We start from the raw sequence: 111,254 nt of genomic DNA on the forward strand, positions 1-111,254 counted from the left end.
CGCCGTGGCGCAGGGCGGCGATGTCGCGCCAGGTTCGGGCGGCGATCCAGGCGAGGCCGAGCAGCGTCACCGGCACGGCGACGAGCCAAAGCGCCTGGATGAGCATCGGCCAGGTGTGAAACTTCGAGAGCCAATCGGCCACGACGCTGTAGGGCTGGTCCATCGTCAAACTCCCCTTGAGACAAACGACCACCAGGAGCCCTGGTGGTCGGGGAGTTGAGAAGCCGTCAGGGACGACCGCGCTGCCCTTTAGGCTTTTCGCCCTGGACATGCGACAGCGCCTCCCCGGCCATAGGCTGGGAAGGCATCGTTGCGGCGGATGCTTGCGCCGCCCTGATGGGGTTCTCACGCCCCGGAGCCGGGTGTGCCCGGCTCTACGGTCAGGCTTAGCATGAGGCGTGGGGACGGGCAAAGCGGGCCGGCGGATGCCCCTCCCGCACCGCCGGGGCCGACATCCTTGCCGGGGAGGCCCGACGGCGTGGCGGGACGGAGCCCTTCACCTCTCCCGTGGGGAGAGGCCGGACCGCAGGTCCGGGTGAGAGGGGCAAGGCTGCCGGATGAGGCGGTGTCTGGCGCGACCTCATTCCCTCCCCCTTGTGGGGAGGGCCAGGGTGGGGGTGTGAGCGATAGCCTATGAAGGTGTGGCGCCCACACCCCCACCTCCACCTCCTCCCCACAAGGGGGAGGAGAGCAGGTCGGCGCTTCCGGTGAGGCTCAAGATCCGTGGGGATCGGCGCCACCCGCGTGAGCCTTCGAACCGGCCGAAACTTGTGGGGAGGAGAGCCGGTCGGCTCCACCCCCGTCATGGCTGGGACAAACCCGGCCATTCACGCCTTCATGCAGCGTTGGGGCCTCCACGCCGTCATTCCGGGGCCGCGCAGCGGAGCCCGGAACCCATAAACACCGATGCATCCGAAGGGATGATCGGCGTCCCACCTCGTTCTGCACCGTCAGCGGCTATGGGTTTCCGGCTTCGCGCGGCCCTTCGGGTCGGGCCCGGCCTGCGGCCGTCCCGGAATGATAGGTGAATGGCGGCACGCGCCTTCATGCGCCAGGGAGACACCGCAGCATTGGCAGAAACGTTCCCACTTTGTTCTTGACACTCGCGCCAAGCTAAGCTATATCGTTCGTGTCCGGTCCACCGAGGGGCGCGCTCGCGAGGCGTCGTGATTGTGGGACCGGACACGGTCCTGCGCCGGAGGGGAACGCACCCTCCTGCGGCAGGAGGCCCAGGCACCCGCCCTGGGGCCGGAGCGGGTCGCAGGCCCGGCCGCACCAGGCGTGCGGCGTTCGCCTGCGGCCGTTCACGGACCAGCGCCGCCTGAACGCCTGAAAAGAACCGTACGCGAGGGGCCATCCGGCTCTTCCCTCTCCACCACCACCCTTCGAGCCGGTTCGCTCCTCGCGCCCCCTCGACCCAGCACGGTTCCGCGCAAAACGCCCGGAGCCCGATTACGCGTGCCCGTTCAAATCCGGCGACCGTCTCCCTCCTGCACTGGAGAGTCTCGTCGGGAACGCTATGGTTCAAGCAACCTCAAACCCGATTCGACCATGCCCGCACAAAAAGCTTCTCCCGAAACCGCCGTCGACCAGCTCACCCCCGAGGAGGCGCGTGCCGAGCATGATGCGCTGGGACGGGAAATCGCCGAGCACGATCAGCGCTACTACGAGGAGGACGCGCCGACGGTTTCGGATGCGGAATACGACGCCCTGCGCCGGCGCTATGAGGCCATCGAGGAGCGCTTTCCCGAGTTCAGATCGGCCGAGAGCCTGACGCAGAAGGTCGGCGCCAAGGCTTCGGAAAAGTTCTCCAAGGTCCGGCATCGGGTGCCGATGCTGTCGCTCGCCAACGGCTTCGCCGACGAGGATGTGGAGGAGTTCGTCGAACGCATCCGCCGCTTCCTGCAGATCAAGCCGGACACGCCGCTCTTCTTCACGGCGGAGCCCAAGATCGACGGGCTGTCCCTGAGCCTGCGCTACGAGAACGGCAGGCTCGTCACGGCGGCCACCCGCGGCGACGGCGCCGTGGGCGAGGACGTGACGGCCAATGCCCGCACGGTCGGCGACATTCCGCAGGTGCTCAAAGGCAAGGACGTTCCGGACGTCCTGGAGGTGAGGGGGGAGGTCTATCTTTCGCACGCCGATTTCGCCGCCATCAACGAGCGGCAGGCGGCGGCGGGCAAGCAGCTCTTCGCCAATCCGCGCAACGCGGCAGCGGGCAGCCTGCGCCAGCTCGACCCGGCCATCACCGCCTCGCGTCCGTTGAGGTTCTTCGCCTATGCCTGGGGCGAGGTCAGCGCCATGCCGGCGACGACCCAGTTCGGCATGATCGAGTGCTTCAAGGTCTTCGGCTTCCAGACCAATCCGCTGACGCGCCGTCTCGGCAGCGTCACCGAGATGCTGGAGCATTACCACGCCATCGAGACCGACCGGGCCAATCTCGGCTACGACATCGACGGCGTCGTCTACAAGGTGGACGATCTCTCCCTGCAGCAGCGCCTGGGCTTCGTGTCCCGCTCGCCGCGCTGGGCGCTGGCGCACAAGTTCCCGGCCCAGCAGGCCGTGACGGTGCTGGAGGACATCGAGATCAATGTGGGCCGCACGGGCTCGCTCAACCCCATCGCCAAGCTCAAGCCCGTGACGGTGGGCGGCGTCGTGGTCTCGAACGCGACCCTGCACAACGAGGACTACATCCGCGGCATCGGCGGCAACGGCGAGAAGATCCGCAACGGAATCGACATCCGCATCGGCGACACGGTGGTGGTCCTGCGGGCCGGCGACGTGATCCCCAAGGTGCTCGACGTGGTGCTCGACAAGCGACCGGCCGACGCCAAACCCTACGAGTTCCCGACCCAGTGCCCCGCCTGCGGCAGCCATGCGGTGCGCGAGGTCAATCCCCGCACCGGCAAGGAGGATGCGGTGCGCCGCTGCACCGGCGGTCTCATCTGCCCGGCGCAGGCCCGCGAGCGGCTCAAGCATTTCGTGTCGCGCAACGCCTTCGACATCGAGGGCATGGGCGAGCAGCGCATCGAGGAGTTCTATGCCGAGGGGCTGGTTCAGCGCCCGCAGGACATCTTCACCCTCCAGGCCCGCAACGAGCGCAGCCTCAAGCGGCTGGAGAACCGGGAGGGCTGGGGCGCGACCAGTGCCCGGAACCTGTTCGACGCCATCGAGGCGCGCCGCAACATCGCGCTCAACCGCTTCATCTTCGCGCTCGGCATCCCGCATGTGGGCGAAACCTCGGCCCGTCTGCTGGCGCGCCATTTCGGCACCTTCGAGGCCCTGCGCGAAACCGCGAAGGCCGCGGCCGATCCGGGCTCCGAGGCCCATGCGGACCTCACCTCCATCGGCGGCATCGGGCCGGTGGTGGCCGAGGCCATCATCGAGTTCTTCAAGGAGAAGCACAACGAGGAGATGCTCGACGCGCTTCTCGCGCAGGTCACGACGGAGCCCGTCGAGACGGTCGCCGCCGCCAATTCTCCCGTGGCGGGCAAGACCGTGGTCTTCACCGGCTCCCTCGAACAGATGACCCGGGAGGAGGCCAAGGCCATGGCCGAGCGCCTGGGCGCCAAGGTGGCGGGCTCGGTGTCGAAGAAGACCGATATCGTCGTCGCGGGGCCGGGGGCGGGCTCGAAGCTCAACAAGGCGAAGGAGTTCGACGTCCAGGTCATGGACGAGGACGGCTGGTTCGCCCTCGTCGGCCGGGGGTGAGACTCCTGTGCAAGACGGACCGCGCCTGATGTGCCATGATGCCGGCCATGACGGTGATGAAGCCTGAGGTTTCGCTCGATCCCGACCAGAGGGACGCGGGCGACGTGACGCATTTCTGGCGGGTGCCCCGGCACCACGGCCTCGATTGCCTGCGCGCGACCTTCCGCCGTCACGCCTATGCCCGCCACACCCACGACACCTATGCGGTCGCGGCCATCGTGGCGGGATGCGAGACCTTCTTCCACCGGGGCGAGCAGCATTATGCGGGTCCCGGCACCATCGCGGTCGTCTGTCCGGACGAGATCCATGACGGGGAGCCCTATGGCGGGGGCTTCGAATACCGCACCTTCTATCCCTCGCCCGAGCTGATGCACGAGATCGCCGAGGAGGTCGCGGGGCGCCCGCTCTCGCGCCCGCCCTGGTTCCGGCGCTCGGTGATGGACGATCCCGAACTCGCCTGGGCCCATGCCCAGCTCCATGCCTGCCTGTGCGTCGACGACGGCTGGACCTCCGAAATGGAGCAGGATACGCGCCTGATCGACTACCTGGCCCGCCTGATCGCCCGCTGGGCCGATCTCGACGGCCTGCCGCCCGCCCGCGGCTGCTCCAAGGGAATTGCCCGGGTGCGCGACTATCTCGACGCCCATCTCGGCGAGGAGGCGGAACTCGCGCAGCTGGCCCGGATCGCCGGATTGTCGCGCAGCCACTTCATCCGGGCTTTCCGCAACGAGACGGGTCTCACGCCCCATGCCTATCTGCTCGACCGCCGCTTCCGCGCCGCGACCCGGCTGCTCGGGCAGGGCGAGGCTCCGGGCGACGTGGCCGCCGCCTGCGGCTTCTTCGACCAGAGCCACCTCAACCGGGTCTTCAAGGCCCGCATGGGCGTGACGCCGGGGATCTACCGCGCCGTCTGAAACAGCACTTTCATCCAAGACGGCATCTCGCCGGTCCTGCATAACGCCGGAAAGCGAGCATGACCATGGACCAGGCAAATCCCTACCGGACCGATTTCGGGCGCGAGTTCCGCGCCGGCCTGCGCGACATCGCGCCGGCCGCCATCGCGGCCATTCCCATCGGCCTTCTCTTCGGCGCGGTCGCGGTCGCCAAGGGGCTGTCTCCGGCGGAGATCGCGCTGATGTCCGCCCTCGTCTTCGCGGGCGGGGCGCAGTTCGCGGCCATCGAGACCTGGGTGCATCCGGCGCCCATCGCGGCGCTGGCCTTCGCGACCTTCCTCATCAACGTGCGGCATGTGCTCATGGGCGCTTCGCTCTCGCCCAAGATACGGCTCTCGCGGGCCCAGGAGTTCTTCGCCTTCTACTTCATGACCGACGAGTCCTGGGCGCTGTCCGAACGGCGCGCCCTCGACCGTCCTGTGACCGGAGCCTATTGGGTGGCCATGGCGGCGGCTCTCTACGTGAACTGGGTCGCGTCCACGGCCGTCGGGGCCGTTCTCGGCTCCTTCCTGGGCGATCCGGCGCGGCTCGGAGCGGATTTCGCCTTCACGGCGCTCTTCATCGGCCTCATCGCGGGCTTCGGCCGCAGCCGCGTAACCCTGGTCACCGTCGCCGTCAGCGCGATCGTGGCGGCCCTGGTCCACCACTTCGTCGGCGCGCCCTGGCATGTGGCCTGCGGGGCGATGGCCGGCATCGCGGCCGCCTATCTGGCGGCTCCCGAAGGAGCACGGGCATGAGCGTGGGCACGACCACCCTTCTCGCCATCCTGGCCATGGCCGCGGTGACCTATGTCACCCGCATCGCCGGTCTCTTCGTGGCCGACCGGCTGGTGCTGACCGGCCGCGCCAAGGCGGCTTTCGACGCCATTCCTCCCGCCGTACTGGTGGCCGTCATCGCCCCGACGGCGCTCACGACCGGATGGGCCGAGGCGGCAGCGGCGGCCATCACGGCCTTCGCGGCATTCCGCCTGCCGCTGCTCGCAACCGTCGCGGTCGGCGTGGCATCGGTGGTGGTGCTGCGGACCGTGATCTGACAGGCTCAGCCGTCATTCCGGGGCGGCTCCCCCTCGTCATTCCGGGGCCGCCAAAGGCGGAGCCCGGAACCCATAAACACCATAGTCTCAGAAGAAAGCGATCAGCGTACCGCTCTATCCTGAACCGTCAGCGTTTATGGGTTCCGGGCTCTCGCTAACGCTCGCTCCGGAATGACGAAGGTTTACGCCACGGGCCGCGTCGCCTGTTCCAGCCATGCCAGCGTCTCGGCATCGAGCTCGGTTGCGAACTTCTCCCGGACCTGGGCGTGATAGTCGTTCAGCCATGCGATCTCGCCCTCGGTCATGATCGACGGCTCCACGAGGCGCAGGTCGATGGGCGAGAAGGTGAGGGTCTCGAAGCCGAACATCTCGCGGTCGCCGCCGGGGATGGTCCGCGGCTCGACCAGGATCAGGTTCTCGATGCGGATGCCGTAGGCGCCCGGCTTGTAGTAGCCCGGCTCGTTCGACAGCATCATGCCGATTTCGAGCGGGGTATGGCCGGTCTTGGCGATCCGCTGCGGGCCCTCGTGGACCGAGAGATAGCTGCCGATGCCGTGGCCGGTGCCGTGGTCGAAGTCGAGCCCGGCCTGCCACAGGGGCTGGCGGGCGAAGCTGTCGAGCTGTGCGCCCGTCGTGCCCTTGGGAAAGACCGCCTGGGCGATGGCGATATGGCCCTTCAGGACCCGGGTGAAGCGGTCCTTCATCTCGGGCGTCGGCTCGCCGACCACTATGGTGCGGGTGATGTCCGTCGTGCCATCCTCGTACTGCGCTCCGGAATCGATGAGGAAGATCTGGTTGCGCTCGATGGGGCGGTTGCTGGAGCCGGTCACCCGGTAATGGGGCAGGGCGGCATTGGGGCCGGCGCCCGAGATGCTCGGGAAGGAGACGTTCTTGAGGGCCCCCGTCTCGATGCGGAAAGCCTCCAGGGCTTCCACGGCGTCGATCTCGGTCAGCTTGCCCGTGGGGGCCTCCCGGTCGAGCCAGGCGAGGAAGCGAGCAACGGCGATCCCGTCCCGCAGATGGGCGGAGCGCGAGCCGGCGATCTCGGCCTGGTTCTTGACCGCCTTCATCAGCGAAACCGGGTCCGCGCCCACATCGACCTTGCCGCCCGCGGACTCGATGCGTCGGATCAGGGCGACCGCTCCGGTGGCGGAGTCGATGCGGACCTTCCGGCCCTCGTGCCCGAGTTCCTCCAGGGCGCCCTGGAAACCGCTGATCGGCACGAACTCGGCGAGGTCCCCGACGGCCGCGCCGGCCTCGTTGGTCATCTTGGCCGGGTCGAAGAAGAGGCTCGCGGGGCCCTCGAGAGGAATGATCGCATAGCCCAGGGGCAGGGGCGTGTGGCCCACATCCCCGCCGCGCAGGTTGAACGACCAGGCGAGATTGTGCGGGTCGGAAATCACCAGGGCGTCGACTTTCGCCTCCGCCATCTTCCGGCGGATGCGCTCGAGCTTCGAGGAGGCGTCCTCGCCCGCATAATCGCCCGGGTGGGGCCGCACCGGGGCCTGCGGCGGGGCCGGCCGGTCGACCCAGATCACGTCGACCAGATTGATGTCCACCGGGGCCAGGCTTCCGCCCGCACGGGCGACCGCCTTCTCCAGACGCTTGAGGCCGTCACTGGTGTGAAGCCAGGGATCGTAGGCCAGGACTCCCCCGGGAGGCAGGTGGGCGGCGATCCAGTCCTCCGCCGAGGTCTCCGCCATCTGGACCGGGGTGATCACCGAGGTGTCCACCTGCTCCGCGGCCTGGACCGTATAGCGCCCATCCACCACGAGGGCCGCCTCGCTCTGGAGAATCACCGCGGTGCCGGCGGAACCGGTGAAGCCCGTCAGCCAGGCGAGGCGCTCCGCGCTCTTCGGGACGTACTCGCCCTGGTGCTCGTCCGCGCGGGGCACGACGAAGCCCTCGAAGCCGCGGCGCGCCAACTCCGCGCGCAGCTTCGCGATGCGTTCGGGGCCTTGGGCGGGGGAGGTGGAATCGTCGAAGTTCTGGAAGCGGGCCATTCGGATGCAAACCAAGGTCAGAGAGGTGAGGCGCGCCACGCTAGGCCCGGGGGCGCAAGCCTGCAACTGTCCTGCTTCACATCGGCTGCTCCGCTATGCACGTCGTGCCTCAGCACTATGCAGTCGCTGCCTGAAAGATGGCGGGATGGCCCCATGCGCTGCACGGGATGCATGGCTTTTATGCTTAAATGCCTCTCCTAAAAAAGGTCAGAAGCACTTACCTTATTGGTAACGATAAAACGAGGAACGCTGAAGGTCATCAAGCCAGATTTTTTGGAGATGAACCCATGGCCACAGCCGCTTTTGCCCCCACTGTTCCGGTTGGCACCGGCAACGTGTCGTCGAACTTTTCCGGCCTCGCCAAGCGCATCGTGAATGCCCTCGTCGCAAGCCGGGTCAGGGCCGCCGAGTTGGAACTGCGCCGTCACGAGGCCTTCATTCGCGACCTCGGCCGCAGACAGGACCATTCGCCCTTGTTCCTGGCCCAGGACGACGACCTTCTGCCTTTCAAGATCTAACGTATCTAACCTGAGGAATTTGCTATGATCATCGTCACCCTGATGAAGGCCATCCGCGACGTGTACGTGGAAGCCGTCGAACTCCGCCGGATGCTCGCCAAGCGCTATCCGCGCGTCCTGATGGACTGATCAGGACATGGATTCCCGGCGGGGCCGCGGATGTGCGCCGCCCCGCTTCAGCACCAGCGCCACCCACCCTTCCAGGTCGTAGCGGCGCTGCAGGCGCCATCCCTGGGCGGCATAGGCCGAGAGCACGCCTGGGACGTCCTTGATCAGAAGGCCCGACAGGATCAGGGCCCCGTCGTCCGTCGCGACACGCGTTATGGACGGCGCCAGGATGCGCAGGGGCTTCGCCAGAATGTTGGCGAAGACCAGATCGAAATGCCCGGGCCTGTCGGCCATCGCGTTGCGGACGCCAGGGCCCACATAGAGCTTCATCCAGGCGTCGATCCCGTTCAGCCGCGCGTTCTCGCGGGCCACGCGCACCGCCTCCGGGTCGATATCGCCGGCCACGACCGGGCGCTTCAGCGTCTTGGCGGCTGCGAAGGCCAGGATTCCCGTTCCCGTCCCCACATCCAGAACATGGCGCGGCTGGCGCAGCTTGAGCTCGTCCACGAAGGCGAGGAGACAGCCTTTCGTCGTGCCGTGATGGCCGGTGCCGAAGGCGAGCGCCGCCTCGATCTCGATGGCGACGTCGTTCGGCCGCCGCTGCTCGCGGTCATGGGAGCCATGGACGAGGATCCGGCCCGCCCGGACCGGATTCAGCCCTTCCAGGGACGCCTTCACCCAATCCTGCTGTTCCAGGGGAACGAAGACACCTTTGTCGGCCTCGGACCCGACGACGGGGCGTAGAAGGTCGCGGATCGCGCCCTCGTCCGGCTCCATGGCGAAATAGGCCTCCAGCAGCCAGGGGCCGTCCTCCTCCGTCTCGAAGGCCGCCACCGCGGTCTCGGCCGGATCGAAGATCTCGCCGATCAGCTCGGTCATGGCGCGGGCGGAGCGTTCGTCGGTGGTGATCCGAAAAACGTGGGTCGGGCGATTGGGGTGCAGTCCTTCAAGCATGGATTTCGCTTAGCACCGGTCGCGCCGGAGGTCACGCCCGCTTTGGGTCAGGCGGCGGAAGTCGCGAGCTGCAGCTGCAGGCCGGCGATGACCGCACGGTTCCGGCCGGCGGCTTTTGCCGAATAGAGGGCGGTATCGGCGCGCTCGATCACGTCCTGCACGTCCCGGTCGCCGTCCTGGGAGATCGCGCCGCCCACGCTCACCGTGACGGAGATCGCGTGCTCGTGGTGGCGGATCGATGCGGCCTCCACGGCCCGGCGGATTTTCTGTGCGACCGTCATGATGCCGCCGCGCCCGATATCCCGGACCAGGATGACGAATTCCTCGCCTCCGAACCGGGCCACCTTGTCGGTGGGGCGCAGGGCGGCGGTGAGCGTCGCTCCGATGACCTTGATGACCTCGTCGCCGGCCACATGCCCGTAGGTGTCGTTGACCAGCTTGAAGAGGTCGATGTCCACCAGCAGAACGGCAAAGCCCCGGCCCGAGCGCGTGAACTGATCGAACGCGTCTTCGGCCAGGAGGTCGAAGCCGCGGCGGTTGAGCAGGCCCGACAAGGCGTCCGTCTCCGCAAGGTGGCGAAGGTCGGTGAGGTCCTTCTCGTGGCGGGAGGAGACCTCCGAGATCCGCTTCTCCGCGCTTCCGACGCGGCGAAGGAGGGAACGCAGCGCGGCCGAGAGGCGGATGACCTCTGCCGAGCCGCCGATGCGAGGCAGCACCAGGGTATCGGGGTCTCGGCCGATCCTGTCCGCGGCGGACGTGATGATCTGCAGCGGGCGCGCCACGCCGCGGGCAATGAAGTGAGCGAAGACCAGCCCCGCGAGCGCCAGCGCGAGCCCGAGCCCGAGAATCGTCCATGCGATGCTTCTCGCGGCGGCGAAAGCCACGTCGTCCGGCTGGCGCGAGACCACGATCCAGCCAAGTCCCGGATAGCTCCGATGCCCGGATGCGACCGCGAAGCCCGTCAGGATCGGTTCCGGGCCCGTTTCGTCCTCGAAGGCCCCCGTGCGCTCCCGGCGCATGGCCTGGATCCGCTCCGCAGAAAAGGGCTTGTCGCCGATCTCGGGCCCGAGCAGAACCGTTCCGTCCTCGGCCAGCACCCAAAGAGCGTCGTTGCCGGTCCGGCCCGGCTGCGCCAGGAGGGCGCGGCGCCTCGCGTCGGCCCAGCTCCAGCTCAGATGAGCGCCCAGCACCCCGATCACGGTCCCGTCACGGTCCCGGACCGGAGCCGCGACGTCGACGAACCGGAAGGGCTCGTTGTTGGGACCCGGACCGAGCAGGCCGGCCAGGAGCTTGGCCTCGTGCACGTCCCCGACCGCGGGGGCCTTCAGGCCGTCCTGGAACCAGGGTCTCGCCTGAACGGACTGCCCTTCCAGCATGCCCCGCGTGGCGGCCCTGACGGTGCCGTCGGGCGTGGCGTAGCCGATCCATGCGTAGTCGGGAAACGAGGATTGGAGCTGGTTGAGGACCTGGCGGATCCTGGCCGGGTCTCCGGTCCAGATGTCCTGCAGGGGCTGCATCTGCGCGACGTTCTGCGCCTCCCGGAAGCGTTCGAACATGTCACGATCCAACATGGCCGCCATGGTGGCGGCGGTGTCGGCGGCATCGGCCATCACAAGCTGCTTGGTTCGCATGTGGGCGATGAAGGCGGCCCCGGCGGCGGCGGAGCAGACGAGCACGAGGCAGAGGACGCCGACCAGAATCGTGATCTGCCGGCGCAGCGACAGATGCTCCATTCTCTTCATGACGATGCGCCCCTGTGCGAAGCCGTCCCGGCGGCCTCTTTATTCCTGTCGTTCGGATTCCGACTTTGCCTTGGAAACGTCAACAGATGCCCCACCATCCGGTGCGGGAATCTCCCCGAGTGCTTAATGCCGGACGTTGTAGCCATCGCGATCCGGAACCGTCCGGAGGAGGCCCCGTTGTGAATTCATCCGACCTGAACCGCCTGCTTTTTGCTGCAGGCGGTCATCTCATGGGGAATCCACATGTCTGGCCGTCTCTTCGACAAAGTCGCCATCGTTACCGGAGCCGGGACCGGCATCGGTGAAGCCATCGCGCTGAAATTCGCCAAGGAGGGCGCGCGCCTCCTTCTGGTGGGCCTGCCCGACGATCCGGTGGAGGACGTGGCGCGCCTCATCAACGGCGCCGGCGGCTATGCGGAAGTGTATCTGGGCGACATCGCCGAGGAGCGTCATGCCGAAGCGGCCGTCGAGGCCTGCCTCAGCGCCTATGGGCGGATCGACATCCTCGTCAACAATGCCGGCGTGTTCCTGGCGGTGGCCGAGACCCAGGACTACCCTATCGACAAGTTCGACGAGACCCTGCGCTCCAACGTGCGCTCGGTCTTCCTCATGACCAAGTTCGCCCTGCCTCATCTCCAGAAGACCTACGGCAACATCGTCGCCACCGGCTCCGAGGCCGGGATGATCGGTCATCCGAAGAACGCGCCCTATGGCGGCACCAAGGCCTTCATCCACTCCTTCATCCAGGGCATCGCCGGCGAACAGGCGGCCCACGGCGTGCGCGCCAACTGCGTGTGCCCGGGACCCATCGATACGGCCTGGACCCACAAGTCCACGGGCCCGATGGATACGGAGCTCGCAACCATGATCACGCAGGCGACGCCCATGGGCCGGCGCGGCACGCCGGAAGAGGTCGCCAATGTCTTCTGCTTCCTGGCATCGGACGAGGCGAGCTTCATCACCGGCGCGCTGTACGAGGTGGATGGCGGCATCACCATCTCCAAGGGGCCGATGGGCGCGAAGGCCTCCTCGCACTTCAAGAAGCAGCCGCAGGGCACGCTCCCGACGCGTCACTCGCATGACGGCTTGAAGAACAAGGACTACGAGACGATTACCTGAGCCCTGCCGCCCGACACGGAGCTCGACGCCGGTACGATCAGGCCGGCGTCACCTCGGCGGCCCCCTTCAGCACCTTCAGGCGCTCGGGCTCCTTCGCCTTGTACTCGCGCTGCAGGTCCGTGATGTAGTCGCGCACGATGGGCGCGGCATCGCGTCTGCGCGCGAGCTGCATGTGGAACACGAGCTGACTGCCGGTGAGGAACATGGATTCCGCGCTGATCAGGTAGAACTCGAACATGCGGCAGAAGCGCTCGTCGTACATCTGCGCGATCTTCTCGCGGTTCGCCTCGAAGCGCCGATGCCAGTGGTTCAGCGTCTTGGCATAGTGCAGACGAAGGAATTCGAGATCGGTCACCCAGAGCTGCGCCTGTTCGACGACGGGAAACACCTCCGACAGGGCAGGGGAATAGGCGCCCGGGAAGATGTACTTGCGCAGCCACGGACTCGCGGTTCCGGGCGGGCTCATCTTGCCGATGGAGTGCAGGACCATGAGGCCGTCGTCGTCGAGGAGCGCGTTGATCTTGGCGAAGAACTCGCCGTAATGGTGCACGCCCACATGCTCGAACATGCCGACCGAGACGATGCGGTCGAAGCGGCTCTCCACATGGCGATAATCCTGCAGCTCGAACCGTACCCGGTGCGAGAGACCGGCGCGCCGCGCCTTTTCGTTGGCGAGCGCATGCTGTTCCTTCGAAAGGGTCACGCCGGTGACGTCGACATCCTCCATCGCCGCGAGATAGAGCGCGAGATCGCCCCAGCCGCTGCCGATGTCGAGGATCTTCAGGCCCGGCTTGAGCTGCAGCTTGGAGGCAATGAGCCGGAGCTTGTTCTGCTGCGCCTCTTCGAGCGTGTCGTCGTCGCTCTGGAAGTAGGCGCAGGAATACTGCATCCCCTTGTCGAGGAAGAGCTTGTAGAAGTCGTTCCCGAGATCGTAGTGGTGCGCCACGTTCTTCTGCGCCTTGCCGACCGGGTTCGCCTGCTGAAAGCGCTTCACCCCGCGCGAGATCCGCTTGAGCACGTTCTGGAGCGGATAGTTTGCCAGCGACGAACGGTTGACCGAGAACAGCATCAGGAAGTCCCGAAGCGTCGAGCCGTCCTCGAAGGTCATGCGGCCGTCCATGTAGGCCTCGCCCGCATGGAGCTCAGGATTGAGGAAGAGCTTGCGATAGAGCGAACGGTCCGTCAGGCGCATGGTGACCTTCGGGCCCGGAGCGCCTTCGAAGAGATGCACCCCGCCATCGGCATCGATGACTTTCAGCGTACCGGTCCGCACGAAGGATCTCAGCATGTGGGACAGGGGGAACATGAGTACCTCTTCCGATCTCGTCGACGAAGCAGGATCGTTCCACAGTTGCGGGCGGGTGGCTAGAGCCGTTTGCGTCCCTGCAAGAGTGATTTTGCCTGCTTGTGCGGCTGCCCCTCCGGAGAGGGTGGGTCGAAGCTGACGAACGGCGGCAATGCGGCAGAACCTGCAGCTCAGAACAAATCTAAACTACAGGAAACTCAGCCCATTTTGGGAACAACGGCGAGTCGCTCTTGTTGAAATCGGGACTCTTGCAGGGCTGGGAGTCTCACCCTCCGACACATCACAGGAGAAGACAATGTTCTTCCGTCAGCGACAATTGCAGTATCACGCCAAGCCTGAAAGGCCCGATCCGATCTTTGCCAAGCAGCTTCAGGAAGTGCTCGGCGGCCAGTGGGGCGAGATGAGCGTCATGATGACCTATCTCTTCCAGGGTTGGAACTGCCGCGGTCCCGAGAAGTACAAAGACATGATCATGGATATCGGGACGGAGGAGATCGGGCATGTGGAGATGCTTGCGACGATGATCGCGCGTCTGCTCGAGACCTCCCCGGTCGAGCAGCAGGAAGACATGGCGAAGAACTCCGTGATCGGCGCCGTCATGGGTGGCGCCCGGGTCGAGGATGCGATCGTCGCGGGCATGAACCCGCAGCATGTGATCGTTGCCGGATCCGGCTCCCGGCCGACCGACAGCGTCGGCAACTTCTGGACGGCCGGCTTCACGGTCGCGAGCGGCAACCTGCTCGCCGACTTCCGGTTCAACGTCACGGCGGAAAGCCAGGGCCGGCTCCAGGTCTGCCGCCTCTACAACATGACTCAGGACCCCGGCGTGCGCGACATGCTGGCCTTCCTGATCGCTCGCGACACCATGCACCAGAACCAGTGGCTCGCGGCGATCCGTGAACTGGAGGAGGACGGTCTCGAAATGACCCCGGTGCCCTCGAACTTCCCGCAGCATCTCGAGAAGTCCGAAGTCGCCTATCAATTCCTCAACCATTCCGAGGGCACCGAGAGCCAGCAGGGCCGCTGGGCCAAGGGACCGTCTCCGGACGGCAAGGGCACGTTCACCTATGTGGAGCGTCCGCCGGCCTATACCGAGGACGAGGGCATGCTGAATCCGGTCGATCCGCGGACCTACGGCACGCCTCCGGCGCCCGTTCCGCCGACCGCGGCGGAGTGATCCCCGAGCAGGGCGCATTCGCCCTGATGTCGTCATGCCCGGCCGAGTGCCGGGCATTTTCCATTCTGGATGATGTCTCAGACGGCCTGTTTCGAAAGCTCAGTCCATCGCCTCGACGAAGCTGTCGAGCACCATCTTCCGTCCGGCCTTGTCGAACTCGACGGTGAGCTTGTTGCCGTCCACGGCCTCGATGGTGCCGGGGCCGAACTTGGAATGCAGGACGCGCCCGCCGACCTTGAAGCCGGAAGCGGCGCCCGTCGATTTCGCCACCAGTTCGCCTTCGATCATCATCGGCCCGCGTCGGTCGCCGCTGCGGCGAGCGGAATAACCGCCGTCGCCGGTGCCGGAGCGATGCGCCTGGGCGCGCTGCCAGCCGGGGGTCTGATAGGAGGATCCGCTGAAGGGCGCCATGCGGTCGAAGCGGGAGCCCCCGCCGTAGCCGCCGCCATAGGAGAAGTTCGCAGGAGCCTCGACGACCTCCACATTCGCTTCGGGCAGATCGTCGATGAAGCGGCTCGGGACGGTGGAGTTCCACAGGCCGTGGATGCGCCGGTTCGACGCGAAGTAGATCTTCGCCCGCTTTCTGGCGCGGGTGAGGCCCACATGGGCGAGGCGACGCTCTTCCTCGAGGCCGGCGCGGCCGCTCTCGTCGAGGGCGCGCTGGTTGGGAAACAGGCCTTCCTCCCAGCCGGGCAGGAACACGATGTCGAATTCCAGGCCCTTGGCGGCATGGAGCGTCATCAGGCTCACGCGCTCGGTGGTGTCGCTCTCGTTGGCTTCCATCACGAGGGAGACGTGCTCCAGGAAGCTCTGGAGGTCCGGGAAATCCTCCATGGAGCGCACCAGCTCCTTCAGGTTTTCCAGACGCCCGGCCGCATCGGCGGATTTGTCCTTCTGCCACATGTCCGTGTAGCCGGATTCCTCCAGCACGGTCTGCGCCACCTCCGACTGGGTCATGGTCTCGGAGAGCTTCGACCAGCGCCCGAAGGAGATGAGGAGGTCCCGCAGCGTGGCGCGGGGCTTCGGCTTCAGCTCGTCGGTCTCGACGATGAAGCGCGCGGCTTCCACCAAAGGCACGCGGGCTGCACGGGCGTGGTTGTGCAGAACCTGGATCGTGGCGTCGCCCAGGCCCCGCTTCGGCACGTTGACGATGCGCTCGAAGGCGAGATCGTCGGCGGGCTGGTTGACCACGCGGAGATAGGCCAGGGCATCGCGGATTTCCGCCCGCTCGTAGAAGCGCGGGCCGCCGATGACCCGGTAGGGAACGCCGAGCTGGACGAGCCGGTCTTCGATTTCGCGCATCTGGGCCGAGATGCGAACCAGGATCGCGATTTCGGACAGGGAATGCTTCTTGGCGTGGAGGGCCTCGATCTCCTCGCCGATCAGCCGGGCCTCGTCCTCGGAGTCCCAGGCGCCGGTAATCGTCACCTTTTCGCCGGGCTCGTCCTCTGTGCGCAGGGTCTTGCCGAGGCGGCCCTGGTTCTTGGAAATGAGGACCGAGGCGGCCGACAGGATGTGGGCGGTCGAGCGGTAGTTGCGTTCCAGGCGGATCACGGTCGCACCGGGGAAATCGTGCTCGAAGCGCAGGATGTTGTCGACCTCCGCACCGCGCCAGCCATAGATGGACTGGTCGTCGTCGCCGACGCAGCACAGGTTCTTGCGCGCCTGGGCGAGGAGCCGCAGCCAGAGATACTGGGCGACGTTGGTGTCCTGGTACTCGTCCACCAGCATGTAGCGGAAGCGGTTCTGGTACTGCTCCAGCACGTCCGGATGCTCGCGCCACAGGCGCAGGCATTCGAGCAGGAGGTCGCCGAAATCGACGGCGTTCAGAACCTTCAGCCGGTCCTGATAGGCGGTATAGAGCCGGCCGCCCCGGCCATTAGCGAAGGCGCCGGCCTCTCCGTCCGGGATCTGCTGGGGGCCGAGGCCCCGGTTCTTCCAGCCGTCGATCACGGAGGCGAGCTGCCGGGCGGGCCAGCGCTTCTCGTCGATGCCCTCGGCCTCGATCACCTGCTTCATCAGGCGAAGCTGATCGTCCGTTCCCAGGATCGTGAAGTCGGAGCGAAGGCCCACCAGCTCCGCATGGCGGCGCAGGATCTTGGTGCCGATGGAGTGGAAGGTACCGAGCCACTGCATCCCTTCGGCCATGTCGCCGATCACGGCCGCCACGCGCTCGCGCATCTCCCGCGCGGCCTTGTTGGTGAAGGTCACGGCGAGGATCTGGGAGGGATAGGCCTTTTGGGTCGCAATCAGGTGGGCGATGCGGGTGGTGAGCACGCGGGTCTTGCCCGTGCCGGCGCCGGCCAGCACGAGGACAGGCCCTTCCGTGGCCTCCACGGCGGCACGTTGCTCCGGGTTGAGGCCGGACAGGTAAGGGGATTGCGGCGCGACCGCCGCGCGGGCGCGGGCGCTCAGGGAGCCGGATCTGGGCTCGTGCGCGAGGTCGTCCTGGGGCTCGGGTCGTGTGTCAGGCTGATTCATCGGCGCGACCATGGATCAAAAGGCGAACGGCGTCGAGGCCGTAAATGGCGGCGAGCTTGCCGCAGGGCGGAACTTCGTTGAACGGATCGGCGTCGCAAACCATATGATGGCAAGAGAATTCGAAAGGAAACTTGGATGCGCGCTATCCTGACGGCCGCCCTTCTGCTGAGCTTCGCCGTGCCGGCAGCGGCCCAGTCGCGCCTGCCCCGCACCAGTCCGGCGGAGCGGCAGGCGGAGGAGATCAACCGGTCCATCCTGCAGGAGGGGCGCCAGCTCAGGAGGCAGGAGCAGATCCAGATCGACACCAACCAGCTGCGGCAGAGCCTGGACCGCCGCTACAACCTGTCCAACCCGTCGCCTCCGGCGCGGATCGGGACATGCCCTGCGGGTTCGATCGGCTGCTAGTGGCGCGTGCCCGAGACCAGCATCGGTTGCTGGTTGGCCGATCGGGCCGGGATCCCGATCACCCGGCCGAGGGCGGCCGGCCTCGCCAGACGCGCATGGGCCGCCTTCATGACGGCTAGGTTCGCCGCGATGTCGTCCGGGAAGGGGGAAACCTTGCGGGTCTCCATGTCCATGTGCAGGGAGAGCCCTTCCATGGTCGCCGCGACCCACCCTTCGGCCGCGTGGCGGATCTCCAGATAGTAGTGGATGCGCTTCTCGTCGAAATCCACGAGCTGGAGCGTGACGCGGACGTCGTCATGGACCTTGAGCTCGCGCTTGTAGGTCGTGTGGATTTCGGCCGCGAAGAAGGAAGCCTTGCGTTCCTCGAGGTATTCGTGGCCCAGGCCGACCAGGCCGAAGCCTTCCTCCACCGCCCGGTCGAAGAGCACATGGTAATAGGCCATGTTCATGTGCCCGTTATAATCGATCCAAGCCGGGATCACCCGCATCGTCGAGGAGACGAACGGGGCAAAGAAGAAGACTGGGACACGCATCTCCATGGTCAGCGCTCAAGCCTGTTGACGATCACAAGATTACCCGCTCCTTGCCCAAAGGAAACGTTAGCACGCTTCAAAAGATCATGCATGGGCGGTGATCCAAGTTTTTCATGCGGAGTGTCGCCTTTGCAATCCTTTTGCTACGTATGGCATCAGGAACATCATTTTGACCTGAAAGCTTCATGAACGCTCCCCGCACATCCCTCCGTTCGACCCCCTCGGAGGCGGTCATCGCCTCCCTCTCGGAAGAGCTCTTCAGCCGCTTCGGCGACCGTTTCGTCGTCTCCGCCGCGGTGCGCGAGCAGCACGGGCACTCGCTCACCTGGGTGAAGAACCAGCCGCCGGACATCGTGGTGTATCCGCGAACGACGGAGGAGGTGTCGGAAATCGTGAAACTGTGCGCCGCGCGCGAGGTTCCGGTCATCCCGTTCGGCACGGGCACGTCCCTCGAAGGCCATATCAACGCCCCCTACGGCGGCGTCTCCATCGACATGAGCCTGATGAAGAACATCATCGCCGTCCATGAGGAGGACCTGGACTGCGTGGTCGAGGCGGGCGTGACCCGCAAGGAGCTCAACGAGCACCTGCGCGACAAGGGCCTGTTCTTCCCCATCGATCCCGGCGCGGACGCCTCCATCGGCGGCATGGTCGCCACACGGGCTTCCGGCACCAACGCGGTTCGCTACGGGACGATGAAGGACGTGGTCCTCGCCCTTACGGTCGTGCTGCCGGACGGCGAGATCGTGAAGACGTCGAGCCGGGCCAGGAAGAGCTCGGCAGGCTATGACCTGACCCGCCTCCTCATCGGATCGGAGGGGACGCTCGGGGTCGTCACCGAGATCACCCTGAAGCTTCACGGCATTCCGGAGGCGATATCGGCGGGCATCTGCCCGTTCCCGTCGGTCAAGGCGGCCTGCGACGCGGTGATCATGACGATCCAGTCGGGCATTCCGATGGCCCGGATCGAGCTTCTGGACGAGGTCCAGGTGCGGGCGGTCAACCTTCATGCCAAGCTGGCCCTGCCGGACAGCCCCCTTCTTCTCCTGGAGTTCCACGGCACCGATGCCGGCGTTCAGGAGCAGGCCGAGCGCTTCGGCGAGATTGCCGCCGAGTTCGGCGGCGGACCGTTCGAGTGGGCCACCAAGCCCGAGGAGCGGTCGAAGCTCTGGCAGGCCCGTCACGATGCCTACTGGGCGGCCAAGGGTCTCCGGCCAGGAGCCCAGTCGATCGCGACCGATGTGTGCGTGCCGATCTCCCGGCTCGCGGAGTGCGTGGACGAAACGAAGCGCGACATTGTGGAAAATGGCCTGATCGCGCCGATTGTCGGACATGTAGGCGACGGCAATTTCCATGTTCAGCCGCTCGTAAACATCGACGACCCGGCGGAGGTCGCTGCCTGCGAGGCCTTCGTCGACCGGCTGGTGAAGCGCGCCCTGGCCATGGAGGGCACCTGCACGGGCGAGCATGGCGTGGGTCAGAAGAAGATGAAATATCTCGAAATCGAGCACGGACCGGCCGCTCTCGGGCTCATGCGCGTCTTGAAACGGGCCATCGACCCGCACAACATCATGAATCCGGGTAAAATTGTTGCGCTTTGACAGTGGAAGGAAATGTCGTTGCGCTCCCGCTCTCGTTGGTCTTGAGCTAAACACCGTGCCACGAAACGAACAGAAGGCGGCCACTTGCGCGATATCCTGACGATCATCGCCTCTATTGTGATCCTCATCTTGGCGGTCGCCGTCGCGGCGCCGCCTTTTATCGATTGGGAAGCCCACCGGGACACCATCGATGCGATGATCTCGCGCGCATCGGGGACGCAGGCCCGGACGGAAGGGGAGATCAGCATCCGCTTCCTTCCGTCGCCGAAGGTCCGGATCGAGCGCCTGCGCCTCGGCGGCGCGGCAACGGATTCGCCGAGTCTCACGGCCGACCGGATCTGGGCCGAGGTCGCCCTGATGCCGCTCCTGCAAGGCGATGTCCGGGTCACCGAAACCCGGATCGGCCGGGCGGACATCCGCGTCCCGGTTTCGGGGAGCGGGAGCTGGCGCCTGCCGCCCGACCTCGTGTCCGGGAGCGGCAGGGGCCGCGAATGGGCCATCGACAACCTGTTCATCGGCCAGTTCCTCGTCACGACCCAGATGCCGAGCACGGGCCGCACGGATCAGGTCTTTGCGGAGAACGTCCGTATCGAAGGGCAGAAGCTCATCGGCCCCTGGCGTGTGGAGGGCGTGACGGCGGGCGTTCCCTTCCGGCTCGTCACCGGGGAGCTTGCCCCGGACAAGAGCATACAGGTCAAGCTTTCGGGCGGCGGCGACATCTATCCCCGGTTCGATCTGGACGCGAAGGTCGGCCTGGAGGGGCTGAGCGACGGAACGATGGTCCCGGACGTTGCGGGCAAGGCCCGGGTTCTGTTCGGCCCGCCGGCGCAGGTGGCGGCTGCCGGCATCCCGATCCCGATCACCGTCGAAACCGAATTCAAGACCACGCCGGGCGCCGTCGAGCTCAGCCCGGTCAACATCGAGGCGGGCGAGGGCGGCGCGAGCCTGCGCATGACGGGGGAGGGCCGCATCCGGCTCGACGATCCCCGGATCTCCCTCAAGCTCGAAGGGCGCCGGCTCGATGCGGACAGCTTCATCCTGTCCTCGAACGGCCAGGATTTCAAAAGCCGCCTGGCGCAATGGTCGATCCCGTCGGTCGCGGTTCCCATCGATCTGGATCTGAGCATCGACAGCATCGGGCTCGGCCAGGACGATCTGACGAATGCCAATCTGCGCCTATCCCTGGAAAAGGGCCGCGCACGGCTCGATCGCATCGAGTTCACGGCTCCGGGCGAGACCCGCGTCGCCATGGAGGGCGAACTGGGGCTCACCACCCAGGGCGGCATCAACGGCAAGGTCGCCCTGGCCTCGAACCAGTCCGACCGCTTCGCCCGCTATCTCGAGCGGCTGAACATCCGCTCGCCCTTCCTGAAGGTTCTCGACGGGCGCCCCTTCGAGGCGTCCTCCGACATTGCCTTCGCCAATCCGGTGCTCTCTTTCAACCGGCTGCGGGTGAAGACCGGCGATGCCGTGATGACGGGCAATCTGCGCTACACCGCGCCCGAGGCGAATGCCCGCGGCAAGCTGGAGGCCCAGGTCGCCATCCAAAACCTGAACCTGGATCAGCTGCCCCAGGTCTCCAGCATCTTCGATGCGACCGAGAACCTCGATGTCGGCTTCATCCTGGATGCGCGCAATGTCAGCGCGGGCAACCGCCCGGGATCCGGCCGGATCTCCGCCCGCATCCTCTCCGACGGACCGGCCCTCCTGGTCGAATCCCTCGAAATCGTGGACCTTGCCGGGGCCAATGCCCGGGTCAGCGGCCGCATCGCGCCGGACGGCACCGGCCGCATCGCCGGCAAAGTCACCGCCCAGCGGGCCGCCCCGCTGGTCGACCTCCTGGGCAGCGTCTGGGTCGGCGGCATCTCCAAGCTCGTACCGCATTTCCTGCGCGAGGGAGCGCTCGATCTCGACGTGGTGACGGAGCGGGTCGCGCCGGCGGCCGGCGGACCGGAGCTGCGCCTGCAGACGACCGCGCGGGGCACCGCTGCCGGCGGCACCTTCGAAGGTCAGGTCACGTCCGTGGACGGGCGGACCGAAAGCCTCAACGTCACCCTCGCGACGCCGAATACCGGACGGTGGGTCGAAAGGGCCAATCTCAACTCCCTGAACCGTCCCTCGAAGGTGGAGCTGCGCGGGACCCGGGTGGGCTCCGGGGTCTTCAACATCACCGTCGCAGGCGAGATCGGCGGGGTTCTCATCAACACCACCCGTCCCTTCGCCCTGAGCGCAGGCGACGACGTGGTGGACAGCGGCGAGATGGAAATCGCGACCCTGGACATCACGCCCTTCCTGCTTCTCCTCGGCGACGGCGCGGGCGTGAACCCTCCGGTGCCGGTCAAGGCGCGCATCACGCTCGGACGGGCGCGGGACGCGACGCTGCTCGACATTTCCGGGGAAGTCTCGAACAACCCGGTCCAGGCAAAGCTCACCGTGCGGTCCCGCTCCGAGATCGGCGGCGAAGTCTCCGTGGAGCGACTGTCCCTGCCGTGGCTCGTGACGACATTGGCTCTCAACGTCCCTCCCGGCGATCCGAACGCCACCGCTCTCTGGTCCACGGCGCGCTTCGGCCAGAGCGGACGCCTCGTGACCGGCGGTCAGGTGCTCTTCCGGGCCCGGACGCTCGACCTCGGCCGCGGCCTTCAGGGAACGCGGGCGAGCTTCACGCTGGAGGCGATGCCCGACGGCATCTCGATCCGCAACCTCGACGCCATGATCGGCACCGGAACGCTGACCGGCTCGACCACGATCACCCGCCAAGGCGCGCTCGCCACCATCGTCGGCGAAGGCGCCATCCTCGACGTTCCCCTGTCGGCGCTGGTCGGAGCGACGCCGTTCAACGCGGTCCTGTCGGGCTCCCTCAAGTTCGGCACGGCGGCCGAGAGCCTGTCCGGCCTGGTCTCCAGCCTCGGCGGCGCCGGCGATTGGCGCCTGACCAATCTCAAGGTGCCGAATGCGGATCCTTCGGCCTTTGCGCGGGTGCTGCAGCAGGCCCTCGCGGACGAAGATCCGTTGGTGAAGGGCAAGGTGGAGGCCCTCATGGCCGCCGAGCTGGCACGAGGGCCGCTCACGGCCGCCTCGGTAACGACTTCGGCCGCGCTGGTCGGCGGCTCCTTGCGCCTGTCGCCCTTCGTCGTGGACGGCGGTCCCGCCGTCTGGACGGGCGCCGTCGGCTATGACCTGAAGACCCTGGCGCTGGATGCGCGCGGAGCCTTGACGGCCAAGGCCGCGCCGCCCGAATGGACGGGCGCGCCGCCCTCGATAGGTCTGGGCTGGCGCGGCTCTTTGGCCGCGCCGGTCAGGGAGATCGACGCCGATCCGTTCCGCAACGGACTGGCCGCCATCGTGCTTCGGCGCGAACTCGAGAAGATCGAGGCGTTCGAGCGTGCGGCCGCGGAGCGCCAGCGCCAGATCGAGGCCCAGCGGGAGGCGGAGCGCCAGCGGGCGCGGGCGGCGGCCGAGGAGGCCGCCCGACAGGCCCGGCAGCGCGAGGAGGCGGAGCGCGCCCGCATCGAGGCGGAGCGGATCCAATCGCAGCAGCAGAACCAGAATAACGAGGATCAGCCGGCGCCGTTCGCCATGCCGCCGCTCTCTCCGCCCGTCGAACTCGGAGCCCCGCCGGCCGTCCAGGGGGCGCCCGGCGGCTAGCCTCGAGCGGGATCGTCCTTGTCGGAAACAGGTCCGGGCATGTCCCGCAATCTCGCCAGAACGTAGACCCGGATGGCGGATGAGAGGTTCTGTTCGCCGCGCTCGGCGTCGATGCGGCCGATCAGGGCCTGAACGGAGGTGGAGTCGCGCTCCGCGATCTCCCGCAGAGCCTCCCAGAACGGCTCTTCAAGCGAAACGCTCGTGCGGTGGCCCGCAATGGCGACGGAGCGCTTTGCGATGCCCTGGCCCATTCACGACGTCTCGTCGTCGCGCTTGTGTGAGTCGAGCTGGCGTTTCGCCAGCTCCTGCTCGGCCTTGGTCAGCTCCCGTTCGACCTTGGTGCGGCCGAAAGCGATGCGGTTTTCGGCGGCGCGGGCCTCCTTGTCGGCCCGCGCCTTCCGTTTGCGCGCCTGGCGCAGGTTGATGATCTCGGCCATGGCGCCTCGTCTAAGGCTTTACTCGCCCGGAGAAAGCATGGTCTCGGGCCGCACGACGGCGTGGAAGTGATCCTCCGCGACACCGGCCTTGAGGGCCTCTTCCTTCAGGGTCGTGCCGTTCTTGTGCGCCGATTTCGCGATGGCGGCCGCCTTGTCGTAGCCGATGGACGGGGCGAGAGCCGTCACGAGCATGAGGGAACGCTGCATCAGGTCGCCGATGCGCTCGTGGTTGGGTTCGATGCCGACCACGCAGTGATCGGTGAAGCTGATGGCGCCGTCCGCCAGCAGGCGGATCGACTGCAGCACCGCATTGGCGATCACAGGCTTGAACACGTTGAGCTCGAAATGGCCCTGGCTGCCCGCGAAGGTGACCGTGGTCTGATTGCCGGCCACCTGCGCGCACAGCATCGTCATGGCCTCGGCCTGGGTCGGGTTGACCTTGCCGGGCATGATGGAGGAGCCGGGCTCGTTCTCAGGCAAGGAGATCTCGCCGAGACCCGAGCGCGGGCCGGAGCCCATCAGGCGGATGTCGTTGGCGATCTTGAACAGGCCGGCCGAGAGGCTGGCCAGGGCGCCGTGGGTGAAGACGAGCGCGTCGTGCGAGGCGAGCGCCTCGAATTTGTTCGCCGCCGAGGTGAAGGGCAGGGCGGTGAGTTCCACGACCTTCTGGGCGAAGCGGTCCGCGAATTCCGGATGGGCATTGAGGCCGGTGCCGACCGCGGTGCCGCCCTGGGCGAGGGCATAGATGCCGGGGAGCGTCGCCTCGATCCGGGCGATGCCGAGCTGGATCTGCATGGCATAGCCGGAGAATTCCTGGCCGAGCGTGACGGGCGTCGCATCCTGCAGGTGCGTGCGCCCGATCTTGACGATGTCCTTGAAGGCATCGGCCTTCGCTTCCAACGCCTTGTGCAGGTGCCGGAGGGCGGGCAGCAGCCGGTCGTTGACCTCCCGCGCGACCGCAATGTGCATGGCGGTCGGGAAGCTGTCGTTCGAGGACTGGCCCATATTCACGTGGTCGTTGGGGTGAACGGGCTTCTTGCTGCCGCGCTCGCCGCCAAGGCGCTCGATGGCGAGGTTCGACAGAACCTCGTTCATGTTCATGTTGGACTGGGTGCCCGAGCCCGTCTGGTAGATCACCAGGGGAAACTCGTCGTCGTGCTTGCCCTGAACCACATCGGCCGCAGCATCCGCGATGGCATCGGCCAGGCGGGGATCGAGCTTGCCGAGATCCTTGTTCACCAGGGCCGCGGCCTGCTTCACGATGGCCAGAGCATGGACCAGGGGAAGGGGCATGCGGTCGGCGCCGATGCGGAAATTCTGGATCGAACGCTGCGTCTGGGCACCCCAGAGCTTGTCGGCGGGAACTTCGATGGGGCCGAAGGTATCTGTTTCGATACGGGTAGCGGGCGACATCCTGACCTCTTTCGATGGAGTTTCGTGTTCTTATCTCAAAGTTGTGCGCCCGCAACAGCGAACCAGCATGGAGGCCTTGCAAAATCCGATGACCGGAACCCTCGAAGTGCCTCTTTTCCGCCCGCCGGCGCCGACGCCGCTCTCCGAGCCGCCCGGCCTCCTGTCCTTCCTGCTGGCCCTGCGCCGCAATCCGCTCACCACCTGGACCGAACGGCATTTCGAAGAGCCGGTCCTGTCCGGAGAGGGTGTCCTGGGCCGCATCACGGTGGTGAACGACCCCGCCGTCATTCGCCACATCCTCCTGGATAACGCAGCCAACTACCGAAAAGACGATCTCCAGTTGCGGGTTTTGGCTCCGGGCCTCGGCCGCGGGCTCCTCACGGCGGAAGGGGAGGAGTGGAAGCTCCAGCGCCGCACCATCTCGCCCCTGTTCACGCCGCGCACCGTGGGCAGCTTCTTCCCCGCCATGGTCGGATCGGCCGAGCGGCTCATCCGGCGCTGGCTGCGGCGGCCCGACGGCAGAATCGTCGACGCCTCCGTCGAGATGACCCGCGTGACCCTGGACGTGCTGGAGCGGACGATCTTCACCCAGGGCGTCGCCCGCGATCCCGATGCCCTCGGACGCGCCATCACGCGCTACTTCGAAGGACTGGGGCGGGTCGATCCCGTGGACATCTTCGGGCTTCCCGCCTGGATTCCCCGTGTCGGGCGCTGGCGGGCAAAGCCTGCCATCCGCTTCTTCGAGGAACTGGTCGGGGAGCTGATCGAAGGAAGACGGGCGCTGCTCGCCCGGGGCGATCCGGCACCGCGGGACCTGCTGACGCTTCTCCTGGAGGCGGCGGATCCGGAGACCGGCAAGGGGTTGAGCGATATCGAGCTGCGCGCCAACATCGTCACCTTCATCGGCGCCGGGCACGAGACCACCGCCAATGCCCTGTCATGGTCGCTCTATCTGCTGTCCCAGGACGAGCGGGCCCGCAGCCGGATCGAGCAGGAGGTGGACGAGGTCCTGGGGGAGGGGCCCTTCGAACCGCACCATCTGGAAGGGCTGGTCTATACCCGCGCGGTTCTCGACGAGGCGATGCGCCTCTACCCTCCCGCGCCGTTCCTGAGCCGCGCGGCCGTCGAGGACGACCAGATCGGGGATCTGCATATTCCTGCCGGATCCATCGTGACGGTCGCGCCCTACGTCCTCCACCGGCACCGAACCTTGTGGGACCACCCCGACGCCTTCCGCCCCGAGCGCTTCCTGCCGGAGGAGCGCGGACGCATCGACCGTTTCGCCTATCTTCCCTTCGGGGCGGGTCCCCGGGTCTGCATCGGCGCGAGCTTTTCGTTGCAGGAGGCGGTGATCGTGCTGGCGAGCATCGTCCGAGCCGTCAGGCTCGATCTCGTGGAGGGCCACGAGGTGGTGCCGCTGCACCGAATCACCCTCAGGCCGCGCGACGGCCTGCCGATGCGCCTGACGAGGCGCAAAGGCTGACATGCCGGAACGGCGGGAGCGGTCGGTCGGAAGGGATCAGCTCTTCTTCCGGAAGGCGTCGAGGCTGACCACTTCGGCGCTGCCGGTCTGGCCGGGCTCGGTCGCTTCCTTCTGAGCCTCGCCAGTCTGCCCCTGTGCCGCAGGCTGCTCCTGCGGGGCGCCCGGTTCAGGCTTGTCGGCGGCGGGCTTCTTCTCGGCCGCAGGCTTGCGAGGCTGCTTGAGTTCGACGGGAGGCGAGTCGCTGCTGCGGGCCGGCACCGGAGCGGGCGGGGCCTCCACGATTTCCTCCTCCTCGTCGTCCGGGCTGTCGAATTTCAATCCGAACTGGACCGAGGGATCGAAGAAGCCCGTGAGAGAATCGAACGGGACGAGCAGGCGCTCGGGAACGCCGGAAAACGACAACCCGATCTCGAAGGCATGTTCGGTCACCCCGAGATCCCAGAACTGGTGCTGGAGGACGATCGTCATCTCCTGCGGATACTTTTCGCGCAGGCGGTTCGACAGGCGCACGCCGGGGAAGTCGGTGCGGAAAGAGATGTAGAAGTGATGCTCGCCCGGAAGGCCGTCCTTCGCGGTATCGACCAAAACCTTGCGCACGACGCCCCGGAGGGCGTCCTGAACCAGGAGATCGTAACGGATCAGGTCTTTGACGGCCATATGAAAGCCCTTGAAAAAAGAAAAATGGAGACTTCTGTCGCCAGAGGCCTCCGAACCCGCCCGGCAGTCAACTGCCAGGGTCTTGATCCGGTTTCAAGCCCTGCCGAGGCAGGTCCCGACGCCGGAGCAGCATGGACATTTCCAGCCTTGCGGCCGGCCGCGACAGTATAGGAAAGGCCGACGGAATTTGAAAGACCGGGGACAAGTTCGCGAAACAGCGATATTGCCTCTCGGAACGGGAGTGCCCACCACATTATGATGGGGCGAGGAGCCTGTCATGCAAGCCTATCACGATCTGTTACGCCGCATCTTGGACGAAGGCGTCCGCAAGGACGACCGGACGGGAACCGGGACGATCTCCGTCTTCGGCCATCAGATGCGTTTCGATCTGAGCGAGGGCTTTCCTCTCGTCACCACCAAGAAGCTGCATCTGAGATCGATCGTTCACGAGCTTCTCTGGTTCCTGAAGGGCGATACGAATATCGGATACCTGAAGGAGAACGGCGTCTCGATCTGGGACGAATGGGCCGACGAGAACGGCGACCTCGGGCCGGTCTACGGCAAGCAGTGGCGCTCCTGGGCGAAGCCCGACGGCGGCACGGTCGACCAGATCCAGTGGGTGCTCGACGAGATCCGCCGCAATCCGGATTCCCGGCGCCTGATCGTCTCCGCCTGGAACCCGGCCGATCTCGACAAGATGGCCCTCGCACCCTGCCACTGCCTGTTCCAATTCTACGTGGCCGAGGGACGCCTGTCCTGCCAGCTCTATCAACGCTCGGCGGATGTGTTCCTCGGCGTGCCGTTCAACATCGCGTCCTATGCGCTGCTCACGCACATGATGGCCCAGGCCTCCGGGCTGCAGCCCGGCGACTTCGTCCATTCCTTCGGCGACGCCCATCTCTACCTGAACCACCTGGAGCAGGCCCGCCTGCAACTGTCCCGAGATCCGCGGCCGCTGCCGAAGCTGCGGCTCAACCCGACCGTGCGCTCCCTCTTCGACTTCACCTTCGAGGACATCGCAATCGAGGATTACGACCCGCATCCGGCCATCAAGGCTCCCGTCGCGGTCTAGGCTTCCATGAACAGGCGCGAGGCCATCGAGAGTGCCGTCCGAATCCTCGCGCCGCGCATCCCGCGGCACGAATTCGAGGCGGTGACGGATCATGCCCTCGGCAGCAGGGGGCTCCACACGGCGTCGCCGGAGGCGGCGGCCTGGCTCTCCCTCGTCGCCTATATCCGTCACCGCTTCACGGATTACGACAGTCTGCTGGACGAAGGCTACGATGTGGAGAGCGCCCGTTACTTCGTGCTCGACGACATGAACGGGATTCTCGAAGGATGGGGATCGCCCCGCCGCGTGCAGGCGGAGGACGAGGCCGATTAGGGCTCGACAGAACGCCCAAGCTTGGGCACAAACTCTTCATGTCTCTCATCATCCGCAAGGCCGAATCCCGGGACGCCTCCCAAGTGTTCGCATTCATCCGCGAGCTTGCCGAGTACGAACGGCTGGCCCACGAGGTCGATGCAACGGAGGAGGGCATCGCGAAAGCTCTTTTCGCGCCCGAACCGCGCGTGTTCGCGGACATTGCGGAATGGGACGGCAAGCCGGCGGGCTTCGCCCTGTGGTTCTACAATTTCTCCACCTTCCGCGGCCGTCACGGCATCTACCTCGAGGATCTCTTCGTCCGGCCCGACTTCCGGTCGAAGGGGATCGGCAAGGCCCTCCTGCGCCACCTGGCGCAGCGGTGCCTCGCGGAGGGACTGGCGCGGCTCGAATGGTGGGTGCTCGACTGGAACGAGCCGGCCCTGCGCTTCTACCGGTCCATCGGAGCCGTGCCCATGGACGAGTGGACGGTGCAGCGCGTGACCGGCGACCAGCTCCTCAATCTCGCGGAGGCGTCGTGACCGCACCCCTCATCATCGTCGTTGCCGTCGCCGAGAACGGAGTCATCGGGCGGGACAACCAGCTCCTCTGGCGGCTCAGGACGGACCTGCGGCGTTTTCGCGAGCTCACCTGGGGCAAGCCGATGATTATGGGACGCAAGACGTTCCAATCGCTGGGCAAGCCGCTGCCGGGACGGGAGTCCATCGTTCTGACCCGGGATCCGGCCTTCTCCGCGGAGGGCGTCCATGTGGCCCGGTCCTGGGATGAGGCCGTCGCGTTGGGCTCCTCCGTCGCGCAGGCCATGGGCGCGGAGGAGGTGGCCGTGGCGGGCGGAGCGGAAATCTACGCTCTCGCGCTGCCGCATGTGCAGAAAATCTACCTCACCGAAGTTCACGCCTCTCCGGAGGGCGATACGATCTTCCCGGATTTCGACAGGTCACGCTTCCGTGAAGTGCGACGTAGTGAACATCGAAAAGGGGCCGACGACGAGCATTCGTTTACCTTCATCGACCTGGAACGTCGCACTTAAGGCCTTGAAGAGTTGACGAAAGCCCCGACAATCACCAAGTCGCAGCCTTGACAGGCGGGAGAAACAACACCCACAACCGCCTTATACCTTTTCGGCTCGACCGGCCGGACTTTTCAGAGTGAGGAATGGCAACCTATGCCTTGGAGTAACCAAAGCGGCGGCGGCGGCCCATGGGGCCAGCGCGGCGGATCGGGAGGCGGCGGCAAGAGCCCTTGGGGGTCAGGCGGCCCGCAGGGGAATGGCGCGCCTCCGGACTTGGAGGACATCCTGCGCCGCAGCCAGGATCGTCTGAAGGACTTCCTGCCCGGCGGCGGGGGCTCCATGGGCAGCAAGGGGCTGGCCATCCTCGTCCTCGGCGTGATCGCCGTCTGGCTGTTGACCGGGTTCTATACGGTCCGGCCGAACGAGGTCGGCATCAACATGATCTTCGGGCGCTATACCGGCACCACCGGCGAGGGCCTGCGCTACAATCTTCCCTATCCGATCGGCCGCGTCATCAAGCCGAACGTCACCGAGCAGCAGCGGATCGAGGTGGGTTACCGCTCGACCAGCGGACAGGCCCGCCCGCGGGACGTGATCGAAGAGAGCCTGATGCTCACGGGCGACGAGAACATCATCGACATCGATTTCGACGTGGTCTGGCAGGTCAACGCGGCCCGGGCCCAGGATTTCGTCTTCAATCTCCAGAACCCGCAGGGCACCATCAAGTCCGTGGCCGAAAGCGCCATGCGCGAGGTGGTCGGCCGCCGCAACATCCAGGCGATCCTCACCACCGAGCAGGCGAGCGTGGCCCAGGAGGTGCGTCAGATCATGCAGGAGGCTCTGGATGCCTACGGCGCCGGCGTGCTGGTCAACGTGGTGCAGCTCCAGGCGGCTCAGCCTCCGTCCGAGGTGCGTCAGGCCTTCTTCGACGTCAACGCAGCCCAGCAGGATGCGGTGCGCGTCCAGAACGAGGCCCAGACTTTCGCCAGCCGCGTGGTTCCCGAGGCCCGAGGCGAGGCTGCCCGTACGGTGCAGCAGGCCGAGGCCTACCGCGAACAGTCCGTGGCCGACGCGTCAGGTCAGGCGGCCCGCTTCCGCCAGGTCTACGAAGAGTACCGCAAGGCACCCGACGTGATCCGCGAGCGCATGTTCCTCGAGACGATGGAGCGGGTTCTCGGCGGCGTCGACAAGATCATCATCGACCCGAACAGCGGACAGGGGGTCGTTCCCTATCTTCCGCTCAACGAACTACAGAGCCGGCCGCAACAGCCTCAGCCGCAGGCCAATGCGCCGGTCCAGCAAGGAGCGATGCGATGAACAACTCGACCTTTCGCACCGGTCTCCTGATCCTCCTGGGCCTGGCCCTGATCGTGCTCTACAGCTCGGTCTTCATCGTGCAGCAGACCCAGTATGCCCTGGTGCTGCGCTTCGGCGCCGTCCAGTCGGAGATCCGCGATCCGGGCCTCCACTTCAAAGTGCCGCTGATCGACAACGTGACCTATTTCGACAAGCGCGTGCTGGATCTCGACCTGCCGGTTCAGACTCTGCTCTCCGCGGACCGCCAGAACCTGGAGGTCGATGCCTTCACGCGCTATCGGATCATCGATCCGCTCAAGTTCTATCAGGCCGTCGGCAACATCGCCCTGGCCAACCAGCGGCTCGCGAGCTTCACCAACTCGACCATGCGTAACATCCTGGCGAGCGCCTCCCGCGACGCCATCGTCCGCACCGACCGCGCGGACCTGATGAACCGCATTCAGGACGAGGTGAACCGGCAGGCCGCAAGTCTCGGCATCGAAATGATCGACGTGCGTCTCACCCGCGTCGATCTGCCCGCGGCGAACAGCCAGGCCGTCTACCAGCGCATGCGCACGGAGCGCGAGCGCGAGGCTGCCGACCTGCGCGCCAACGGTCAGCAGCAGGCGCAGATGATCCGCGCCCGTGCCGAGCGCGAGGCGACGATCATCCGGGCGGAAGCGAACCGTCAGGCCGAGGAGCTGCGCGGTCAGGGCGACGCGGACAAGAACCGCATCCTGGCGGAGGCTTTCGGCCTGGATCCGGACTTCTTCGCCTTCTACCGCTCCATGCAGGCCTACGAGGGGGGGCTGAGGTCGGGCGATACACGCCTCGTGCTGAGCCCGAACTCGGAGTTCTTCCGCTACTTCAACACCACCGCCGGAAGGCGGAACGGTGAGGGTGGAACGACAGGCTCGACGCAGCCGGTCCCTGCTGCTCCGGCTCAGGCACCGGCTTCGCCCGCGCCCATCACGCCTGCTCCGGCCGCAACCGCTCCGGTTGCGCCGGCGCCTCTCCAGCCCGCTCCAGCCCAGTAAGAGTAACGATGCTGGACCTGATTGCAGCCCTCGGCCTCGCTCTTGCGGTCGAGGGCATTCTATTTGCAGCTTTTCCAGACGGCATGCGGCGGGCCATGTTCGAGGCGGCGCACAGCCCCAGCGACCGGATGCGCCTTGTCGGGATCATCTCCGCCATCTTCGGCATCGGGATCATCTGGATCGTGCGCCAGTTCGGGTGAGGCCTCAGCCCCGCTTCCGCCGCAATCGACGCTTGAATGACGGACCAGACTGACAATCTATGTTCATATTCTCCGAGAGAGGATCATCAATGACCCAAGTCATGAGCGCGCCGGTGCTTTCCGAGCCCGCGGTCCAGCAGCACCTGCTGCGCAGACTGGCCGCGTCCTGCTTCGCGGTTCTGACCTTCGTTGCAGCGGCCATGCCGCTGCCGGCCCAGGCCCGTTCCGCGCCGGAATCCTTCGCCGATCTGGCTGAGGAGGTCACCGGCGCCGTCGTCAACATCTCCGCCTCGACCACGGTCGAAGCCCGTAACCGGACCCTGCCGCAACTGCCGCCGGGCACCCCCTTCGAGGACCTCTTCGAGGAGTTCTTCAACAGGCGCGGTCAGCAGGGCGGTCCCAACGGGGACAGCACCCCCTCGCGCCCGCGCCGTTCCAACTCGCTGGGTTCCGGCTTCGTCATCGATCCCTCGGGAATCGTGGTCACAAACAACCATGTGATCGGCGACGCCAATGACATCAGCGTGATCTTCTCCGACGGGACGCGTCTCAAGGCCGAGATCGTCGGCAAGGATTCCAAGATCGACCTCGCGGTGCTGAAGGTGAAGTCGGACAAGCCCCTGAAGGCGGTGCGCTTCGGTGACTCCGAGACCATCCGGCCCGGCGATTGGGTCATGGCCATCGGCAATCCCTTCGGCCTCGGCGGCTCCGTCACGGCGGGCATCGTTTCGGCCCGCGGGCGCAATATCGAGTCCGGCCCCTACGACAACTACATCCAGACCGACGCCTCCATCAATAAGGGCAATTCGGGCGGGCCGCTCTTCAACATGAACGGCGAGGTGATCGGCATCAACACGGCCATCCTCTCGCCGACCGGCGGCTCCGTCGGCATCGGCTTCGCGGTTCCGTCCTCGTCGGCCGTGCCGATCATCGAGCAGCTGCGCGAGTTCGGCGAAACCCGCCGCGGCTGGCTCGGCGTCCGCATCCAGAACGTGGACGATGCCACGGCCGAAGCCCTGAACCTCGGAACGGCGCGCGGCGCGCTGATCGCGGGCGTCGACGAGAAGGGGCCTGCGAAGCCTGCGGGTCTGGAAGTGGGTGATGTGATCGTCCGCTTCGACGGCAAGGAGGTCAAGGATTCCCGCGACCTGCCCCGCATCGTCTCCTCGACCCCTGTGGGCAAGGAAGTCGATGTGGTGATCGTCCGCAAGGGCACCGAGGAGACCAAGAAGGTCACTCTCGGGCGCCTGGAGGACAGCGAGCAGCAGGCCAGCCTGCAGCAGCCCTCGACGGAAACCCCCACGGTGACCCGTCAGGCTCTCGGCCTGAACCTGTCCGGCATCACGGAAGAGATGCGCCGCCGCTACAGCCTGAAGGACGACACGAAGGGTGTGGTGATCACCCGCGTCGACCCGAACTCGGCCGCTTCCGACAAGCGGATCCAGGCCGGCGAGGTGATCGTCGAGGTCAATCAGGAGCCGGTCTCGTCTCCGGCGGACGTGACCAAGAAGATCGACGACCTCAAGGGGCAGGGCCGCAAGTCCGCGCTCCTGCTCATCGCCAACGCCCAGGGCGAAGTCCGCTTCGTCGCGCTCTCGATCGAGTAGCGAGCTCGGCCATGACAGGCATGAAAAAGGCGGCCTCGGCCGCCTTTTTTGTTGCGAAGCGTCGGATTTGCGCCCTCAGGCTTCGACGATCTCGCCTTCTGCATATCCCTGCACATAGAGCAGCGCACTGAGGTCTGCGTGGTCGATGCGGGCATGAGCTGCTGCCGCAACGGCGGGTTTGGCCCGGAACGCTACCCCGAGGCCGGCTTCTCCCAGCATGGCGAGATCGTTGGCGCCGTCGCCGACCGCCATGGTCTCCTGCGGCGCCAAACCGAAGCGGTCGCGCAGCTCGACCAGCGTCGCAAGCTTTGCCTCGCGGCCGAGGATCGGCTCCTCGACCTGGCCGGCCAGTTTCTCACCCGCGACGATCAGGTGGTTGGAGCGGTGCTCGTGAAAACCGATCTTCGCGGCGACCGGCCCCGTGAACAGGGTGAAGCCGCCGGAGACGAGGCAGGTATAGGCTCCGTTCGCCCGCATGGTCCGCACCAGGGCGCGTCCGCCCGGGGTGAGGGTGAGGCGGCTGGCGATGATCTCGTCCACCACGCGCACGGGAAGATCCTTCAGCAGGGCCACACGCTCGCGCAGGGCCGGCTCGAAGGCGATCTCGCCGCGCATGGCGCGCTCGGTGATCTCCGAAACCTCCGCCTTCAGCCCGACGTAATCGGCCAGCTCGTCGATGCACTCCTGCTCGATCATCGTGGAATCCATGTCCGCCAGGAACAGGCGCTTGCGCCTGTGGTTCAGGGGCTGGACCACGATGTCGATGGGTTGGTCCTGCAGCGCCTCGCGCAGGGCAGCGTCCACGGCCCTGGCCTCGGCCTGTGCCGTGAGGACCAGATCCGCCGCAACCCCCCTTGCCAGAACGGAGCGTTCCGTCTCTTGTCCGAGCGCCCGTGCGGCCAGGGCGACGATGTCGTCCGTCACGGCGGGCTGGAGCGGGTTGGCGACGAGGGTCGCGACGAGGAGGTCGGAGGAGGATGCCATCGTGGGGACCGGAAGGTGAGTGAGGTTCGGATCGGCGCGGTTCTCATTGCAGGGCCGACCGCTTCAGGCAAGTCCGCTCTGGGCATCAAACTGGCGCAGGCCCTGAACGGCGTGGTAATCAACGCCGATTCCATGCAGGTCTACCGAGATCTGCGCGCCCTCACCGCCCGGCCCACGCCCGAGGAGGAGGCGCAGGCGCCCCACCGCCTCTATGGCCATGTGGATGCCGCGGTGAACTTCTCCGTCGGGCGGTACGTGGCGGATGCCGTCGCCACCCTGCGGGAGGTGGAGGGACGGGTGCCGATCTTCGTCGGCGGAACCGGTCTGTACTTCAAGGCCCTGACGGAGGGGCTGTCCGATATTCCCGCCGTCCCGGACGAGGTTCGGGAGCAGGTGCGGCGGGAGAGCGAAGGCTTGGAGACGCCGGATCTTCACCGTCTCCTGATGGAGCGGGACCCGGAGACGGGGCGCACCCTTCGCCCGTCGGACCGGCTGAGGGTGCAGCGTGCGCTCGAAATCTTCGCCGCCACCGGCCAGCCCCTCGTGTCGTTCCACGGCGCGCGCCAGCCCGGGCCGCTGAGCCGGGTGCCGGTGATCAAGGTTTTCCTGGCGCCGGAGCGCGAGGACCTGCGCCGGCGCATCGACAGCCGCTTTCTTGCCATGATGGAGCAGGGGGCTCTCGACGAGGTCAAGCGCCTCGGCGAGCGCGGCCTCGACCCCATGCTGCCCGCCATGCGCGCCCACGGTGTTCCCGGGCTTCTGGCCCACCTGAGGGGGGAGATCGGTCTCGACGAGGCGATCCGGCGGGGGCAGGGGGATACACGGCGCTATGCGAAGCGCCAGTTCACCTGGTTCCGGCACCAGCTGCCGGACTGGACCTGGGTGGAGCCGGAGCGGGGATATGAGACCGTCCTGTCCCGCCTCAATGCCCTCCGAGCCAGCCCGTGAACATCTGGTAGAAGGTGATGAAGATCTCGAACACGATCAGGAGAACGATGATCAGTTCGAGCCGGAGCGAGCGCTCCGTATCGATGAGGTCGGTAAGGGCCTGGGCCGTATCGCCGATCACCTCGAGCTTCCGGTGGAGCGAAGTGGCGCGTTCCTTCAACTCGTATTCGTCTTCCAGGCGGGCATAGAGGCGCTCGAGGTCGGGGCGGTCCCAAAGCACGTCGGGCTTCTCCTCCACGGCGACGCGGCCGGATACCCGCTGCCGGACGAGAAGGGCATGGCCCACATGCTTCACGATCTCGCGCCGTCCGCCGGGGCGGCGGCCCTTTTCGGCCAGATGGCGCGCGAAGGGCTCCATGACGTCGAAGACGGCGGCGGCCTCCTTTTCGTCGCGGGCCAGGGAGACGCTCTTGGAGAGCGCATCGGCGATCACGATGAGGCGCTCGGTGGAAAGCGTCCTGAGGTAGATCGGCCCGCCCGGAGGGATCTGGTCGTCCTTGTCGGGCGAGAGCTCGATGATGGCCGTCTCCTCCTCGCGCCTGGCGAATTCGCCGGTGATGCGCTGGCGCAGGCTGCGGATCACGTCGTCCTCCTCCAGGGGGGTGAGGCCGACGAGGACGATGGCGCCGAAGCGGAACAGGGCCACGAACCCTTCCTGCCCGGCCCGGAAGGCGATGGGGGTGGAGGAGAGGAGGTCGCTGCGCTCCAGTCCCGCCACGTCGAGCCGGTCGCCGAGCAGCAGCGCCCGGGCCGTCAGGCGCGAGCCGGTCATGGAAATGCCGGCCGATGATACAGTCGCGTTCATGACAATCTTGATCGAAATTCACCTAGACTAGAGTAGAAGCTGGGCCATTCATCGCAAAAATCGACCCCGCTTGACCGAATGAGTCACATCGTTTAGCGTCAACGCAACTTTTGAAACGAGTGTCGCAACAAATGCGCAAGCTTATTCTCGTAGTACGAGCGCCATCGACGGAGCGGGATTGACCCGCAGGTCCGGCGATGGCGCACAGGCCCCCTCAGGGGCCTTTTTTATTGCCTAGAATTCCTCCAGCACCTTGAGACAGACCCGACGGAGCGAGTGACATGAGCGAGATGATGAACGGAGCCGAAATGGTGATCCGCGCCCTGCAGGATCAGGGGGTCGAGCATATCTTCGGCTATCCCGGCGGAGCGGTTCTGCCCATCTACGACGCGCTCTTCCATCAGGATAAGGTGCAGCACATCCTCGTTCGCCATGAGCAGGGCGCCGTTCACGCTGCGGAGGGCTATGCCCGCTCCTCCGGCAAGGTGGGCGTGGTGCTGGTGACGTCGGGTCCCGGGGCGACCAATGCGGTGACCGGCCTGGCCGATGCGATGATGGATTCGATCCCCATCGTCTGCATCACCGGGCAGGTGCCGACGCACCTCATCGGCTCGGACGCGTTCCAGGAATGCGACACGGTCGGCATCACGCGCCACTGCACCAAGCACAATTATCTGGTCAAGTCGATCGAGGACCTGCCGCGCATCCTGCACGAGGCGTTCTATGTGGCCTCGAACGGCCGCCCGGGCCCCGTGGTGGTCGATCTGCCGAAGGACATCCAGTTCAAGACCGGCATCTACGCGCGCCCCGTCAACAATCAGCACAAGACCTACCGGCCGACGGTGAAGGGCGACATGGACAAGATTCGCGCCGCGATCGATCTCATGGCGAGCGCCAAGCGGCCGGTCTTCTATACGGGTGGCGGCGTCATCAATTCCGGTCCGCACGCGGCGGCCCTGCTGCGGGAGCTCGTGCGCCTGACCGGATTCCCGATCACCTCGACCCTGATGGGGCTTGGCGCCTATCCGGCCTCCGATCCGCAATTCCTCGGAATGCTCGGGATGCACGGCACCTACGAGGCCAACCTCGCGATGCACGAATGCGACGTGATGATCAATATCGGCGCCCGCTTCGATGACCGCATCACGGGACGTCTCGATGCGTTCTCGCCCTACTCGAAGCGCATCCACGTCGACATCGATCCGTCCTCCATCAACAAGACCGTGAAGGTCGACATCCCCATCGTCGGCGACTGCGCTCACGTTCTGGAGGATATGGTGCGCCTGTGGCGCCAGAGCGCGCCGCAGGTGGACAAGGTCGCCCTGAAGGAGTGGCATGAGAAGATCGACGGCTGGCGTGCGCGCAAGTGCCTCGCCTACCGGCCCTCGACCGAGACCATCAAGCCGCAATACGCGGTCCAGCGTCTCTACGAGCTCACCAAGGGGCGGGAGACTTACGTCACCACCGAGGTCGGGCAGCATCAGATGTGGGCGGCCCAGTACTTCAAGTTCGAGGACCCGAACCGCTGGATGACCTCGGGCGGTCTCGGCACCATGGGCTACGGCCTGCCCGCCGCCATCGGCGCGCAGCTCGCCAATCCGAAGGCGCTGGTGGTGGACATCGCCGGCGAGGCGTCGATCCTCATGAACATGCAGGAGATGTCGACGGCCGTGCAGTACCGCCTGCCGGTGAAGATCTTCATCCTCAACAACGAGTACATGGGCATGGTGCGCCAGTGGCAGGAGCTTCTGCACGGCGGCCGCTATTCCCAGAGCTATTCGGAATCGCTGCCCGACTTCGTCAAGCTCGCCGAAGCCTATGGGGGCGTGGGGATGCGCTGCGACAATCCCGGCGATCTCGATGCGGCCATCACGGAGATGATCAACGTGGATCGTCCGGTGATCTTCGACTGTATCGTCGACAAGACCGAGAACTGCTTCCCCATGATCCCGTCGGGCAAGGCTCACAACGAGATGCTGCTCAACGACTATCTCGGCGAGACGGGCACCGACATCGGCTCCGTGATCGACGAGAAGGGCAAGATGCTGGTCTGATCGGAAATGAGCCCCTCTCCCACCCGGGAGAGGGGAGGAGTGCCTAGACATGCCCACCCTCGTCATCGCGAACAAGCTCTACTCGTCCTGGTCGCTTCGGCCGTGGCTGCTCATGAAGCAGTTCGGCATCGCGTTCGACGAGATCCTCATTCCCTTGGACCAGCCGGACACGAAGGCGCGGGTCCTGGAGCATTCGCCTGCCGGCAAGGTGCCGATCCTCATCGACGGGGACATCACCGTGTGGGAGAGCATCGCCATCATGGAGCATGTGGGCGACGCCTATGGTGTCCAGGTCTGGCCCGCCGATATCGAGGCGCGGGCCATGGCGCGCTCCATCGCGGCCGAAATGCACGCCGGGTTTCAGGCCCTGCGTTCCGCCTGCCCGATGAATCTCGGAAAGAGATTTGCAGCGAAAGACAGGGGCGAGGCGGTCTCCCGAGACGTCGCCCGCTTCAGCGAAATCGTGAGCCAGGCGCGGGAGCGCTTCGGTGCGGGAGGCCCGTTCCTCTTCGGCGCGTTCTCGGCGGCGGATGCCATGTACGCGCCCCTCGTCACGCGCCTCGACACCTACTCGATTGCCGTCGATGAGGCGACGCAGGCTTATCTGGATGCCGTCCTTTCCCTGCCGGCATTCCGCGAGTGGCGCTCCGCCGCTCTGAAAGAATCGTGGATCGTCGACGCCGATGAGGTCGATGAGGACCCGATCGAGGTTTATCGCCAAGCCGCTTGAGACTAGAAGAAGCCCCGGAACGCACGAGCCATGACCCAGATGAGCACTCACTATCCTGATGCCACCCGCATCGAACCCGTCAACCGGCACACTCTCGCCATCGTCGTCGACAACGAGCCGGGTGTGCTGGCGCGTATTGCGGGGCTCTTCTCGGGCCGCGGCTACAATATCGAGAGCCTGACCGTCACCGAGACGGAGCACGAGGCGCATATTTCCCGCATCACCATCGTCACGACGGGCACCGACAGCATCATCGAGCAGATCAAGAGCCAGCTCGAGCGCCTCGTGCCCGTGCACCGGGTCGTGGATCTCACGCTGAGCGGGGATGCGGTGGAGCGTGAGCTCTGCCTCGTGAAGGTGGTCGGCAAGGGCGATCACCGGGTGGAGGCCATGAGGCTCGCCTCCGCCTTCGGCGCCCGCACCATGGATGCGACGCTCACCTCCTTCGTCTACGAGCTCACGGGCACGACCGAGGAGGTGGAGCGCTTCATCAAGCTGATGACGGCCGTCGGCCTCGTGGAGGTCTCCCGCACCGGTGTCGCCGCCATGGCGCGCGGCGCGGAAGGCATGTGAGCTTTCAGCCCCTGAATTCGCTTTCCTTCAGGAACGCTTCCTCCTCGGGTGTGCTCTCGCGGCCGAGGATGTGGTTCCGGTGAGGGAAGCGGCCGAAGCGGGCGACGATGTCATGATGGTGCCGGGCCCACTTGATCGAATCCTCCTCGCCCAGGGCCTCGTTCAAAGCGACCGAGCGCTCCTGGTGCCGCAGGGATTCGGAGTGCATGAAGGGGAGATAGAAGAAGCGGCGGAGCGAAGGATCGACCTTCATGTCGAACCCCCTCTCGATGGCGCGGTCCGCGGCCATGAGCGCGACGGGATCGGTCTTGTAGGTGTCGCGCGTTCCGCGAAACATGTTTCGCGGGAACTGGTCCAGGAGGATGACGACGGCGAGTGCGCCGTCCGGCGTAAGCTCCCACTCGTTGAGGTCGCCTCTCGCGGCGGCTCTGTAGGTGGGAAGAAAGCGGTCGCGGATGGCCTGGTCGAAGGCCTCGTCCTTGGCAAACCACTTTTCGGGTCCGGCATCGCGCCAGAACCGGATGACTGTGTCGGGAGAAACGAGCTGGTCCATGCCGCTCATTTCTCCACAACACCGCAGACAATTCAATCAGGCGAGTGCTTCTTCCGCCGTGGGAGTGGCCTTCTCCGCGAAGAAGAAGACGCGCACCAGGTTGGCGAAGAACACGAGGATGCCCGCCAGGGCGACGAAGGAGGCGGCAATCGCGAGGGCGGGGTTCTGATGGGCGATCGACACATAGATCCCGACCGGAAAGATGACCGCCGTCGAGCCCGAGAGGATCAGGTGCGTGTTGGCGAGCCACGAATTCTTCAGGGCCGGATAGCTTTTGTAGACCAAGCCGAACAGGGCGAGGCTCGTCCAGCCGAGAAGGTTGAGGTGTGCGTGCACGGGCGTGAAGGTGAAATCGTGGGCGGCGCCCATGACGATTCCCATCGCGATGCCGACGATCAGGCACAGGACGGAGAGTAGAATGAAAGAGACGTCGATTTTAGGCATAACTTCCCCCTTAAGGTGATAACATTTTCGGCCAATTAACCCAGGAGACGCCACAACGCAAACGCAAACACAATAACATGAATACGAACAAAAATAACAGTTTCATAGCTTCCCTTTGAAACAAGAGGTCGCTAAGAAGCCGCATCCCGCAAGCCTCGGCTCATCTGAGGCAAATCGACACAAACGAACGTTAGAGGAAAAGGCAGCCATGCGCGTTTATTACGATCGCGATGCCGACATCAACCTGATCAAGAGCAAGAAGGTCGCCATCGTCGGTTATGGCAGCCAGGGGCATGCTCACACGCTCAATCTGCGCGATTCGGGCGTCAAGGACATCGTCGTTGCGCTTCGCAAGGGCTCTCCCTCCGCCGCAAAGGCCGAGAAGGAAGGCATCAAGGTCATGGAAGTGGCCGAGGCCGCCAAATGGGCGGACGTGGTCATGATGCTGACCCCGGACGAGCTGCAGTCCGACATCTACCGCGACGAGCTGCACCCGAACATGAAGCAGGGGGCAGCGCTTCTCTTCGCCCACGGCCTCAACGTTCACTTCAACCTGATCGAGCCCCGCAAGGACCTGGACGTGCTCATGGTGGCTCCCAAGGGGCCCGGCCACACGGTCCGTTCGGAGTACCTGCGCGGCGGCGGCGTGCCGACCCTGATCGCGATCCATCAGGACGCCACGGGTAACGCCCACGACCTCGGCCTCTCCTATGCCTCGGCCAATGGCGGCGGGCGCGCCGGCATCATCGAAACCACGTTCAAGGAAGAGTGCGAGACCGACCTCTTCGGCGAGCAGGTGGTGCTCTGCGGCGGCCTCGTGGAGCTCATCAAGGCGGGTTTCGAGACCCTCGTCGAGGCGGGCTACGCCCCCGAGATGGCCTATTTCGAGTGCCTGCACGAAGTGAAGCTGATCGTCGACCTCATCTACGAGGGCGGCATCGCCAACATGAACTACTCGATCTCGAATACGGCCGAGTACGGCGAATACGTCACCGGTCCACGCATCATCACCCCCGAGACCAAGGCCGAGATGAAGCGCGTCCTGACCGACATCCAGTCCGGCAAGTTCACGCGCGACTGGATGCTCGAGAACAAGGTGAACCAGACCTCCTTCAAGGCCACCCGCGCCCGCAACGCCGCCCACCCGATCGAGGATGTCGGCAGCCGGCTGCGCGGCATGATGCCGTGGATCAAGGAAAAGGCTCTGGTGGACAAGAGCCGGAACTGATCGGCGCAACAGCAGACGACGGAAAAGGGCGGATCACCCGCCCTTTTTCCATTTCATGCAGGGGACGGTCAGATGCTGGCCGAGAAGCTGTGCGCCAGGAGCAGGGCAATGGCGGCTGCGACGCAGACCACCTGTCCGAGACGCTCCGACAGGGGCTTGCAGATCTTGAAGAGAGCATAGCAACAGACCAGGACGAGCGAGAGGGTCAGCGCGCCATAGGCCATGTTGACGAGGCTCCTGGCGCCTGCCGCCGCTCCGCCCGACGTCCAGCTCTCCAGCAGCCACAGGGCGGAATAAGCGATCCCGGCCATCCACCAGTCGTAGTCCCACCAGGATTCCGGCAGGCCGGCAACGGCGGCATCGATTTCCGGCGGCGCTTCGAGGGCGTCGTCGTACCAATCATACGAATCCGGGCGCGGGGAGCGCATGGCGGCGTTTCCATAACGTTACAACATTAAAGCTGTAGCATTACGGAAAGTCATTGCCACCTGTTCAAAAAGAGAGGGCTCCGGTGGGAGCCCTCGCTGCCTTACTGACGGTTGCTCTTCGTGTTCTGGGCCTTGTTGTTGTCCTGCTTGCCCGGATCGTTGCGGTTCTTCATCGTGCCGCCGGAGCCGCGCGTGAAGCGGCTGGGATCCTTGCTGTCGGCCGAGTTGTCGCCGTTCATCTTACCTTTACCCATCGGATTCCTCCTTCGATGTGGGAGGTTAATGAAGGCTGGAGCGCTCGGTTCCTGCGGTTTCCTACCACAGGAGGTAGTGCGCGAGTCCTGCGCCGGGGGCGAGCACCAGAAAGGCCCAGACCGAGGCCGACGCCATGTTGGCGGCCTGAAACAAGGGGGCGGGCATGACGAAGATCCCGGCAATCAGCGCGATGACGGCGCGGATGGGGCCGAAGAAGCGCCCGAGGAAGACCGCCCAGGGACCGAAACGCTGAAAGAAGTCCTCTCCGCGCTGCGTCAGTCGCGGATTGCGCGAAAGGGGCCAGACCTCATAGGCGGCCTTCTTGTAGTGCCGCCCGATCTCGTAGGAGAGCCAGTTGCCGAGGAAAGCGCCGGCCACGGCGCCCATCCAGGCCTGCCAAAAGGGAATGTCGGCAGCCGCGATGATGAAGCCCACCGCAATGAGAAGGGTCATCGTCGGCAGGAAGAGAGACACGAAGGCGAGCGATTCGCCGAATGTCATGAGGGCGAGGACGAAGGGCGCCAAGCCCTGGTGAGCTTGAACAAAGCCGATGACGGCGCTCCTGATGGCGTCGAGATCCATTAACCGCTCCGGTTCGCGTGGCCCCTGATGCGGGCTGCATATCAGAATATGGGGCGGGCCTGCCTATAGCCCTGTGATGGATCCGATCACATTACGCAATTTGTAGCTGGGCCGCGGATGCGCTAACCGGATGGGACAGGGGGCTGAAACCATGAATGTTCTCTCGATCCAGTCGCACGTCGCCTACGGTCATGTGGGCAATGCTTCCGCAGTCTTTCCAATGCAGCGCCTCGGCGTCGAGGTATGGCCGATCCATACGGTCCAGTTCTCGAACCATACCGGCTACGGCTCCTGGAAGGGGCGCGTGTTCGACGGACCGGCCATCGAGGAGCTGGTGGAGGGAATCGCCGAGCGCGGCGTCCTCGGCCGCTGCGACGGCGTGCTCTCCGGCTATATGGGGTCTGCCGATATCGGCAACGCCATTCTCTCGGCGGTCGCGAGGGTCCGCTCGCTCAACCCGGATGCGCTCTATTGCTGCGACCCGGTGATCGGCGATGTGGGGCGGGGCGTCTTCGTGCGCCCCGGAATCCCGGAATTCATGCGCGAGCAGGCCGTGCCTGCCGCCGACATCGTCACTCCGAACCAGTTCGAGCTCGACTACCTTTCGGGGCTGACGAGCGAGTCTCTGGCGGATGTCAAGCAGGGCATCGGCGCCGTGCATGCCTTGGGTCCCAAGGTCGTGCTGGTCACCTCGGTCGAGACGAAGGAGACCCCATCCGACTCGGTGGACCTGCTCGCGGGGGAGGGAGGCCGATTCTGGCGCATCCGCACTCCCAAGCTGTCCCTGAGCGTGAACGGCGCGGGGGATGCCGTCGCGGCCCTCTTCTTCGTCCATTATGCCCGCACCCGGTCCGCCTCGGCGGCTCTTGCGGAGGCGTCCGCCTCCATCTACGGGCTGCTGAAGCGCACGGAAGAGGCCGGCTCCCGCGAAATCCTGACCATTGCGGCGCAGGACGAATTCGTTTCCCCCACCTATCGCTTCACCGCCGAAGAGGTTTGATGCCCATGTCCCGTCGCTTCGTCACACTCGACGTCTTCACCGGCGATGTCTTCGCCGGAAACCCGCTTGCGGTCGTGCTGGATGCGGAGGGCCTCGACGACGATGGTATGCAGGCGATCGCCCGTGAGTTCAATCTCTCCGAGACCGTCTTCGTCCTGCCTCCGACGGAGCCGCGCCAGCGCGCCGACATCCGAATCTTCACGCCGGTACGGGAACTGCCCTTCGCCGGCCATCCCACCGTCGGCACTGCCGTGCTCCTGGCTCTGATGGACGGGACGGACGGCGCCGGCGCCGTTGCGTTCGGTCTCAAGGAGAAGGTCGGCATCGTTCCCTGCGTGGTCGAGGTGGAGAGCGGAACGAAGGGAGCGGCGCGCTTCCGCCTGCCCCGCCTGCCCTTCACCTGGGGCGAGGGCAAGGAGGCGAGCGATTGCGCGTGGGGCCTGGGGCTCGATCCGACGGAGATCGGTTTCGACCGGCATGTTCCGAGCCGCCACTCCGCCGGCGTCGCATACGACCTCGTGCCTGTCGCCTCTCTCGATGCCCTGGCGCGGGCGAGGCCGCAGGGCGAGCCTTTCGAGAAGGCCTTCGGCGACAGCGACCACCCGGCGGCCTATGTCTATGCCCGCGTTCCGGACGCGGCGGATCTGCGCTTTCGCGCCCGCATGTTCGGGCCCGGCATGGGCATCGTGGAGGATCCGGCGACCGGGTCGGCCGCGGCGTCGTTCGCAGGGGCGCTGATGCAGTGCGAACCCCTCGGCGACGGCGAGCACAACATCGTCATCGAGCAGGGGTTCGAGATGGGGCGCCCGAGCATCATCTCCCTTCAGATGGTGATCAAGGACGGCGCCCTCGTCTCCGCCGAGATCGGCGGCCAGGCCGTCATGGTCAGCCGCGGCGAACTCCTGTGATGGAGCGGGATCTGCGCATCACGCGGGTCGCGCATGTCGAGGCGCGCCTGGAGCCCATGGAGTGGCCCTGGGCGAGCGAGAACAGGGAGCACATCGAGGCCAACTGGCAGCGCCGCAAGGCTCAGACGCCGAAGATGTTCAACGGGCGTGTCCTGATGCTGCGCGATGTGGACCTCACGCCGGAGCGGTGCATCAACACGTATTTCGAGGTCGATTATGCCAGCCTCGTCGCCTGGATCGATTTCGGCAATCCGGACAGGAGCGTGGCCAACGGCTTTGCCATGGGGGCGCTGCGCGGCTCCGACGGCGCCTTCCTCTGCGGCGTCATGCACGAGCATACGGCGAATGCCGGCCGCATCTATTTCCCGGCCGGGACGCCGGACCTGTCCGATCTCCGGTCCGACGGCACGGTCGACCTGGCGACGAGCCTGACCCGGGAACTCCACGAGGAAACGGGCCTGAGCGAAGGCGATTATCGCGTGGCGGACGATTGGATCGTCGTGGAGCGCTGGCCCGCGGTCGCCATGATGCGCATGGTGACGCTTCCCTGCCCGGCGGAGGAGGGGGCGGACAGGATCCGCAGGGCCATCGCCCTGCAGGATCCTCCTGAATTGTCGGATGTGCGGATCATCCGCGGACCCGACGACGTCGAGCCGCAGAAAATGCCGCTCTTCCTGCAGTCCTTCTTCCGCTGGAGCTTCGGTCAGCTATAGCCGTAGCGGGACTTCGCGGCCCTGATCATCCGGATCGCCTCCGCATCGCGCCCGGCCGCGCAGGCGGAGGAGGCCTTGTCGATCTCCTGCGACACACGGCCATAGACGGAGTGATTGACGTGGCCCATGGCCAGGTCGTTGTCCATGACGGCTCTGTAGCGGGCGACCTCGCCCGCGCAGCCCGTTCCCTCGGGCATGCGGAAGCTGGAGGGGGTGACGCTTGCGCTGCCCGGGGCAGGGGGCGCCGTCTGGTTGCAGGCCGCCAGAGACAGTGCCGCTGCACCTGCAATCCACAAGGGACGAATCAGGGTTTTCATTCGAACGGTCTCCTGTTGAACTCGGCGGGGAGATAAGGCCAAGCTTGCGGCGATCAAGACCATCTTCCACACGGAGCGCCGCTCCGGACTTTTCGTTTATTTCATTCTCTTGCCATCGTTTCGAAGCGTCGTTACAACCAATGACACCGTTCGCGGCGTAACCGCGACCTTGAGGAGGAATGGGAAGCGATGACAATCGGCTCCCCCGGCGCATGGATGATCGGCCCCGCTTCAGCGGCCGCCCGCGCGCGTCTCCTTGGCCTCCTTCTCCTTAGTCGCCCCTGAGGGTCGGCTGGGCTTTGATGCCTGGGCTCTCAGGGGTTCTGGACAACAGGAACAACCTTGAGCGCGTGGATCGCTCGCCCCGAGAAGGACTAGACTGATGACCATCTCCTCCGCCGCCGGCTCCTCGAAGGACCGCGTTCTGATTTTCGACACCACCCTGCGCGACGGCGAGCAATGCCCCGGCGCCACCATGACCCTCGAAGAGAAGCTCGAAGTGGCCGACCTGCTCGACACCATGGGGGTCGACATTATCGAGGCCGGCTTCCCGATTGCCTCGAACGGTGACTTCGAGGCGGTGTCGCTCATCGCCAAGCGGGTGAGGAATGCCACTGTGGCCGGCCTTGCCCGCGCCATTTCCGCCGACATTAATCGCGCCGGCGAGGCCGTGCGCCACGCGGTGCGCCCGCGCATCCACACCTTCGTCTCCACCTCTCCCATCCATCTGGCGCATCAGATGCGCAAGACCGAGGAGGAGGTGCTGGAGATCATCACGGCGACGGTGACCCAGGCCCGCAACCTCGTCGAGGACATTGAGTGGTCGGCCATGGATGCGACCCGCACCTCCATCGAGTATCTGTGCCGCTGCGTCGAGGCGGCCATCAAGGCCGGAGCGACCACGATCAACCTGCCGGACACGGTGGGCTACGCCACCCCGGACGAGTACCGGGAGATGTTCCGGGCCATCCGCGGACGCGTGCCGAATGCCGACAAGGCGGTTTTCTCCGCCCATTGCCACAACGACCTGGGCCTAGCCGTCGCCAACTCCCTGGCGGCGCTCGAGGGCGGGGCACGCCAGATCGAGTGCACCATCAACGGCATCGGCGAACGGGCCGGCAATGCCGCGCTGGAAGAGGTCGTGATGGCGATCCGCACCCGCGGCGACGTGCTGCCCTACGAGACCGGCATCGAGACGGCCATGCTGACCCGCGCCTCGAAGCTGGCGGCGGCCGCGACCTCGTTCCCGGTCCAGTACAACAAGGCCATCGTCGGACGGAACGCCTTCGCGCATGAGAGCGGCATCCATCAGGACGGGATGCTCAAGCACGCCCAGACCTATGAGATCATGACGCCGGAGAGCGTCGGCGTCTCCAAGACCAATCTGGTCATGGGCAAGCATTCCGGCCGGGCGGCCTTCCGCAACAAGCTCGACGAGCTGGGCTACAAGCTCTCCGACAACCAGTTCCAGGATGCCTTCGAGCGCTTCAAGGATCTCGCCGACCGCAAGAAGCACGTCTACGACGAGGACATCGAGGCCCTGGTCGATCAGAACATCGCCATGGCCCACGACCGGATCAAGCTGGTCTCCCTCTCGGTCGTTGCCGGCACCCGCGGCCCGCAGCGCGCCACCATGAAGCTCCAGATCGACGACAAGATCGTTACGGAGGAGCAGGAGGGCAACGGGCCGGTGGATGCCACCTTCAACGCCATCAAGGCGCTGGTGCCTCACGAGGCGGTGCTGGAGCTCTATCAGGTGCATGCGGTCACGGAAGGAACGGATGCCCAGGCCGAGGTCTCCGTACGGCTCTCCGCCGACAATCGCAGCGTGACCTCCCGTGCCGCCGATCCGGACACCCTGGTGGCCTCGGCTCAGGCCTATCTCGGCGCTCTCAACAAGCTCATCAGCCGTGGTGCGCGCCTCCACGCGCAGTATGCGGCGGAGTAGCTCTTGCCCAACCAGGCGCCGGTCCGGAGACGGGCGCCTGGAGAAACTTCGCGTCTCTTTGGTCGGACGAGGCCGGCTCGAAGCACGCGGTGCGACAGTTTTCCTGCGGCAGATTTAGATTTTGCCGCCTGGGACAAAAAAACCTCTCTGAACGGGGTAGACAGAGGCCGAACGGTTTGTTACACGCACGGCCTCTTCAGCGGGGATCGCACCCCACTGAAATCGCTTCGGCGACGGGTGATTAGCTCAGTTGGTAGAGCAGCTGACTCTTAATCAGCGGGTCGTAGGTTCGAGCCCTACATCACCCACCAAATTTACCAACAGAATCAGTTACTTGCAAAAGGGTAGCGCTAAGGCGCTGGCCGCTTTATGCGCTGGGGCGGAATTGGGGCGGGGGTAGTCGCTCACCTCAATGCGTTCAGATCAGAGTAGCAGGATTTGAACCTGCGACCCCCACGTCCCAAACGGGGCTGCCTACCAAACGCCCTCCCTCTGCGATCACCGGAAGCCCATGCACTATAACGGATTCCGGTGATCGCTCGTCACCGCTCGTCATGCCTGATCAGCGTTCGTCGCGGCCAATGTTTGGTCGACGTTTGGTCGGTGCCCCTTCCGTTCTCCCTGAAAACGGGGCTTTCTTCGTTGACGGAGAATTCTGGCAGCTGCAGGCTCCCGGCATGAGCATCGAGATCCCGCATGCCGTCCGCACCGCCGCCGCCCGCCTGGCCGAGGCAACGGGCGCCGAGGCCGTCGTCCTGTTCGGCAGCCGCGCCCGCGGGGACCACGACGGCGCCAGCGACTGGGATCTCTGCGTCATCCTGCCCGACGACGTGGAGCCCGGCCGGTTCACGCCGCTCACCCTGTGGCCGTTGGTGTCCGATCTCGGGATCCCGATCCAGGTCGTCCCGATCAGGAAATCGGTGTTCGAGGCACAGCGCGGGAACGTCAACAGCGTGAGCCACGACATCGCGCGGGACTGCATCGTGATCTGGAGCAGGCCTGGCGATCCCATCTCACGCATCCAGGCGCTGGCCGACGCATACCCGGACGCCGAGGCCGAGCTCGCCGGAGGCCTCCGCCACGCCCTGCGGGTCGAGGACCTATCCGAGGACGACTTGGCCCGGATCCGGGCTGCCCGGGTCGAGACGGGGGAGCCGTACAATCTCGACGACATCCCTGGCGACGGCGGAACGAATCGCTAGCATTGATTTCGGCGGCCGGCGTGATGAGCCAGGCCGCCCTTGTTACCCTCACCTGAAGCCCTGGAGCGATCCGGGGCTCTCTTTTTGTCCGCAAATCGGCGGACATGGCATTGACCTTCGCGATCTTGTCCGTATATCGACGGACATGGGACGGCAGTGACCGCCCACAACCCGAAGGGAAACCTCGATATGTCCAGGATTAACGCGCACTTCTTCATCGACGCCGCCAACCGCGAGGTCGAGGTCACGGCCACCGGCATGACCACGACGATGAACGGCCGCAGCCGCGCCGAGTACGGCGTCCAGTTCCACCGCGAGGACGCCGACGGCCGCTCGTACACGCTGCAGACAGCCAACATCCACGTCCCCCTCAGCGAGGCCCGCAGCCGCAAGGCCCTCGTGGCCTGGTGGAACCGCCGCTACGCCGCCGCCGCGGCCTGAGCTCCGCCATCCCGCAACCCATCGCACCACAGGAGCTCACCATGGACGAAGCCTTCCTCCGCCGCGTCGCCGCCAAGATCCGCCGCCTTGCCGGTAAGGCGTGCACCCTCACGTCGGACATCGACGACGAGTACCACTACGCCATCGACAAGGGCCTGCTCGTGTTCGAGGAGTGGATCTCCGGCCACTTCGTGATCACTGAGCGCGGCAAGAACTTCCTGGCCGATTACTACTGAGACATGAGCGGGGCTCCGGCCCCGCCCGTTCCCCAGGGGCCGGCAAGGCCTCTCGGCAACGGGCGAGATTGAAAGGATCGACATGGACCCCGAAACCCTGGCCCGCGCGGGCCAACTCCTCCTCGGCCCCGAGTGGCAGCGGCCCATGGCCCGCCTGCTGGGCCCCCGCCATCCCGGCGGCATCCGGGAGAGCCTGGACCCCAGGCTCATCCAGCGCTGGGCGTCGGGCGAGCGCCCCGTCGCGGCGTGGGTGCCCGGCGTCCTGGCCGACCTGCTGGCTGCCCGCTCGGGGCAGCTCCGGGCTGCCGCCAAAGAATGCGAGACCCTGGCCGCGGCCCTCCGCGACATCGAGGAAACCGACGACCTGCGCCCGGGCGCCTGAGGAGGAGCATCATGGAACTCAACGCATCGCTGCACATCGACCCTGACGTCTCTCACGATCTCGACGAGTTCCTCAAGGGGTGGAAGGCCTGCGCCAGCCTCTCGGCTCTAGGCGGCACCCTGCGCCAGCGGGTCTTCTTCGAACGCAAGGTCCGCGTCGACAGGTTCAACGTCCTCCACCTGTGGCTGCATCCGCAGGAAGGCGAGCTCACGTGGGCCTGGTATGTGGACGGCTACGTCAAGCTCTCCCGGGTCGAGCGCAACGGCCTCGCCGGCAGCCTGGAGGAGGCGGTCGTGGCGGTCGACGCCGCCGTCGCCGAGCTCAAGGCCCTGGCCCCGGCCTGAAGGCCTCCTTCATCCCGACCGCGAGAAGCCCTGGCACCAAGCCGGGGCTTTCCTTTTTCGTGGGCCCGTCGCATTCCTGTCCACATGAGTGAGCAGCCGCCGAAGATTCGATACGCCCACATCGACGAGGCCGAGGTCCAGGCCTTCCGAGAGCTCGGGCAAAGCGTGCTCGGATACGGCTGGGTCTACCGCCTGGCGGACTATGTCGGCGTCTCGACGAGGACCGCCCAGCGTTGGGCCGCGGGGCACACGACCGTGCCCCTCTGGGTCATCGAGAAGCTGCAGGGCCAGGCGCTGCTGCTGCGGGAGACCGGGCTGACGAAGTCCTTCACCGACGCGACCGCGCAGGCAATGCGCGCCGGGCTCTCCAACCATGTCGTCGCCGCCGTCGCCAAGGACCTCGCCGCCGACCTGCGGGGCGAGCCTGTGGACAAGGATCGATCGTTCAATTCTTAATGGCTTGTTAACCAATCTGTCGTAAGGTGCGCGACAGGCCGACCACGGACTACTCCGGGCGGCACGGGTCAACAGAGGCCATCACCATGACAGACGAAAACCCCGACGGCCGGGGCAGCAAGCGCGTGCGCGAGCTTGCCGAGCTCATCAAGCAATCCCAGTCAGAGCGAAACCGCAGCTTCACCGAGCTGCCAACCACTCAACAGCTCTACCGCTGCTTCCCGTTCCATGATGGCTCGCTTGAGCGGGACATCTACGTTTGGGCTCCCCAGCGTTCCCGAATGCTCCAGGCATACGGCGGCCAGTGCGCTGCCCTCGCGGTTCTCCTGAACGCTCTGCGGGACGACCCATGCGCACAGACGACCCAAGCCGCGGCGGACTACGCGCAGGAGATCCTGGGCTTCGACACCGGTGACGTGCCGGCTCGCGCCCTGGACGAGGTCGCCGACGCCCGCTGGAGGCTGGTCTACTACGCGTGGCGCATGGGCTCCGAGCGGGCCGCCCCCGCCGTCGCCGACGCGGTCTACGACATGGTCAAGAGCGCCCCCGACACGCTGGCGAAGGCGGAGCTCTGGGCGACCGCTTGGGAGACCGTCGTCGCGCGAGCCCCCGTCACGTACGATGGATGGCACCGCCAGCGCGGGCATGACAGCGCGATGGCCGATCTCGCCCAAATCGGACTGATCGCATTCGACGTGCTGTCAGCAAAGGCCCGGCTGGCCGGGGAGCAGGAGAAGCGGCGGCGCGAGGAGCACGGGAAGGCGCTGCGGGATCTCATGGACAATCCGGCGGGCTCGGTCCAGGCCGACATCTACCAGATGCTACCGGACGACTTCGAGCCCGAGGTCGAGCAGGCGCCGCGCCCTGGCCAGGTCTGCGTCGGCGACCTGACGCACCTGCCGCAGCGCAAGGGCGAGGGCCCCTACACGGAGTTCCTGCCGCTCTCGAACGTCCGCCTGCCCGCGCGGCCGATGCCCGACCTGGTGCAGACGTCGACGGCACTGAAGGCCCGGTTCCCGTGGATGCACGGCGTGATCGACCGTGCCCTGGAGACGCAGGTGGGCCGGCCGTTCCCGGCGCTGCCGCCGCTGTTGCTCTGGGGCCCGCCGGGCTGCGGGAAGAACGAGGCCGCCCGCGCCCTGGGCCAAGCCCTGGGCATGGCGGTCACAGAGTATCCGTGCGGCGGGACATCGGACGCAACGTTCGGCTCGACCTCGCGCCAATGGCATTCGGGCAGAGCTTGCGTGCCGTTGCAGGCGATCCGCCGCGCGATGGCGCCGAACCCCATGATCGTGCTCGACGAGTTGGAGAAGGCGGGCACGAGCCGCAGGAACGGAGCCCTGTCAGATGTGCTGCTTGGAATGTTGGAGCCTGGCTCGCGGAGGGCCTATTTCGATGCATACATCGAATGTGACGTCGATCTCTCGCCGGTGTCGTTCGTGGCGACCTGCAACCGGATCGAGGCCTTGCGCGGCCCGCTGCTCGACCGGTTCCTCGTGCTGGAGATCCCGGCACCCCGGGCCCAGTACCGTGAGGTGATCGCGCAAGGCATCGTCGCCAGGCTGCGCGAGGAGAGCGGCCTGGACCCGCGCTTCGTGCCGGACCTGGACCATGTCGAACTGGACGCCCTCAGGGCGTGGAAGGGCGGCTCGATCCGTCCGCTGCGCCGCGCGGTGGAGCGCCTCGTGGCCCTGCGCAACAGCCCGAACCTCGCGCACTGAGAGGGCCGTCATGTACGATCTCTCGACCGCCATCGCGGCGGCGCTGGACCTCGGCGCCGGCTTCCTGGAGCACGACGCGCGCCCGCAGCAGGCCGCCCAGGCTTTCCACCAGTCATTCGCGGCCGACCGCCTCGACGAGCTCGTCGAGGCCCTGTGGGTGATCATCGAACACCCGTCGGCGACGTCGACGGAGGTGCTGCAGGCCTGGCACGTCATGCAAGTGTTGAAGGCCTCCAGGAGGTACGCGTTGTGACCCGGGCCGACGTCTACTGGCACACGGTCAAGAGGAGGTGGTCGTTACGCGTTGCTGGGCGCGTCGTCGACCACCTCCCGCTCGTCGCCTTGCAGGGCTGCCGCATGGTCGTCCGCAAGGGCGAGAGGCGGCGCTGCATCGAGCGCGGGCAGCGGTCAGTGCACGCCTGGATCCAGGGCACGTTGATGACGCCACCGCCGGTCGACGGAGCCTTCGTTCAGATAGGATACAGCCCGTGGTGCGCTGGGCATTTCACAACCCGGCCGGCGTTCCTCCCGATCCACCAAGCCGACGTCGTGTCGTTCCTGGCCGACGGCACGGCATGGGCCCTTGTTTCTGACCACGCGCAGCTGGAGACTGCACTATGACCCGCCGCTCACGTTACCCACTCGACGACGACTGGAGGCCTCCCGCCGGCATGATGTCGTCCGCGCCCATCATCGAGGACTACGAGATCGTCACGGAAGGCGAGGACTGGCACATCCGCGGCATCCTCTTCGGTGGGGCCGATCCTCGCTTTAAGGATGGCGCACAGATAACCACGGGCGTCATTCAAGCGTACGACGAGGCTGAGGGCTGGGCGATTTCGTACAATGGCGGCTACCGTCTTGGGGCGCCGCGCCAGGGAGGCTGTCCATGAAGGACCGACTGACACGCGAGCAATGGGACCTCGTCGTGGCTGGCATCGAGCCGACCGAAATGGACCTGGCCATCGCCCCCGTGTTGCAGGACTGGTATCCGGTCAACCGCAAGGGTGTCACCCAGCTCTTCGGCAAGGTCCATGGTCACCCGAAGCACGGTACGGGCCACCTGCTCACAGGGGAGGTCCTCAGGACCGCCGAGGATGGCACGTGGATGCGCACCCGTTCGCTGTTCTACCGCCTGGGCCGCCGCTACGTGCATAGGACCGTGCAGGAGATCGCCGAGGAGGTCCTCGGGCCCGGGCCGACCATCAAGGTCAGCGACTTGCCTCCACCAGCGGTGCCCCCGCGCGATTATTTCCCGGAGCTCGGGCCCGACGGTGGCCTGCCGCCGGTCGAGGACGACGACACGTCGCCGCGGCCATAGTTGCGGACGCGTCTGCATTGCTTGTGGACGTGTCCAGACTCATAACCATGGCGACCCCACCGCGCAGGCCGCCATGTCCACCGAAAAACGAATCGACACACCGTCTCTCGCTCGCGACGCCGCACCGGCGCTCGTCGTCCTCTCGCTCGCCATCATCGCAAGCCTATGTGCGGCAAGCGTTCTCTGGTGACGTAGCAGACGTCGGGCACACGTGCGTCCGACGGCGGGCAGACACGGAAAGGCACAAAGGAAACCTGCATGCGTCTCGCTGTTCTCACGCTCTTGTTATCGACTGTGTCCGCTCAGGCATGGGACGGGCCAGGCTGGCCGATTTGGAGCTTGAGTGTTCAGGAGGTCCGTGAAGGCTTGTCCTACAACGCGACGCTGACCTTCAAGCGGGCGGGCAAGGCCTGGACTGTCGAGGGGTCATGCACGCTGCATGATCCCAGCACCGGCGCATGGCTGACGCAGAAGGCGGAGGGGAGGGCAAGCAAGTCCGAGAGCGGTATCCGGGGCAAGCTAGATCGCCTGGTTGGTTTCTACGTCAACCAGTCAAGCATTGTGTTTGGGACCTTGGTGTGTCCGTCCGGTGAGTACCACCTCGGCACGGGAGATTAGCTAGAACAATCTCTAGCAGGCTCAAAGGATGGCTCAACACGTTGATGATCATGTCGCACGATTGATACAAGCGCGCCATGGCATCGTCAGCTTACAGCCTGTTGTCTATCGTGTTGCCTCGTCGCTTCCAATTGAGGCAAAGGAGCCCAGCTCATGACTTACCTACTTGGTTCCTGACACTGGAAACGCCACTCCGCGTCACCTCGTGAAGTGGCAAGATTTGATTGCTAAGAGCTCCCGCCATTGGATATTTCGCCTAAGCGGTGCTTCGTAGTAATCGGTTGTGCAGACGCGTCCGCAGGTGAGGCCATCGTTGGTGCGTGGACGTGTCCACTCGGGAAAAAGTTACAAATAATAGGAGTAACGGGGGAACGGCTTCTATTCGCTAAAAACATGGCAATGGATATGTCGCCTACGCAACATGGTTGGATCGCGGCTTGGTTCACCGCTTCCAGCATGGTTCAAGCATCAGCATCCCGAGTCGAAATATGCTCCGAGAAGGAAATACTTAACCATGGAGCTACGACTCCTTAAGAAAGTGCGATTTCCCGTTAACTGTCGACCGCCGAATCCTTAGACAAAGTCAGCGCACCGCGGTTCTCCTAAGCCATCGAAGATGGAGATCCAGACATGTCAGACGCAACCGATAATAAGCATCCTCACGCGATCATCGACAACTACTTCCGCTCCCAAAGCGAGATGGAGAGCCTCATCGGAGTAAGTCGTCTCAATCTGGCTTTCAAGGATTTCCGTCGCAAGCGGTGGGCCATCGAACAGATCTATCCGTATGAGTGGATCCTGCACGCCGAAGGAATTTATGGCTCCCCGGATCCCGCGACAGATGGAGTATCTCCATGGGAGCAACTGGTGATGCGCGAACTCAGGGTGACGTCTTGCGATGGATACTCGCTGGTCTTCTACTGGTTTGATCAGCAGTCGTCGTGCTGGCTCTTCTCCGATGACAGGCGGGTAACAGTCGAAGTGGCGCGGGCTGAGTATGACGAACACATGCGCATCATCGAAGCTGTCCAGAATTGCGAGTGACCGCTCGCGGATGCCGGAACCACACAACGAGGGCGTGGCCCATTCCAGGGTCCCACTCCGTGCCTTGTCGGGGTGGCGACGTTAAGTCGGTAGCGCGCCACTGGTCGCTGTATTCGCATTCTATCAACATGCCCTCGTCCTGAAACCTCCTTCCCAACCGGAAAAGCCCCCCTTCCGGCGGGGGCTGACTTCAGGACATCACTGAGACTTCGCTATGGCTATGTACCGTAATTCCTCTGGAACCTACAGCTACTTCAGCGCCCCGCCCGAGGAGGTCCTTACCCGTGCCATTCAAGCTTGCCCGTTTGCCGCCGGGCGATGCTGGGAATGGGGCGTCAACCGGGATCTCATCGCGCTATTTGGGAGTCGTGAGCACGTAGCTTTCGATGAATTGGTTGAGCGATATGTCGACATGCTCGCCCGGAGACGAGGTGGCTCTCCTGAGAAACCGAACGAGTTCAATCACCGCCGGGCCGGCAACCTGATAGGTTGGGGACTTCGCCTCAATCTCTTGGAGGAGGCAACCACCTGTCATGGCACCCGCGCCTGGCGCCTCGTCGACCGCGAAATGCGGTGGGACATTCATCGGGGACGAGCTCGACAAATCCGAGGTCTTCCTAACGGTGAGCAGGCAATCATGAACCGCAAGCTGCAGACCCAACGCAAGCGAGCAGCCACGTTTGCGAAGAAGTATGCTGCAAAGATCGCGGGTGACATCAGGCGGTATATCGACCAGATCCTTCAGGAGGATCCCGAGACAGTGCTCGATGAGAGATTCGCGGATTTCATTACGCCTTGGTTTACTCCACCCCAAGCGTTGCACGAAGCATATGGGATCCTGGTGGTGGCACACCACGATTGGGACAAGGCGAAGCAGGAGTTATGGCAGACGCTCCTCGCCCGCGAGTACCAGCGGGCGAAATATCGCGGCATCGTGCGGCCGAGAGTACCACTGCCGGAGACTATGTTGGACGGAGACGCCGCGGCGCTCGACAACCTCATTTGAGCACGTGAACTCGTGCATTCAAAGAAAGGGCTAATAAGATGTTCGATACACTCGACGAAGCCATTCGTGCCGCTCTGGCATTTCTCAATGAGCTTAAGACACCCACCATGCCCAATGGTAAGGCTCCAGTCACACATAAGGACTGGCTCAACTGGCATCGCATCATGGCGGCCCGGGCCGATGGAAACCGATCACGCCTGAGCAGCAATATCCTTCAGGGAGATGCTGAGGAAGTCACCGAAGGCCGTGCGCTGCAGGAAGAGCTCTTGGCTGTGGCACAACACAATCGGGCCGAAGCAGAGAAACACCTCTGATTGAGCCGGCGGGCGTTCCGGTCTTTCTCGCGGTTGGGATAGGGCAGCCGAATGTAGGCTATGTATTTCTTGATCCGAACCGAGCTGCTTTGCGGTCGTGGAGTGCTGCTTCAGTGTTGCCAACTCGGGCCTGTCCCAGCGCGAGCCGACGAGGTTGATTATGGCTCTGCAGCGGGCCAGGCACTCTAGGTTGATAATCCAAGGAGGCGTGCCTGAGCGTGCGGTTCTGTATCCAAGTGACCAGGGTGCATTTAATGAGGTCCGTTTTGCGCGGAATGTCCAGTGGCCGGCAAGGTGGGACCGTTGCATTTTGCCGGGTACCCCACACCGGGATCGGGGAGCAGCACCGAACAGGCCTCGGTGACCTCGCTCTTGCAGTCGAGATTGGTCCCGTCGAAACTGCTGTCGGTAGCATCGACCCGGGCTCATCCACTCCACGAGTGGTCAGCCCCTTGCGCTTCCGAGTGCGGCTAAAAGCTGGACAGATATTGAGGCGGCACGTTCTGCGATTTGGAAGTGAACTCGACCTTTCTATCGACTACCTGCACGGCTGGGTCGTGGCTCCGGATCGACTTGGCGCAGCGCCGACCGACCGCTGTCTTAGCTGTCTCAAGCGGGGTGGCGGCTCGGTCGTAGCTCCCGCGCTCCTGGTAGGCCCCTTTGAGATGAGCCGGGAACGTGAATGGGCCGGCTCAATCCGTAGATTACGAGCCCTCGACTTTCGCTTCATTGGTACTCTGCGAAACTCTGGATAAGGGCGGCCGATCTGGCCGTGGGCGTGCAGGGACGGCACGCCCAATGTGCACCCATGTGTCGAACCTGAAGCTGTCTTCAGTCTTCCGGATCTGGTCTCCAACAAGGTCAATGATCCTGATCTAAGAAAACAGGGAGGCCTTAAATGCGCTTGGCCTGGAGGATCCGAGGTCCTAGAGGTCGATTCCACGGGTTTGAAGGCCTGAGACAGGTCCGGATACACCTCACTCCAATCTGACCCTTGGAAGGAGCGTTCCTGGGCCTCCAAAGGGCCTGAAAAGTACTACCCTTCCGACGCCAAATCCGCACTTTCAGTGGGTGAGGCTGCCTAAGATAAGTCATTGCGGTTGCTTTGCTTTTATCCCCGTTGAGCCTCACATCGAGCTAGACCATTGCTTGCAAATCGAGCACGGTGGTGTGCGCGGGCGGGCAGGGTACCTTTCCCGTGAGTAAAGGACAGAAATCCGATGACTTCGCACGAATTCACGGGTGCTTCGGCATTCCAGGGTGAGCAGCCGGGGAGCACTGGGTTCGCGCTCGTCGATCTCGACCCGGAAATCGCGGCAGACCCCTTCCACTACCAGGCCATCCACTTTCCCGCCGAGGAGATGCCTGTCCCGGCGCATGCCTTCGGCTTCCTGGTAGATCCCGAGTTCGACCCGTCCGTCAACGACTGCGGCGATGACGATACAGATGACGAGGACAGGCCGTTCCTTGGAATGGGCACGCTGCCCGTGCATTGTACGGCCCCTACCAAGCCGGCTGCTACCTCCAAGCCCACCCCAGCGGTCGTGGCGCAGCTTCAGCCAGCCGCTGAGCTGGTGTCCGAGCCCCTCGCCACCGTTCCTGCTCTGCCACATGCGTCCGGCACAGCGATAAACAACGACGAAGCAGAGATGGATGGTCTTGTTCCCGACATGGGGCGTGACATCCCATTCACCCCGGAGTGGCGCGTCAGCAGGCGCTTCCTCGACGCGCTGCCGGGCTTGGATCTGTCGGATGAGAAAGACGAGGTGGTCGCCTGCGTGAACGCGGTTGCAACAGCGTTGGCCCGCGCTTCCGACTTCGACCAGGATGCATGGGTCTCCATCAGTCGGTCTCGCGAGTGGTGGAGCGCCGCCCGGACCAAGTGGCCCGAGTGGGCCTCGCACACGTACATGATGCGGGCGCTCGGCCTGCTGCACGACGCAGGACTGGCGTTTGAGGACCGGGCGGTTCAAGACGAGGCCAACCTCATCGTGTGGAAGGACGTGAGCGGGGAGGAGATCCAGGGGCGCCAGTCGCGCTATCGGGCCAAGTCGGCCCTGGTTGAAGCCTTTCGCGGCGTGAACAGGTTTGCCCGCGAGAGCGGCCCCGCCATCCGCATGCGGAACAAGAAGGGCCAGAACGTAGAGGTCCGCGAGACTGGCCACGTCGAGCGCATGGCCAACCAGGTCCGCAAATACAACGCCTTCATGGCCAAGCACAACGTGCGTCTCCATGCTCAAGACGTCATGTGCGCCCATCCCGACCTGGCAATCGTCGGCAGCCGCTCGGGCATAACCATCACCCGGACCGACGAGGAGGGCCGCCAATTCGTCCAGCACCTGTCTCCGACCCCGAGTGTCGAAATCTACCGGTCGTTCTGTCGCGGATCATTCCAGATGGGCGGGCGGGCCTACTGCTGGCCCCAGGCGCTGCCGTCAGAGTTGCGCCAGAAGCTCACCATCGACGGTCACGCGGTCTGCGAGCTCGACTTCAAGTCGCTGCACCCGACCATGCTTTACGCGATGCGCGGCCTGCGGATGGAAGGCAGGGCCTACGACCTCGGGGAGCACGCCATCCCTGGCGTCTCCGAGGACGACATCAAGATCGCGTTGCTCATTGCCGTCAATGCCCCAGGTAGGCGCCTGGGCACCGTCAAGGCCCTCATGAAGCGTTCCATGCTCAACGAGGAGCCCTGGCTCCACGACGAGGCCACCACCTTTGCCATTTACGATGCCCTGCTGGCCCGCCACGCCCCCATCCGGGCCGACTTCGGCAGGGACCGTGGCGTCCGCCTGATGCGGATTGACAGCGACATCATGATGGCCATCCTGACACGTTGCGTGAAGGGCGGCATCCCCGCTTTCCCGGTCCACGACTCGGTCGTCGTCCCGGTGCAGCATCGTCCCGTCGTGGAAGACTTCATGAGGTCGGAATGGGATCGAAGATTTGACGGAATTCCCATAGGAATATCATGTACTTCGCTGGAAACCGACCTACAGACCCTTCCCTCCCTCTTCCCCTCCGTTTCCCCGTTACCTTTAAGCCCTGGACCCCTCGACTTCCTAGAGCCCTCTCGTGGTGTCGAGGATCCCTTGGAAGGGTTCGTGGCTCCCCTTGGGGGCCGGGGATCTGGAAGGGTTGAGGCCTCCTTGAAGGAGAGCGTAGGTGGCTTTGCTGTTTCCTCCAGGCCGACCTCCAGGCTTGCCCACCGGAAGGCTATCCGAGGCGGCCTGGAGGATCGGCTAGAGGCGGACGATGAGATCTCCAGGGGCCCAGGTCCCCTGGCCCACCTCAAGGCCAAAGGTAACTCGGGGCAGGGGCCCAGAGCGGTGAGCCGCCCTGGTCATCACCACGCAGGTCTCAAGATCTCCCAGAATGCCTCGAAGGGCCGTAGGGACTCCACGCCGTCCCGGGTCCCGCGGCAGGATCTGACCGGCGGTCCCGCTGCTATGCTCAACCCCGTCATTCAACCAGGGAAGGTCGTCGCCGTAACAAACCAGTCCGGCCTGTTCGAGCTGTCCACATCGCAGACTTCCGCCTTGGCCTCTGGAAGGCCCGGCAGGGCCTCCAAGGCAGCCATGTATACCTCTAGGGTCTTAGGACCAGTTCCTGAGGCCACCCTGACGCGAACGCCCCAGCCGGCATCGGTCAGATCAAACTGGATCCGGGCGGCTCATGCCGCCGAGGAGGCTCGGCGCGCTGCCGAGTTCGAGGCGCGGATGGAGAGGATTAGGGCGGCCCGGCTCGCTGACCCCCTATTTCGGGAAACGGCCTGAGAGGCGCAAGGCGTCAATCGTGCGAACGGCGGGAGCAACATGCTCTTGTCCTATGTCCGAGCCACGGTGCAATTTAAGTGCTATCAAAGGACGCTCGCTGTTGCGCCTCAGCGTGGGTGAACCCGGTTAGACCGAACGATGGGCGGGGTTCAGCGTTTCGGGGCCCACTTGCGTAACCGTCCATATTCAGGCCACGAAGAAGCCCCGCGTCGCAAGGGATGGAAGACGATCAACGAGGCCCATGTGTCCGCCTTAGCTATGGCATGAGCTTTGCCATTCCGCCGTTATGGTGTTCTCACTCCAATTCCGCGCCCTGGCGACATCATACCCAACCATCCCCATATGGTCATTTATTCCCAATATAGACCTTCCGTCGGGAAGGGTCCTCCATGGGACTGGCATGGGCACGCCATGGGGTGAGATGGGCCTGCCAGCGCAGCTCCATGGCCGGGCTAAGCCATCAATCGAAGGCCATGAAGTCCATGAAGGCCCATGGGGAGGCGATGCGCAGATGATGCGGTATCTAGGCATGAGGTTGAGCATAGGCCGGAGCTCCCGCCCTGGCGTCAACTTTGAAACACCCAGGATCGACTTGGCCTGATCTTGCGGCCTAGGAAGACGTGCTCGTGTTGCGGGCTCTGCAGGGAAAGGGTGTGCATCCAATCACCATCGGTGTTCGCCAGCGAGGGAGCGGCAGCTCATTTCAGGTATGTGTGGACCACGTCGATCAGCTCCTGGGCGCCGCAGGCACGGACGGCGCCCAGCTCGACCACATGATGCCTTATGTGCTCCTCCAGCAGTTCCGCCGTCAGGCCGTTGACTGCCTCGCGCACCGAGGCGACGAGCATCAGCACGTCGGCTTAGCCGACCTCCGCCTCCAGGGCCTGCTCGACCGCCTCGACCTGCCCTGGATCCTGCGCACCCAGGCCAGAAGCTTTGTCTTGTTCTTAGTGGTTTAGGCCATGCCACTGCTCCGCAGCCGGTAACATAGGGGGTACACTATCTGACCTCTCGGTGGGCAACCCCCAGCGTTGCGGCACCCAAGGAGCGTAGGTCAGCCCAAACCACGCTGTGGCCATCTGAGCGAGCAAAAGGGTGGAGGCGCCGCATTCGTGGCTTGTGCGGACGGGGCGGCGTGCCTCACGTTCTTGCGACAAGCATGCCAATCAGGGTCGCAGCGAAAAGCAGGGCGCCGCCAAGGAGCCAAAGCAGCCCCCGTCTGGTGCGAAGCAGGGCAGCGAGGGGATCCGCTGAGGCATGGGCACGCCGGAGACCGCCTTCCGCCTTCCGCCGCCTGCGCCGATTGAGTTGCTCGGCTCCCGTCGGCTCGAAGGGAGCGCCCGTCATCTTGATGGTTGGCTTGGTTGACTTCTTGACCATTGCAAACTCTGCGGTGGCAACTGGCAGCCTGCATTGGGGTACGTAGATCTCGTCCAGGCGGCTGCCCTAAAGTGCACGAGACAGCGGTCTCTTCCATGTAGAGCACTCCCCTCCATCCTGAAACGGCGAAATCCCTTTCAGGGCCGCTGTCAATCAAAACGGCAACCGCGGTGGGCGGAGTAGTACACGTGGCTCGTCTACATCCCGTCGTCGGCTTGATGACCATCCTTTCCGAACCAGAAGGTGACACGCCTTTGTCGTACCAACCTAGCTCATGAGGGCGCGGACCATGTCGGCGGCATAGAACCCCTCGCCGGCCGGTTGGGCCGGCACGGAGGTGCTGGCCGCCGCCAACGCCGCCGCGCCAGGGAGTCTGGCTGCCATTCTACTACATAACGTTTCATCTTTGGTTTCCATCTGGGAAGTTGCTCGGGCCCCGAGAGGCCGCCCGGTCCTGGGAGAAAGATCTGGTCCTCGCATCAGGGGAACCGGACCCGCGGTAAGGCCGCTGGACCAACCCGGGCTCGCAACACGCTCAGTGTGCTTGATCCCGGTCACTCCTCGAAATGCCGGTCGCTAACGGGCATGTGATCGGAGGCGGCTGTCCGAATCCGCCAAAGTGTGAAAGCCTGAGGCATGGCATTCTGGTCTGCCCTTTCCCGGTTGCTGACGATCCTTGCAGTCGTGAGCCTTGTCGCTGTCGGCGCGTCCGCCGCGTCGTCGGGTGCTGGCATGAACGGGTCTGGGCCAGTCGTGGCCACGGTGGACGACATGTCCTGCTGTGACCAGCCGCCGCCCGACTGTGGAACCATGAAGGCCTGCCCCTTCGCCGTGCTCTGCGTCACCAAGTGCCCCCAAAGTGCCCCGACAGCCACCCCCATCGTGGTCCGGGCCGCGCTTGCGGTGGAGATCATTCCCTATCGGGCGCAGTTCGGCGACGGCCTGCCCGCGCCCCCTCCTGAGCATCCTCCGAAAGCCTAGTCCTGCACCGGCCCCGTGCCGGTGGCTGAAGCCGCGTGACCGTGGGTCGCGGGGCTGATCGCGCGTCGGCCGGCGTCCTCCGCCGCGCCTGCGATGCTTTCCAGGTGCATGACGGGTTACACAAATGTCTCTCCCCACCAGAAGGCGCGGCCGCGCGGCCGCGCTTGCAGGGCTGGCCCTGACGGGCACGGCGCTCGTTGGTCTGATCGGCCTCGCGAGGATGGATCCTTCGGCCCGACCAGGCTGGATCCCCGCCTCGTGGTTCGAGGCTGCGGCCAACCTGACTTGGGCAACCCCCACTGCGTTGCCTCCGGTCTCGACCGCAGAGCTCAAGAACCATGACTTCGAGCTTGTCCAGGCCGAGGTGAAGCAAGGCGAGGCCCTGCTGGACGTGCGCCTCGTTGACAAGCGCTCCGGAAAGCCCGTTCCGGATGCGGTGGTCTTCGCGCGTCGGATCGACATGGCGCCCGACGGGATGCCGACGATGACGGCTCCAATCGAAGAGATGCCGTCGCCCGGGCCGGGCGTCTACCGGTTCAAGACCAACCTGTCGATGGAAGGAGGCTGGCAGCTCTCGCTCGCCGCGAAGGTGCAGGGCGAAACCGGCACCGTCCAAGCCCGACTCTTGCTCAAGGCGGTGCCGTGATGGACCGGATGCCCCCGCCTCACGACTTCGAGCCCCACGAGCACCGGCCCTCGGGCGGCAAGCCGGCGTCCCGGCGCATCCTCGTCGCCATCCTGCTGCTCCTGGCCCTCGGCACCGGCGCTTGGCTTGGCTTTCGCGCGGGCCAGCACGGCCTTGCCTTGCCAGGCGGCACCGCATTCTCCAGCTGGGCGGAAGACTGGCTTGCGGCCCGCCCGGGCGAGACTGGTTCCGCTGGCGCCGCGACCGGCCCGGTCGCCTACTACCATGATCCCGACGGAAAGCCCTTCTACTCCGCCGAGCCAAAAAAGACCCCGGAGGGCCGGGACTACGTCGCCGTTCGGGCCAACGAGGACGTGAGCTTCGACGACAAGCCCAAGGACAGCGCGGCCAGCGGCGCGGCAGCGGGCCCGAACGGCAAGAGGATCCTCTACTACCGCAATCCCATGGGCTTGCCGGACACCTCGCTCGTTCCGAAGAAGGATTCCATGGGGATGGATTACATCGCCGTCTACGAAGGCGAGGCGGAGGATGGCTCGACCGTCACGGTGTCGCCGGGCCGGCTCCAGCGCACCGGCGTTCGCTCGGAGGCCGCGGAACGCCGCGTCGTGACCCGGCCGGTGCGGGTCCCCGGGACCCTCAAGCTCGACGAGCGGCGTGTCGCCCTCATTTCCCTGCGCTCCGAAGCCTTTATCGAAAAGGTCGAGAGCGTCACAACCGGGGATCGGGTGCGGGCTGGCCAACCGCTCCTGCGCCTCTACTCGCCGGAGATCGCCGCCGCCAGCGCCCAATACCTGAGCGTCCTCAATGAAGGGGCTGGAACAGGCGGCGGCCGGGCCGCGGTGGTTGAGGGAGCCCGCCAGCGGCTCGAAAACCTCAACGTTCCGCCTGCGGTCCTGACCGAGATCGAGCGCACCCGCAAGGTGCCGACCACAATCACCTGGTCGGCCCCAGGAGACGGGATTGTGCTGGAGCGCAACGCGACGGACGGCATGCGGGCCATGCCAGGCGATGTCCTGTTCCGGATCGCCGATGTCTCGTCGCTCTGGGTGCTGGCCGACGTGCCGGAGCACGATCTTGGCGTCGTGCGCCCCGGCCAGGCCGTCACGATCCGGCTGCGCAGCCTGCCGGGCGAGACCTTCACCGGCAAGATCGGCCTGATCTATCCGCAGGTGAACCCGGAGACCCGGACGGCTCGGGTGCGGATCGAGCTCCCGAACCCCGACGGGCTTCTTCTTCCGGACATGTATGCCGACGTCGAGATCGCGACCGGCGCCGGCAAGCCCGTCGTGGCCGTGCCGGACAGCGCCCTCATCGACACGGGCACCCGGCAGGTCGTGATCGTCGACAAGGGCGAGGGCCGCTTCGAGCCGCGGCAGGTCAAGGTCGGTGTGAGCGGGAACGGCTTCGTCCAAATCCGTGAGGGCGTGGAACCAGGCGAGCAGGTGGTCGTGTCGGCCAACTTCCTCATCGATGCCGAAAGCAACCTGAAGGCCGCGCTGCAGAGCATGGCGGCCCCGGCCGAGGAGAAGCCGTAATGATCGCCCGCCTCATCGCGTGGTCGTCGCGCAACCTCATGCTCGTCCTGATCGGCACGGCGTTCGCCGTGGCGGCCGGTCTGTACTCCCTGCGCAGCCTGCCGCTCGACGCCATTCCCGACCTCTCCGACGTACAGGTCATCGTCTATACGGAGTACCCGGGCCAGGCACCGCAGGTCGTAGAGGATCAGGTCACCTATCCGCTCACCACCGCCATGCTGACGGTGCCGCAATCGAAGGTGGTGCGGGGCTTCTCGTTCTTCGGCGTGTCGTTCGTCTACATCATCTTCGAGGACGGCACCGACGCGTACTGGGCCCGTTCGCGGGTGCTGGAATACCTCAACGCCGCCGCCCGGCGGCTGCCCGCCGGCGTCACCCCGAGCCTTGGCCCGGACGCCACCGGCGTGGGGTGGGTCTACCAGTACGCGGTGATGGCCAAGAACATGACCTTGGCCGAGCTGCGGTCGCTCCAGGACTGGGTGATCCGCTTCGCCGCCTCAAAAGGCGAAGGCGTCGCGGAGGTCGCAAGTGTCGGCGGGTTCGTCAAGCAATATAACGTGGTCGTCGACCCGCGGCGGCTGCGTGCCCAGGGGGTCTCGCTCCAGGCGCTGCGGGAGGCGATCCGCGCCAGCAACGCCGATGTCGGCGGGCGCACGGTGGAACTCTCCGAGTTCGAATTCATGGTCCGCGGCCGCGGCTACCTGAAAAGCGTTCAGGACATCGAAAGCATCGTCCTGAAGACGGACGCCGGCACGCCCCTGCGCCTCGGCGATGTCGCCCGGGTCGAGATCGGACCGGACGAGCGGCGCGGCATCACCGAGCTCAACGGCGAGGGCGAAGTCGCCAGCGGCATCGTCCTGCAGCGATTCGGCGCCAACGCGCTCAACGTGATCGAGAGCGTGAAGGCCCGGCTCGCCGAGGTGGCCGCAAGCCTGCCGAAGGGCACCGAGATCGTTCCGGTCTACGACCGCTCGCAGCTGATCGAGTCCGCCATCGCGACACTCAAGGGCACGCTCATCGAGGAGAGCGTCATCGTCGCGCTCGTCTGCGTCGTGTTCCTGCTCCACCTGCGCAGCGCCCTCGTCGCCATTCTGATGCTGCCCGTCGGCATCCTGATGGCCTTCGGCGCGATGAGGTATCTCGGGCTTGGGTCCAACATCATGAGCCTCGGCGGCATTGCCATCGCGGTCGGCGCAATGATCGACGCCGCCATCGTGATGATCGAGAATGCCCACAAGCACCTGGAGCGGGCGCCCAAGGACAAGCCGCGCGTCGAGATCCTGATCGAGGCGGCGAGCGAGGTCGGACCGGCGCTGTTCTTCAGCCTGCTGATCATCACCGTGTCGTTCCTGCCGATCTTCACGCTGGAGGCGCAGGAGGGGCGGCTCTTCGGTCCGCTCGCCTTCACCAAAACCTTCGCGATGGCGGCCGCGGCAATCCTGTCCGTGACGCTGGTGCCGGCGCTCATGGTGATCTTCGTGCGCGGGCGGATCGTCCCGGAGCACAAGAACCCGGTGAACCGCTTCCTGATCTGGATCTACAGGCCCGTGATCCAGGGCGTGCTCCGGGCCAAAGTGCTCACCATCGCGCTCGCGCTGGTGGCGCTCGGCGCCACGGTCTGGCCGGCCCGCCAGCTCGGTTCCGAGTTCATGCCACCTTTGAACGAAGGCACGCTGATGTACATGCCGACCACCTTGCCGGGCCTGTCCATCACCAAGGCCGCCGAGCTCATGCAGACCCAGGACCGGATCATCAAGTCCTTTCCGGAGGTCGCCTCAGTGTACGGCAAGGCAGGCCGAGCGCTGACCGCCACCGATCCGGCGCCAACGGAGATGTTCGAGACGATCATCACCCTGAAGCCGAAGAGCGAGTGGCGGCCCGGCGTGACCATCGACAGCCTCAAGGCCGACATGGACAAGGCGCTGCAGTTCCCGGGCGTGTCGAACGCCTGGACCATGCCGATCCAGGCGCGCATCGACATGCTCTCGACCGGCATCCGCACACCTGTCGGCATCAAGGTGTTCGGTACCGATCTGGCCGAGATGGAGCGGATCGCGCGGCAGGTCGAGGCCGTGGTGAAGGCGGTGCCCGGCACGTCGAGCGCCTATGCCGAGCGGGTGATCGGGGGCTACTTCCTCGACATCGTGCCGGACCGGGTCGCGCTCGGGCGCTATGGCCTAACGGTCGGCGACGTCCAGGATGTGATCGCGACGGCGCTGGGCGGCGAGACGGTCACCAACACCGTCGAGGGCCGCGAGCGCTACAGCGTCAACGTGCGCTACCCCCGCGAGCTGCGCTCGAACCCGCAGGCCATCGCCACCGAGGTGCAGGTGCCAATGTCCGGCGGGGGAGCCGTCCCCTTGGGCGAGGTGGCGAGCGTCAAGCTCACACGCGGCGCGACCTCGATCCGCACGGAGAACGGCCAGCTCGCGGTCTACATCTTCGTCGACATCGCGGGCCGCGATCTGGGCGGCTACGTCGCCGAGGCGCGGCAGGCGGTGGCGAACGAGGTCAAGTTCCCGCCGGGCTATTACGTGCAGTGGAGCGGCCAGTTCGAGTACCTGGAACGCGCCGAGGCCCGCCTCAAGATCGTGGTGCCGGTCACGTTGCTGATCATCTTTCTGCTGCTCTACCTCAACTTCCAAGCCCTGACCGAAACGCTCATCGTCATGCTGTCGCTGCCGTTCGCGCTGGTGGGCGGCATCTGGCTGATGTGGTGGCTCGGCTTCAACATGTCGGTCGCGGTGGCGGTCGGCTTCATCGCATTGGCCGGTGTCGCCGCCGAGACCGGCGTCATCATGCTGATCTACCTGGACCATGCGCGACAGGAAGTGCAGGCGGAGCGAGTTCGCCAAGGCCGTCCGTTCACCCGGGCCGACCTCTATGCGTCAATCATGGTCGGCGCGGTGGAGCGGGTCCGGCCCAAGATGATGACGGTGATCGCCATCATGGCGGGCCTGGTTCCTATCCTGTGGAGCAGTGGGGCCGGGTCCGAGATCATGCAGCGCATCGCCGTGCCCATGATCGGCGGCATGATCTCGTCGACCGTGCTGACGCTGGTGGTGATCCCGGCCATTTATGCTCTGATCAAGGGGCACCGCTTGCCCCTCACCGTCAGTGACATTGACGAGGGCCGTGCAGCCGGAGCCGATCAGCCCGCGCCGGCGTGGTCCCGTGCGGCGGAATGAGAGGCAGAAGTGATGCTGCCGAAGTCCCATCTTCCTTCCAGTTTTGCCCCTGACCCCAGAAGCGGCTGGAAGAAGATCGCATCCCGCCTAGCCATGTCGGCTGCGCGGGGTGCTCACCCGGACGGCGCACCAGGCGGTGCGACGCCCCAGCCTTCACAGGCCAGACAGGAGAAAACAATGTCCAAAGTGTCGATGGTTGCTTGTTCACTCTTCGCGGGAGCCGCGCTTTTGGCCGGAGTCACGCTCGCCTCCGCACAGGAGACTGTGCCTGCCCAATCCTCGTCCCAGACCAAAACCGATCCGCATGGGATGATGCAGGGCGGCTCCATGCCCATGATGGGCATGATGCAGCAGATGTCCCAGATGATGGAGGGCTGCAACAAGATGATGCGGTCCGCGATGCAGCAGCAACCGGACGGCGCCGGTCAGCAGCCGACACCGTCGGCTCCCGGCACCCGAGGCTGAGATCAGGTCAGGGCGGCGTGCCGGCACACGTCCGGCACGCGCCACGTGACGCAATCCGGCGACGCCGGGCTCCGGCAGCCCAGCGTCGCCCAGGACAACACACCAGCAGGATTTTCGACGATGACATGGACGAACAAGAAACCACGCAGGAAGCGTCTCCTCGCCGGCGCGGCGGCAGTGGCGATCACGGTGGCCGCCTTTGCGATCCGCACGAACGCAGCCGAGACCATTGACGTTTCCGACCTGACGAAACAAACCCATATCCACGGCCTGGCCGTCGACCGCCAGGACCCCTCGCGCCTCCTGATCGCCACGCATCACGGGCTCTTCAGCGCCGGCGCGGACGGGAAGGCGGAGCGGATCTCCCAGGTTCAGGACTTCATGGGCTTCACCCCGCACCCGTCTGATCCAACCAAGCTTTATGCGAGCGGTCATCCGGCGCAGGGCGGCAACCTCGGCTTCATTGCCTCGGAGGACCGCGGGCGCACCTGGACCCAGGTGTCCCCAGGCGCGAACGGTCCGGTCGACTTCCACCAAATGACCGTGAGCCCCGCCGACCCGCAGACGATCTATGGCACCCACCGGGGACTTCAGGTCAGCCGGGACGCGGGCAAGACATGGACGATTGCAGGCCCCGGGCCCGAGGGGCTGATTGACCTCGCCGGCTCGGCCAAGAGCCGGGACACGCTTTACGCGGCGACCGAGGCGGGGCTGCTGGTCAGCACGGATGCGGGGAGATCGTGGAAACCGCTCGTGCAGGGAGCGCCGGTGAGCCTGGTTGAGGTGACGCCCGAGGGCACGCTCTACGCCTTCGTGCTCGGGCGGGGCTTGGTGAAGGCGGGTGAGCCGCCAGTCGGGCTTGAAACCATCAGCAGCGGCTTTGGGGATGGCTACCTCCTTCATCTCGCGGTGGATCCCAAGAATCCGAAGCGGGTGTTCGCCGCCACGAACGGTGGAAAGCTTCTGAGCAGTGTCGACCAGGGACGCACCTGGACGGCGCTCGGCCAGCCGAACCCGTGAGGCGAGGGGCCGATGACGGGCATGATGGACGGAATGGGCTGGATGATGGCGGGGATGGGGGTGGCTTGGCTCCTGACCGTCATCGTCCTCGGGCTCGCAGCGGCGGCGCTGCTCAAGTATCTCCGCGGCAGGTCATGACATGGGCAAGGTGCTGGCCTGGGGGCTCTCCTGATGATCGCCGGTGCCGCGGCCGCCTTTGGGTGGCTCGGTCACGAACGATCCCAGGAGCAAGGCAGCGCGGCCCAGCTTGCGCTCGGTGCCAGGCTCTATGCCGAGCGCTGCGCCTCGTGCCACGGTGCAAGGCTCGAAGGCCAGTCCAACTGGCAGGAGTCCCTGTCGAACGGCCGCATGCCAGCACCACCACATGATGCCACCGGGCACACATGGCATCACAGCGATGAGGAGCTGTTCACGATCACGAAACACGGTTTGGCAGCGCTCGTGCCAGGGTACGAAAGCGACATGCCGGCGTTCGACGGCTCACTGTCGGACGAGGAGATCCGTGTCATCCTAGCGTTCATCAAAAGCACCTGGCCGAAGGCCGAACGCGAATACCAGCGGACCCGCAGCAGGTCCGGACGATGACACGTGTGCAGTTTGTCGCACGGCGGATCCGGAAGGGGCCCACCGAGGCTGTTGACCTTGCCACGGTGGGAACCCTTAACACCTTCGGGCATCAAGGAAAGCCGAGGATTCGCATGCTCCCGCGCCCCGCCACCCGCCGTCGGAAACCGGTCCGCCTATGGTTGAGCTCGGCCTTGTCGAATCCAAACTTTCGTGACACATATCCAATGACGACCAACAGGAGCTTCCCTCCCTTGCGGCTGATGGGCACCATCATTGTTGCGCTGCTTGCGATCACCATGGCGATCTTTCCGATCTCCGGGCCGCAGGCGGGCGCACAGGCCGCACATCGGCATGCGGCAGTGGCTGAAGCCATCCACGAGCATGCCGCTGCCGTGGGGGGGCACGAGCACGCCGCAGTAACGGCGTCTTGCGACGTCTCCGCTCAGACCGTTGCAGCCGAGAGCCATCCTGACACCCAGGATTGCGCCGGTCTGATCTGCTGCAGCATGGGGGCATGCCATGCCTTCCAGGCCAGTGCTCCGCCAAGCTTGTACTCCCCGGCTGTGTCCGAGGCTTCCAAGGTCCTCACCCGCGACGAGCAGGTCGAGGAAATCACCGTCGGCGGCCTCGACAGGCCTCCAAGAACCGTCTGAGCCAGGCGCGGGCGATTTGACGCCCGCACGAATAGTCGCATCCAGCCATGAGAGCTGGCTGCGGCTGCCCTGAAGCTCAAAACGGCGTCCTCCCAGTCGCGATCAGAACGTCAGGCCTGCTTTGGGCGACGGCCTCGTGTCCGTCACCAGCCAAGTCTTCATTCCGTCTGCACTGTCGAGGTCCGTCCGGAGACGGCCCCAATGATAAAGCCAGTAACACTCGCCGCCCTTGGACTCGGCCTGGGCGCCTGCGTGCCCACGACCCATCCCACCCACCTGATCGCCCCCTCCAGTCTTACCGCCGACATCCGTGACCCGGGCTACTCCACCGTGACCGCAGGCATCCGGAACTACGACGTCGTCGAGCCTCTGGACTGGCTGGAAATGAACCGGCGTGTCGCACCCGGGGCCAACCCGGAGCGTGGCGACTCGGACGACGCCGCCCGGCGCGGACGGTGACCAATGAGCGGCAAAGACAGCGCCAACTGCCAGGGGGCAGCGTGGCCACCCACGCGCAGGAAAGACCACACAATGAATGAACAAAAGTGTACGACAACATCGATGCCGCGGCTGAAGTTGCTCGGGGGCGTTGCCCTCTCGTTGTTCCTGGGAGGCTGTGTTTCGTTCTCACCGGACGGAGGCCTTTCGGTCGCACGGAACGTCGCATACGCGGAACTCAACAAGGACGTGACCAAGATCACGAACGAGGCGGAGGCTCTTGCGGCCCAGGCGCGGGTTGAAGCGCTTCTCAAGCGCCCGCTCTCCCCTGACGCGGCCGTCCAGATCGCCCTGCTGAAGAACAGGGGCCTCCAGGCATCCTTCAACGAGCTTGGGGTATCCGAGGCGACCTATGTCCAGGCCAGCCTGCCACCATCACCGACCGTGTCCCTGGGCCGGAGCGCGCTCCTGGGGGGCGGGGCCTTCGAGGTCGAGCGGCAGCTCATGATCGGTCTGTTTGAGCTCGCGACCCTGCCGCAGCGCGCGGCCGTCGCGCAGCAGGAGTTCCGGGCCGCCCAGTTCCGCACCGCCGAGGCCGTGCTGAGCCTTGGGGCCGAGGCCCGCCGGCAGTACTATCGGGCCATTGCCGCGAACCAGCAGGTGGTCTTCCTGCAGCAGGCCCTCGCCACGGCCGAGACCGCCTCGCAACTGGCCAAACAATTGGGCGAGACCGGCGCCCTCAACAAGCTGGAGCAGGCGCGCGAGCACGCGTTCTACCAGGAACTCGGAGCCCAGCTCGCGCAGGCCCGCATTGACCAGAAGGTCGAGCGTGAGCGCCTGATCCGCCAGCTCGGCCTGTGGGGGCGCGACATCAACTTCACCTTGCCCTCGAACCTGCCGCCGCTGCCGTCGCGGCTTGCGAGCCAGAAGGACGTCGAGAGCGAGGCCCTGGCCCGGCGCGTCGACCTGCAGGCGCTTCGCAACGACCTCAATGCCGTCGCGGGGCAGTACAGCCTCGACGTGATCCAGAGTGTCGTCAGCGATATCGAGCTGGTCGAAGGGTCAAGCTTCGGCAAGTCGACGACGATCAACGAGGACGGCGAGGTCGAGATCGAGAAGGAGAAGAGCCGGACCCGTGGCATCGAGGCCTCTTTCACGATCCCGATCTTCGACTTTGGCGAGTCGACCCGCCGGGGCGCGCAGGAAGCCTACATGGCGGCTGCGAACCGTCTGGCGGAGCTCGCGGTCAACGTGCGCTCGCAGGCCCGCGAGGCCTACGTGGTCTACCGCGGCAAGTACGACCTCGCCCGCCACTACCAGGGCCGGGTTCTGCCGCTCCAGAAGCGGATCCAGGACGAGGCCCTGCTTCAGTACAGCGGCATGCTCGTCGACGTGAGCCAGCTCATCATCGACGCCCGCACCCGCATCCTCAGCAACGTCGACGCCATCAACGCCCGCCGCGACTTCTGGATCGCCGCGACCGACCTCAAGGCCGCCCTCGTCGGCGGTCTGGGCAGCGGCGGCGAAAGCGGAGGCGAGACCACCACGGCCGCGGCCGGCGGGGAAGCCGCCGCCGCGGGACACTGAAATCGAGAGGAGTTACCCAATGACCGTATCGCGAAGAGGTTTTCTCGGCGCCGGGGGATTGGCCCTCGCCGGAGCCAGCATGATCAGCGGGCGCACGCAGGCGGCCAGCCTGCCCGAGGCGCCCACCATGACCGAAGCCACCATGCAGCCGCCGCTCTACCCGAAGAGCGGGCCGGACTACCAGCCCGTCGTCACCCTGAACGGCTGGTCCCTGCCGTGGCGGCAGAACGGCGACTGGAAGGAATTCCATCTCGTCGCCGAACCCGTCGTGCGCGAAATGGCGCCCGGCATGAAGGCGCACCTGTGGGGCTACAACGGCCAGTCGCCGGGGCCGACCATCGAGGCGGTGCAGGGCGACAAGGTGCGCATCTTCGTCAGCAACAAGCTGCCGGAGAACACGGCGGTGCACTGGCACGGCCAGCTCCTGCCCAACGGCATGGACGGCGTCGGCGGCCTGACCCAGCCGCACATCCCGCCCGGCAAGACGTTCGTGTACGAGTTCATCTGCCAGAAGTCCGGCACCTTCATGTACCACCCGCACTCGGACGAGATGGTGCAGATGGCGATGGGCATGATGGGCTTCTTCGTCGTGCACCCGCGCGATCCGGCCGAGCGCCGCGTTGACCGTGACTTCGTGTTCCTGCTCAATGCCTTCGACATCGAGGCCGGCTCGTACGTGCCCCGCGTCAATGAGATGACGGACTTCAATCTCTGGTGCTGGAACACGCGCGTATTCCCCGGCATCGACCCCCTCGTGGTGCGCCAGGGCGACAAGGTCCGCATCCGGTTCGGCAACCTGACCATGACCAACCATCCGATCCACATGCACGGCTACGACTTCAAGGTCACCGGCACGGACGGCGGCTGGGTGCCGGAAGGCGCGGCGTGGCCCGAGGTGTCGGTCGACGTGGCAGTGGGCCAAATGCGCGCCTTCGAGTTCGTGGCCGACGCGCCCGGCGACTGGGCGATCCACTGCCACAAGTCGCACCACACCATGAACGCCATGGGCCATGACAACCGGACCTACATCGGCGTGAACATGAACCAGACGGCGCCGGCTCTGAAGCGGATCGCGCCGGGTTACATGCCGATGGGCGGCACCGGCATGGGCGAGATGGGATCGATGGAGATGCCGCTGCCCGAGAACACGCTGCCGATGATGACGGGCTATGCCCAGTTCGGTCCCGTCGAGATGGGCGGCATGTTCTCAGTTGTGAAGGTGCGGCCGGGGCTCGACCACAACGACTACAAGGATCCGGGTTGGTACAAGCACCCGGAGGGAACGGTCGCCTACGAATGGACCGGCGAGAAGCTCGCCGAGCCCACGCGTGCGACCTCGCCCGACAGCGGTGTCAAGGCGACGGAGTTCCGCGCCATTGACCCGCGCAAGCGCCCGGTTCGCGCAGCCAACGCCACAGGCCACAACAATCACTGATCCAGACCAGAGCCATTGCACAAGGAGCACACAATGACGGTTCGTCTTTCCACCCTCGCAGGCGCCCTCGGGGCGCTTGCCCTCTCGACCTCGCTGGCGCTGGCCGGCCCCGGTGAGGCCGGCCACAGCCACAAGTCGTTCGCGGCCGGCGAGCCGGGCGACGCGAAGAAGCCTGTCGCCCGCACCATCGAGGTCACCATGAAGGAAACCGAGGACGCGAAGATGCTGTTCGAGCCCAGCCAGGTCGAGATCAAGCGCGGCGAGCAGGTGAAGTTCGTGCTCAAGAACGCTGGCCAAGTCGACCATGAGTTCATGCTCGACAGCGTCCAGAACAACGCCAAGCACAAGGTCGCGATGGAGCAGAACCCCGATATGGAGCACGATGATCCGAACGGGCGGCGTCTCGCGCCGAAGGGCTCCTCCGAGATTGTCTGGCGCTTCACCAAGGCCGGCACCTTCGAGTTCGCCTGCTTGATCCCCGGCCACTACGAGTCCGGCATGAAGGGCACCGTCGTCGTCAAGTGACGGCGCGGTCTATCACCACAATCCAACATCGGAGTTTGACATGAAGCGTACCGCCATCAGCTTGATTGCCGCACTCACCCTGACGGGTGCCGCCCTCGCCCAGGGCCTGCCGACGGTCTCCGGCACCGTCGAGAAGGTCGACACGGGTGCTGGCAAGATCACCATCGACCACGGCGCGATCCCGAACCTCAACATGGATGCCATGACGATGGTGTTCCGCGCGCAGGACCCGGCCCTGCTCAAGGACGTGAAGGCTGGCGACAAGATCCAGTTCACCGCCGACCGCGTGAACGGCCAGATCTCCGTCACCTCGATCAAGAAGGGCAAGTAAGGCCCCAACCGCCCCGCATCGGTGCCCGAGACCCATCGGTGCGGGGCGGTCATCCTGTTTCAGAAAGAGACCGCCATGAAACGTCTGACCGTCACCCTCACTGCCATTGGAGCCATCCTGGCTATCGTCACCATCGGCCCGGACCAGATTGCACAGGCACAGCCCGCCAAGGGAGCGCCGGCGGCCTACGAGCGCGTGCGCGAGGTCATGGATGACCGGTTCAAGGACATGAAGCTCGCCGGCGATCCCGATAAGGATTTCGCGGCCATTCTCCTTGCGCACCACGAGGACGTGATCTTCCTCGCCCGCACGCAATTGGAGCACGGCGCGGACGAGCAACTCCGCCAGATGGCGCAGAAGATCCTCGATGAACACCAGAAGCAGATTTCCGAGCTGAAGGAGTGGCAGGTCCGCAACCGTTCCGCGGACTACCGTGCCAAGGCAGACCAGCCCCCGCATGGGTCCGGGCCGCTCGATCAGAAGGGGACGCCGGCCCCGCAGGTCCAGGCGGCTGCCCCGGCTCAAGCCGCTGCCCAGCCTGCCGCGACGAACCTCCCCACCGTGTCCGGCACGGTCGAAAAAGTCGACGTGGGCGCCGGCAAGATCACGCTCGACCACGGCGCGATCCCGAACCTCAACATGGACGCCATGACCATGGTGTTCCGGGTTCAGGACCCTGCGCTCCTCCAGGGGGTGAAGGCCGGTGACAAGGTGAAGTTCCAGGCTGACCGCGTGAATGGCCAGATCTCTGTGGTGAAGATCGACACCGGCAGGGGGCAACCGGCTCCGGCGCGGGCTGCCGCCCAGCCAGCCGCAGCCGCGAACCTGCCCACCGTTTCCGGGACGGTCGAGAAGGTGGACACCGCCCAGGGCAAGATCACGCTCGATCATGGACCTATCCCCAACCTCAACATGGATGCGATGACGATGGTGTTCCGCGCCCAGGACCCCTCGGTCCTGAAGGGCGTGAAGGCTGGGGACAGGGTCCAATTCCAGGCAGACCGCGTGAACGGGCAGATCTCCGTCGTGACCATCCGCAAGGGGCGGTGATGATCAAGAACTTCGTCCGGACCCCAACCCCGGACGGAGCCTCGCCGGCCGCCGCGTTTTCGGAACCGCCGCGGCGGCCGGCGAGATTTTTCAGAACAACAACAAGGATACTTTGATGTTTTCGATGAAACGGTTCGTCGCCGTTGGGGCCATCGCAGCCACGCTTACAGCCTATTTCGTTCTGCAGCCCTGCTCCGCCAAGGCTGATGACGAGGGCGGCATCCTCGGCGACATAGCCATCTCACAGGTCGCCGCCACACCTGCACGGGCTGGCGAGACAACGGTGGTGACCTTCTCCGTCGAGAACGCAGGAAGCGAGCGGATCCTCATCACAGGGTTGCGCATGCCCGGCGGCGAGCCGGCGCGGATCATGGGATCCCTGGGGCAAGGACAAGGCGTGGAACTCGGTACGTTGCCCGTCAGGGCAGATGCCACCGAACATCTGGATGGCAAAAAGCTTTGGATCGAAGTGGGCCCCTTGGCGCGGGATCTGGAACCGGATAGCACCATCCCGGCCCGCCTTGTCCTCGGCACCTATGAAAGCCCGCTGGCGCTCCATGTCGGCCCAATCGCCACCGGCTCGACACGGACCACCGCCGCAGGCGCGGCGAACGTCGCCGACCGGCCTTCGGCGGCAGCACTCCGCGGCACCGGATGCTGAAGCTCGCCATCCGCTCGGATCCGCACCCGCGCGGCGACCGACCGGCAACAGAGGCCAACAAGGCTGGCTCTGGCGGAGCGCGACCGGATGAACTGCCGGAGTACCTGGAGACCGATTTCGACCGGCGCGCGCTGGTGCCCCGGCTCCTGGTCCTGGCGATCCTCGGAGCGGCCGCCGTGCTCGAATACGGCCACGGACACCGGGAGGGCCATTGGATCGTCCTGGTGGTGTATGGACTGACAACCTTCATCCTGGCGCTGTCATCGGGCCTCGCCGCCCGGCATGCCTGGCTGCCCTGGGCGGCAACGGTGACGGACGCCGGGCTGGCCGTCTATGTCATCGCCGACCACCTGCCCCGCGACGCGCACGACCTGTTCCTCGCGACCGATGCGGTCAGCCTGTTTCCGGCCTTTCTTCTTCTCATCCAGACCGGGCTGCGGCTGCGCCGCGATCTCGTGGCAGCCTTCGCCGCCATCGTCGCGACGGGCTGGCTCGCTGCGTTCGCGCTGCTTGTCGACACCGAGGCGTTGTCCCCGGGCGGAGATCCGAGCCCGTTGGGATCCCGCCAGGCGCTGGCCTTCATCTCGTTCGCCGCGGCAGCGGGCTTCGTCCTCTATGCGGTCCACCGGACGCGGCTGGCGTGGTCCACGATCCTGCGCGCCGAATGGGACCGGATGCTGCTGTCCCGCTTCCTGCCGGAAGGCGTCGCCGCGGAGGTCGTCAGGGGCGACGAGGCCACCGAGATCGCCGAGCGCCATGCCTGCCTGCTGCTGGTGGACATCCGGGGCTTCTCCGGACTGACCCGAAGCCGGCCGCGCGGGCAGGTCATCAGCGACCTCCTGGCCTTCCGGCGTTTCGTGCACGAGGCCGTCTCGCGCCACGACGGCATCGTGGACAAATACCTCGGTGACGGCGTGCTGGCCGTCTTCCTTCACGGCACCCCGGAGCAGCAGGCCGTCCACGCCTTCGAGGCGGCGTGCGAGATCCTGCGCCCCCTCGGCACCTGGGACAGCCACGCGGCGGCGCCGGCCGGGGTCCACGTCATCACCACGCTCCACTGCGGGTCCGTGCTTGCCGGCGTGTTCGATGACGGCCGGCGCGCCGAGTTCACCGTGCTGGGACCGGCGATGAACGCCTTGCCGCGCATCGAGCGGCGGTCCAAGGAGGCCGATCTCGGCGTGGTCATGTCGAAGCGGTTCCTGCGTTTGTTGCCGCCATCCCTTCGCGCCTGGGTCGACGCCCGGCCCGTGCCGCGGCGGCTTGGCGACGAGCAGCTCCCGGATATCCTCTCGGTCCGCTTCCTGGCTCCTGAGGACCCCGCCGCGAAGGGGGGCGTCCGGTGAACCATGTCCTGGAGTACGGCGGCCTGTTCTTGGCGGCGTTCCTGTCCGCCACGGTCCTGCCGTTCCAGTCCGAGGTCGTGCTGTTCGGCCTCTTGGTGTCCGAACACTACCAGTGGTGGCTTCTCATCCTGGTGGCAACCGTCGGGAACACCCTTGGCTCGGCCGCCAACTGGCTGCTGGGGCGGCTTCTCGCCCAGTTCGAGGGACGTCCTTGGTTCCCGGTGAAGCGGGAGACGATCAAGCGCGCCGAGGACTGGTACCACCGCTATGGCCGCTGGTCGCTGCTGCTGAGCTGGCTGCCGTTCATCGGCGACCCGCTCACCATCGTCGCCGGCGTGCTGCGCGAGCCGTTCCCGGTCTTCCTCGCCATCGTGGCGGTGGCCAAGGCGGCCCGGTACTTCGCGGTGGCCGCGCTGACTTTCGGATGGTTCTGACATGGTGGAGCCCGTCGGACCAACCCGGCCGGGCGCCTGCCGTCTTCAGCCCGTTCTCGGCGGCCTCCGGCGTGCGGCCGTCCTGATCAGATGAGTGCACGCCTTCCACGTAAAAGGAGATGTCCATGCGTTTGTTTGCTGTCGCGGTCGCCCTGGTCCTCGCCGGCTCCAGCCACGCCCAGGCTCAAGATGCCGCGGCCGGCGAGAAGGTGTTCGCGCAGTGCCGGGCCTGCCACCAGATCGGGGAGACCGCGAAGAACGCCGTCGGTCCGGTGCTCAATGGCCTCTTCGGCCGCAAGGCCGGTTCGGTGGAGGGCTACAACTACTCCGCCGCCAACAAGAACTCGGGCCTGACCTGGGATGAGGCCACCTTCCGGGACTATATCAAGGATCCGCGGGCCAAGGTGCCGGGCACCAAGATGGTCTATGCCGGTCTGAAGGACGAGCAGCGCATCACCGATCTCGTCGCTTATCTGAAGCAGTTTGACCTGAGTGGGAAGAAGGCTGCCCAGTGATCCCAGGGCTGCAGATCCAACGCCGACGGTGCCGCCCGCCCGGCCTTTCCCCGCCCGGGCGGGCGGCACCGTCGGCATGTCACCTCTCCCGTATAACAGGTCCGGTTGCCGCGTACCGGGCCTGTGGCGCCGGAAGCGCGACCGGGCCCAGGATGTACGGCTGGTACCCTGGCGCATACGGCCGCCAAAGGGACTGCAGGCACCCGGAGGAAGCGGAGGGCGAGGGAGGCGTCTACACATCGGCGGCCTGGGTCCGCCATGGATCGCCCGCGCGAGCCCGCCTGCGCGCCGTTGGACCAACGAAAGCCCCGTTTGATCGAGATCAATGCAAACGGACCGAACAAAGCCAATTGTCGCAGGACTTGCTGCGACTCAGCGGATGCCCCCGTGCGAACAAGGTTGAAGAGCGTCCTGTCTGGCTGGGGCCCCATGTCCGGGCACCGGGCACCGGGCTCTCGTGCTCGCGTTCCTCGTTGGCGTCCTCGGTCTCATCGGCGGGCTCGGAGCCGCGCAGGCGCACATGCCGGGCGCCGCGGCGGCCCCGATCCACGGCGGCGTGCCGGTGCCTCAGGCCAATGCCGCCCCCCACGTGGCGGCGGCCCATGCGCCCCCCGCGGCCGTCCGCCCAAGCCATGCACCCGACCCCCATGGCCTCGACCTTTGCACGTCCGGATGCTGCTGCGGCATGATGTGTTCCGCAGCCCTGCCCGAGCCGGAGCCGACCTCGCCGCTCGCGCACCTCCTGCACGGGTGTTGGGCCGCAGCACGGGATCTCCCTCCCAACGCCGTGCCCGATCCCGGCATGCTGCGCCCTCCGAAAGCCTGACCCCATCCGCGAGGCGGCGGCCCCGAGGCGCGCTGCCGACGTCACCTGATGGTCATCATTTCCGGAGGCAAGCCATGCACGACGTGCAGCGCCGCAACAAGCAGGTCGCCATGCCTGCGCAAGCATTCCATGGGCCTGGCCCCACCGCATCGTTGGCCGGCGCGGGCGCGCCGCGGCCCGCGGACAGGGACCAGGCCGAGCTAACCGCAGGCGGGAGCCATTCCCCCGGCGAACTGACGCACCTCACAGCCGATTACGCGCTGTACGTCCGGGACGTGGTCGAGCGCAGCATCCTGTTCTGGGACACGCTCCGGCAGCGGGCCGACAACATGCTGGCCCACGAACGGGCTGGAAAGCCGCCCCTCCTCGACTTCGACTACGAGGTCGTCCTCGATGCCCGCCGCCTTGAGCGCGCGACGAACTACATGCTCCTGCGGATCACCCGTGTCGGCGGTGACTGCCTCGACGACTGCCTGGAAGCGGGCAAGCCTCCGGTCGTCGTGCTCGACCCCCGCGCCGGCCATGGGCCCGGCATTGGCGGCTTCAAGCGTGACTCGGAGGTGGGCCTCGCGCTGCGGGTCGGCCACCCGGTGTATTTCGTGGCCTTCGGTCCGGAGCCTGTCGCGGGCCAGACGCTGCCGGACGTCCTGCATACGCTTCGGCATTTCGTCGAGGAGGTCGCCCGCCGGCACGCGGGACAGCCGCCCATCCTGTATGGGAACTGCCAAGCCGGATGGGCAATCACGATCCTGGCGGCAGACTGCGCCGGCCTTGCGGGCCCGGCGGTGCTCAACGGCTCGCCCCTGTCCTACTGGGCCGGGGAGTCCGGCATCAATCCGATGCGGATTGCCGGTGGCTTCGTTGGCGGCACCTGGCTTGTCCATCTGCTGGCCGACCTTGGCCAAGGGCGCTTCGACGGGGCATGGCTCGTCCAGAACTTCGAAAACCTCAAGCCGGAAGCCGTCTGGGAGAAATACGCCAACCTCTTCGCGAACATCGAGACGGAGCGTGAGCGGTTTCTGGAATTCGAGCGCTGGTGGAACGGCTTCTACTTCCTGGACCGGGAGGAGATCGTCGCCATCGTCGAAAACCTGTTCATCGGCAACCGCCTCGAACAAGGGCTGGTGCAGGTCTGCGACGGCTGCCATGTCGATCTGCGGCGGATCCGGAACCCGCTGGTGATCTTCGCGTCCTACGGTGACAACATCACCCCGCCCCACCAGGCCCTGGGGTGGATCCCGGCGGTGTATGCCACGACCGACGACCTCAAGCGGGCTGGCCAGAGGATCGTGTATCTCACCAACCCGCACATCGGGCACCTCGGGATTTTCGTATCGGCCAAGGTGGCCGGCGTGGAGCACCGCGCGATCCTGGCGAACCTGCCGCGGATCGGGGAACTGGAGCCCGGCCTTTACGAGATGAGGATCGGATCGCCCACAGCCGGCACCGAACAACAGGGCTCCGGCGAGGTTACCATTGAGGAGCGGCGCGTCGAGGATCTCAGCTTCGGGTATCCCCGCCGCTCGTTCGAGCGCGTTCGGGAAACCTCAGAGGCAAACGAGGCTGCCTACCGGAGCTTTGTGAGCCCTTGGATCCGGGCCGCCGTCACGCCGTGGTCCGCGGCCATGGCCGAGGCGCTGCATCCCATGCGGGTGAGCCGGATGATGTTTTCGGAGACTGTCAGCCCATGGATGCAGGGCATGCGCATGCTGGCGGCGATGCAACAGGAACATACGGTGCTTCCGCCGGAGAACCCATTCAAGGCGGCAGAAACGGCCTGGTTCGGCGATGTGACCCGCATGGTCGAGGCCGGCCGGAGGATCCGGGACGCCTGGGCGGAGCGCCTGTTCGAGACAGCCTTCGGGGGAGAGGTTTTGTGTCCGGCACCTGAAAACAGGCACCTGGACCGCGACGCTTGACCTTCCAATCGCGGGAAGCCCTAGGCTTCCTGTTCCGCATCTAACCAGAGAACCGCCATGACCCACAGCCCAACCACCAAAGAGCACGGTCACGAGGGCCATTCCCACCATCATGACCATGGCGCTCACACCGGACACCACCATCACCACCATGAACCCGCGGCGGATGCTGGGAAGGTGAAGGACCCGGTCTGCGGGATGATGGTCGACCCACACACCACGCCGCACCGGGCCCAGTACGAGCGCAAGCCGTATTACTTCTGCTCCTCCGGCTGCCAATCGAAGTTCATGGCCGAGCCCGCGAAATACGTCGAGGAGGCAACAGCCCGGAAAGCCGAGGCTGTGCCCGAAGGGACGATCTACACCTGCCCGATGCATCCCCAGATCCGCCAGGCTGGCCCTGGCTCCTGCCCGATCTGCGGCATGGCGCTCGAACCTGTCCTGGCGACGGCGGAGACGGGCCCCAGCCACGAACTCGCCGACATGACGCGCCGGTTCTGGATCGGCCTTGTCCTGTCCCTGCCTGTGGTCGCTCTGGAGATGGGCGGCCACCTGACCGGCCTGGGCCATTACATCAGCCCGCAGACCTCGAACTGGGTCCAGATGCTCCTGGCCACCCCGGTCGTATTATGGGCCGGCTGGCCGTTCTTCGTACGAGGCTGGCAATCGGTCGTCACGCGCAACCTGAACATGTTCACCCTGATCGCCATGGGCACGGGGGTGGCCTGGGTCTACAGCATGGTGGCGACGCTGGCGCCGGACATCTTCCCGGCCGCCTTCCGCGGCCAGGACGGCGCGGTGGCAGTCTACTTCGAGGCGGCGTCCGTCATCACGGTGCTCGTTCTCCTCGGGCAGGTCCTGGAACTGCGAGCCCGCGAGACCACGAGCGGCGCCATCCGCGCCTTGCTCGATCTCGCCCCGAAGACGGCCCGCAAGATCCTCCCTGACGGCACGGAGCAGGAGGTCCAGCTCGACACCGTACAGGCTGGCGACCGTGTGCGGGTGCGCCCGGGCGAGAAGGTCCCCGTGGACGGCGCCGTCCTGGAGGGGCGCAGCGCAGTGGACGAGTCGATGGTGACGGGCGAGTCGATGCCGGTGACCAAGGAGGTCGGCGCCAAGGTGATCGGCGGTACCATGAACCAATCCGGCGGCCTCGTCATCGAGGCGCAGAAGGTCGGGCGCGACACCATGTTGTCCCAGATCGTGCAGCTTGTGGCGGAGGCCCAGCGCAGCCGCGCCCCGATCCAGCGCCTGGCGGACCAGGTCTCGGGCTACTTCGTGCCGGCCGTGATCGGAGTGGCGGTGTTGGCCTTCATCGCCTGGGCGATCTGGGGACCCGAGCCGCAGTTCTCCTATGGCCTCGTGGCCGCCGTGGCGGTGCTGATCATCGCCTGCCCCTGCGCGCTCGGTCTCGCGACGCCTATGTCGATCATGGTCGGCGTCGGTCGCGGCGCCGGGGCCGGCGTGCTGATCAAGAACGCCGAGGCCCTGGAGCATATGGAGAAGGTCGATACGCTCGTGGTCGACAAGACCGGCACGCTCACCGAGGGCAAGCCGGCCGTGACGGCCATCGTGCCGGCCCCGGGCTTCGCCGAGGCCGAGGTCCTGCGCTTGGCCGCCAGCGTGGAGCGGGCCAGTGAGCACCCGCTTGCCCTGGCCATCGTCGCCGCCGCCGAGAAGCAGGGCATCGCGACCGCGTCTGTGACGGACTTTGACTCCCCCACCGGTAAGGGCGCGCTCGGCACGGTCGACGGCCGACGCATCGTGCTTGGCAACAGGGCGTTCCTGGCCGAGCACGGCGTCGATGTGGCGGCCTTGGCGGAGCAGGCGGACAGGCTGCGAGAGGATGGCGCGACGGCCATCTTCGCCGGCATCGACGGGACGGTGGCGGGCGCCATCGCCATCGCCGATCCGGTGAAGGCCTCGACGCCCGAGGCGCTGGCCGGCCTGAAGGCGGAGGGCGTGCGGGTGGTGATGCTCACCGGCGACAACTGGACGACGGCGAAGGCCGTTGCGCGCCGGCTCGGGATTGACGACGTGGAAGCGGAGGTCCTGCCGGATCAGAAGAGCGCCGTAGTGGATAAGTTCAAGCGGGCCGGCCGGGTCGTCGCCATGGCGGGCGACGGCGTGAACGACGCGCCAGCGCTGGCGGCGGCGGACGTGGGCATCGCCATGGGCACCGGCACCGACGTGGCGATGGAGAGTGCGGGCGTGACCCTGCTCAAGGGCGACCTGACCGGCATCGTGCGGGCGCGGCGGCTCTCGCGGGCGACCATGCGGAACATCCGCCAGAACCTGTTCTTCGCCTTCGTCTACAACGCCCTCGGCGTGCCGGTGGCAGCCGGCGTGCTCTACCCGGTCTTTGGCATCCTGCTCTCGCCGATCATCGCCGCGGCCGCGATGGCGCTGTCGTCGGTGAGCGTGATCAGCAATGCAGTCCGGCTGCGGGCGGTCCGGCTCTGATGGCGGTACCGGGCGGGTCGGCTCAGGATCGGCCCGGTTCGCGTCGGACTTTGCCCTGGCGCAATGTGCGGTCCGCTCGGCATGCTAGGCTCGTCAGCATGACCTGGATCCGGAATAAATCTTGGCTTGTGTTGACGGCCATGCTCCTGCTGGCGGCCACCACGATTTCTCTTGTCGACATCCAAGCGGCCGCATCGGATCCATTGCTTCCGACGCACGCCGCCCACCCGTCCTCAATCCACCTCGGCCATGCCGGCTCCGGCCTGGCCGCTGGTGCCCGCCATGACATCGCATCCGGTGGCGCTCAGGCTGCCGGCATGATCGGCGGCCTGCCTTGCAACGCAGCCTGCCCGGTCGGCTCCTCGGGCTGCGTTCCGGCGCCATTGACCGATCCTGCCGACAGCCTTCTCCAAAGGGACGCCAGGACGGTTTGCATCGGGCACAGGGATGACCTGATGCTGTCGGGCCGTGATCCTGACGCGCAGCTCAAGCCACCCAAATCCATCGTGTGAGATTTCCGAGACCCCCGTCTCGGGCGCATCGCCGACGATGCCACCGCGCAGCTGGACATAGGGGCCGCTTCAGACCGGGTCTGACGGGAAAACCGCTTAGGCCACCCCACCAAATTTCAGAAAGACAATGCGATGTTCGCACGCACAACCCAGACCACACTCGCTCTCATGGTCTCGCTTGGCGCCACCGGCGCCCAGGCCGACACGATCTTCGTCGCCAACGAGAACGGGCAGAGCGTCTCCATCATCGATACAGAGACCTCCAAGACCGTCACGGTCCCGATCCCGATCTCGCCGCATAACGTCGACATCACCCCGGATGGCCGGTTGCTGCTGGCAACCGGCATGCCGGCGGGCGGGTCTGGCGGTCACGCTGGCCATGGCCAATCGGGCGGTGGCCAGCTCGTTCTCATGGATGTGTCCGGCAGCGCGCCAGCCGCGCCGGATGTCGTGACGGTTGGAGGGCATCCGGCGCACGTGGTCCCCGACGCCCAAGGGCGTTTCGCCTACCTGAGCGACGCCGAAACCAGCTCGGTGGTGGTGGTGGACCTTGCCGCCCGCAAGGTCGCCCAGCGCGTCGCCGTGCAGAACTATCCGCACGGCCTGCGCCTGTCGCCGGATGGCAACCTGCTCGCTGTTGCAAACATGAAGAGCGACACGGCCTCGCTCGTGGACCCGCGCAATCCGGGTAACATTGAGCATGTCGCCGTCGGCCAGCGCCCGGTCCAAGTCGCCTTCGATCCGAGCGGCCGTACCCTCGTGGTTTCCCTCAACGGTGAGGACAAAATCGCGATTGACGACGTGGCCACCCGCAAGGTGCTGCGGAAAGCCAATGTCGGGCGCGGGCCGGTGCAGGTTTTCGTTACACCGGACGGCAAGACCGCCCTCGTCGCGAACCAAGGCTCGGCGGCGAAGCCAGACGACCGGGTGTCGGTGGTTGCACTGGAGACCGGCCAACTGGCGAAGAATGTGACGGTCGGCAAAGGGGCTCACGGCGTCGTCATCGATCCCGCCGGCCGCACCGCCTACGTCACCAACACCTATGCGAACACCATCTCCGCGATTGATCTCGACAGCCTCTCGGCGGGGAAGGCCTATCCGACCGGAAAGGGACCGAACGGCGTCGCAGCCCGCTAGACCTCATCGCCGCGACAGGTGGCGAATCGGGCAGGCGGGCGTCGAGGCTTGCCCGGCGCCACCGGACGCGATCCTGGCATTGAGCGAGATCAAGGCAGCCTTTGCGCCCGAAGCTTAAGATCAACATCGTCCGGATCGGGAGATCTTCCATGAGCACCACACCATCGGTTTCGCCAGTGCCGCCCAAGACGTGGAGGACACGCCTAGTCGGCACTCCCTTGGGCTGGGTCGTCACGCTCGCGTTGGCTGCGCTCGGCGTCTATCTTTTCGCGACACACATGGGCCACATCCTGTCCGCCTTGCCCTACCTGCTGCTGCTGGCGTGTCCGCTGATGCACCTGTTCATGCATGGAGGCCATGGCCACCATCATGGAAGGCGCGAGTGACCGTCGCCAGGCCCGGCCGCCTGCTGTTGGCCGAGTTCACCTCGGGCTCGGGGTGCTGGCAGCCGACCGGACTCGGCCGGTTTCGTATTCCGCTCCTGCTGGTTGGTGCCGTGGCCCATCCCTGAGGCATGTGCGACATGGACCGCCTGGATCGCCGGGCCGACACCCCGGATGCCTGGTGGGAGCCCGTGGCCTACTGGTCCTGCTGGGGGCTCATCGCGATCCTGACGGCTGCTGTCATGACGCGCTTGGCAGGCGTAATCTGAGCCGGCCTGCCAAGGCGTGATCTGCCGAGCGAACCGGCCCCACGTTTGCGCCCATCAGCATCACGGCTGGGAAGGGGGTGGCAGCGGAGGTTCAGGGGGACCTGAGCCTTGGCCGTACTTTGCTACCGGGTGACCGTCCTCGGCTCGGGCCGTTCTATGTGTCGAGCGGGATGTTGCCTTCAGGCCTGGGTTGCCCAGATAAGAGGGAAGCGGAGGCTGGATCCGACCCAGCCCCCGTCCGACCCAGGAAACGCTTAGCGCTTCTTTGGCGTCTTGATAGTCTCGACGACATGGGTCTTAGGTTTTGCCTTGGCTTCCTTCACCGTAGTGAACTGGCCGTTCCCAGCGTCTCGACCGATCTTGCGTGTGTTCGACATTCGAATTCACCTCCTTTCCCGAGCATGAGCCCGCCTCTAAAGGCTTTGTGCTTGGGTCGGATGTGAGCGGATCACGCGATGGGGAAGCTAGCCTGAGCCAATCTGGTTTGCATAGGCCCCTCGCGCCCAAGCCTTTGCGCCGCAGCAACCTTGGCTCTGCTGACGGCCGAGCAGATCTGGCACTGCAACGAGGTGCGGGGCTATGGCAGCCCCGGGCGCCCCAGGCGACGCCGATCACACCCACAGGGCGCGTTCGCCGGAATCAGGCCGTCACTTGGCGGCGGAGAACTGGATCCGCGCTCCTGCAGCACGGGGCTTACGAGCCCGTGCACCAGTGGCCTGCCCGTCCTGATCCGTTTCGCCAGCGCCCGGCGTGGCCAAGTCATCGAGGATCGGGCAGTCGGGACGCGCGTCGCCATGGCAGTGGCTTGCGAGATGGCGCAAGGTGCGCGTCATGGCCTGAAGTTCCGAGATCTTGGTCTCCAACTCGTGCACATGCCGCATGGCGAAGTCCTTCACGTCGGCGCTGGCGCGGCCCTTGTCGCGCCACAGAGCAAGAAGCTCGCCGGTCGCCTCGACCGAGAAGCCCAGGTTCCGTGCCCGCTTGATGAAGCGCAGGTCGTGGACATCGCGCTCGTCGTAGTCCCGGTAGCCGTTCTCCCGCCGCGCCGCCTTGGCGAGCAGCCCGATGGACTCGTAGTACCGGATCATCTTGGCCGAGACCCCCGAGGCCTCGGCGGCCTTTCCGATGTTCATGGTCACCTCCTCCTTATTCTGCCGGCGCCAGACGGTCCGGCTCCATCCGCGATGTCGTCTCGCCCGCCGTAAGCGGCGGCACGAAGCGGCGCAGGCGCAGGGCGTTCGTGAGCACGCTGACGCTGGAGAACGCCATCGCCAGGCCGGCAAAGATCGGCGACATCAGGATCCCGAAAACCGGATAGAGCGCGCCCGCCGCAACCGGGATGAGCACCACGTTGTAGCCGAACGCCCAGAACAGGTTCTGCTGGATGTTGCGGATCGTCGTCTTCGAGAGGGCGATGGCGTTGGGCACGTTGCGCAGGTCGCCCGACATCAGGACCACGTCGGCCGCCTCAATGGCGATGTCCGTCCCCGTGCCGATGGCCAAGCCCACGTCGGCCTGCGCCAAAGCAGGCGCGTCGTTGATGCCGTCGCCCACGAAGGCGACCCTGACCGATGCGCCGGCCTGGAGGCGCTTCACCACCTCGGCCTTGTCCGTCGGCAGGACCTCCGCGACGACGTCGTCGATCCCGAGCCGCCGGGCGATGGCTTCGGCGGTGCGCCGGTTGTCACCGGTGATCATCACAACCTTCAGGCCCAGCCCGTGCAGGGCCTTGATGGCGGCGGGCGTGGTCTCCTTGACCGGATCCGCGACGGCGATCACGGCGGCCAGTTGCCCGTCCGTCGCGGCGTAGAGCGGTGTCTTGCCCTCGTCGGCAAGGCGTGCAGCAACGTCCGCGAATGGGGCGACATCCAGGCCAAGCTGGCGCATCAGGCGGTCGGCCCCGACCTCGACGCGGCGTCCCTCGACCTCGGCCCTCACGCCGAACCCAGGCTCCGCCTCGAACGATGCCGGCTCGGGCAGATCGAGCCCACGCCGGCGCGCCTCGGCCACGATGGCCTCCGCGACGGGATGCTCGGAACGGGTCTCGACGGCGGCGACCAGCCGCAGCACATCAGCTTCGGCGAAGCCGGATGCAACCTGGATGTCGGTCAGCTCGGGGCGCCCCTTGGTGAGGGTGCCGGTCTTGTCGAGAGCGATGACGACGGCGTCCTTGAGGGCCTGGAGCGCCTCGCCGCGGCGGAACAGGACGCCCATCTCGGCGGCCTTGCCGGTTCCGACCATGATCGAGGTCGGGGTGGCGAGGCCCATGGCGCAGGGGCAGGCGATGATCAGGACCGCCACCGCATTGATGAGGGCGTAGGTGAGCGCGGGCGACGGGCCAAAGACCAACCATGCCACGAAGGTCAGCGCGGCGGCGGCGATCACGGCGGGTACGAACCAGGTCGTGACCTGGTCGACGAGCTCCTGGATCGGTAGCTTCGAGCCCTGGGCCTCCTCGACCGTGCGGACAATCTGGGCCAGCAGGGTGTCGGCGCCGACCTTGGTGGCGCGGAAGCGGAAGGCGCCGGTCTTGTTGATCGTCCCGCCGACCACGCCGGACCCCATGCCCTTCTGGGCCGGGACCGGCTCGCCGGTGATCATCGACTCGTCGACGTAGGAGGCGCCCTCGACCACCTCGCCGTCGACAGGAACCTTCTCGCCAGGGCGGACGGCAACGATATCGCCGGGTCGGACCGCGTCAATGCCAACCTCAACCTCCTGCCCATCGCGAACAACGCGGGCTGTCTTGGCCTGCAGGGTCATGAGGCGGCGGATCGCTTCGCTGGTGCGCCCCTTGGCCCGAGCCTCGAAGTAGCGACCCAGAAGGATGAGGGTGACGATCACCGCGCCGGCCTCGAAATAGGTGTAGTCGGTGCCCTCGGGCAGGATGCCGGGCGCGAAGGTCGAAACCACGGAATAGCCGTAGGCGGCGGTGGTGCCGAGCATCACCAGCGAGTTCATGTCCGGCGCGCCGCGCAGCAGTGCTGGCCAGCCTTTGGAGTAGAAGCGCAGGCCCGGGCCGAATTGAACGATGCTTGCGAGGGCGAAGGATGCGATCCGGACGTTGTCCATGCCGAACCGCGCCGCCAGGAAGTGGTGGATATCCTCGAAGAAGTGCGCGCCCATCTCGAACACCAGCAGCGGCACCGTAAGGATTGCGGCCAGCATCACCGACCAGCGCAGGGACGTGAGCTCGGCCGCGCGCGCCGCGCGCTCGCGGTCGGTCTGCTCCGTGCCGCTGCGCACCGGCTCGGCCTCGTAGCCGGTGCGTTCGATGGCGGCGATGAGAGCCGCAGCCATCCCCGCGCCGCCCAGGGTCCGGATGGACGCGCGCTCGGTCGCGAGGTTCACCGATGCTTCAAGCACACCGGGGACAGCCTTGAGCGCCTTCTCGACCCGCCCGACACACGAAGCGCAGGTCATGCCGGCGACCTTCAGGTCCACGGTTTCCTCAACGGGCTCGTAGCCAACCTGGCGGATGGCTTCGGCTACGGGAACCACGTTCGTCACGCCCGATTTCAGGGTGACATGAGCCCGCTCGGTTGCCAGGTTGACGTTGGCAGCCTCGACGCCGTCAACGGCGCGGATCGCCTTTTCGACCCGTCCCACGCACGAGGCGCAGGTCATGCCCTGAACGGGAATGTCAATCGTCGTCTCCGGTGTGGAACGTGGCTTCGCTTGGGTTGGGTTCGCCACTGTGGCCTCCTGTGAGAACTGCTTTGCACCTGGTCTAGACCTTGCCACCGTAGGAAGGTCAACAGGTGGTCTTCGCACGCTCAAGCCAGGAGGGAATGACCCGCACCCGGAGGCGGCACCGACACAAGGCTGTGACCGCCTGACCCGGGCGCGTTGGTCAGACAGTGGCAACCGACCAGCCCCGAGAGGCAAACGGCGAACCCGCGTGTCCGTTCATTCACCGTCGCGGGCGCACGAAGCCCGTCCCGGCATCGCGCCTTGATGCTCCGGCTACTTCTTATCGGTCGGCCTAGGCTGGCCGGCGACACGAGCTGGCAAGGCGCTCAGGACTGCGAAGCCCTGATGCTGCTGGGGCGCCGGACCATGCGCGGCGACTCGGCCAGGTCTAGGGCGGTACCCGGCGCCTGCGCAAACGGCCTCGGCGGGATGTGCCCGCCTGGGGCCGGAGCCCCACGCGCCAGTGTTCGGTTGAAGACCTCTGCCTTGAGAGCGGCTACAGGCTTGTGAGCGCGACTGGCATGACCACCCTGCTTGAACCATCCGCCATGCCCATGTCTGCCAAGGTGGTCGAACGCAGCGCCCGTGCGGCGGGCATCCGCCTCAGGATCGAGTGCGACGGCTGGGGCGGCAAGCTGACGGCAAATGGGGTCGCGGAGATCACCGCTGGCGCTAAGACCGGGCGGCACTGGCGGGATGTGCCGTCTCAGCGGCTCCGTCCCAGGCTGGCCATGAGACGGGCTATCTCAACGGTCAGGCGGCGGCGCTCGTCCTCCGAAATCCCGCCGGACATGCTCGCCTCGACGCAGGCCTTGATGTGGTCCTGCAGCATGTCCGTCTGCACCCGCCGCAGTGCGGCTACGGTCGCATTGATCTGGTCCACCACGTCGCCGCAGTAGCGTTCGTCCTGGATCATCTGCTGCAGGCCCCGCACCTGGCCCTCAATGCGGCGCAGGCGGAGAAGCTGTCGGCTGTGATCGACTGCAATGCCTCCGTGTCGTTCCTTCGATCCTGACATCGTACGCAAGCACCTCCTGGGGCACTAACGCCTGAGACGCCGATCTGGGCGGAACCATACCCCCCACCCGTATGTTAGTCTCGCACCTGCCCGCGTCAGCTCGTTGTCTGAATGCCCGCAGGCCCCTGGGGCCTCCCGCGAGCAGGGGGTCCGGCCGCGCCCCACCGCCACGAGGGGTTCATTCCTTCAAAGGAGACAGTCATGCACGCACAACAGATCATCAGCACGCATCCGGAGGTGAAGGGCAGCACCAACGACGCCCTGATCCGCTGCATCGAGGAGTGCTATTCCTGTGCCCAGGTCTGCACGTCCTGCGCGGACGCCTGCCTTGCGGAGGACATGGTGCAGCAGCTCAGGCAGTGCATCCGGCTGAACCTCGACTGTGCCGACGTGTGCGCGGGCACCGGCTCCGTGGCCACCCGCCGGACGGGGTCGAACGAGGAGGTGATCCGACGCATGCTGGAGGCCTGCGAGACCGCTTGCCGCCTTTGTGCCGAGGAGTGCGACCGCCACGCGGGCCACCATGAGCACTGCCGCATCTGCGCCGAGTCCTGCCGTCGTTGCGAGCAGGCCTGCCAGGAAGCTCTCAGCAGCATGGCCCAGTAACACCCGCTTGGCAGCCGCAATACAACACGGGCTCCGCAGCTGCCGCAGCGGAGCCCCATGCTACCCGAACCCAGGAGTGACTTCATGTTCTTCCGTCAGCGCCAGTTGGCCTACCATGCAAAGCCGGAGCGGCCCGACCCGATCTTCGCGAAGCAACTTCAGGAAGTGCTTGGCGGGCAGTGGGGTGAGATGAGCGTGATGATGACCTACCTGTTCCAGGGCTGGAACTGCCGCGGTCCGCAGAAGTACAAGGACATGATCATGGACATCGGCACCGAGGAGATCGGCCATGTCGAGATGCTCGCCACCATGATCGCCCGGCTGCTCGAAACCTCGCCGGTGGAGCAACAGGAGGACATGGCGAAGAACTCCGTGATTGGAGCCGTCATGGGCGGAGCCCGGGTCGAGGATGCCATCGTGGCCGGCATGAACCCGCAGCATCTTATCGTTTCCGGCCTTGGTTCCCGCCCGACGGACAGCGCAGGCAACCTCTGGAATGCTGGTTTCACCATCGCGAGCGGCAACCTGCTCGCGGACTTCCGCTTCAACGTGACGGCCGAGAGCCAAGGCCGCCTTCAGGTTAGCCGTCTCTACAACATGACGAACGATACGGCCGTGAAGGACATGCTCTCGTTCCTCATCGCCCGCGATACGATGCACCAGAACCAGTGGCTCGCCGCGATCAAGGAGCTGGAAGAGGATGGGCTGGAGACGACGCCCGTTCCGTCCAACTTCCCGCAGAACTTGGAGAAGAGCGAGGTGGCCTACCAGTTCCTCAATCACTCGGAAGGCACGGAGAGCCAGCAGGGCCGCTGGGCCAATGGCCCGTCGCCGGATGGAAAGGGCACATTCGCCTACGTGGATCGCCCGCCGGCCTACACGGAGGACGAGGGCCAGCTCAACCCGGTGGACCCACGCACCTACGGCACACCCCCCACGCCGGTGCCCCCATCGGCCGCCGAGTGAGGCCTTGAGCAGCCGTCGGCGGTGGTTTGGAACCGGCGCCGCCGACCCTGTCGTGTGAGAAGGGGAGTTGACGCATGGCGTCTCCGAAGACCGACGATTTTCGACTTGAGCAGGGTGAGGGAAGCATCATCGTGACCTTCACCCCGGATGGCCGCTCCTACACTTTTCCCGTGGAGGGGGATCAGCTCCTGGAGCCTGCAGTTTCGCCCGCGCAAACCAGCGCAAGCGACTATGCGGATGACGAGATCCGCAAGACGGCGTCCGAGCTGGCAAGGCTTGCGCTGAAGGGAGCGCCTTAATCCTGGGGGGAGGGATCTCTGATGAGAACCTACAAAGTGACAGGAATGACCTGCGGAGGCTGCGAGAAATCCGTCACCCAGGCCATCAAGAAGCAGCTCGGCGAGGATACGGCCGTGGAGGCCAACGCCAAGACAGGCGAGGTTCGCGTCGACGCCTCGGCGGATTCGCAGATGGTGATCTTCGCTATCGACGGCGCGGGCTACGGGGTGGAGGAGGTCCGCGACTAAGGGGGCGGAATGGGCGTCCGGAAGCCGGACCGTGGCCCAAGCCGGTACGATGCAACCCGCTCCCGGTTGGAAGCCAACTCCGGATCGGTCGGTGCTCTGCGGCTGCGGCGGCGCCGGGAGCGGGTCTACGACCGCAGCGCCGTGAGGCGCCCGAACGCGGATGTCGTCCCCGAGGTGGGGCAGAGCCCCAGGGTCGGACAACGCCGCGAGCTGGGTTGCGTGCCCGAGCCACCGCCGAGGTTGCCGCTGCCCTGAGCCGGAGCTGCCCACGCTCCACTTGTGATCCGGCGTCGCAACGGAAGCGGCTGTCCGACCCTGGAAACCCTTGGTGCAGACCTGCTCGGAAGTGTCGGGCTGCCGGCAACCGGCGGCCGGGCGATCCTGGCTCAACGCCTCCGCGCGCCCGGGTGGATCCGCCGTGTGCTCCCGCGCTGTCAACCAAACCACATGCAGGCTGAGCCTAGACCCGGACGACGCCTCACGCCATGAACAAAACCGCTTGACCTTGCCATCGTGGGAAGGTGCATGGTCTTCGCGTCGTTCAACACCAAGGAGACAACGATTATGTGCGGATGCTCAACTCATCAGCCCCAAGAGACGGCCGGTGTCATGCAGCAAGGGCCTGGGATCGTGACTGTGCGGGTCGAGGATATGACCTGCGGTCACTGCGCGGGTACCATCACGAAGGCCATCGAGAGCAGCCTCCAGGGAGCGCAGGTACAAGCGGATCCGGCTACGAAACTCGTCTCGGTTCGGGGCGCCGACCTGGCGACAGTCAAGGACCTCGTGGCCGCGGCGGGCTACACGCCGAGCGAAGCGCCGGCCAACGCCTGATCCAGCAGACGCGGTCCGACGGCTGGCGCGGCCGTCCGTCGGACCTGCACCTCGGCCGTAGCGAGGTTTTGGGGTTCTATACCCCCGTGGTCTCGTCTTGCTCATTAGCAAAGCTGGCCTCAACTGAAACGGATGGATGCTGCGAACATGAAAACCGTCCAAGCCAAGCAGTCCAAACAAGCGACTATCTACCGGATGGTGACGCCGGAACACACCTGTCCCTACGGCTTGAAGTCGGTCGACCTGCTCAAGCGGAAAGGCTATGCCGTCAATGATATTCTGCTGAAGAACCGCGCCGAGCAGGACGCGTTCAAGGCGGAGCACGACGTCAGAACGACCCCGCAAACCTTCATCGATGGCAAGCGGATCGGCGGCTGGGACGATCTGCGGCGCTTCTTTGGCCAAACCGTCCACGAAGCTAACGCCACTTCCTATCGGCCTGTGGTCGTCGTCTTCGGTGTCGCCGCACTGATGGCGCTCGCCACCAGTTGGGCAACCCTCGGGAATCTTGCCACGGTTCAAGCTGCGGAATGGTTCATTGCCTTCAGCATGTGTATCTTGGCACTATTAAAGCTCCAGGACGTGGAGAGCTTCTCGTCGATGTTTCTGGGCTACGATCTCTTGGCTCGGCGGTTTGTCCCTTATTCCTACGTTTACCCTTATGCGGAACTACTCGCGGGCGTCCTCATGACCGCCGGAGCGCTCAACTGGTTGTCAATCCCCGTCGCACTTTTCATAGGCAGCATAGGTGCCGTTTCGGTGTTCAAGGCGGTCTATATCGACAAGCGTGAAATCAAATGCGCATGCGTCGGCGGTGCAAGTAAGGTTCCGCTTGGCTTCGTGTCTCTAACCGAAAACCTCATGATGGTCATGATGGCGCTGTGGATGGCGGTGCGACACATGTAAGTCCCAGACGCATCGTGATGGCCAGTTGGATATCTCCGTCGCGGTACTGCAAGCTTCATTCTTGCCGTCATTGGCGACACTGTCCTAAGCGGACGAGATCTTGTATCTCAACAGTTGGCTACCGTAGAAAAAAGGATTGGGAAACCCGTCCCCGTGTGGGCATCAGCACAAGTTTGTCGCCGCTCCGTTCAATCGGTGACGCAGGCATCTTTAGGGGTTGTCCTGCATCACCTATTCTCTTCGATTAGATCCAACATGTTGGCATTCACGAGGCACTGGCAGCCTCGCACTTACTGAGCTCGTTCCAATTCCTGAACGAGGGATTTCATCTCGTCGATTTCTTTGCGTTGGGAGCTGATGATCTGTTCAGCAAGCGCCTTGACGCGCGGATCCGTGATGTTCGCCCGCTCACTGGTCAGGATTGCGATGGAGTGGTGCGGGATCATCGCCTTCATCCAGGCGACGTCCTCAACCGTGTCCTGGCTGCGCACAAGGTAGAGGGCTACAGCGAACACCGCCACGCTGCCGATGAAGATGGCAAGATTGGCCTTGGTGTTCGAGTACATGCCGAGCATGAAGGCTAGCATGATCACAGCCATAGTCGCACCCATGACCAGCGCCATCCAGGCTCTTGTCTCGCTGAAGAAGGCATGGTCGAAACTATACACGTTTAGGTACATCAGCCCGAACATCACGAGTGTGGATGTCATAATCATAGCGCCGAAACGTATGTATTTGGGCATTGTCCTGTCCTCCTCATCACCTATTCGTGTGGGCCTTTCAGCTGGTGGCCAGATGCTCCAATCCTTGTAGCGGAGCATCGCAGCCACCAGCTGCACAGAGCGGCGTAGCTATTTCGTAGAGCCGGTCGCCTCATTCTTGTTCTCGCTCTGGGCGTGTTTCTCAGCCCATGCGACCAGCTCCTTCAGGCTCTTCTCATTTTCCTCAATGGTCTTCTCCGCCAATTTCTTGGACTCGGCGTTGTCGGCACCCTTCAGGCCGGCTCGGGCCATGGCGATGGCGCCCTGATGGTGCGGGATCATGGAACAGACCCATGCTACATCCGGGTCCTTCGCCATCATGCCCGTCATCATCGGATTGTTCATGCCCATCATGGCCTCATGCAGGCCCTTCTGGGTCTCGTTCATCTGACCCATCATGCCCTGCATGCCGCTCTGCATGGTCTGGGACATGTTCCGCTGCATGTCTTGCATCTTCTGCATCGTGTCACCCTGGACGCTGGCCTGGGCCGCCGTGCGACACGCCGCCGGCAGTTCGATGGTCGTCTGCTGCGACTGACCCGACGTCGTGCCGCTCTGGCTCTGCTGTGCCATCGCGCCCGACGCGGCGATAGACGCGACGGCGCTCAGGACAAGAAGAATACGGGTGTTCATGATAGTTCTCCTTCAAGTTTTCACGGATGATAAGCCGCCATGCTGCGCCAACCGTGGCGTGGAGGCCCATCGCAGACAGGCGGCGTCGGCTGTGCCGACCCTTTGGTGGGTGCCGGGGGCAGATCCCGCCCCCGGCTGCTTCAGGGGAGATCCGGCTACAGCATGTAGTAGCCGGCCGGACTGGACGATGAGACGGTTTCATCCTGGAAGATCAGCAAGGACCCATTGTAGGTGATGGCGTCGTCGCTGATGAAACCGCCCTCCCTGGCATCGTCTGCATTGAACATGAAGTCATCCTGGGCCATTTGGTTCTTCGACAGACCGACCAGGAAGATCGAGCCGTCCGCGGCTGCGTCCGCGTCGGTGTTCCAGTTGACGAGGACGCCCGTTCCGCCGTCCCGCGTGGTATCCTCCACGGTGACCTGACCAGGAGCGATGTCACGGAACGCGATGTGGTCGAAGGCGCCCGGACCCGCATCGAAGCCGCCCACCACCACGTCGTTGCCGCTGTCGGGGGAGACGATGAAGGCATCGGCTCCGTCGCCACCGTCGAGGGTGTCATCGCCCATGCCGCCTTCCAGCATGTCGTGGCCGGCACCCGCCGCAAGGACGTCGTCGCCGGCCTCGCCCATGAGGGAGTCGGCCATTGCGCCGCCGAAGAGATGGTCGGCGCCGTCCTCGCCCTTCAGGTGGTCCATGCCGTCGCCGCCGACGAGGGTGTCGCCGCCCGTACCGCCGCGCAGGTCGTCGTCACCTCCCTTGCCGGAGAGCTGGTCGTCGCCGTCGAGCCCGACGAGGTAGTCGCGCTTCGCCGTGCCCAGCAGCGTGTCGTCCTGGGCGTCGCCGAACTCGATGTTGAAGTCGTCGAAGCGGAACCAGGCATCGGGGCGCTCGTCCGCCCCGAGGGACGGAGGGGTGAGCGCCTCACCCTCGTTCTTGATGAACTCCACCGCGGTGACCTGTTCGGCATCGGCGCTTGTCGGCTGGATGACCTTGCGGTCGGCGGCGAACATGAAGTCGTCCTGGGCCAGCTCGGTCTTCTTGACGCCTTCGAGCAGGACGGAGCCCGCGCCGTCGTTCCAGCTGATCAGGACGCCCTGCTCCGTGTCCTCGAAGTGCAGGTCCTCCGGCTCGATGTCGCGGATCGCCAGGTGATCAAGCATGCCGGGGCCGGCGTCGAAGTCCTTGATGACATCGTGGCCGCTGTCCGGGGAGATTACGAAGGCGTCGCCGCCGGAGCCTCCCACCAGGGTGTCGTCTCCTGTGCCGCCTTCCAGATCGCCGTGGCCGACCCCTTCGTCGAGGTAGTCGTCCCCGTCACCGCCCCGGAGGGCATCGGCTTCAAGGCCGCCGATCAAGCGGTCGTCCCCGCGGCCGCCGTCGAGGTGGTCCATTCCGGCTCCGCCCCGCAGGTTGTCATCACCTTTGCCGCCGAGCAGGTCGTCATCCATGCGGCCGCCGCGCAGCAAGTCGGAGCCGCCGCGCCCGAAGACGAGGTCCTGGAGCGCCGTTCCCCGATAAAGGTCCTGATGTCCCCGGCCGATGTACAGGTTCACATCGCCAAAGGTTTCAGAGGTTGCCCCGCGCGAGTGCGAGGGCTCGAAGGTGTGGTGTGCTTTTTTCGCCATCTGACATTATCCTGTGATGCCCGGGATGATCCGTAGGTCCGGGCTGAAGGGGTTGATTACGTTCAGCGGCCCCGTTCCCGGGCCCGCGCCATCGGCTTAAGCAGCCATTCGCCGGCAGCTCTCGGCGCACCGGCGGCAGGCGTCCACGCAGTCCTGCATGTCGCCGACCTCCTCGCAGGAGCGGGCGCACTCCTCGCAGATCTCAGCGCATTCGCGGCAGGTGTGCGTGTGGTGCGGCGAGTTCATCAGCATGAAATCGGCCGAAGTCCTGCAGATGGTCGCGCAGGCGATCATCAGCCGGAAATGGCCCGGCTCCACATGCTTGCCGCCCTGTTCCAGGCAGTGTGTCATCGCCATGCCGAAGCAGGCTTGGTAGCAGCGCAGGCATTCATCAATGCAGGACTGCATCGCAGGGGACATCTGGTGCATGTCTGTCTCCTTGGCTGGAGGCGTCCGTATGAATCACGGCAGGGCTGCGGGGACGCCGAAACGCTTGCCGAGCCGTTCGTGGGGATGGCACCTGGATGCGGAGCTGTTGTGCGACAGCCGGCGACCGGGTGTGGGCGCGGGGTCCCGCTGCGGAGGCAGGTGCGGGCGCGCGGGCTCAGGCGTGCTTGGGCGGACGGTCGAGGCCGGACGGAGCGCTGGACCCTGGCTCCCTGTCGCGGCTCATCCGCAGGGCCGCCGCGAGCCGGTCGGCCGGCGCGGTGCCGGCCGGGCAGGGGATGACCGCCGCGGTGCAGGCGGGGTGGCAGCAGCCCTGGCCCGCCGCATGGGCCTTGCCCGGCGTGGCGTGCTTGCTTGCCGCGGCGTGCTTGTCCCCGGCCTGAGGCTGCCCCATGTGCTGGTGCCCTCCGGAGGCGCTGAGGGTGTGCGGGGCAGAGGTGCCGGCCTGGGCTGCGCCGTGCCAAGCCGTGCCCACGAGCGCGATGGAAAGGATCGCGACCATGAGGCAGCTCAGCATGAGGCGGGGCAGGTGGGGCAAGGCACCATCCATTGCAGGGTTATGGTCCCAACGGCCCCACCGCCGACCGGTTCCGGTGCCGCCGCGCCTGTGCTTCACATTCGCCGTCGGCGCCACGGGTTTGGCGTGGTCCACGCTGTTGGGATCTCTCCCCTCATGGACGTCAGGCGCGCTGGGCAGCATGTTGGCCGTCCAAGGCGAGATTCCTGGCGCTGTTGGCCAGCGCGAGGTGGCTGAACGCCTGTGGGAAGTTGCCAACCTGCCGGCCGGCCCTGGGGTCGTACTCCTCCGCGAGCAGCCCGACGTCGTTGCGCAGGGCCAGGAGGCGCTCGAACATCCCGAGCGCCTCCTGGCGGCGCCCTTGCAGGACAAGGTTGTCCACCAGCCAGAAGCTGCAGGCCAGAAAGGCCCCCTCACCCGGCGGCAGGCCGTCCGCCGCTTCTGCCGTGTCGTAACGGAGAACGAAGGTGCCATCGATGAGGAGGCGCTGCTCGATGGCCCTGACCGTGCCCTGGATTCTGGGGTCGCCCGGCGGCAGGAAGCCCACCAGGGGGAGCAGCAGCAGGCTCGCGTCGAGGTGCCTGGACCCGTACGACTGCACGAAGCTGCCCAGCCCTGGGTCGAAGCCGTTGCGGCAGACCTCGTCATGGATCCGGCGCCGGAGCTGCCGCCACCGGTCAACGGGCCCCTCCAGCCCGAACTCCTCCGCGCTGCGGGTCATCCGGTCGAACGCCACCCAGGCCATCACCTTGGAGTGGGTGAAGTGCCGCTGCCCGCCGCGCACCTCCCAGATGCCCTCGTCCGGCTGGTCCCAGATGCCTTCGAGGTGGGCGGCCAGCTTGCGCTGCAGCGCCCAGCCGGCCCCCAGCGCCGGAAGCCCGCGGCGGCGGCCCTGGTACAGGGCGTCCATGAGCTCCCCGAACACATCGATCTGGCGCTGCCCGTAGGCGGCGTTGCCGATCCGGACCGGGCCCGAGGCCTCGTAGCCCGGAAGCCAGGACGCTTCCCACTCGTCGAGACGCCGCTCGCCGGCGATCCCGTACATGATCTGCATCTGCCGCGGGCTGCCCGCCACGGCGCGCAGGAGCCACTCCCGCCACGCCTCGGCCTCGTCGCTGTAGCCGGCCTCCATCAGCGACAGGAGCGTCAGGGTGGCGTCGCGCAGCCAGCAGAAGCGGTAGTCCCAGTTGCGGGGGCCGCCGAGCTGCTCCGGCAGGGATGTTGTGGGCGCCGCCACGATGCCGCCGGTAGGCCGGTAGGTCAGGGCCTTGAGCGTGATGTGCGACCGCAGTACGGCGTCGTGCCACGGGCCTGTGTGCTGGCACCGGCTTGACCACTCCTGCCAGAACGCCTCCGTGTCACGCAGGGCAGCCAGCGCGTCTATCGCCTTGGGAGGCGGAAGGTGGGAGAGGCCGTAGGAGAGGACGAAGGGGACTGTCTGCCCTTCCGAGACAGTGAACTCCGCGACGGTCCTGAGATCTTCGCCATGCACCGGCACCGGCGTGCGCAACACGACGAGGTCGGGACCAGCGACGGCTTGCAGCACGGTTTTGTCTTCCGTTCGCGTCACCCACGGCACGGCGGAGCCATAGTCGAACCGGAGCACCAGCTCGGTCCGCATCACCACCTGGCCGCAGCGCCCGAAGACGATCCGCACCAGGTCGGAGGCCGTGCCGCGGGGCGGCATGAAGTCGATCACCGTGGCGGCGCCGCCGGCCGTCTCGTAGTCGGTCTCCAGGACCAGCGTCCCGTCCCAATAACGCCGGGTCACGCGCGGCGCCGGGTCGGCCGGGGCGAGCAACCAGCGGCCGTGATCCGGGGCTCCGAGCAGGGCGGCGAAGCAGGCGCCCGAGTCGAAGCGAGGCCAGCACAGCCAATCGATGGAGCCGTTGCGCGCGACCAGCGCCGCTGTCTCGCAGTCGCCGATCAGCGCATAGTCCTCAATGCGGGATGGCATGGACGCTCCTCCTGGCTAGCCGTTGTCCCTGAAGCCGGGATAGAGGGTCATCCCGCCGTCGACGAAGAGAGTGGTGCCGACGACGTAGTCGGAGTCGTCAGAGGCCAACCACACGGCCGCCTTGGCGATGTCCTCCGGCTCGCCGACCCGGCCGTAGGGGATCAGGTCAAGCAGCTTGCGTTCCGCCTCAGGCGTTTCCCAGGCCTCGCGGTTGATCGGGGTCCGGATCGCCCCCGGCGCGATGCCGTTCACGCGGATGCCCATCTCGGCCACCTCCTGCGCGAGGCTTTTCATCATCAGCATCACGCCGCCTTTGGAGGCGGCGTAGTTAACATGGCCCGCCCAGGGGATGACCTCGTGCACGGACGACATGCAGATGATCTTGCCCGCGGCGCGGGAGACCGACGGGTCGCGGCCCTGCGCCAGGAACCGGCGCACCGCCTCCCGGGCGCATAGGAACTGCCCCGTGAGGTTGACGTCGATGACCCGCCGCCACTGGTCCAGCGTCATCCCGGCAAAGGCGGCATCCTGCTGGATGCCGGAGTTCGCGACCAGGATGTCGACGCGCCCGAAGGTCGTGCCGAACGCACGGAACATCGCGCGGACCTCGTCCTCGTTCGATACGTCGGCCTTGAGAGCCACCGCCTCGCCGCCCGTCGAGCGGATGGCTTCGACGATCCGTTCGGCCTCGTCGGGGTGGGAGCGGTAGTTGACGCCGACGGCCGCTCCGGCGGCGCCGAACGCCTGGGCAATGCCGGCGCCGATGCCGGAGCTGGCGCCGGTGACGAGGGCCTTCTGGCCGCGCAGCGGCGGATGAACGTGGACGGGCATAGGGCTCTCCTCAGATGATGTAGCGGTCCCAACTGGCGTAGTGTTCGTCCGTGCGCCGGCCCCGAGGCAGGCTCAGGCCCACGAGCGCCAGACCCAGGACCATGCTGACAGCGGTGGCCGTTCCCGTCGCGCCATCGAGCATCCATGGCGCCACGACAAGCCAGGCGCCGAACAGGACGTTGAAGAAGCGCAGCGGGCGCGCAACCTCCGCGGTCGCGATGATGGCCACCGTGATGGTGAGCGCCCCGACGACGTGGTCGCTGTTCGCCATTGCCCCAGAGCTGCCGAGCAGAGGCCGGGTCAGCATCAGAACGGCGCCGATCAGGATCGTGAGCCCGAGCGTCCACGGCAGGGTGATGCCGCGCGTCGTGTCAGTCCAGAACCTGGCCGGGCTGGACAGGTTGTCGGACCGGTCCTCCCGGCCGCCATCCACGGCGTCGCCGCGGAAGAAGGTGCGCAGCAGCGGCTTGCCCTGCCGGTGCGCCCAGTAGAGGAACTGCCCCATCGCGATCACCTCGTCGAGGGCGAACGGGATCATGACCAGCATCGCCAATGCGGCGATGAGCGCCGGCGTGCTCCAGGTTCCGATCATGATCGGCTGGATGATGATGAAGTAGACGCTCACCACCCCGAGCGGGATCACCAGGATGCCGAAGAAGGTCACCATCCACGGCATGGTGCGCCAGCGGTCGCGGGTGCCCATCACCGCCATCAGGATCTCCAACACATAGCTCACCGCGCCCAGCCCCGCGTCCGGGATTGGCCAAGCCCGGGAGATGTCCGAGGTGATGATTTCTTCCGTGCCGTTGCGCGGATCGGCGGGGTTGCCCAGGAAGAACGGCTCCCAGGCATAATCCACGTGCCCGAGCTGGTAGGCCGTGAGCATGCGCGAGATCAGGAGGCCGATGAGCCCCATGGCGGCGATGGGCAGCCGCTGCGCCCCAGTGGAGGGGCAGTAGGTCCATCCCGGCGGCACGACCTTCGGGTCCATCATGCCGGCCATGCTCATGCCCGGCATCATCGGCACGAGCACCGCGAACACGATCACCAGGGATCCAACCAAGAGATCGTTCTGAAACTGGGCCGCACTCGGGCTCCAGAACAGCAGCGGCGCGAACAGCAGCCAGATCCCGATGAAGGCATTGGCCCATTGCGCGAACCAGGCCGTGCGCCTTGACAGCGACAGCGCGCCGAACACCGCGATCAGCAGGCCGCTGACGACGTCGCTCGCCATCAGGACGCCGGCCCGCCACTCGACCGACGGCAGCCCGCGCTCGGCCGTGACCGCCCGCACGGCCGCGCCCACCGACTCGCTCGTCACCGCGTCGTAGACGAGGGGGCTCGCCGCGAGCCACAGGCCCAGGCCCATGTTGGCGAAGTGGGCCCAGCGCGTGCGGCCGGCGTCCTCCTCCATCATCGCCATGTGGTCGTGTCCCCCGGAAGCCGGCATCCCGCCATGGCCCGCGTGGGGCTCCTTCGCCGCCGCAGGCTCCGGGGCCGGAGCCTTGCCGTGCCCCATGGCGGCGTGATCATGCGCCGCATGGGCCTTCGCCGGCCCGGGGGGCTGCGGCCCGGTTCCATGCTCCGTCGGTAGTGCCTGCGACGGGCGCTGGCCGTACCAGGCGACGAGTGCCGGATTGAGCTTGTTCGTCTTGTACCAGCCGGTGGGGTCGCGCTTAAGCGCCGTGACCATCTTCGGCAGCGTGTTCCGCAGGGAGTGCTTCGGCTCCCATCCGAGAAGCCGGCGCACCCGCGTGATGTCGAGCACGTAATGGTTGCTCGACTGCTCGACCATCCAGGGCTTGATGAACTCGTCGCTGCCCAGCACCTCGCTCTGGACCCATGTGCCCGCCGCCGCCAGCGACTTCGGGATCCGGACCGTCGTCCAGTCCTCGCCGTGCATCGCCTCGCCAATGATGTTCTGCACCTCGGCGTAGCCGAGCGCCTCCGCCTCACCGACGAGGAGGGGCAGCTCCGGGGGAAGATCCCGCCGGCGGTCGACGAGGCGGGCAAAGGCGTCGGCGAGGTCGTCGATGTGGACGAACGATTGTCCCGCGCAGAGCATGCCGGGGTAGAAGTGGGCGATGAGCCGGTGCTCGTAGATGCGCGCCACCTGCTCGGCGATGAAGGGCGAGTGGCCGACATCGTCGTAAACGCCCGCGATGCGCAGGAAGACGACCGGAATACCGCCGTGGCGCTCCCGCAGCATGGCTTCCGTGCGCACCTTCGACTCGGGGTAAGCCCAGGACGGCTCGATGGGTGAGCCTTCGTTGATCGTCTCGTCCGGACGGTCGGTCGGCTTGTGGACCAGCATGGTGCTGGCGAACACAAACTGCTCGACCTCGAACGCCTGGAACCCGTCGATCAGACGGCGGGTGCCCTGCACCGTGACCTTGTCGTAGAGCGGGTTCGGCTCGCCCGAGACGTCGTAATAGGCGGCCAGATGCACGACCGATGCGATGCGGCTGCCGAAGCGGCGCCGGATCTCGTCAAGTGCGGCCGCGATCTTCTCGTCGGAGCCCAGGTCGAAGTCGACGGCATGGGCCGGGGCGGGCGGATCCGGCGGACCGGCCCGGTCGAGGGCGACCACGGTGTAGCGATCCGCCAATCGCTTGATGAGGGCACGGCCAATGAAGCCGGTCGCGCCGGTCAGAACTACGATGTCCTTGTTCTCGGGCATGGGTCACTCTCCATTCAGCGTGTCAGTGGGACTGCGGCCAGCGGCTACCCGGCCCGACCCCTCAGGGTCCATGCCGCCTGTGCCTGCTGGCTCGACCTGTGGCGTCCGCCCCGGTGCATCCGCGGATGCCAGGCGCGTCTCATGCGGGGCGATCTCAGCCCATTCGTGATCCATGTACCGGGCCAGCCCCCAAATCTCCTGGTTCCACAGCCGCCGATGCGCCACATATTCGTCAGCACCCGCCTCTGGGCTGCCCGAAGCGACGGTGCCCTCCTCCTGAAGGCGCCGGACCGCCGCGGCGAAACGTGCACGCCAGCGATGCTCGTCGCCCGCAGCCTGCGATCCCCTGTCCCGGCGGTTCTGCCGGGACCCTTCCCGAGGCACGAAGCCCTGAGTGCCGGCGAGAAGCTGCAGGCCGCTGCCCCAGAGCGCCTGGATGGATGCGGAGCGGACGAATGACCGGTGATGCTTCGGGTCCAAGGCACTCCGCGCCAGACTGGCGGCGTCCAGCACCACAAGAGCAACCCGCGCCATGGCGAAAGCCGGCTCCCGCCGGCGGAAATAGTGAAGGACAGGATAGGAGTGGTGGGCTTCAAGGAGCGACAGCACCTCGGTGGCGATGGTCGTCACCTCCGGGCGCGCCGGACCGAAGTCCCCGCCGGCTCCAAGGCGCGCGAGCAGCTCCGCCGCGTCGCCGCTGCCGCCGGACATCTGATCCAGCAACAGGGCCAGTGTGTTGCGCCGGATCAGGGCGCTGTAGACGGACATAAAATAAGTCAGCGTGAGCGTGAAGACGGAGAAGCCGATGCCGGCCTCAAGAACGGCGAGGATGCGGTAGAAACTGGTCTTGGGCACCAAGTCGCCGACCCCCAGGGTGGTGAGGTTGAAACCGCTGTAGTAGAGCGCAGCCCAGAAGTCGGTGGGAGTCGGGCCTTGGCTCGCCTGGATGCCGGTTCCAAGCCCGGGCCACGCTATCAGGGCGAAGCCAGCCGCCAGAAGGAAGGCCCACGTCAGCACCATCGCCACCAGCAGCGTGGGGCCGGTCAACGACAATAGCCAGCCCCTGTGCTCATGGCGCAGGAGCCCCGCCGCGCGCCGGAACAGCTGCCACAATCCGCTGCTGAGGGAGGGGCTGATGAGGCCAACCCCGCCGCGGGCATAAAGCACCGTCAGGAATACGTCGGCCATGGCACCCAGTACCAAGCTGGCGCCGAGAAGCGGCAGAAGCCAACTGCTCATGAACATCCTTCCGGCCCCTGGTGAGGAGCAGAACCGCCAAAGCCGGATCTTTCCGGTTCAGCCGCTGGGGTGGAGTTCCCCGGCCGTGCCGTGCACCAAGCCGGGTGTGGGCGCGGGGTCCCGCTGCGGAGGCAGGTGCGGGCGCGCGGGCTCAGGCGTGCTTGGGCGGACGGTCGAGGCCGGACGGGGCGCTGGACCCTGGCTCCCTGTCGCGGCTCATCCGCAGGGCCGCCGCGAGCCGGTCGGCCGGCGCGGTGCCGGCCGGGCAGGGGATGACCGCCGCGGTGCAGGCGGGGTGGCAGCAGCCCTGGCCCGCCGCATGGGCCTTGCCCGGCGTGGCGTGCTTGCTTGCCGCGGCGTGCTTGTCCCCGGCCTGAGGCTGCCCCATGTGCTGGTGCCCTTCGGAGGCGCTGAGGGTGTGCGGGGCAGAGGTGCCGGCCTGGGCTGCGCCGTGCCAAGCCGTGCCCACGAGCGCGATGGAAAGGATCGCGACCATGAGGCAGCTCAGCATGAGGCGGGGCAGGCGGGGCAAGGCACCATCCATTGCAGGGTTATGGGCCCAACGGCCCCACCGCCGACCGGTTCCAGGGCCTGGCCCATGGGGCCTCCTGCGACCGGCCCGGCCGAAAGTGGAGGGCATTTGATCCAGCGCAATGTCGGACCGTTGGAGAGCCGATAATGTCTTAGAGGTAGGAGAAATGCGTTGAGCGCTGTATGGAACCACTTACGCCGGTTTGTCGCGAGCCTCGTGCTCGTGGCCATGGCCTCGTTCGTGCTGCACGGCGGGGCGATGGCGGCACTGCAGGCCCATGACGGAGGCCCCGCCCGCGGCGCGCATGCAACCCACACGAAGGACGCCGACCGGCCGCACCCGGAGTGCGCAGACCGCGTGGTCACCGCCGTGGCGCCCGATGGCTGCGTTCACGGCGCCGGCGGCCCCGATCACGATGGCAGCGAAGGCCCCCACAGCCCCCATTGCGGCATGGTCTGCGGCCTTGCCCTGCCGTCCGGCAGCCTTGGGCCTGTCCCGGTCCCGGCGACGGCCGCCGTCTGCCTCCCCCTGGAGAGCCAACGCGGCTCCGGCATCGATCCGAACGGGCTGAAGCGCCCGCCGCGAACCCCCTGCATCGCCTGACGGAGCGACCGGTCTGGGCCGTGTCGCTCGCGACGACATGCTCACGACCGGAGTTCTTCCAATGCTTATCCATTCCGCAGGCGCCCTGCCGCGCCTCCAGGCCCTCCTGTGTGGCCTGGGCTTCCTGACCTCCCTCGCACTGGCCCCGGCGGCCTCAGCCCATGGGGGGCACGACCATGGCGCCCCGCCAACGGCCGTGACCACCTCCAACCCGCGCGTGACCGCCCAATCGGGTGCCTACGAGCTTGTCGGCGTCCTGCGCGGCGAACGCCTCGGGCTGTACCTCGACCGGTTCGGCAGCAACGAGCCCGTGACCGATGCCAGGATCACCGTCAGCATCGGCGGCCGGGACGTCGACGCGGCGCCGGCGCCGGACGGCACCTATGCGGTGGCCGCCCCGGAATTCACCGGCGAGGGAGCGCTTGAGCTGGTGTTCGCGGTGACCGCATCCAGTGGGGACGACCTGCTGATCGGAACACTCCCGCTGCCGGGCGGGCCCGCCACGGCCGGGCCGGCTGCCCCGCAGGCCCCTCGGATCATGTCGGGCCTGCATGTGGGCGGGATCGAGATCGGCCAGGCGTACGCCGCGGCCGGCGCCCTCGGGCTCGCATTCCTGATGGGCATTGCGATCCAGGGACGCCGCCGCCTGGTTCCAGCGACCAGCCTGGCCATTATCGCCGTCCTGGCGACCACCGCGTACGCCTACAGCCACGAAGGGGAGGATCATGGTGACGGGGCCGTGAAGGCCGCCCTGCCCGCAGGCGACACGCCGCGGCGCCTACCGGACGGAACCGTATTCGTGCCCAAGCCGAGCCAGCGCCTGCTGAATGTGCGGACCAGCATCTCCGCCCCGGAGGAGGCGCAGAAGGCGCTCACCCTGATTGGCCGCGTGATCGCGGACCCGAACCGCAGCGGCCTGGTCCAGAGCATCAACGGGGGACGGGTCACGGCGCCGGAGGGCGGGCTGCCGCGCCTCGGGCAGACGGTGAAGAAGGGCGATGTGCTCGCGCTTGTCGAGCAGGCCGTGGGGCAGGCGGATCGCACCACCCTGTCCGAGCGCATCGGCGAGATCGAGCAGGAGATCGCGGTCGCCGAGACGAAGCTCAAGCGCGTGCGCCAGCTCTCGGACCGTGGCGTCGCGCCGCCGAGCCAGGTCACGGACGCGGAGATCGAGCTGGAGGGCCTGCGCCGCCGGCGTGACATCGTGCGCCAGACCCGGATCGAGCCCGAGGTTCTGCGCGCGCCCATCGACGGCTCCATCGCCGCAGCCCGCGTCGTCGCCGGCCAGGTGGTCGGCTCCCAAGACGTGGTCTTTCAGATCGTTGATCCAAAGGGGCTGTGGGTCGAGGCCTTCGTCTACGGCGAGATCGATCCCGCCAAGGTCTCCGGCGCCAGCGCCACGACCGCCGACGGCACGCCGCTGACTTTGGCCTTCCGGGGCTTCAGCAAGGCCCTGCAGCAGCAGGCCACCGTCGTGCAGTTCGCGGTCGACAATCCGCCGGCCCTCCTCAGCGTGGGACAGCCCGTGACGGTTGTCGCGAAAAGCGGGGCCCCGGTCAGCGGCATCATCCTGCCGCGCGAGGCGGTGGTGCGCGGCAGCAACGGCGAGGCGGTCGTGTGGCGCCACACGGATCCCGAGCGCTTCGAGGTGCGGCCGGTGCGGACCGAACCTTTCGACGCCACCCGGCTCGTCATCCGGGCCGGGCTCAGTGAGGGCGAGCGGATCGTGACCCGCGGCTCCGAACTCATCAACCAGATCCGGTGAGGTGCAGCGATGTTCAACTTTCTCGTCAGCAGCAGCCTGCGCAACAGGCTCTTCGTTCTCGCCGCCGCGTTGGTGCTGATCGCCTATGGCAGTTTCGTCCTTCCCCGAATCCCGGTCGACGTGTTTCCGGATCTCAACCGCCCGACCGTCACCCTGATGACCGAGGCCGAGGGCCTCGCACCGCAGGAGGTGGAGCAACTCGTCACCTACCCGCTTGAGACTTCGATGAACGGCATGCCGGGCGTGACCCGGGTGCGCTCGGTGTCCGGGGTTGGCCTGTCCATCGTCTATGTCGAGTTCGACTGGGGCACCGACATCTACCGCTCACGCCAGCTCGTCGCCGAGCGCCTGGCCCTCGTGGGCGAACAGCTCCCAACCGGCGTCACTCCCCAGATGGGCCCGGTGACCTCGATCATGGGCGAGATCATGCTGGTCGCGGTGACCAGCGACACGGTCTCGCCGATGGAGGTGCGCGAGATCGCCGACTTCATCATTCGGCCCCAGCTCCTCACCATCGCGGGCGTCGCCCAGGTCATCCCCATCGGCGGCGAGGTCCGGCAGTACCGGATCGTGCCGAACATCGCGGCGCTGCAGGCGCTCGACGTCACGCATGAGCAAGTCGAGCAGGCCGTCACCCGCTTCGGCACCAACACGGGCGGTGGCTTCGTCGACCAGCACGGGCGCGAGTACCTCATCCGCAACGTTGGCATGACCCGGCGCCTGGAGGACCTGCGCAACACGGTGGTGGTGCACAAGCAGGGCCAGCCGGTCTTCCTGCACCAGGTCGCGCAGGTGGACTTCGCTCCGCGCGTGAAGCGCGGCGACGCCGGCTTCCAGGGCAAGCCCGCGGTGATCGTGTCGATCCAGAAACAGCCCGGATCGGACACGGTCGACCTTACCGGCAAGATCGAGGCCGCGCTCGCCGAGATCCAGAAAACGCTGCCGCAGGGCGTGTCAGCCACGAACCTGCAGTTCCGGCAGGCGACCTTCATCGAGACCTCGGTCGACAACGTAAAGCGGGTGCTGCTGGAAGCGGCCATCGTGGTTGCGATCATCCTGATCCTCTTCCTCATGAATGCGAGGGCCACATTCATCTCGCTCACCGCGATCCCGATCTCGATCCTGGTCACGGTTGTGGTCTTCAATGCCTTTGGTCTCACCATCAACACCATGACGCTTGGCGGTCTGGCCATCGCCATCGGCGAGCTGGTCGACGACGCCGTGGTCGACGTCGAGAACATCCTGCGCCGGCTCAAGGAGAACCGCGAACTCCCTGCCCCAAGACCCGTGCTGGAGGTGATCGCGGCCGCATCCCAGGAGGTGCGCTCCGGCATCGTCTACGCCACGATGATCATCATCCTGGTGTTCATCCCGCTCTTCGCCCTCTCCGGCATCGAGGGGCGTCTCTTCGCGCCGCTCGGCGTGGCCTACATCGTGTCGATCCTCGCCTCGCTTGTCACCTCGATCACCGTGACGCCGGTGCTGGCCTACTACCTGCTCTCCGGGCGGGTGAAGAGCCATGAGCACGACAGCTTCGTGGTCCGGCACCTCAAGCGCGGCAATGCCGCCCTGCTGCGCTGGGCTTTCGCCCACCGGGGGTTCCTGTTCACCACCATCCTACTGGGTGTCGGCTTGGCGGCCTACGGGGCGACGTTGCTGCCCCGGGCCTTCCTGCCGCCGTTCAACGAGGGCACCCTCA

At 66.0% G+C, this 111,254-nt stretch carries 111 protein-coding genes, 1 tRNA gene and 1 pseudogene (1 of these 113 running past the window's edge); 80 read left to right on the forward strand and 33 right to left on the reverse strand.

The window, feature by feature from the left end; all coding sequences use genetic code 11:
* The first annotated feature begins 1,551 nt into the window (after positions 1-1,551).
* From ligA to ACFOYU_RS09720, 4 genes are read left to right on the forward strand one after another with little or no spacing between them, the layout of a single operon-like run.
* Positions 1,552-3,711 (forward strand): NAD-dependent DNA ligase LigA, encoded by a 2,160-nt coding sequence (gene ligA, locus ACFOYU_RS09705; RefSeq protein ID WP_377033350.1) that lies wholly within the window; start codon positions 1,552-1,554, stop codon positions 3,709-3,711.
* A gap of 47 nt (positions 3,712-3,758) precedes the next feature.
* Positions 3,759-4,625 carry an AraC family transcriptional regulator gene (locus ACFOYU_RS09710; RefSeq protein ID WP_226742168.1) on the forward strand — a complete coding sequence of 289 codons (867 nt, stop codon included), beginning with the start codon at positions 3,759-3,761 and terminating at the stop codon, positions 4,623-4,625.
* Positions 4,626-4,684: 59 nt separating this feature from the next.
* Positions 4,685-5,401 (forward strand): AzlC family ABC transporter permease, encoded by a 717-nt coding sequence (locus tag ACFOYU_RS09715; RefSeq protein ID WP_377033351.1) that lies wholly within the window; start codon positions 4,685-4,687, stop codon positions 5,399-5,401.
* On the forward strand, positions 5,398-5,697 hold the full coding sequence (locus ACFOYU_RS09720; protein ID WP_377033352.1) for an AzlD family protein: 300 nt from the start codon (positions 5,398-5,400) through the stop codon (positions 5,695-5,697). Before ACFOYU_RS09715 ends, ACFOYU_RS09720 begins: the two co-directional genes overlap by 4 nt.
* Before the next feature lie 182 nt (positions 5,698-5,879).
* Here ACFOYU_RS09720 and ACFOYU_RS09725 read toward each other — a convergent pair whose 3' ends face one another.
* Positions 5,880-7,700 (reverse strand): aminopeptidase P family protein, encoded by a 1,821-nt coding sequence (locus tag ACFOYU_RS09725; RefSeq protein ID WP_377033353.1) that lies wholly within the window; start codon positions 7,698-7,700, stop codon positions 5,880-5,882.
* A gap of 287 nt (positions 7,701-7,987) precedes the next feature.
* On the opposite strand from ACFOYU_RS09725, the gene ACFOYU_RS09730 reads away from it, so the two are divergent.
* Positions 7,988-8,218, forward strand: coding sequence for a hypothetical protein (locus ACFOYU_RS09730; RefSeq protein WP_226742171.1), 231 nt, complete (start codon positions 7,988-7,990; stop codon positions 8,216-8,218).
* 129 nt (positions 8,219-8,347) lie between these two features.
* On the opposite strand, the gene ACFOYU_RS09735 is transcribed toward ACFOYU_RS09730, so the two are convergent.
* The gene (locus tag ACFOYU_RS09735) at positions 8,348-9,280 is read right to left on the reverse strand and encodes a 50S ribosomal protein L11 methyltransferase (protein ID WP_377033354.1); all 933 of its coding nucleotides are present in this window, start codon (positions 9,278-9,280) and stop codon (positions 8,348-8,350) included.
* Positions 9,281-9,327: 47 nt separating this feature from the next.
* Positions 9,328-11,022, reverse strand: coding sequence for a diguanylate cyclase (locus ACFOYU_RS09740; protein ID WP_377033355.1), 1,695 nt, complete (start codon positions 11,020-11,022; stop codon positions 9,328-9,330).
* 243 nt (positions 11,023-11,265) lie between these two features.
* On the opposite strand from ACFOYU_RS09740, the gene ACFOYU_RS09745 reads away from it, so the two are divergent.
* Entirely contained in the window at positions 11,266-12,141 is an 876-nt protein-coding gene (locus tag ACFOYU_RS09745; RefSeq protein WP_226742174.1) for an SDR family NAD(P)-dependent oxidoreductase, read from the forward strand.
* Between the two features lie 37 nt (positions 12,142-12,178).
* On the opposite strand, the gene ACFOYU_RS09750 is transcribed toward ACFOYU_RS09745, so the two are convergent.
* Positions 12,179-13,447 (reverse strand): cyclopropane-fatty-acyl-phospholipid synthase family protein, encoded by a 1,269-nt coding sequence (locus ACFOYU_RS09750; RefSeq protein ID WP_226742175.1) that lies wholly within the window; start codon positions 13,445-13,447, stop codon positions 12,179-12,181.
* Between the two features lie 295 nt (positions 13,448-13,742).
* On the opposite strand from ACFOYU_RS09750, the gene ACFOYU_RS09755 reads away from it, so the two are divergent.
* Complete coding sequence (locus ACFOYU_RS09755) at positions 13,743-14,624, forward strand: manganese catalase family protein (RefSeq protein WP_377033356.1); 882 nt, start codon at positions 13,743-13,745, stop codon at positions 14,622-14,624.
* 99 nt (positions 14,625-14,723) lie between these two features.
* Here ACFOYU_RS09755 and ACFOYU_RS09760 read toward each other — a convergent pair whose 3' ends face one another.
* Positions 14,724-17,105 (reverse strand): ATP-dependent helicase, encoded by a 2,382-nt coding sequence (locus ACFOYU_RS09760; protein ID WP_377033357.1) that lies wholly within the window; start codon positions 17,103-17,105, stop codon positions 14,724-14,726.
* A 135-nt stretch (positions 17,106-17,240) separates the two neighbouring features.
* On the opposite strand from ACFOYU_RS09760, the gene ACFOYU_RS09765 reads away from it, so the two are divergent.
* The gene (locus ACFOYU_RS09765) at positions 17,241-17,510 is read left to right on the forward strand and encodes a hypothetical protein (RefSeq protein ID WP_226742178.1); all 270 of its coding nucleotides are present in this window, start codon (positions 17,241-17,243) and stop codon (positions 17,508-17,510) included.
* Here the strand turns inward: ACFOYU_RS09765 and ACFOYU_RS09770 are convergent.
* On the reverse strand, positions 17,507-18,049 hold the full coding sequence (locus ACFOYU_RS09770) for a thioesterase family protein (RefSeq protein WP_226742179.1): 543 nt from the start codon (positions 18,047-18,049) through the stop codon (positions 17,507-17,509). The two genes, ACFOYU_RS09765 and ACFOYU_RS09770, sit on opposite strands and share 4 nt — an antisense overlap.
* A 179-nt stretch (positions 18,050-18,228) precedes the next feature.
* On the opposite strand from ACFOYU_RS09770, the gene ACFOYU_RS09775 reads away from it, so the two are divergent.
* Both ACFOYU_RS09775 and ACFOYU_RS09780 read left to right on the forward strand, forming a co-directional pair.
* On the forward strand, positions 18,229-19,644 hold the full coding sequence (locus ACFOYU_RS09775; RefSeq protein ID WP_377033358.1) for an FAD-binding oxidoreductase: 1,416 nt from the start codon (positions 18,229-18,231) through the stop codon (positions 19,642-19,644).
* An 84-nt stretch (positions 19,645-19,728) separates the two neighbouring features.
* Positions 19,729-23,292 (forward strand): AsmA family protein, encoded by a 3,564-nt coding sequence (locus tag ACFOYU_RS09780; protein WP_377033359.1) that lies wholly within the window; start codon positions 19,729-19,731, stop codon positions 23,290-23,292.
* On the opposite strand, the gene ACFOYU_RS09785 is transcribed toward ACFOYU_RS09780, so the two are convergent.
* Genes ACFOYU_RS09785 through fumC form a run of 3 tightly spaced genes read right to left on the reverse strand, consistent with a single transcriptional unit; the run spans position 23,289 to position 25,142 of the window.
* Positions 23,289-23,543 (reverse strand): ribbon-helix-helix domain-containing protein, encoded by a 255-nt coding sequence (locus tag ACFOYU_RS09785; RefSeq protein WP_226742182.1) that lies wholly within the window; start codon positions 23,541-23,543, stop codon positions 23,289-23,291. The genes ACFOYU_RS09780 and ACFOYU_RS09785 overlap by 4 nt on opposite strands.
* Positions 23,544-23,729, reverse strand: coding sequence for a DUF4169 family protein (locus ACFOYU_RS09790; RefSeq protein ID WP_226742183.1), 186 nt, complete (start codon positions 23,727-23,729; stop codon positions 23,544-23,546).
* Positions 23,730-23,747: 18 nt separating this feature from the next.
* Complete coding sequence (gene fumC / locus ACFOYU_RS09795; protein ID WP_377033360.1) at positions 23,748-25,142, reverse strand: class II fumarate hydratase; 1,395 nt, start codon at positions 25,140-25,142, stop codon at positions 23,748-23,750.
* Positions 25,143-25,230: 88 nt separating this feature from the next.
* On the opposite strand from fumC, the gene ACFOYU_RS09800 reads away from it, so the two are divergent.
* Entirely contained in the window at positions 25,231-26,625 is a 1,395-nt protein-coding gene (locus ACFOYU_RS09800; protein WP_377033361.1) for a cytochrome P450, read from the forward strand.
* Positions 26,626-26,661: 36 nt separating this feature from the next.
* Here ACFOYU_RS09800 and ACFOYU_RS09805 read toward each other — a convergent pair whose 3' ends face one another.
* Positions 26,662-27,282 carry an SspB family protein gene (locus tag ACFOYU_RS09805; protein WP_226742186.1) on the reverse strand — a complete coding sequence of 207 codons (621 nt, stop codon included), beginning with the start codon at positions 27,280-27,282 and terminating at the stop codon, positions 26,662-26,664.
* Between the two features lie 277 nt (positions 27,283-27,559).
* Here ACFOYU_RS09805 and ACFOYU_RS09810 point away from each other — a divergent pair, with 277 nt between their 5' ends.
* From ACFOYU_RS09810 to ACFOYU_RS09845, 8 genes are all read left to right on the forward strand, one after another.
* On the forward strand, positions 27,560-28,354 hold the full coding sequence (locus ACFOYU_RS09810) for a thymidylate synthase (protein ID WP_226742187.1): 795 nt from the start codon (positions 27,560-27,562) through the stop codon (positions 28,352-28,354).
* Positions 28,355-28,360: 6 nt separating this feature from the next.
* Positions 28,361-28,666, forward strand: coding sequence for a DUF2293 domain-containing protein (locus ACFOYU_RS09815; protein ID WP_377033362.1), 306 nt, complete (start codon positions 28,361-28,363; stop codon positions 28,664-28,666).
* 38 nt (positions 28,667-28,704) lie between these two features.
* A complete protein-coding gene (locus tag ACFOYU_RS09820; protein WP_377033363.1) occupies positions 28,705-29,187 on the forward strand; it encodes a GNAT family N-acetyltransferase in 483 nt (160 codons plus the stop codon).
* The gene (locus ACFOYU_RS09825) at positions 29,184-29,696 is read left to right on the forward strand and encodes a dihydrofolate reductase (RefSeq protein WP_226742190.1); all 513 of its coding nucleotides are present in this window, start codon (positions 29,184-29,186) and stop codon (positions 29,694-29,696) included. The genes ACFOYU_RS09820 and ACFOYU_RS09825 overlap by 4 nt, the downstream gene beginning before the upstream one ends.
* Before the next feature lie 135 nt (positions 29,697-29,831).
* On the forward strand, positions 29,832-30,995 hold the full coding sequence (gene hflK, locus ACFOYU_RS09830; protein ID WP_377033364.1) for an FtsH protease activity modulator HflK: 1,164 nt from the start codon (positions 29,832-29,834) through the stop codon (positions 30,993-30,995).
* Positions 30,992-32,011, forward strand: coding sequence for a protease modulator HflC (gene hflC / locus ACFOYU_RS09835; RefSeq protein WP_377033365.1), 1,020 nt, complete (start codon positions 30,992-30,994; stop codon positions 32,009-32,011). The genes hflK and hflC overlap by 4 nt, the downstream gene beginning before the upstream one ends.
* 8 nt (positions 32,012-32,019) lie before the next feature.
* Entirely contained in the window at positions 32,020-32,211 is a 192-nt protein-coding gene (locus tag ACFOYU_RS09840; RefSeq protein ID WP_226742193.1) for a DUF2065 domain-containing protein, read from the forward strand.
* Between the two features lie 89 nt (positions 32,212-32,300).
* On the forward strand, positions 32,301-33,818 hold the full coding sequence (locus ACFOYU_RS09845; protein ID WP_377033366.1) for a DegQ family serine endoprotease: 1,518 nt from the start codon (positions 32,301-32,303) through the stop codon (positions 33,816-33,818).
* Between the two features lie 75 nt (positions 33,819-33,893).
* Here ACFOYU_RS09845 and serB read toward each other — a convergent pair whose 3' ends face one another.
* A complete protein-coding gene (serB, locus tag ACFOYU_RS09850; RefSeq protein WP_377033367.1) occupies positions 33,894-34,802 on the reverse strand; it encodes a phosphoserine phosphatase SerB in 909 nt (302 codons plus the stop codon).
* A gap of 15 nt (positions 34,803-34,817) precedes the next feature.
* On the opposite strand from serB, the gene miaA reads away from it, so the two are divergent.
* Positions 34,818-35,750 carry a tRNA (adenosine(37)-N6)-dimethylallyltransferase MiaA gene (gene miaA, locus ACFOYU_RS09855; RefSeq protein WP_377033368.1) on the forward strand — a complete coding sequence of 311 codons (933 nt, stop codon included), beginning with the start codon at positions 34,818-34,820 and terminating at the stop codon, positions 35,748-35,750.
* Here the strand turns inward: miaA and ACFOYU_RS09860 are convergent.
* On the reverse strand, positions 35,725-36,555 hold the full coding sequence (locus ACFOYU_RS09860) for an RMD1 family protein (protein ID WP_226742197.1): 831 nt from the start codon (positions 36,553-36,555) through the stop codon (positions 35,725-35,727). The two genes, miaA and ACFOYU_RS09860, sit on opposite strands and share 26 nt — an antisense overlap.
* A 281-nt stretch (positions 36,556-36,836) precedes the next feature.
* Here ACFOYU_RS09860 and ACFOYU_RS09865 point away from each other — a divergent pair, with 281 nt between their 5' ends.
* Genes ACFOYU_RS09865 through ilvN form a run of 3 tightly spaced genes read left to right on the forward strand, consistent with a single transcriptional unit; the run spans position 36,837 to position 39,912 of the window.
* Positions 36,837-38,609, forward strand: a complete 1,773-nt coding sequence (locus ACFOYU_RS09865; RefSeq protein WP_226742198.1) for an acetolactate synthase 3 large subunit — start codon at positions 36,837-36,839, stop codon at positions 38,607-38,609.
* A gap of 49 nt (positions 38,610-38,658) precedes the next feature.
* On the forward strand, positions 38,659-39,339 hold the full coding sequence (locus ACFOYU_RS09870; protein ID WP_377033369.1) for a glutathione S-transferase family protein: 681 nt from the start codon (positions 38,659-38,661) through the stop codon (positions 39,337-39,339).
* Between the two features lie 30 nt (positions 39,340-39,369).
* Positions 39,370-39,912 (forward strand): acetolactate synthase small subunit, encoded by a 543-nt coding sequence (ilvN, locus tag ACFOYU_RS09875; protein ID WP_226742200.1) that lies wholly within the window; start codon positions 39,370-39,372, stop codon positions 39,910-39,912.
* A 4-nt stretch (positions 39,913-39,916) separates the two neighbouring features.
* Here the strand turns inward: ilvN and ACFOYU_RS09880 are convergent, their stop codons facing one another.
* Together ACFOYU_RS09880 and ACFOYU_RS09885 are read right to left on the reverse strand one after the other, a co-directional pair.
* Complete coding sequence (locus tag ACFOYU_RS09880) at positions 39,917-40,465, reverse strand: DUF924 family protein (protein WP_377033370.1); 549 nt, start codon at positions 40,463-40,465, stop codon at positions 39,917-39,919.
* Between the two features lie 36 nt (positions 40,466-40,501).
* Positions 40,502-40,909 carry a hypothetical protein gene (locus tag ACFOYU_RS09885; protein WP_226742202.1) on the reverse strand — a complete coding sequence of 136 codons (408 nt, stop codon included), beginning with the start codon at positions 40,907-40,909 and terminating at the stop codon, positions 40,502-40,504.
* Between the two features lie 208 nt (positions 40,910-41,117).
* Here ACFOYU_RS09885 and ilvC point away from each other — a divergent pair, with 208 nt between their 5' ends.
* Complete coding sequence (ilvC, locus tag ACFOYU_RS09890; protein WP_226742203.1) at positions 41,118-42,137, forward strand: ketol-acid reductoisomerase; 1,020 nt, start codon at positions 41,118-41,120, stop codon at positions 42,135-42,137.
* Between the two features lie 68 nt (positions 42,138-42,205).
* Here ilvC and ACFOYU_RS09895 read toward each other — a convergent pair whose 3' ends face one another.
* The 3 genes from ACFOYU_RS09895 to ACFOYU_RS09905 all read right to left on the reverse strand — a co-directional run bounded on the left by ACFOYU_RS09895 (position 42,206) and on the right by ACFOYU_RS09905 (position 43,402).
* Positions 42,206-42,565: a hypothetical protein gene (locus ACFOYU_RS09895; protein ID WP_226742204.1), complete on the reverse strand. Its 360-nt coding sequence runs from the start codon at positions 42,563-42,565 to the stop codon at positions 42,206-42,208.
* A gap of 101 nt (positions 42,566-42,666) precedes the next feature.
* The gene (locus ACFOYU_RS09900; protein ID WP_226742205.1) at positions 42,667-42,819 is read right to left on the reverse strand and encodes a hypothetical protein; all 153 of its coding nucleotides are present in this window, start codon (positions 42,817-42,819) and stop codon (positions 42,667-42,669) included.
* 61 nt (positions 42,820-42,880) lie between these two features.
* Positions 42,881-43,402, reverse strand: a complete 522-nt coding sequence (locus ACFOYU_RS09905) for a DedA family protein (protein WP_226742206.1) — start codon at positions 43,400-43,402, stop codon at positions 42,881-42,883.
* A gap of 151 nt (positions 43,403-43,553) precedes the next feature.
* Here ACFOYU_RS09905 and pdxY point away from each other — a divergent pair, with 151 nt between their 5' ends.
* Genes pdxY through ACFOYU_RS09920 form a run of 3 tightly spaced genes read left to right on the forward strand, consistent with a single transcriptional unit; the run spans position 43,554 to position 46,023 of the window.
* Positions 43,554-44,402: a pyridoxal kinase PdxY gene (gene pdxY / locus ACFOYU_RS09910; protein ID WP_226742207.1), complete on the forward strand. Its 849-nt coding sequence runs from the start codon at positions 43,554-43,556 to the stop codon at positions 44,400-44,402.
* Positions 44,402-45,310 carry a PhzF family phenazine biosynthesis protein gene (locus ACFOYU_RS09915; protein WP_226742208.1) on the forward strand — a complete coding sequence of 303 codons (909 nt, stop codon included), beginning with the start codon at positions 44,402-44,404 and terminating at the stop codon, positions 45,308-45,310. Before pdxY ends, ACFOYU_RS09915 begins: the two co-directional genes overlap by 1 nt.
* Positions 45,310-46,023, forward strand: coding sequence for an NUDIX hydrolase (locus tag ACFOYU_RS09920; protein WP_377033371.1), 714 nt, complete (start codon positions 45,310-45,312; stop codon positions 46,021-46,023). The genes ACFOYU_RS09915 and ACFOYU_RS09920 overlap by 1 nt, the downstream gene beginning before the upstream one ends.
* Here the strand turns inward: ACFOYU_RS09920 and ACFOYU_RS09925 are convergent.
* Positions 46,014-46,340 (reverse strand): hypothetical protein, encoded by a 327-nt coding sequence (locus tag ACFOYU_RS09925; protein ID WP_377033372.1) that lies wholly within the window; start codon positions 46,338-46,340, stop codon positions 46,014-46,016. The two genes, ACFOYU_RS09920 and ACFOYU_RS09925, sit on opposite strands and share 10 nt — an antisense overlap.
* Before the next feature lie 382 nt (positions 46,341-46,722).
* On the opposite strand from ACFOYU_RS09925, the gene ACFOYU_RS09930 reads away from it, so the two are divergent.
* The 18 genes from ACFOYU_RS09930 (at position 46,723) to ACFOYU_RS10015 (ending at position 61,149) form a co-directional block, all read left to right on the forward strand.
* On the forward strand, positions 46,723-48,288 hold the full coding sequence (locus ACFOYU_RS09930; RefSeq protein ID WP_377033373.1) for a 2-isopropylmalate synthase: 1,566 nt from the start codon (positions 46,723-46,725) through the stop codon (positions 48,286-48,288).
* A gap of 235 nt (positions 48,289-48,523) precedes the next feature.
* Positions 48,524-48,599, forward strand: a tRNA-Lys gene (locus ACFOYU_RS09935).
* 366 nt (positions 48,600-48,965) lie between these two features.
* Positions 48,966-49,490 (forward strand): nucleotidyltransferase domain-containing protein, encoded by a 525-nt coding sequence (locus ACFOYU_RS09940; RefSeq protein ID WP_377033374.1) that lies wholly within the window; start codon positions 48,966-48,968, stop codon positions 49,488-49,490.
* 189 nt (positions 49,491-49,679) lie between these two features.
* Positions 49,680-49,931, forward strand: a complete 252-nt coding sequence (locus tag ACFOYU_RS09945) for a hypothetical protein (RefSeq protein ID WP_377033375.1) — start codon at positions 49,680-49,682, stop codon at positions 49,929-49,931.
* A gap of 41 nt (positions 49,932-49,972) precedes the next feature.
* Entirely contained in the window at positions 49,973-50,167 is a 195-nt protein-coding gene (locus ACFOYU_RS09950; protein ID WP_377033376.1) for a hypothetical protein, read from the forward strand.
* An 82-nt stretch (positions 50,168-50,249) separates the two neighbouring features.
* Complete coding sequence (locus ACFOYU_RS09955; protein ID WP_377033377.1) at positions 50,250-50,549, forward strand: hypothetical protein; 300 nt, start codon at positions 50,250-50,252, stop codon at positions 50,547-50,549.
* Between the two features lie 11 nt (positions 50,550-50,560).
* Positions 50,561-50,893 carry a hypothetical protein gene (locus tag ACFOYU_RS09960; protein WP_377033378.1) on the forward strand — a complete coding sequence of 111 codons (333 nt, stop codon included), beginning with the start codon at positions 50,561-50,563 and terminating at the stop codon, positions 50,891-50,893.
* Between the two features lie 84 nt (positions 50,894-50,977).
* On the forward strand, positions 50,978-51,349 hold the full coding sequence (locus ACFOYU_RS09965) for a hypothetical protein (protein ID WP_377033379.1): 372 nt from the start codon (positions 50,978-50,980) through the stop codon (positions 51,347-51,349).
* A gap of 86 nt (positions 51,350-51,435) precedes the next feature.
* Positions 51,436-53,070, forward strand: a complete 1,635-nt coding sequence (locus ACFOYU_RS09970) for an AAA family ATPase (RefSeq protein ID WP_377033380.1) — start codon at positions 51,436-51,438, stop codon at positions 53,068-53,070.
* Positions 53,071-53,080: 10 nt separating this feature from the next.
* Positions 53,081-53,323 (forward strand): hypothetical protein, encoded by a 243-nt coding sequence (locus ACFOYU_RS09975; protein WP_377033381.1) that lies wholly within the window; start codon positions 53,081-53,083, stop codon positions 53,321-53,323.
* Positions 53,320-53,691, forward strand: coding sequence for a hypothetical protein (locus ACFOYU_RS09980; protein WP_377033382.1), 372 nt, complete (start codon positions 53,320-53,322; stop codon positions 53,689-53,691). Before ACFOYU_RS09975 ends, ACFOYU_RS09980 begins: the two co-directional genes overlap by 4 nt.
* A complete protein-coding gene (locus tag ACFOYU_RS09985) occupies positions 53,688-53,963 on the forward strand; it encodes a hypothetical protein (protein WP_377033383.1) in 276 nt (91 codons plus the stop codon). The genes ACFOYU_RS09980 and ACFOYU_RS09985 overlap by 4 nt, the downstream gene beginning before the upstream one ends.
* The gene (locus ACFOYU_RS09990) at positions 53,960-54,391 is read left to right on the forward strand and encodes a DUF6634 family protein (RefSeq protein ID WP_377033384.1); all 432 of its coding nucleotides are present in this window, start codon (positions 53,960-53,962) and stop codon (positions 54,389-54,391) included. Before ACFOYU_RS09985 ends, ACFOYU_RS09990 begins: the two co-directional genes overlap by 4 nt.
* Before the next feature lie 258 nt (positions 54,392-54,649).
* Positions 54,650-55,009, forward strand: a complete 360-nt coding sequence (locus ACFOYU_RS09995) for a hypothetical protein (protein WP_377033385.1) — start codon at positions 54,650-54,652, stop codon at positions 55,007-55,009.
* A gap of 630 nt (positions 55,010-55,639) precedes the next feature.
* Positions 55,640-56,053, forward strand: coding sequence for a hypothetical protein (locus ACFOYU_RS10000; RefSeq protein ID WP_377033386.1), 414 nt, complete (start codon positions 55,640-55,642; stop codon positions 56,051-56,053).
* Positions 56,054-56,267: 214 nt separating this feature from the next.
* Positions 56,268-57,059: a hypothetical protein gene (locus ACFOYU_RS10005; RefSeq protein ID WP_377033387.1), complete on the forward strand. Its 792-nt coding sequence runs from the start codon at positions 56,268-56,270 to the stop codon at positions 57,057-57,059.
* 38 nt (positions 57,060-57,097) lie between these two features.
* On the forward strand, positions 57,098-57,373 hold the full coding sequence (locus ACFOYU_RS10010; RefSeq protein WP_377033388.1) for a hypothetical protein: 276 nt from the start codon (positions 57,098-57,100) through the stop codon (positions 57,371-57,373).
* 1,220 nt (positions 57,374-58,593) lie between these two features.
* On the forward strand, positions 58,594-61,149 hold the full coding sequence (locus ACFOYU_RS10015) for a hypothetical protein (RefSeq protein ID WP_377033389.1): 2,556 nt from the start codon (positions 58,594-58,596) through the stop codon (positions 61,147-61,149).
* A 698-nt stretch (positions 61,150-61,847) separates the two neighbouring features.
* On the opposite strand, the pseudogene ACFOYU_RS10020 reads toward ACFOYU_RS10015, so the two are convergent.
* A pseudogene (locus ACFOYU_RS10020) lies at positions 61,848-62,080 on the reverse strand (metal/formaldehyde-sensitive transcriptional repressor).
* A gap of 1,085 nt (positions 62,081-63,165) precedes the next feature.
* On the opposite strand from ACFOYU_RS10020, the gene ACFOYU_RS10025 reads away from it, so the two are divergent.
* The 26 genes from ACFOYU_RS10025 to ACFOYU_RS10150 all read left to right on the forward strand — a co-directional run bounded on the left by ACFOYU_RS10025 (position 63,166) and on the right by ACFOYU_RS10150 (position 87,412).
* Positions 63,166-63,510: a hypothetical protein gene (locus ACFOYU_RS10025; protein ID WP_377033390.1), complete on the forward strand. Its 345-nt coding sequence runs from the start codon at positions 63,166-63,168 to the stop codon at positions 63,508-63,510.
* Positions 63,511-63,730: 220 nt separating this feature from the next.
* Positions 63,731-64,156: a FixH family protein gene (locus tag ACFOYU_RS10030; RefSeq protein ID WP_377033488.1), complete on the forward strand. Its 426-nt coding sequence runs from the start codon at positions 63,731-63,733 to the stop codon at positions 64,154-64,156.
* A complete protein-coding gene (locus ACFOYU_RS10035; RefSeq protein ID WP_377033391.1) occupies positions 64,156-65,691 on the forward strand; it encodes an efflux RND transporter periplasmic adaptor subunit in 1,536 nt (511 codons plus the stop codon). The genes ACFOYU_RS10030 and ACFOYU_RS10035 overlap by 1 nt, the downstream gene beginning before the upstream one ends.
* A complete protein-coding gene (locus ACFOYU_RS10040; RefSeq protein WP_377033392.1) occupies positions 65,691-68,879 on the forward strand; it encodes an efflux RND transporter permease subunit in 3,189 nt (1,062 codons plus the stop codon). The genes ACFOYU_RS10035 and ACFOYU_RS10040 overlap by 1 nt, the downstream gene beginning before the upstream one ends.
* Positions 68,880-69,056: 177 nt before the next feature.
* A complete protein-coding gene (locus tag ACFOYU_RS10045; RefSeq protein ID WP_377033393.1) occupies positions 69,057-69,344 on the forward strand; it encodes a hypothetical protein in 288 nt (95 codons plus the stop codon).
* Between the two features lie 120 nt (positions 69,345-69,464).
* A complete protein-coding gene (locus ACFOYU_RS10050; RefSeq protein ID WP_377033394.1) occupies positions 69,465-70,364 on the forward strand; it encodes a F510_1955 family glycosylhydrolase in 900 nt (299 codons plus the stop codon).
* A gap of 12 nt (positions 70,365-70,376) precedes the next feature.
* Positions 70,377-70,502, forward strand: a complete 126-nt coding sequence (locus ACFOYU_RS10055) for a hypothetical protein (protein WP_377033395.1) — start codon at positions 70,377-70,379, stop codon at positions 70,500-70,502.
* A 33-nt stretch (positions 70,503-70,535) separates the two neighbouring features.
* Positions 70,536-70,949 (forward strand): c-type cytochrome, encoded by a 414-nt coding sequence (locus tag ACFOYU_RS10060; protein ID WP_377033396.1) that lies wholly within the window; start codon positions 70,536-70,538, stop codon positions 70,947-70,949.
* A gap of 233 nt (positions 70,950-71,182) precedes the next feature.
* The gene (locus ACFOYU_RS10065) at positions 71,183-71,584 is read left to right on the forward strand and encodes a hypothetical protein (RefSeq protein ID WP_377033397.1); all 402 of its coding nucleotides are present in this window, start codon (positions 71,183-71,185) and stop codon (positions 71,582-71,584) included.
* A gap of 201 nt (positions 71,585-71,785) precedes the next feature.
* The gene (locus tag ACFOYU_RS10070) at positions 71,786-72,043 is read left to right on the forward strand and encodes a hypothetical protein (protein ID WP_377033398.1); all 258 of its coding nucleotides are present in this window, start codon (positions 71,786-71,788) and stop codon (positions 72,041-72,043) included.
* Between the two features lie 228 nt (positions 72,044-72,271).
* Positions 72,272-73,609, forward strand: coding sequence for a TolC family protein (locus ACFOYU_RS10075; RefSeq protein ID WP_377033399.1), 1,338 nt, complete (start codon positions 72,272-72,274; stop codon positions 73,607-73,609).
* A gap of 19 nt (positions 73,610-73,628) precedes the next feature.
* Entirely contained in the window at positions 73,629-75,044 is a 1,416-nt protein-coding gene (locus tag ACFOYU_RS10080) for a multicopper oxidase family protein (protein ID WP_377033400.1), read from the forward strand.
* 33 nt (positions 75,045-75,077) lie between these two features.
* Entirely contained in the window at positions 75,078-75,569 is a 492-nt protein-coding gene (locus ACFOYU_RS10085) for a plastocyanin/azurin family copper-binding protein (RefSeq protein ID WP_377033401.1), read from the forward strand.
* A gap of 40 nt (positions 75,570-75,609) precedes the next feature.
* Positions 75,610-75,900: a copper-binding protein gene (locus ACFOYU_RS10090; protein ID WP_377033402.1), complete on the forward strand. Its 291-nt coding sequence runs from the start codon at positions 75,610-75,612 to the stop codon at positions 75,898-75,900.
* Between the two features lie 75 nt (positions 75,901-75,975).
* The gene (locus tag ACFOYU_RS10095) at positions 75,976-76,950 is read left to right on the forward strand and encodes a copper-binding protein (protein ID WP_377033403.1); all 975 of its coding nucleotides are present in this window, start codon (positions 75,976-75,978) and stop codon (positions 76,948-76,950) included.
* A 115-nt stretch (positions 76,951-77,065) separates the two neighbouring features.
* A complete protein-coding gene (locus ACFOYU_RS10100) occupies positions 77,066-77,611 on the forward strand; it encodes a hypothetical protein (protein WP_377033404.1) in 546 nt (181 codons plus the stop codon).
* Positions 77,605-78,954 (forward strand): adenylate/guanylate cyclase domain-containing protein, encoded by a 1,350-nt coding sequence (locus ACFOYU_RS10105; RefSeq protein ID WP_377033405.1) that lies wholly within the window; start codon positions 77,605-77,607, stop codon positions 78,952-78,954. The genes ACFOYU_RS10100 and ACFOYU_RS10105 overlap by 7 nt, the downstream gene beginning before the upstream one ends.
* Positions 78,951-79,388, forward strand: a complete 438-nt coding sequence (locus ACFOYU_RS10110; protein ID WP_377033406.1) for a YqaA family protein — start codon at positions 78,951-78,953, stop codon at positions 79,386-79,388. The genes ACFOYU_RS10105 and ACFOYU_RS10110 overlap by 4 nt, the downstream gene beginning before the upstream one ends.
* 119 nt (positions 79,389-79,507) lie before the next feature.
* Entirely contained in the window at positions 79,508-79,903 is a 396-nt protein-coding gene (locus ACFOYU_RS10115; protein ID WP_377033407.1) for a c-type cytochrome, read from the forward strand.
* A gap of 457 nt (positions 79,904-80,360) precedes the next feature.
* Positions 80,361-80,729 carry a hypothetical protein gene (locus ACFOYU_RS10120; RefSeq protein ID WP_377033408.1) on the forward strand — a complete coding sequence of 123 codons (369 nt, stop codon included), beginning with the start codon at positions 80,361-80,363 and terminating at the stop codon, positions 80,727-80,729.
* Between the two features lie 74 nt (positions 80,730-80,803).
* The gene (locus ACFOYU_RS10125; RefSeq protein WP_377033409.1) at positions 80,804-82,648 is read left to right on the forward strand and encodes a DUF3141 domain-containing protein; all 1,845 of its coding nucleotides are present in this window, start codon (positions 80,804-80,806) and stop codon (positions 82,646-82,648) included.
* Between the two features lie 57 nt (positions 82,649-82,705).
* Positions 82,706-85,111 carry a heavy metal translocating P-type ATPase gene (locus ACFOYU_RS10130; protein ID WP_377033410.1) on the forward strand — a complete coding sequence of 802 codons (2,406 nt, stop codon included), beginning with the start codon at positions 82,706-82,708 and terminating at the stop codon, positions 85,109-85,111.
* Positions 85,112-85,209: 98 nt separating this feature from the next.
* Positions 85,210-85,623, forward strand: a complete 414-nt coding sequence (locus ACFOYU_RS10135; RefSeq protein ID WP_377033411.1) for a hypothetical protein — start codon at positions 85,210-85,212, stop codon at positions 85,621-85,623.
* A gap of 132 nt (positions 85,624-85,755) precedes the next feature.
* Positions 85,756-86,760, forward strand: a complete 1,005-nt coding sequence (locus ACFOYU_RS10140) for a beta-propeller fold lactonase family protein (RefSeq protein WP_377033412.1) — start codon at positions 85,756-85,758, stop codon at positions 86,758-86,760.
* Between the two features lie 149 nt (positions 86,761-86,909).
* On the forward strand, positions 86,910-87,146 hold the full coding sequence (locus tag ACFOYU_RS10145) for a DUF2933 domain-containing protein (RefSeq protein ID WP_377033413.1): 237 nt from the start codon (positions 86,910-86,912) through the stop codon (positions 87,144-87,146).
* 137 nt (positions 87,147-87,283) lie between these two features.
* Positions 87,284-87,412: a hypothetical protein gene (locus ACFOYU_RS10150; protein WP_377033414.1), complete on the forward strand. Its 129-nt coding sequence runs from the start codon at positions 87,284-87,286 to the stop codon at positions 87,410-87,412.
* A gap of 254 nt (positions 87,413-87,666) precedes the next feature.
* Here the strand turns inward: ACFOYU_RS10150 and ACFOYU_RS10155 are convergent, their stop codons facing one another.
* The 4 genes from ACFOYU_RS10155 to ACFOYU_RS10170 form a co-directional block, all read right to left on the reverse strand.
* Positions 87,667-87,789 carry a hypothetical protein gene (locus tag ACFOYU_RS10155; protein WP_281401746.1) on the reverse strand — a complete coding sequence of 41 codons (123 nt, stop codon included), beginning with the start codon at positions 87,787-87,789 and terminating at the stop codon, positions 87,667-87,669.
* Between the two features lie 270 nt (positions 87,790-88,059).
* Positions 88,060-88,545: a Cu(I)-responsive transcriptional regulator gene (gene cueR, locus ACFOYU_RS10160; RefSeq protein WP_377033415.1), complete on the reverse strand. Its 486-nt coding sequence runs from the start codon at positions 88,543-88,545 to the stop codon at positions 88,060-88,062.
* A 13-nt stretch (positions 88,546-88,558) separates the two neighbouring features.
* Positions 88,559-91,039, reverse strand: coding sequence for a heavy metal translocating P-type ATPase (locus tag ACFOYU_RS10165; RefSeq protein WP_377033489.1), 2,481 nt, complete (start codon positions 91,037-91,039; stop codon positions 88,559-88,561).
* 772 nt (positions 91,040-91,811) lie between these two features.
* Positions 91,812-92,123 carry a metal-sensitive transcriptional regulator gene (locus ACFOYU_RS10170; RefSeq protein WP_377033416.1) on the reverse strand — a complete coding sequence of 104 codons (312 nt, stop codon included), beginning with the start codon at positions 92,121-92,123 and terminating at the stop codon, positions 91,812-91,814.
* Between the two features lie 201 nt (positions 92,124-92,324).
* On the opposite strand from ACFOYU_RS10170, the gene ACFOYU_RS10175 reads away from it, so the two are divergent.
* The 6 genes from ACFOYU_RS10175 (at position 92,325) to ACFOYU_RS10200 (ending at position 95,962) form a co-directional block, all read left to right on the forward strand.
* Positions 92,325-92,729 (forward strand): four-helix bundle copper-binding protein, encoded by a 405-nt coding sequence (locus ACFOYU_RS10175; RefSeq protein ID WP_377033417.1) that lies wholly within the window; start codon positions 92,325-92,327, stop codon positions 92,727-92,729.
* Positions 92,730-92,813: 84 nt separating this feature from the next.
* The gene (locus ACFOYU_RS10180) at positions 92,814-93,695 is read left to right on the forward strand and encodes a manganese catalase family protein (protein WP_377033418.1); all 882 of its coding nucleotides are present in this window, start codon (positions 92,814-92,816) and stop codon (positions 93,693-93,695) included.
* A 74-nt stretch (positions 93,696-93,769) separates the two neighbouring features.
* Positions 93,770-93,994, forward strand: coding sequence for a hypothetical protein (locus tag ACFOYU_RS10185; RefSeq protein ID WP_377033419.1), 225 nt, complete (start codon positions 93,770-93,772; stop codon positions 93,992-93,994).
* Between the two features lie 21 nt (positions 93,995-94,015).
* Positions 94,016-94,222, forward strand: a complete 207-nt coding sequence (locus ACFOYU_RS10190) for a heavy-metal-associated domain-containing protein (protein ID WP_377033420.1) — start codon at positions 94,016-94,018, stop codon at positions 94,220-94,222.
* 609 nt (positions 94,223-94,831) lie between these two features.
* Positions 94,832-95,056 carry a heavy-metal-associated domain-containing protein gene (locus ACFOYU_RS10195; protein WP_377033421.1) on the forward strand — a complete coding sequence of 75 codons (225 nt, stop codon included), beginning with the start codon at positions 94,832-94,834 and terminating at the stop codon, positions 95,054-95,056.
* A 147-nt stretch (positions 95,057-95,203) separates the two neighbouring features.
* Entirely contained in the window at positions 95,204-95,962 is a 759-nt protein-coding gene (locus ACFOYU_RS10200; protein WP_377033422.1) for a MauE/DoxX family redox-associated membrane protein, read from the forward strand.
* Positions 95,963-96,252: 290 nt separating this feature from the next.
* Here ACFOYU_RS10200 and ACFOYU_RS10205 read toward each other — a convergent pair whose 3' ends face one another.
* The 10 genes from ACFOYU_RS10205 to ACFOYU_RS10250 form a co-directional block, all read right to left on the reverse strand.
* Positions 96,253-96,705 carry a DUF305 domain-containing protein gene (locus ACFOYU_RS10205; protein ID WP_377033423.1) on the reverse strand — a complete coding sequence of 151 codons (453 nt, stop codon included), beginning with the start codon at positions 96,703-96,705 and terminating at the stop codon, positions 96,253-96,255.
* 108 nt (positions 96,706-96,813) lie between these two features.
* Positions 96,814-97,356, reverse strand: a complete 543-nt coding sequence (locus tag ACFOYU_RS10210; protein ID WP_377033424.1) for a DUF305 domain-containing protein — start codon at positions 97,354-97,356, stop codon at positions 96,814-96,816.
* Positions 97,357-97,511: 155 nt separating this feature from the next.
* Complete coding sequence (locus ACFOYU_RS10215; protein WP_377033425.1) at positions 97,512-98,984, reverse strand: calcium-binding protein; 1,473 nt, start codon at positions 98,982-98,984, stop codon at positions 97,512-97,514.
* 96 nt (positions 98,985-99,080) lie between these two features.
* Positions 99,081-99,413 carry a four-helix bundle copper-binding protein gene (locus ACFOYU_RS10220; RefSeq protein ID WP_377033426.1) on the reverse strand — a complete coding sequence of 111 codons (333 nt, stop codon included), beginning with the start codon at positions 99,411-99,413 and terminating at the stop codon, positions 99,081-99,083.
* A gap of 175 nt (positions 99,414-99,588) precedes the next feature.
* Positions 99,589-99,969: a hypothetical protein gene (locus tag ACFOYU_RS10225; RefSeq protein WP_377033427.1), complete on the reverse strand. Its 381-nt coding sequence runs from the start codon at positions 99,967-99,969 to the stop codon at positions 99,589-99,591.
* 142 nt (positions 99,970-100,111) lie between these two features.
* The gene (locus tag ACFOYU_RS10230) at positions 100,112-101,905 is read right to left on the reverse strand and encodes a glycoside hydrolase family 15 protein (RefSeq protein WP_377033428.1); all 1,794 of its coding nucleotides are present in this window, start codon (positions 101,903-101,905) and stop codon (positions 100,112-100,114) included.
* A gap of 15 nt (positions 101,906-101,920) precedes the next feature.
* Positions 101,921-102,736: an SDR family oxidoreductase gene (locus ACFOYU_RS10235; protein WP_377033429.1), complete on the reverse strand. Its 816-nt coding sequence runs from the start codon at positions 102,734-102,736 to the stop codon at positions 101,921-101,923.
* A 10-nt stretch (positions 102,737-102,746) separates the two neighbouring features.
* Positions 102,747-105,416 carry an NAD-dependent epimerase/dehydratase family protein gene (locus tag ACFOYU_RS10240; protein WP_377033430.1) on the reverse strand — a complete coding sequence of 890 codons (2,670 nt, stop codon included), beginning with the start codon at positions 105,414-105,416 and terminating at the stop codon, positions 102,747-102,749.
* A 3-nt stretch (positions 105,417-105,419) separates the two neighbouring features.
* Positions 105,420-106,655, reverse strand: a complete 1,236-nt coding sequence (locus tag ACFOYU_RS10245) for a potassium channel family protein (protein ID WP_377033431.1) — start codon at positions 106,653-106,655, stop codon at positions 105,420-105,422.
* 151 nt (positions 106,656-106,806) lie between these two features.
* The gene (locus ACFOYU_RS10250) at positions 106,807-107,187 is read right to left on the reverse strand and encodes a hypothetical protein (protein ID WP_377033432.1); all 381 of its coding nucleotides are present in this window, start codon (positions 107,185-107,187) and stop codon (positions 106,807-106,809) included.
* A 171-nt stretch (positions 107,188-107,358) separates the two neighbouring features.
* On the opposite strand from ACFOYU_RS10250, the gene ACFOYU_RS10255 reads away from it, so the two are divergent.
* From ACFOYU_RS10255 to ACFOYU_RS10265, 3 genes are all read left to right on the forward strand, one after another.
* Positions 107,359-107,790, forward strand: a complete 432-nt coding sequence (locus tag ACFOYU_RS10255; RefSeq protein WP_377033433.1) for a hypothetical protein — start codon at positions 107,359-107,361, stop codon at positions 107,788-107,790.
* Positions 107,791-107,851: 61 nt separating this feature from the next.
* Positions 107,852-109,555, forward strand: coding sequence for an efflux RND transporter periplasmic adaptor subunit (locus ACFOYU_RS10260; RefSeq protein WP_377033434.1), 1,704 nt, complete (start codon positions 107,852-107,854; stop codon positions 109,553-109,555).
* Between the two features lie 9 nt (positions 109,556-109,564).
* Positions 109,565-111,254: the 5' portion of an efflux RND transporter permease subunit gene (locus ACFOYU_RS10265; RefSeq protein WP_377033435.1), read on the forward strand. The gene runs 1,436 nt beyond the window's last position; only the first 1,690 of its 3,126 coding nucleotides appear in the window; it begins with the start codon at positions 109,565-109,567; the stop codon falls past the right edge of the window.

It is taken from the genome of Microvirga sp. GCM10011540 (assembly GCF_042650665.1).
Classification (GTDB): domain Bacteria; phylum Pseudomonadota; class Alphaproteobacteria; order Rhizobiales; family Beijerinckiaceae; genus Microvirga; species Microvirga lenta.

Bases quoted from the DNA above. Each gene is read 5' to 3' on its own strand.
- ACFOYU_RS09745 (WP_226742174.1), top strand. From the start codon at position 11,266: ATGTCTGGCCGTCTCTTCGACAAAGTCGCCATCGTTACCGGAGCCGGG.
- ACFOYU_RS10175 (WP_377033417.1), top strand. From the start codon at position 92,325: ATGCACGCACAACAGATCATCAGCACGCATCCGGAGGTGAAGGGCAGC.
- ACFOYU_RS10185 (WP_377033419.1), top strand. From the start codon at position 93,770: ATGGCGTCTCCGAAGACCGACGATTTTCGACTTGAGCAGGGTGAGGGA.
- ACFOYU_RS09840 (WP_226742193.1), top strand. From the start codon at position 32,020: ATGCTGGACCTGATTGCAGCCCTCGGCCTCGCTCTTGCGGTCGAGGGC.
- ACFOYU_RS10200 (WP_377033422.1), top strand. From the start codon at position 95,204: ATGAAAACCGTCCAAGCCAAGCAGTCCAAACAAGCGACTATCTACCGG.
- fumC (WP_377033360.1), bottom strand. From the start codon at position 25,142: ATGTCGCCCGCTACCCGTATCGAAACAGATACCTTCGGCCCCATCGAA.
- ACFOYU_RS09995 (WP_377033385.1), top strand. From the start codon at position 54,650: ATGCGTCTCGCTGTTCTCACGCTCTTGTTATCGACTGTGTCCGCTCAG.
- ACFOYU_RS09895 (WP_226742204.1), bottom strand. From the start codon at position 42,565: ATGCGCTCCCCGCGCCCGGATTCGTATGATTGGTACGACGACGCCCTC.
- ACFOYU_RS10155 (WP_281401746.1), bottom strand. From the start codon at position 87,789: ATGTCGAACACACGCAAGATCGGTCGAGACGCTGGGAACGGCCAGTTC.
- ACFOYU_RS09870 (WP_377033369.1), top strand. From the start codon at position 38,659: ATGCCCACCCTCGTCATCGCGAACAAGCTCTACTCGTCCTGGTCGCTT.
- ACFOYU_RS09920 (WP_377033371.1), top strand. From the start codon at position 45,310: ATGGAGCGGGATCTGCGCATCACGCGGGTCGCGCATGTCGAGGCGCGC.
- ACFOYU_RS10165 (WP_377033489.1), bottom strand. From the start codon at position 91,039: ATGACCTGCGCCTCGTGCGTGGGACGGGTCGAAAAGGCGATCCGCGCC.
- pdxY (WP_226742207.1), top strand. From the start codon at position 43,554: ATGAATGTTCTCTCGATCCAGTCGCACGTCGCCTACGGTCATGTGGGC.
- ACFOYU_RS10190 (WP_377033420.1), top strand. From the start codon at position 94,016: ATGAGAACCTACAAAGTGACAGGAATGACCTGCGGAGGCTGCGAGAAA.
- serB (WP_377033367.1), bottom strand. From the start codon at position 34,802: ATGGCATCCTCCTCCGACCTCCTCGTCGCGACCCTCGTCGCCAACCCG.
- ACFOYU_RS10145 (WP_377033413.1), top strand. From the start codon at position 86,910: ATGAGCACCACACCATCGGTTTCGCCAGTGCCGCCCAAGACGTGGAGG.
- ACFOYU_RS10205 (WP_377033423.1), bottom strand. From the start codon at position 96,705: ATGCCCAAATACATACGTTTCGGCGCTATGATTATGACATCCACACTC.
- ACFOYU_RS09860 (WP_226742197.1), bottom strand. From the start codon at position 36,555: ATGAACGCGACTGTATCATCGGCCGGCATTTCCATGACCGGCTCGCGC.
- ACFOYU_RS10180 (WP_377033418.1), top strand. From the start codon at position 92,814: ATGTTCTTCCGTCAGCGCCAGTTGGCCTACCATGCAAAGCCGGAGCGG.
- ACFOYU_RS10005 (WP_377033387.1), top strand. From the start codon at position 56,268: ATGGCTATGTACCGTAATTCCTCTGGAACCTACAGCTACTTCAGCGCC.
- ACFOYU_RS10140 (WP_377033412.1), top strand. From the start codon at position 85,756: ATGTTCGCACGCACAACCCAGACCACACTCGCTCTCATGGTCTCGCTT.
- ACFOYU_RS09965 (WP_377033379.1), top strand. From the start codon at position 50,978: ATGAGTGAGCAGCCGCCGAAGATTCGATACGCCCACATCGACGAGGCC.
- ACFOYU_RS09760 (WP_377033357.1), bottom strand. From the start codon at position 17,105: ATGAATCAGCCTGACACACGACCCGAGCCCCAGGACGACCTCGCGCAC.
- ACFOYU_RS10070 (WP_377033398.1), top strand. From the start codon at position 71,786: ATGATAAAGCCAGTAACACTCGCCGCCCTTGGACTCGGCCTGGGCGCC.
- ACFOYU_RS09885 (WP_226742202.1), bottom strand. From the start codon at position 40,909: ATGCCTAAAATCGACGTCTCTTTCATTCTACTCTCCGTCCTGTGCCTG.
- ACFOYU_RS10030 (WP_377033488.1), top strand. From the start codon at position 63,731: ATGGATCCTTCGGCCCGACCAGGCTGGATCCCCGCCTCGTGGTTCGAG.
- ACFOYU_RS10045 (WP_377033393.1), top strand. From the start codon at position 69,057: ATGTCCAAAGTGTCGATGGTTGCTTGTTCACTCTTCGCGGGAGCCGCG.
- ACFOYU_RS10095 (WP_377033403.1), top strand. From the start codon at position 75,976: ATGAAACGTCTGACCGTCACCCTCACTGCCATTGGAGCCATCCTGGCT.
- ACFOYU_RS10050 (WP_377033394.1), top strand. From the start codon at position 69,465: ATGACATGGACGAACAAGAAACCACGCAGGAAGCGTCTCCTCGCCGGC.
- ACFOYU_RS09775 (WP_377033358.1), top strand. From the start codon at position 18,229: ATGAACGCTCCCCGCACATCCCTCCGTTCGACCCCCTCGGAGGCGGTC.
- ACFOYU_RS10240 (WP_377033430.1), bottom strand. From the start codon at position 105,416: ATGCCCGAGAACAAGGACATCGTAGTTCTGACCGGCGCGACCGGCTTC.
- ACFOYU_RS09975 (WP_377033381.1), top strand. From the start codon at position 53,081: ATGTACGATCTCTCGACCGCCATCGCGGCGGCGCTGGACCTCGGCGCC.
- ACFOYU_RS09985 (WP_377033383.1), top strand. From the start codon at position 53,688: ATGACCCGCCGCTCACGTTACCCACTCGACGACGACTGGAGGCCTCCC.
- ACFOYU_RS10055 (WP_377033395.1), top strand. From the start codon at position 70,377: ATGACGGGCATGATGGACGGAATGGGCTGGATGATGGCGGGGATGGGG.
- ilvN (WP_226742200.1), top strand. From the start codon at position 39,370: ATGACCCAGATGAGCACTCACTATCCTGATGCCACCCGCATCGAACCC.
- ACFOYU_RS10130 (WP_377033410.1), top strand. From the start codon at position 82,706: ATGACCCACAGCCCAACCACCAAAGAGCACGGTCACGAGGGCCATTCC.
- ACFOYU_RS09785 (WP_226742182.1), bottom strand. From the start codon at position 23,543: ATGGGCCAGGGCATCGCAAAGCGCTCCGTCGCCATTGCGGGCCACCGC.
- ACFOYU_RS10040 (WP_377033392.1), top strand. From the start codon at position 65,691: ATGATCGCCCGCCTCATCGCGTGGTCGTCGCGCAACCTCATGCTCGTC.
- hflC (WP_377033365.1), top strand. From the start codon at position 30,992: ATGAACAACTCGACCTTTCGCACCGGTCTCCTGATCCTCCTGGGCCTG.
- ACFOYU_RS09735 (WP_377033354.1), bottom strand. From the start codon at position 9,280: ATGCTTGAAGGACTGCACCCCAATCGCCCGACCCACGTTTTTCGGATC.
- ACFOYU_RS09790 (WP_226742183.1), bottom strand. From the start codon at position 23,729: ATGGCCGAGATCATCAACCTGCGCCAGGCGCGCAAACGGAAGGCGCGG.
- ACFOYU_RS10150 (WP_377033414.1), top strand. From the start codon at position 87,284: ATGGACCGCCTGGATCGCCGGGCCGACACCCCGGATGCCTGGTGGGAG.
- cueR (WP_377033415.1), bottom strand. From the start codon at position 88,545: ATGAACATCGGAAAGGCCGCCGAGGCCTCGGGGGTCTCGGCCAAGATG.
- ACFOYU_RS09715 (WP_377033351.1), top strand. From the start codon at position 4,685: ATGACCATGGACCAGGCAAATCCCTACCGGACCGATTTCGGGCGCGAG.
- ACFOYU_RS09820 (WP_377033363.1), top strand. From the start codon at position 28,705: ATGTCTCTCATCATCCGCAAGGCCGAATCCCGGGACGCCTCCCAAGTG.
- ACFOYU_RS10230 (WP_377033428.1), bottom strand. From the start codon at position 101,905: ATGCCATCCCGCATTGAGGACTATGCGCTGATCGGCGACTGCGAGACA.
- ACFOYU_RS10260 (WP_377033434.1), top strand. From the start codon at position 107,852: ATGCTTATCCATTCCGCAGGCGCCCTGCCGCGCCTCCAGGCCCTCCTG.
- ACFOYU_RS09960 (WP_377033378.1), top strand. From the start codon at position 50,561: ATGGAACTCAACGCATCGCTGCACATCGACCCTGACGTCTCTCACGAT.
- ACFOYU_RS09815 (WP_377033362.1), top strand. From the start codon at position 28,361: ATGAACAGGCGCGAGGCCATCGAGAGTGCCGTCCGAATCCTCGCGCCG.
- ACFOYU_RS09990 (WP_377033384.1), top strand. From the start codon at position 53,960: ATGAAGGACCGACTGACACGCGAGCAATGGGACCTCGTCGTGGCTGGC.
- ACFOYU_RS09805 (WP_226742186.1), bottom strand. From the start codon at position 27,282: ATGGCCGTCAAAGACCTGATCCGTTACGATCTCCTGGTTCAGGACGCC.
- ACFOYU_RS09865 (WP_226742198.1), top strand. From the start codon at position 36,837: ATGAGCGAGATGATGAACGGAGCCGAAATGGTGATCCGCGCCCTGCAG.
- ACFOYU_RS09945 (WP_377033375.1), top strand. From the start codon at position 49,680: ATGTCCAGGATTAACGCGCACTTCTTCATCGACGCCGCCAACCGCGAG.
- ACFOYU_RS09710 (WP_226742168.1), top strand. From the start codon at position 3,759: ATGACGGTGATGAAGCCTGAGGTTTCGCTCGATCCCGACCAGAGGGAC.
- ACFOYU_RS10215 (WP_377033425.1), bottom strand. From the start codon at position 98,984: ATGGCGAAAAAAGCACACCACACCTTCGAGCCCTCGCACTCGCGCGGG.
- ACFOYU_RS10125 (WP_377033409.1), top strand. From the start codon at position 80,804: ATGCACGACGTGCAGCGCCGCAACAAGCAGGTCGCCATGCCTGCGCAA.
- ACFOYU_RS09755 (WP_377033356.1), top strand. From the start codon at position 13,743: ATGTTCTTCCGTCAGCGACAATTGCAGTATCACGCCAAGCCTGAAAGG.
- ACFOYU_RS10100 (WP_377033404.1), top strand. From the start codon at position 77,066: ATGTTTTCGATGAAACGGTTCGTCGCCGTTGGGGCCATCGCAGCCACG.
- ligA (WP_377033350.1), top strand. From the start codon at position 1,552: ATGCCCGCACAAAAAGCTTCTCCCGAAACCGCCGTCGACCAGCTCACC.
- hflK (WP_377033364.1), top strand. From the start codon at position 29,832: ATGCCTTGGAGTAACCAAAGCGGCGGCGGCGGCCCATGGGGCCAGCGC.
- ACFOYU_RS09930 (WP_377033373.1), top strand. From the start codon at position 46,723: ATGACCATCTCCTCCGCCGCCGGCTCCTCGAAGGACCGCGTTCTGATT.
- ACFOYU_RS10085 (WP_377033401.1), top strand. From the start codon at position 75,078: ATGACGGTTCGTCTTTCCACCCTCGCAGGCGCCCTCGGGGCGCTTGCC.
- ACFOYU_RS09955 (WP_377033377.1), top strand. From the start codon at position 50,250: ATGGACCCCGAAACCCTGGCCCGCGCGGGCCAACTCCTCCTCGGCCCC.
- ACFOYU_RS10090 (WP_377033402.1), top strand. From the start codon at position 75,610: ATGAAGCGTACCGCCATCAGCTTGATTGCCGCACTCACCCTGACGGGT.
- ACFOYU_RS09880 (WP_377033370.1), bottom strand. From the start codon at position 40,465: ATGGACCAGCTCGTTTCTCCCGACACAGTCATCCGGTTCTGGCGCGAT.
- ACFOYU_RS10000 (WP_377033386.1), top strand. From the start codon at position 55,640: ATGTCAGACGCAACCGATAATAAGCATCCTCACGCGATCATCGACAAC.
- ACFOYU_RS09765 (WP_226742178.1), top strand. From the start codon at position 17,241: ATGCGCGCTATCCTGACGGCCGCCCTTCTGCTGAGCTTCGCCGTGCCG.
- ACFOYU_RS09940 (WP_377033374.1), top strand. From the start codon at position 48,966: ATGAGCATCGAGATCCCGCATGCCGTCCGCACCGCCGCCGCCCGCCTG.
- ACFOYU_RS10195 (WP_377033421.1), top strand. From the start codon at position 94,832: ATGCAGCAAGGGCCTGGGATCGTGACTGTGCGGGTCGAGGATATGACC.
- ACFOYU_RS09730 (WP_226742171.1), top strand. From the start codon at position 7,988: ATGGCCACAGCCGCTTTTGCCCCCACTGTTCCGGTTGGCACCGGCAAC.
- ACFOYU_RS09740 (WP_377033355.1), bottom strand. From the start codon at position 11,022: ATGAAGAGAATGGAGCATCTGTCGCTGCGCCGGCAGATCACGATTCTG.
- ACFOYU_RS10035 (WP_377033391.1), top strand. From the start codon at position 64,156: ATGGACCGGATGCCCCCGCCTCACGACTTCGAGCCCCACGAGCACCGG.
- ACFOYU_RS10220 (WP_377033426.1), bottom strand. From the start codon at position 99,413: ATGCACCAGATGTCCCCTGCGATGCAGTCCTGCATTGATGAATGCCTG.
- ACFOYU_RS09915 (WP_226742208.1), top strand. From the start codon at position 44,402: ATGCCCATGTCCCGTCGCTTCGTCACACTCGACGTCTTCACCGGCGAT.
- ACFOYU_RS09925 (WP_377033372.1), bottom strand. From the start codon at position 46,340: ATGAAAACCCTGATTCGTCCCTTGTGGATTGCAGGTGCAGCGGCACTG.
- ACFOYU_RS10025 (WP_377033390.1), top strand. From the start codon at position 63,166: ATGGCATTCTGGTCTGCCCTTTCCCGGTTGCTGACGATCCTTGCAGTC.
- ACFOYU_RS09970 (WP_377033380.1), top strand. From the start codon at position 51,436: ATGACAGACGAAAACCCCGACGGCCGGGGCAGCAAGCGCGTGCGCGAG.
- ACFOYU_RS10245 (WP_377033431.1), bottom strand. From the start codon at position 106,655: ATGAGCAGTTGGCTTCTGCCGCTTCTCGGCGCCAGCTTGGTACTGGGT.
- ACFOYU_RS09720 (WP_377033352.1), top strand. From the start codon at position 5,398: ATGAGCGTGGGCACGACCACCCTTCTCGCCATCCTGGCCATGGCCGCG.
- ACFOYU_RS09950 (WP_377033376.1), top strand. From the start codon at position 49,973: ATGGACGAAGCCTTCCTCCGCCGCGTCGCCGCCAAGATCCGCCGCCTT.
- ACFOYU_RS10170 (WP_377033416.1), bottom strand. From the start codon at position 92,123: ATGTCAGGATCGAAGGAACGACACGGAGGCATTGCAGTCGATCACAGC.
- ACFOYU_RS10210 (WP_377033424.1), bottom strand. From the start codon at position 97,356: ATGAACACCCGTATTCTTCTTGTCCTGAGCGCCGTCGCGTCTATCGCC.
- ilvC (WP_226742203.1), top strand. From the start codon at position 41,118: ATGCGCGTTTATTACGATCGCGATGCCGACATCAACCTGATCAAGAGC.
- ACFOYU_RS10115 (WP_377033407.1), top strand. From the start codon at position 79,508: ATGTCCATGCGTTTGTTTGCTGTCGCGGTCGCCCTGGTCCTCGCCGGC.
- ACFOYU_RS09800 (WP_377033361.1), top strand. From the start codon at position 25,231: ATGACCGGAACCCTCGAAGTGCCTCTTTTCCGCCCGCCGGCGCCGACG.
- ACFOYU_RS10105 (WP_377033405.1), top strand. From the start codon at position 77,605: ATGCTGAAGCTCGCCATCCGCTCGGATCCGCACCCGCGCGGCGACCGA.
- ACFOYU_RS10060 (WP_377033396.1), top strand. From the start codon at position 70,536: ATGATCGCCGGTGCCGCGGCCGCCTTTGGGTGGCTCGGTCACGAACGA.
- ACFOYU_RS09750 (WP_226742175.1), bottom strand. From the start codon at position 13,447: ATGTTCCCCCTGTCCCACATGCTGAGATCCTTCGTGCGGACCGGTACG.
- ACFOYU_RS09770 (WP_226742179.1), bottom strand. From the start codon at position 18,049: ATGGAGATGCGTGTCCCAGTCTTCTTCTTTGCCCCGTTCGTCTCCTCG.
- ACFOYU_RS10235 (WP_377033429.1), bottom strand. From the start codon at position 102,736: ATGCCCGTCCACGTTCATCCGCCGCTGCGCGGCCAGAAGGCCCTCGTC.
- ACFOYU_RS10015 (WP_377033389.1), top strand. From the start codon at position 58,594: ATGACTTCGCACGAATTCACGGGTGCTTCGGCATTCCAGGGTGAGCAG.
- ACFOYU_RS09845 (WP_377033366.1), top strand. From the start codon at position 32,301: ATGACCCAAGTCATGAGCGCGCCGGTGCTTTCCGAGCCCGCGGTCCAG.
- ACFOYU_RS09905 (WP_226742206.1), bottom strand. From the start codon at position 43,402: ATGGATCTCGACGCCATCAGGAGCGCCGTCATCGGCTTTGTTCAAGCT.
- ACFOYU_RS09725 (WP_377033353.1), bottom strand. From the start codon at position 7,700: ATGGCCCGCTTCCAGAACTTCGACGATTCCACCTCCCCCGCCCAAGGC.
- ACFOYU_RS09810 (WP_226742187.1), top strand. From the start codon at position 27,560: ATGCAAGCCTATCACGATCTGTTACGCCGCATCTTGGACGAAGGCGTC.
- ACFOYU_RS10080 (WP_377033400.1), top strand. From the start codon at position 73,629: ATGACCGTATCGCGAAGAGGTTTTCTCGGCGCCGGGGGATTGGCCCTC.
- ACFOYU_RS09900 (WP_226742205.1), bottom strand. From the start codon at position 42,819: ATGGGTAAAGGTAAGATGAACGGCGACAACTCGGCCGACAGCAAGGAT.
- ACFOYU_RS10135 (WP_377033411.1), top strand. From the start codon at position 85,210: ATGACCTGGATCCGGAATAAATCTTGGCTTGTGTTGACGGCCATGCTC.
- ACFOYU_RS10010 (WP_377033388.1), top strand. From the start codon at position 57,098: ATGTTCGATACACTCGACGAAGCCATTCGTGCCGCTCTGGCATTTCTC.